Here is a 114,992-nt window from a genome sequence, read left to right as displayed (position 1 = left end):
GGCGGTGGGCGTAGCGGACGGCCTCGGCGAGCTGGCGCACCATGTCGCGGCGTACGGCTTCGGACAGCTTCGGGCCGTGGACAGCAAGGTAGTTGTCCAACCGTAGATCGCTCTCCCGGTGGCGGAAGAGGATCGCGGGGCCGCCCTGGTGCTGGCGGAAGGCGACGGCCTGGGAGATGCCGCGGTGGGCGATGCCCTGGAGCACCTGGTACTCGCGCTCGGCGGCGCGGGTGGCGGAGCGCCGTTTCTCCTCGCTCGCCTGCTGCTCCACGAGATAGACCCGGACCCGGCCCTCCTCGTGGATCATCTCCTTGCGCTCGGCGAGCCGATCTTCCCAAGTGGGCCCCGCGTCCAGGGGGCGGGAGGAGAGCCTCCAGCCGTCGCCGAAGTCGAGGTGGGCGGTGGATGCCCGCACACCGATCTTCTTCATCAGCTCTGGCAGATGCCGTGCGAAGACGTCTTCCTTGATCCGCCAGCTCTCTCGCTCCGGCGGGAGGTTGAGGAAGTCGTCCCAGATGCCCGGGAGGCCGCTCTGGGCGCCGTCACGCCCGTACACATGAGTGCGCTGCACGGTGTCCAACTCGCTCTGGAGCAGCGGGTCGGACAGGAACACGAGCGGGTCGATCCGGGGAACGCGCATGCTCGGGTAGAGCTCGCGGGCCGCCTCCTGGAGGCGGGCCTTCAACTCTTTGGACTTGAGATCGGTGAGGTGCAGGGGGTTGCGGATCGTACGGACCCGGCGGTCGGGGGCGTGGAAGCTCCAGGTGTCCCCGCTGTTGATGATGCGGCCGGGATGCCCCTTCAACTCGACCAGGTAGAGGCCACGGGGTGTGGCGATGAACAGGTCGCACTCGTTGATGCGGCCGCTCATGGCGGTGAAGGAGAACGTTGCCCAGGCATAGTGCGGAGCCGTCACCGGCATCCGCTGCTTGATGTAGTCGAGAGCCGTCTGCTCCCAGGGAAAGGGGGACGGCCGTGTCTGGTACCAGCGCTTCGGCTGGTGCTGGCCGGGCTTGGGGGTCGCCTGACCTCCTGCTGCCGCCACCGCCGTTCACCACACCTTTCCGCCACCGGACTCGCCTGGTTGCCGGCGTGGTTGGCGGCAACGGTATGGGGCGAATCACGGCATTTTGAAATCGTCAGACCGCTGATCTGATCATCTTGCCAGGTGGGAGGTGGTGTTGCAGGAGGCTGGGAGAAATCCGGCGACGGGTGCGGGAAGTAGGGATTGCGGTTGTCGCTATCAAGCCATTCAGTGAATGCTGTACCGCATGCCACGGCGTGCCCACTTACGATCATGTAAGAACGCGGGAGCCTGAGAGCGGGGGGCGGGCATGGCCCGGACAGTACGCAAGCGAACGGTTTTCTTCTTCGAGGTCGTGGAGGCCAAGCGCGGTCAGCCGCGCATGGAGCACCAGGACTGGCGGAGCTTCCTCGACCGGGTCGCGGCCTCAGAGTCGTACGAGTGCGTGGTCCGCAGCGCGGACGATCAGCTGGTCGGGGTGATCGATCCAGCTCTCCCTGTGGATCATTTGCAACTTGCCAAGATCACCGGTGAGGTGCCGCACCAGCTTGACCGGAGCAACGGAACGATCGAGGCACTTCAGGTCGCGGCAGGGAAGGATGTCGTCCATGTGACGACGATCTGCTTCCTTCCGTACGCCAACATCATTGGGGTCCTGCCCGGCGGCTTCTCGGCGCCGCGGGTGAGTGCCATCACCAAGTGGCTGAACGGCGTTGGCCTGCCCTGGGGTGAGGTGGTGCTCAAGCCGGTCATCCACGCGCGCGCTCGAGAGAAGCTCAACCGCATCGAGGCGGTCACCGAGTTCACCGTGCAGTTGGAGGGGGCTCCGGCGGACACCGTCAGTGCCTTGAGCGCCCACGGCGGCCTCGCTGATTCACTGCGGAGCTTTGGGCAACGGCATCCTGACACCTCCATCACGCTCTCGCTGAAGGTTCCCCAGCGTGGCAGCAGGCTCTCCGCGATGCGCAGGAATCGGGCCGCGACCGAACTGCGCACTGACGTACTCCAGTTCATGCCGGATCTGGACGAGTGGGTGGACGAGTCCGGAGTGATCCGTTCCGTGACCGGCAGGGTTGCAGTCCGGGATCCGCACCGTCAGTCCCTTGAGTACGAGCCGCTCGACTTCCTCGCCCACCGCATCACGGCCCAGTGCGATGTCCCGCTTGCTTTCACCGACGGACGGTCGGTCGATCTGCGGTACGCCGTCGACGAGATCTTTGCGGCAGCCCATACGCATGAGCAGGCGCTACAGGAAGCATGTCAGTAGCGGCCGCTAGCCTGAGCAGCAGTTCAGGGCTGAGGTTGGGGGCGACGTGCTGAATTGGCTGTGGCGGGGCTGGGTGGGTCGACCAGTGGTGGACCTGGTGATCGCAGGTGCAGTGGTCGGTCTGCACATGGCGACGGTACGGATCACGGGCGCGGGCGATGTGCTGGGATGGCCCGACAGAGAGCAGAGGATCGCGGTCTATACGACGACGGCGACCGTCGTCGCGATCATCGGCAGCTTCATCACTGCGGCCGTGACCCTGTACGCCGCGGCCACAGGTCCCCGCATGCGGGCGTTGCGCACGCACCCTCAGAAGGGGCCGGAATTCCGGCGGAATTGGATGAGCATTCTCAGCGCGACACTGGTGGTCTCCGGGCTGTGCCTGCTCGCTGTAGTCCTCGACAACACGGAGCACGATGAGGTCGGAGTGCACTGGCTGGCCGAGGGCGCAGCAGCCCTGGGGGTGGCGCGCGCGGTGCGGTTGATGTGGCTGTTCGGCAAGGTCATCATCGGCAATGACCTCGACCTCGGTGACACCCGGGATCCGGCGTTGCAGCCCTCGGCGCCGGTGCGGCAGCCGGGGGCGTGATCACGGAGCCCAGGACAGCTCGAAGGCGTTCGCCGAGGCCTGCCGCACCGCTGGGGTCCGCCGGTCTATGGGGGCTGCCGGATCGAGCGCGGAAAATGCTGCCGCCGAGTCGTTCTTCGCCTCTCTCAAGCGGAAGATCCTGCCCGGTCGGCGCGGCTGGTACACCGAACGGGCCGCTCAGCTCGCGGTGTTCCGCTGGGTCGGCTTCTACAACCACAAGCGGAGGCGCTCGGCGTTCGGCTACCTCGCGCCCGCCGTCTTCGAGTAGAGATCAACTACGCTGCCCATCGCTGCATGACAACCGTGTCCACGATCGCGGTGGAAGCCCCCAGTAGTAAAGTCCCAGAGAAATCCCACAGATGCTGCCGCACCCCGTCCTGGCCCACATTCGTGCAGGTCAGACAGGGGGCGGCGGCATTTTTTCGGAGAGTTCTCAGATATCCCGGAAGATCTCGATCTGCGCCCCGATCGAGTTGAGGCGTTCCGCCAGGTCCTCGTAGCCGCGGTTGATGACGTAGACGTTGCGGAGGACGGAGGTGCCCTCGGCGGCCATCATGGCCAGGAGGACGACTACGGCGGGGCGGAGGGCCGGGGGGCACATCATTTCCGCTGAGCGCCAGCGGGTTGTGCCGTCGATCAGGACGCGGTGCGGGTCGAGGAGTTTGACCTGGGCGCCGAGGCGGTTGAGGTCGGTCAGGTAGATCGCGCGGTTGTCGTAGACCCAGTCGTGGATGAGGGTCTGGCCCTGGGCGCTGGCCGCGATGGCGGCGAAGAAGGGGACGTTGTCGATGTTGAGGCCCGGGAAGGGCATCGGGTGGATCTTGTCCAGTGGGGCCTGGAGCTTGGAGGGGCGGACCGTCAGGTCGATGAGGCGGGTGCGGCCGTTGTCGGCGGCGTACTCGGTGCTGCGCTCGTGGTCCAGGCCCATCTCCTCCAGGACGGCGAGTTCGATCTCCAGGAACTCGACCGGGACCCGGCGGATCGTCAGCTCCGACTCGGTGACAACGGCCGCCGCCAGCAGGCTCATTGCCTCGACCGGGTCCTCGGACGGTGCGAAGTCCACATCGCGTTCGATGTGTGCGGCGCCGTGGACGGTGAGCGTGGTGGTGCCGATGCCGTCGACCCGGACGCCCAGCTCCTCCAGGAAGAAGCAGAGGTCCTGGACCATGTAGTTGGAGGAGGCGTTGCGGATGACCGTGACGCCGTCGTGCCGGGCGGCGGCGAGCAGGGCGTTCTCGGTGACGGTGTCGCCGCGTTCGGTCAGCACGATGGCGCGCTTGGGGGCGACGCTGCGGTCCACCTCGGCGATGTAGGTGCCGTCGGTCGCGGTGATCTCCAGGCCGAAGTGGCGCAGCGCCGTCATGTGCGGGGTGACGGTGCGGGTGCCGAGGTCGCAACCGCCCGCGTACGGCAGCTTGAAGTGGTCCATCCGGTGCAGCAGCGGGCCGAGGAACATGATGACGCTGCGGGTGCGGCGTGCCGCCTCGGTGTCCATCGAGTCGAGGTCGAGTTCCGCGGGCGGGACGATCTCCAGATCGTTGCCGTCGTTGATCCACCGGGTCCGTACGCCGATGCTGCCCAGTACTTCGAGGATGCGGTAGACCTCCTCAATACGGGCCACCCGGCGCAGAGTTGTGCGGCCGGCGTTCAGCAGCGTGGCGCACAGCAGCGCGACGCAGGCGTTCTTGCTCGTCTTCACGTCGATGCTGCCGGAGAGCCGGCGTCCGCCGACCACCCGCAGATGCATCGGCCCGGCGTAGCCGAGCGAGACGATTTCGCTGTCGAGTGCCTCGCCGATGCGGGCGATCATCTCAAGACTGATGTTCTGATTCCCGCGTTCGATGCGGTTGACGGCACTCTGGCTGGTGCCCAGAGCCTCCGCAAGCTGCGTCTGTGTCCAGCCACGGTGCTGCCGGGCGTCACGGATGAGCCTGCCGATGCGTACGAGGTAGTCGTCTGCCATGGGGTGACCGTATCTCAGATATGAGATGGATTCCCCATAGCGGCACGCCGAGTTGTTCTACTACTATGCGAACAATTGGGGGGTGGTTATGAAGAGTGTCATACGTTCCGCCGCGGCCTGGGGCGGCTCGGTGCGGGTCTGGATGGGGGCTGCTCCCTTCCTTGTCGTGGTCGTGGTGTTCGCGGGTGTCTATGGGGGAGTGGCCGACCGGCTGCCCGATCCGCTGGCCACCCACTTCCGCGACGGAGCGGCCGACGGCTTCTCCTCGGCCCAGGGCTTTCTGGCCGTCGGCCTCGCCGTGCCCCTCGTCCTCGGCTGCGTCCTCGGCGCGCTCGTGCACCTGCGGGTGTCCGCTCCCGACGTGCCGTGGCTGATCGCCGGTTGCTATGCCTCCGCCGCCGCGCTCGGCTACGCCCTCTGCGGGATGCTGCTCGCCAACGCCGGTGTCGGCGACGCCTCGGCCGCCCGGGTGACGGAGCAACCGGCGGTGTTGGGCACCGGTGTGGCGCTGCTCGCCGGCGGCGCGCTCGGGAGGCTGCTGGCCGGGGCGGTGCCTCCGCAGCCACGGCGGGCGTCCGGCGCGACGCCCCGGCTCGACCTCCCCGCCGGTACGGCCGCCGGCTGGTCACGCACCATCAGCTCAACCCCGCTGATCGCGCTGGGTGTCCTGCTGCTCGGCGCCGGGCTCGTCGTGGGCGCCCTCGCCGACTGGCTCTCCGCCGCCGGACTACTGGTCGGCGGCGCCCTGGTACTGCCGCCGGCCTCCGTGCGGGTGACCGTGGACCGCCGCGGGCTGGTCCTCTCACCGACGCTGCTGCCCGGTCGCCTCCGGCTGCGCCGCATCCCCCTGGACCGCGTCGTCGAGGCCGGGAGCCGCCGCATCGCCTGCTTCGCCGACTTCGGCGGCTGGGGCTACCGCGTCCGGGCCGGTGCCAGCGGCCTCGTCCTGCGCTCGGGTGAGGGCCTCGTGGTGCGGCTCACCAGCGGCCGGGAGTTCGCGGTGACGGTCGATGACGCCGCGACGGCCGCCGCACTGCTCAACACGTATGCGGACCGCGCGCGGGCGCGGCAAGGAGGCTGAGGTGCTCTTCCGGGTCGACCCCGGGTCGTCCGTCCCGCTCGGCGACCAGATCGCGGCCTCGGTCCGCGGCGCCATCGCCGACAGCACGGTGGACACCGGGGAGCGGCTGCCCGCCGCCCGCGAACTCGCCGCGTCCCTCGGCGTGAACGTCCACACCGTGCTGCGCGGCTATCAGCGCCTCAAGGAGGAGGGGCTGATCGAACTCCGCCGCGGCCGCGGCGCGGTGGTCATCGGGGCCGCCGCCCCCGCCCGCGCCCGCGTCGGAGAGACAGCCGAGCGGCTGATCGCCGAGGCCCGCCATCTGGGGCTCTCCGACGAGGAGATCGTGACGGTGGTGCGGTTGGGGCTCGCGGGGCGGTAGGGGAGGCAGGGAAGGGGCCGGCTTGCCAGGGCTGAGGTTCGGGCGTGCGGTGTCGTCCTCGGGCCCTGTGCAGCTGTGCCCTCGCACCGTTCCGTGGGGCGTACCGGACATGCCCGGCAAGGCTGTTGGCGGAGCGGGGTGACTGGGTGAGGAGGAGTGGGGAGAGGGCGGCATACTGTGCGGCCGTTTGCAGGGGCTACGGCCGGCTTCCGTGGAAAGCGGCTCCCTCACCGGTCGGTGCCCTCACCCGTCCGCGCTCTCACCGGTCGACGGACTCCGCCGGACGGGCGGCCAGTGCCTCGATCTCGACCCGGAAGCCGGGCTGCACCAGGCCGGCGACCTGGACCAGCGAGCAGGCCGGCGGGTGCCCGGCGTCCTGGTGCTCGTCCCGTACCCGGCGGAAGGCCGGCAGGTCGGCCAGGTCGGTGAGGTACACCGTCAGCTTGACCACGTCGTTCAGGGTGCAGGAGGCCGCCTCCAGTGCGGTGGCCAGGTTCGCGTAGACCTGGCGGATCTGAGCCTCGGCGTCCCCTGCGCCCACCAGGCGCCCCTCGCCGTCCACCGGGACCTGGCCCGCGACCGCCACCATGGTGCCGGTGAAGGTCACCGCATGGCTGTATCCGTTCACCGGCGGCGCCCCGGTGGGGCGTATGTGGTGCTGCACCATGTCTGCTCTCCTCCGATGGTCCTGTGAAGGCCGTGGACGGGCGTGATCATCACATACCTGGGGCGGCGGACGGCGGTATTCCGGGCACTGAGGGAGACGGTCCGGCTGTTGCCCGGCGCGCGCACACCCACGCCGGCCCCCGGCGGGGTCCCGGCGTGGGTGATGCTGCGGCCCGGTGGCGGGCCGGGTGTGCCGGGTCAGCCGAACTGGCCAGGCCGGTAGTCGCCGGCGGGCTGCTGGATCATGACGTTTGCCCGGTTGAAGGCGTTGATCAGGGCGATCTCGCACACCAGGGCGGCCAGCTGCTCCTCGTCGTAGTGCTTGGCGGCGTTCGCCCAGGCCTCGTCCGTGACCCCGCCGGCCGCGTCCGCGATACGGGTGGCCTGCTCCGTCAGCTCCAGGGCGGCCCGCTCGGCCTCGGTGAAGACGGTGGCCTCGCGCCACGCCGCGACCAGATGGAGGCGTACCGGGGTCTCACCGGCCGCCGCGGCATCCTTGCTGTGCATGTCGGTGCAGAAGCCGCACCCGTTGATCTGGCTGGCGCGGAGCCGCACCAGCTCCTGCGTCGTGGCCGGCAGCGCCGAGTCCTCCAGCACCTTGCCTGCCGCGATGACGTGCTGGAAGACCTTGCCCATGGTCGGGCTGCCGAAGAGGTCCAATCGGGCACTCATGATTTTCTCCTTTGCCGGTCGGTGCTTGCACACGTACGACGGTGCAGCCCGACAGGATGTGACATGAGTGCCTGACCTGCGGTTTTCCTCCTGTGCGGGAGTGAGGGGTGCGACGGGGCCGTGCTGCTGCCGGGAGGCCGCTCCTGGGGCCCGAACCCGGACATCCGCGTCACTCCACGTCCGGCGGGACGAACCCGGTGGTCGCGGCCTTCCGTGACCACGATCGCAGGCTGCGGGCACAGCACACCCCGGTCGGGGCATGACCAGGGCGCGGCGATGTATTAGAGTTATCTCGACATCGAGATATTTGCCGAGAGGCGTACCGCTGCCGCGCCAGTAAGGGATACCTAACTTAGGCTCACCTTAGCGGATGGGGCAAGGACGGTGACGGCAGCATTGCGGTGGTACGCGCGAATTCATGCATGAAGGAGACTGTCGTGTCGGCGAACAGCTTCGACGCCCGCAGCACGCTGCAGGTGGGCGACGAGTCGTACGAGATCTTCCGGCTGGACAAGGTCGAAGGCGCCGCGCGTCTTCCCTACAGCCTGAAGGTGCTGCTGGAGAACCTGCTCCGCACCGAGGACGGCGCGAACATCACCGCCGACCACATCCGGGCGCTCGGAGGCTGGGACTCGCAGGCCCAGCCCAGCCAGGAGATCCAGTTCACGCCGGCCCGCGTGATCATGCAGGACTTCACCGGTGTGCCCTGTGTCGTGGACCTCGCCACCATGCGTGAGGCCGTGAAGGAGCTCGGCGGCGACGCCGACAAGATCAACCCGCTGGCGCCGGCCGAGCTGGTCATCGACCACTCCGTCATCGCCGACAAGTTCGGCACGAAGGACGCCTTCGGCCAGAACGTGGAGCTGGAGTACGGCCGCAACAAGGAGCGCTACCAGTTCCTGCGCTGGGGCCAGACCGCCTTCGACGAGTTCAAGGTCGTCCCGCCCGGCACCGGCATCGTCCACCAGGTGAACATCGAGCACCTGGCCCGTACGGTCATGGTCCGTAACGGCCAGGCCTACCCCGACACCCTCGTCGGCACCGACTCGCACACCACCATGGTCAACGGCCTCGGTGTGCTGGGCTGGGGCGTCGGCGGCATCGAGGCCGAGGCCGCGATGCTCGGCCAGCCGGTCTCCATGCTCATCCCGCGCGTCGTCGGCTTCAAGCTGACCGGTGAGCTCAAGCCCGGCACCACCGCCACCGACCTGGTGCTGACCATCACCGAGATGCTGCGCAAGCACGGTGTCGTCGGCAAGTTCGTCGAGTTCTACGGCGAGGGCGTCGCCGCCACCTCGCTGGCCAACCGCGCCACCATCGGCAACATGTCGCCGGAGTTCGGCTCCACCGCCGCGATCTTCCCGATCGACGACGAGACCCTGAACTACCTGCGCCTGACCGGCCGCAGCGACCAGCAGGTCGCGCTGGTCGAGGCGTACGCCAAGGAGCAGGGCCTCTGGCTCGACCCGGCCGCCGAGCCCGACTTCTCCGAGAAGCTGGAGCTGGACCTGTCGACGGTCGTCCCGTCGATCGCCGGTCCCAAGCGCCCGCAGGACCGCATCGTGCTGGCCGAGGCCGCCACGCAGTTCGAGCGCGACGTCCTCAACTACGTCTCGACCGCCGACGAGGCGGGCGAGGAGTCCTTCCCGGCCTCCGACGCCCCGGCCGCCACCAACGGCGTGCCGAGCCGCCCGACCACGGTCACCGCCCCCGACGGCTCGACCTACGAGATCGACCACGGTGCGGTGACGGTCGCGGCCATCACCTCCTGCACCAACACCTCGAACCCGTACGTCATGGTCGCCGCCGCGCTGGTCGCGAAGAAGGCCGTGGAGAAGGGCCTGACCCGCAAGCCGTGGGTCAAGACCACGCTCGCCCCGGGCTCGAAGGTCGTCACCGACTACTTCGACAAGGCCGGTCTGACCCCGTACCTCGACAAGGTCGGCTTCAACCTCGTCGGCTACGGCTGCACCACCTGCATCGGTAACTCCGGCCCGCTGCCGGAGGAGGTCTCCAAGGCCGTCAACGAGCACGATCTGGCCGTGACCTCGGTGCTCTCCGGCAACCGTAACTTCGAGGGCCGGATCAACCCCGACGTCAAGATGAACTACCTGGCGTCCCCGCCGCTGGTCGTCGCGTACGCCCTCGCCGGTTCGATGAAGGTGGACATCACCAAGGACGCGCTCGGCACGGACACCGAGGGCAACGCGGTCTACCTGAAGGACATCTGGCCCACCGAGGCCGAGGTCAACGACGTCGTGGCCAACGCCATCGGCGAGGACATGTTCAACAAGTCCTACCAGGACGTCTTCGCGGGCGACGCCCAGTGGCAGGCGCTGCCGATCCCCACCGGCAACACCTTCGAGTGGGACCCGCAGTCCACCTACGTGCGCAAGCCCCCGTACTTCGAGGGCATGACGATGGAGACCACCCCGGTCTCCGACATCGCCGGCGCGCGGGTGCTCGCCAAGCTGGGCGACTCGGTCACCACCGACCACATCTCCCCGGCCGGTGCGATCAAGGCCGACACCCCGGCCGGTCAGTACCTCACCGAGCACGGCGTCGAGCGTCGTGACTTCAACTCCTACGGCTCGCGCCGTGGTAACCACGAGGTCATGATCCGCGGCACCTTCGCCAACATCCGCCTGCGCAACCAGATCGCGCCGGGCACCGAGGGCGGCTACACCCGCGACTTCACCCAGGCCGACGGCCCGGTGTCGTTCATCTACGACGCCTCGCAGAACTACCAGGCCGCCGGCACCCCGCTGGTCATCCTGGCCGGCAAGGAGTACGGCTCCGGTTCGTCCCGCGACTGGGCGGCCAAGGGCACCGCGCTGCTCGGCGTCAAGGCCGTCGTCGCCGAGTCGTACGAGCGCATCCACCGCTCGAACCTGATCGGTATGGGCGTTCTGCCGCTCCAGTTCCCCGAGGGCCAGACCGCCGAGTCCCTCGGCCTGACCGGCGAGGAGACCTTCTCCGTCACCGGCGTGACCGAGCTGAACGACGGCACCACCCCGCGCACCGTCAAGGTGGCCACGGACAGCGGCGTCGAGTTCGACGCGGTCGTCCGTATCGACACCCCCGGTGAGGCGGACTACTACCGCAACGGCGGCATCATGCAGTACGTGCTGCGCTCGCTGATCCGGAAGTAAACGCAGCCGCAGGTAAGTCACCCGCGGCAGCAGGACGGGCCGCACTCCCTCGGCCGAGGGGGTGCGGCCCGTCCGCTTGCCGTATCACGGCTACCCGAGCAGCTCGATCTCGGCGAGGGTGCCGGCGCCGTCGGGCACCAGCCGGTAGTGCCGGTAGCTGTCCGGCCGGCCGATGCCGAACACGCGGGTCTGGCGGTCCCAGGTGAAGGACTCACCGCCGCGGTGGTCCAGCCGGGTCCACCGCTTCCCGTCGGCGGAACCCTCCAGCGTCCAGCCCTTCGGTGCCGCGGCCCGGTCCGCCGAGGTGAGGGTGTACGAGGAGACGCGGGTGGGGCGGGTGAGGTCCACCGGGGCGCCGGTCAGGCCGGCCGTGGTGGCGGAGGTGTTGTCGAAGAGCGGACCTGCGGCCGGGTCGGTCACATCGGCCGGTGGCGTGGGGACCTTGCCGTCCCGGGTGATCGACGTCGGGGCGGCCTGCGCTCCGGTGCCCCAGTCGGACGGGCGGTCGCCCATGGTGAAGTCCAGGGTGCCGCCGCGGGCGAGGAGCCGGTGCGGCAGTGCGGTGGAGTTCCAGGGCTTGCCGTTCACCCGGAGGCCCTGGACATAGACATTGCGCGCGTTGTTCCGCGGGGCGTTGACGGTGAGATCGCGCCCGTTCTCCAGGTGGACCGTGGCCTTGGTGAACAGAGGGGAACCCACCGCGTATTCGCCCTGACCCATCACCAGCGGATAGAAGCCGAGGGCACTGAAGACGTACCACGCGGACATCTCGCCGTTGTCCTCGTCGCCCGGGTATCCCTGGCCGATCTCGCTGCCGAGATAGAGCCGGGACATCGCCTCGCGGACCTTTTCCTGGGTCTTCCAGGGCTGCCCCGCCGCGTCGTAGACATAGGCGATGTGGTGGGAGGGCTGATTGCTGTGCCCGTACATGCCCATGCGGGTGTCGCGGGCCTCGGTCATCTCATGGATCACCTGGCCGTAGGAGCCGGCGAATTCCTTGGACGCGGTCTCCGGGGTGGCGAAGTAGGCGTCCAGCTTCCTGGCCAGGGCGGTGCGGCCGCCGTAGAGGTTGGCCAGGCCCCGGGTGTCCTGCGGTGCGGTGAAGGCGAAGGTCCAGGCGTTGGTCTCGGTGTAGTCGTGGCCCCAGACACGGGGGTCGAAGGTGCCCGGCGGCAGCCGCCAGCCGCCCCGGGCGTCCTTGCCCTGGAAGAAGCCGACCTTGTGGTCGAAGAGCTTGACGTAATTCTGGGCGCGGCCCAGGAAATAGGCCGATTCTTCCTTGTAGCGGGGCTTCTTGGTCTTCTCGTACAGCGCCTTGCCCATACGGGAGATACCGAAGTCGTTGAGGTAGCCCTCCAGCGCCCAGGACATGCCCTCGCGGGTGTCGGTGCTCGTATAGCCGAGGAAGGGAGAGGTGGTCATGCCCTTGCGGCCGACCCCGGGGTTCGGCGGGGCGACGGTGGCGTTCTTCACGGCCGCGGCATAGGCCGCCTCGGCGTCGAATTCCACCCCCTTGGCGTAGGCGTCGGCGAACGCCACATCGGAACTCGTCCCGGTCATCAGGTCCGCATAGCCGGGTGAGGACCAGCGGGAGATCCAGCCGCCGTCCTTGTACTGCTGGACGAAGCCGTCGACCATTTTCCCCGCGCGTTCCGGGGTGAGCAGCGAATAGGCGGGCCAGGTGGTCCGGTAGGTGTCCCAGAAGCCGTTGTTGACGTGGACCTCACCGTCGACGATCTTCGAGCCGGTGTGCGTCGGGGTGTCCTGGCCGGTCTGCGGCGAGAACGGGCTGGCGTAGCGGCTGCGCGAACCGACCTGCTCGAAGCCGGAGTTGGGGTAGAGGTAGAGGCGGTACAGGTTGGAGTAGAGGGTGGTGAGCTGATCGCGGCTCGCGCCCTCGACCTCGACCCGGCCCAGCAGGTCGTCCCACTGCGCCCGAGCCCGGTCCCTGACCTCATCGAAGGCCGCGCCGTCGGGGATCTCCCGGGTCAGGTTCGCCTTCGCCTGGTCCACGCTGATGAGCGAGGTCGCGATCCGCATGGTCACCGTGCGGTCCGCGCCCGGCCGGAAACGGAGATAACCGGTGACGTCCTTGCCCCCTCCGCCCTCCAGCCTGCCGCCGCCGGTGACCGGGGCGTCGAAGACCCCGTAGACGAACAGCCGGGTGGCGCCCACGGACAGCCCGCTCCTGACGTCCGAGAAGCCGGTGACGATGCCGCGCCCGGTGTCCAGGCTCAGCCCGCCCTTGTTATTGACGTTGTCGAAGATCAGGCTCGCCCGGTCGCCGGGGAAGGTGAAGCGCATCAGTGCGGCGTGGTCGGTCGGGGTGATCTCCGTCTTGAGGCCGTTGTCGAAGGTCACGCCGTAGTAGTGCGGCTTCGCGGTCTCGCGGGAGTGGTGGAAGGGCAGTGCCCGGCCGGTGCGTGAGGCGTCCGGGGTGCCGGCCGCGACGGACGGCATGACCTGGAAGGTCTGCCGGTCGCCCATCCACGGGCTCGGCTCATGGCTGGCGCTGAACGCCTGGAGGGTGGGGAGGTTGTCGGCGTTGTTCTTCCGCGCGTACTCGTAGAGCCAGTCGGCGGAGCCCGCGTTGGTGACCGGGGTCCAGAAGTTGAAGCCGTTGGGGACCGCGGTGGCGGGGAAGGTGTTGCCGCGCGAGAAGCTGCCGCTGGACAGCGTGCCGCGGGTGGTGACGGCGTAGTCGGAGAGGTGCGCCGCCGGCTGGTCGGGGGCCTTGGGGGCGAGGGTGAGGTCATCGATCCAGCCGCGGAAGGCCGGGGCGGTCCGCGGTGCCGACGGCGCGTCATAGCCGACCAGGATGCGGTCGACGGTCTTGCCCGCGGCGACCGCGCCGATCCGCGCCTCCCGGTTGTTCCACTGGTTGACGTAGAGCGTCTTGGCGGCGGCCTGGCCGCGGGGCGTCAGCGGGGCGCCGTGCTGGTCGACGGCGGACAGCTCGCTGAGGTAGGTCCCGTCGGTGAAGGCCAGATCGACGGCGGCATGGGTCGCCGGATAGTCCGGATCGCTCTTCGCCATCTCGGGGAAGATCTTGTACGAGAGCGAGGTGGTCGCGGTGACCGGGACGTCGACATCGAAGACCTTGTTGTACGCGTAGCCGTGGCCCCGGGCGGTGTGGGTGCCGGCGTAACGCAGTGCATGCCCGCCGGTGAAGCCGGCGTGCGCCTTGGCGGTGGGGGAGTCGGCGGGGCCGGTGTCGGTCCCGGTGGTCATGCCGGGTGCCCCCGGGGTGGTCTCCGGGTCGACACCGGAGGTGCGGGGTTTTCCGCCGGGGCCGGTCTCCACGGTGTCGGTCCAGTCCGGCCGCGGTTCGCCCGGCTCGAACGAGGAGCTGAACTCCGTGGCGTCCCGGGGCGGTTGGGGTGGTGCTGCCTGGGCCGGGCCGGGTACGGCGGCGAGGAGTAGAGCGGCCACCACGAGGGCGACGGGGCGGGCGGTTCCCCGCAATGGACTGTGCCGGTGTCTGAGCCGCACGCGAGCCCTCTCAACGGGATTGACATCGTTGTCAGTTACATGGCGCCGAGGCAATCAGAGATAAGTAAGGTGCGTGGGGCCTTTGGTGTCAAGGGTGGCGCGGGGATCGGTGCGCCGGTCGTGTCGTCCGGCGGTCCCGTCTGCGGCCCCCTGGACGAATCCCCGCATACAGGGGAGGTCTCAACTAGGGAAAGACTGCCGCCCGACGGCGCATCCGATCTTCCCCTGCGGCCGGAAGTGGACTATACCTGTCGGCGTCCGACGGCCCCACGGCCGAGGCCGCGAATCCGGGGGGAAGGCGGGAACGCATGACTGCCCCGCACTTCTCTGGCGTGCCCGGTGCACATCCCGTACAACTCAGCTTCATCTGACCCGCGGTGCCGGGGTGGCTCCGGTACACCGCCTGAGTCCTGAAGAAGGCGAGGACTTGAGCATGGGATTCACCTCTCCATTCAACCGTCGTGATCTGGTCAAGCGGGCCGCGGCCCTGGGAATCGTCGCCGTACCGGCCATGGGAATGCTGTCGGCGTGTGCCGGCGGCGGCAGCGACGACAGCGACAACAAGGTCGACAAGGGAAAGAAGTCGGACCGGAATCCACTCGCGGTCAATGAGTCGGCCGGGCTCGATGTCGTCATCTTCGACGGCGGATTCGGTGACAAGTACGCCAAGGACGCGCAGGGCGAGTATGTGAAGGCCTTTCCGAAGGCCGACGGCAAGGTGAAACTCTCCTCCACCCAGAAAATCCAGTCCACGCTGCAACCGCGCTTCAACGGCGGCAATCCCCCGGACCTCGTCGACAACTCCGGTGCGGAACAGATGGACTTCGGCACCCTGGTCGCCAAGGACCAGCTGACCGACCTCTCCCCGCTCCTCGACGCCCCCTCGATCGACGACCCGGGCAAGAAGGTACGGGACACCCTGCGCCCCGGCGTCGTCGAAATGGGTCAGTTCGGCGGCAAGGAGACCTGGCTTCTCTACTACGCGTACACGGTCTACGGCGTCTGGTACTCCAGGAGCAATCTCCGGAAGCTGGACGCGGAGTATCCGGAGACCTGGGACGACATGCTGGCCCTGTGCGCGAAGGCCAAGAAGAAGGGCGTCGCGGGCTGGACGTACCCGGGCAAGTACCCCTACTACCTTCCGTTCAGCCTCTACCCGTTCATCGCCAAGATCGGTGGTGCGGAGGTCCTGCGGAAGATCGACAATCTGGAGCCCGACGCCTGGAAGGACCCGGCGGTCAAGGCGGCCTTCGACGCCTATTACGAGCTGTACAAGAAGGGCTATGTCCTCAAGGGCTCGCCCGGACTGGACCACCTCCAGTCGCAGAAGGCGTGGGCCGAGGGCAAGGCGCTGTTCATTCCGAACGGTTCCTGGGTGGAGAACGAGTCGGCCCAGCAGATCGAGAAGAACCCGCACTTCGATCTCGCGGTCGGCGCCCCTTCCAGCCTGTCGGACTCCGACAAGATGCCCTTCGGTACCCTCTGGGCCTCGGGCGGCGAGCCCTACATCGTGCCGCGGAAGGCCCGTAACGCCGAGGGCGCCATGGAGCTGCTGCGCATCATGCTCAGCAAGAAGTCCTCGCAGAACTTCATCCGGCAGGTCTCCTCGCTCACCTCGCTCAACGGCGGCACCGAGGGGCTGAAGCTCCCGCCGGGCCTGGCCTCGGCGCAGGCGGCGCTGCAGAAAGCCGGCGAGAACATCGTCAATCCGCGGTTGCAGGACTGGTATGTGGCGCTCCAGAAGGAGCGGATCGGGGTCGGCGCGGTGGGCGAGATGATGGCCGGCCGGCTGACTCCCGACGAGGCCATCAAGAAGATCCAGAAGTACGCGGACGACACCCGCGACGACTCCAGCGTGAAGAAGTACCGGCGCTGACCGAGACGTTCGATGCGGCACCGGTGGCGGCAGACGCAGGCAGAGAACGGGATCGGGAGTCATGAAACACGGTAAGTACCGTTTCATCGCGGGGTTCTTGGCCCTCCCGCTGGCGATTTACGCGATCTTCGTGATCTCGCCCTTCGTGCAGGCCATCTACTACTCCTTCACGGACTGGACCGGGCTGAGTCCGGACATGAAGATGGTCGGCTTCGACAACTATGCGCGCCTGTTCCAGGACGGTGTCTTCTGGTCCGCCGTGGCCAACAGCGTCACGTTGTTGCTGCTGCTGCCGGTGGTGACGCTCTCCCTCGGGCTCTTCTTCGCCTTTATGCTCAACGTCGGTGGCCGCCGCCGGAGGAAGGCGGTCATCGGCGGGGTGCGCGGTTCGGGCACCTACAAAATCCTCTACTTCTTCCCGCAGGTGCTCTCGGTCCCGATCGTCGCGCTGCTCTTCCAGTTCGCCTACAACCCGGAGAGCGGCGCACTCAACGCCTTCTTCGACGCGGTCGGGCTGGACGGGGTGCAGCCGGACTGGCTGGGCGATCCGCAGCTCGCGCTGTGGTGTGTGATGGCCGCGATGGTGTGGGCCAATGTCGGCTTCTATGTCGTGCTGTTCTCCGCCGGGATGAGTTCCATTCCGAAGGATTTCTACGAGGCCGCGCTGCTGGACGGCGCGAACCGTTTCCACACGTTCTTCCGGATCACCCTGCCGCTGCTGTGGGACACCGTCCAGACCGGCTGGATCTATATGGGCATCCTCGCCCTGGACGTCTCGGCGTTCGCCTTCGTGCAGATCATGAGCGTCGGTCCGGGCGGTCCCGACTATGCGACCGAGGTCCTTCCGCTGTACGTGTACCAGAAGACCTTCCGGGACGGTCAGGCCGGATATGCGACCGCCATCGGCGTTTCCCTGCTGATCGTGACCCTCGTCTTCTCGGCCGTCGTCATGCGGCTGGGGCGGCGCGAGCGACTGGAGTTCTGATGAGTGCGCAGACAGACCCCGCGGACCTCCCGGGGGTGACGAAGGAGCACACCCCGTCTCCGGGCACCTCGCGGCTGCCGGGCCAGCGGGGCGGGCAGGGGCGGGCGGACGGCGCCGGCTCCGGCGGGGACCGCGGTGAGGGCAGGGTCCTCAACGTCTTCTCGCACGGCGTCCTGGTGATCTGGGGGCTGCTGGTCACCATGCCGCTGCTGTGGGCGGTGGTGAGTTCCTTCAAGGACGACTCGGAGATCTTCGGCTCGCCGTGGGGGCTGCCGTCGGCCCTGCACTTCGACAACTGGTCACGCGCCTGGGACAAGGCGAACATGGGCCAGTACTTCCTCAACTCGCTGATCGTGGTGGGTGGTTCGCTGATCGGCACGATGCTGCTGGGCGCGATGGCGGCCTATGTCCTGGCCCGCTTCGACTTCCCCGGCAACCGCTTCCTGTACTTCCTGTTCGTGGGCGGGATGGGCTTCCCGGTCATCCTGGCGCTGGTCCCGCTGTTCTTCGTCATGAAGAACATGGCGCTGCTGGACACCTACCACGGGCTGATCCTGGTCTACATCGCCTACTCGCTGCCGTTCACCGTCTTCTTCCTCAGCGGGTTCTTCCGGACGCTGCCGACGTCGGTGGCCGAGGCGGCGCTCATCGACGGCGCCTCCCACACCCGTACCTTCTTCCAGGTGATGCTGCCGATGGCCAAGCCCGGCCTGATCAGCGTCGGCATCTTCAACTTCCTCGGGCAGTGGAACCAGTACCTGCTGCCGACGGTGCTCAACGTCGGTGACCCGGACAAGAAGATGCTGACGCAGGGGCTGGTGGCCCTGGCGGTGAGTCAGGGCTACAAGGGGGACTGGTCCGGTCTGTTCGCGGGGCTGACGATCGCGATGCTGCCGGTGCTCGCCGCGTACATCGTCTTCCAGCGGCAGGTGGTCGCCGGTCTGACGGCCGGTGCCCTGAAGTAGGGCGGTGGGCCGGGCGCCGGTCGGCGGGTGCTCCTGGGGTCCGGCGGTTCGGCGACCGCCGGTCCGGCGAAAGATTCGCGCCACCTTCGTGTGCCGCTCCGTGGCGCGTCCCGGGGCGGCACACGGCGTCGATGCGCGCCTCCGGCCGGGACCGGAGCAGCCGCTTCCTGATCATGCCGGGCTCAACGCCTTGACGAGACTTCCCGACGGGCGTTCTGCTTAGAGTTCACATGTTGAATCGATGCCGCCCCCCGAGGACGTGGGTGCGGTCGGCGGGCGGTGGTCGTGCCTCCCCGGCTCCGGCTGGTGGGCATCCCCGGCCCCAGACGGGAGTGGATGAGTCGATGGAGACTCCGGGCTCGCAGTCCTCGCTGCACCGGGCCAATCTGGAGCGGGTCGTACGCGCGGTGCGTATGGCGGGCTCACTCACGCAGGCGGAGATCGCCCGGAGCACGGGGCTGTCCGCGGCCACCGTCTCCAACATCGTTCGCGAGTTGAAGGACGGCGGAACCGTTGAGGTGACCCCGACCTCGGCGGGCGGGCGGCGGGCGCGCAGCGTCTCGCTCTCCGGTGACGCGGGCATTGTCGTGGGGGTCGATTTCGGGCATTCCCATCTGCGGGTGGCGGTCGGCAACCTCGCCCACCAGGTGCTTGCCGAGGAGGCCGAGCCGATCGATGTGGACGCCTCCGCCGCCGAGGGCTTCGACCGGGCGGAACAGCTGGTCAACCGGCTGATCGCGGCCACCGGGATCGACCCCGGCAAGGTCGTCGGCGTCGGTCTGGGCGTGCCGGGTCCCATCGACGTGGAATCCGGGACGCTCGGCTCCACGGCGATCCTGCCGGGCTGGACGGGGACGAACCCCGGCCGGGAGCTGTCGGGGCGCCTCGGGGTGCCGGTGCACGTCGACAACGACGCCAACCTCGGCGCGCTGGGCGAGCTGGTCTGGGGCGGTGGCCGAGGGGCGACCGACCTGGCGTACATCAAGGTCGCCAGCGGTGTCGGCGCCGGGCTGGTGATCAGCGGGCAGATCTACCGCGGGCCGGGGGGCACGGCGGGCGAGATCGGGCACATCACGCTGGACGAGTCCGGTCCGGTGTGCCGCTGCGGCAACCGTGGCTGCCTGGAGACCTTCACCGCGGCCCGGTACGTCCTCCCGCTGCTGCAGCCGAGCCACGGGCCCGACCTGACCATGGCGCGGGTGGTCCAGCTGGCCCGCGAGGGCGACCCGGGCTGCCGCCGGGTCATCGCGGACGTCGGGCGTCATATCGGCAGTGGTGTGGCGAACCTGTGCAATCTGCTCAATCCCAGCCGGGTGGTGCTCGGCGGGGATCTCGCCGAGGCCGGTGAGTTGGTGCTCGCGCCGATCCGTGAGTCGGTCTCCCGGTACGCGATCCCCAGCGCGGCCCGGCAGTTGGGCATCGTCCCGGGCACCCTCGGGGGCCGGGCGGAGGTGCTCGGCGCGCTGGCGCTGGTGCTGAGCGAGATGGGTGACGCGACCCTGCTCGACGGCGGTCTGCCGGCGGACGCTCCCGCCCTGGCCTGAGCGCGCTGAGTTCACGCAGCTAACGCATGGCACCGTTGTCATCTCGTTAAGGATTTACTCCTTGACGGTCGGCTGGCGGCCGAGTTGACTTCCAGCCACCTCGGCCGCGACGACGCGGCCACGTCAGGGAGGCAACCTCAATGAACGTTTGGACGCGTCGCGTCGTCATAGGCACTGCCGCCGTCTCGATGGCCCTCTCCGTGGCCGCCTGCGGCAAGGCCGGCGACGGCGACAAGGCGGGCGGCGGCGACAACAAGACGATCGGCCTGCTGCTGCCGGAGAACAAGACCACCCGCTACGAGACCTTCGACCGCCCGCTCATCGAGTCGAAGATCGGGGCGCTCTGCAGCGACTGCAAGGTGCGGTACAACAACGCCTCGCAGGACACCGAGAACCAGAAGAAGCAGTTCGACGCGCTGATCACCCAGGGCGTGAAGGTGATCATTCTGGACGCGGTCGACTACAAGGCGACCAAGTCCTGGGTGAACCAGGCCGCCAAGAAGGGCGTGAAGGTCGTGGCCTACGACCGGCTCGCCGAGGGCGACATTTCCGCCTATGTGTCGTACGACAACGAGAAGATCGGCCGCCTCCAGGGCGAGGCGCTCGTCAAGGCGCTCGGCGACAAGGCCAAGGACAGCGAAGTCGTCATGATCAACGGCTCGCCGACCGACCCGAACATGCCGTTCTTCAAGAAGGGCGCCCACAGCGTCCTCGACAAGCAGGTCAAGAAGATCGCGTACGAGCAGGACATCCCCGACTGGTCGCCGGACGAGGCCAACCGGAAGATGGGCGCCGCCCTCGACTCGCTCGGCAAGGACGGCTTCCAGGGCGTCTACTCCGGCAACGACGGCATGGCCGGCGGCATCGTCACCGCGCTCAAGCAGAAGGGCGTCAAGGTCCCGGTCGGCGGCCAGGACGCCGAGCTGGCGGGGCTGCAGCGGATACTCAAGGGCGACCAGGCGTTCACGATCTACAAGCAGATCAAGCCGCAGGCCGACTCCACCGCCGAGATCGCCGTCAAGCTGCTCAAGGGCGAGAAGATCGACTCCCTGACGGATACCAAGGTCGACAGCCTGAGCGGCGAGACCAAGGACATCCCGGCCAAGCTGTACGACGCGCAGATCGTGACCAAGGACAACATCGCCTCCACGATCCTCAAGGACAAGGTCTACAAGGCGAGCCAGATCTGCGCCGGCGACGCCAAGAAGGCCTGCGAGGCGGCCGGCATCAAGTAAGGCCCCGGGCCCTCCGGCGCCGCCCCGGCCCCGGCGTCACGGCCCCCGGCCCGTTCCCCGTCCGGCGGGGCCGCGCGGCACCGTCCCGCGGCCCCCGCCCCGGCCGTATCCCCCGGTCCCCACCGCTCCGCGCCGCCCCTCCCGGGCGCGGACGCCGGACCGCCCCTCGCAAGCCCCCCGCTCCACGCACCACATCCCCGCCGTTGTGACGGCGGCGAAGGAGATGATTCACGTGTCCGCTTTGCCTGTGCTGGCGTTGCGCGGAATCTCCAAGCGGTTCGGCGCCGTCCAGGCACTCACGGACGTCACCCTGGAGATCCACCCCGGTGAGGTGGTCGCCCTCGTCGGCGACAACGGCGCCGGCAAGTCCACCCTCGTCAAGACCATCTCGGGCGTCCACCCGGTCGACGACGGCGCCCTCGAATGGCAGGGCGAGACGGTCCGCATCAGCAAGCCGCACGACGCCCAGGAACTCGGCGTCGCCACCGTCTACCAGGACCTCGCGCTCTGCGACAACCTCGACGTCGTCGCCAACCTCTTCCTCGGCAACGAGATCCGCACCGCCGGTGTCCTCGACGAGATCGCGATGGAGAAGCGCGCCAAGGAGCTGCTGGACACCCTGTCCATCCGCATCCCCAGCGTCCGCATCCCGGTCGCCGCGCTCTCCGGCGGCCAGCGGCAGGTCGTCGCCATCGCCCGCGCGCTGATCGGCGACCCCAAGGTCGTCATCCTGGACGAGCCCACCGCCGCGCTCGGTGTCGAGCAGACCGCGCAGGTCCTCGACCTCGTCGAGCGGCTGCGGGAGCGCGGCCTGGGCGTCATCCTCATCAGCCACAACATGGCCGATGTGCAGGCCGTCGCGGACCGGGTCGCGGTGCTGCGGCTGGGCCGCAACAACGGTGTCTTCGACGTCGAGGGCACCTCCCACGAAGAGGTCATCGCCGCCATCACCGGCGCCTCGGACAACGCCGTCACCCGCCGCAAGGCGCGCACGGACCAGGTGAAGAAGGAGGCCGGGGCATGACTGACCTCACCAAGGAGCCCGTGGCGGGCGAGGACGCGGCGGCCCCGGCCGCCCCCGCGGCGGACGCCGCCCCGGCCGCGGCCGTCGACCCCCGGCTGCTCGTCCGCGAGCAGGGCTTCACCGGCTACCTCAGCGACTTCAAGCGCCGGGTGCGCGGGGGCGAGCTGGGCTCGCTGCCGGTCGTCATCGGCCTGTTCGTCATCGCGGTTGTCTTCCAGCTCAAGAACAGCAGCTTCCTGTCCGCCGACAGCCTCGCCAACATCGGCGTCTACACCTCCGGCCTCGGCATCATGGCGGTCGGCATCGTCTTCGTGCTGCTGCTCGGCGAGATCGACCTGTCCGTCGGCTCGGTGGCGGGCGTCGGCGCGGCCGTGTGGGCCGTGCTCAGCGTCACGAACGGCGTCAACGACTGGCTCGCGGTGCTGATCGCCATTGCGGCCGGTGTCGTCATCGGCGCCCTGCACGGGTTCTTTTTCGCCAAGATCGGCGTGCCGGCCTTCGTCGTCACGCTGGCCGGCTTCCTCGGTTGGAGCGGCCTGCAGATCTGGATGATGGGCAAGGAAGGCTCCATCAACACGCCGAGCGGCAGTGTCGTGGAGAACCTCACCGGCTACTACTTCGAGGACAAGGCCGCGGCCTACGGTCTCGCGCTGGTCGCGGTCCTCGCCTACGCCGGCTCGCTGCTGCTCGACAGCAGGCGCCGCAAGGCCGCCGCGCTGCCGTCCCGGCCGCTCAGCGAGATCCTGCTGCGCACCGGCGTGGTCGCGGTGCTCGCCTTCGTCGTCGCCTACGTCCTGAACGAGCCGGCCGGCGCCCGCGGCCTGCCGCTGGCCCTGGTCCTGTTCCTCGCGGTCCTGGTCATCGCCGACTTCGTGGTGCGCCGCACCACCTACGGCCGGCAGATCTTCGCGGTCGGTGGCAACGCCGAGGCGGCCCGCCGCGCGGGTATCAATGTGAACAAGATCCGGATCAGTGTCTTCGCGGTCTCCGGCATGCTCGCGGCCTTCGGCGGACTGTTCATCGCCAGCCTCTCCGGCGGCGCCACCAAGAACCTCGGCGCGGGCAACACGCTGATGAACGTCATCGCGGCGGCCGTCATCGGTGGTACCAGCCTGTTCGGCGGCCGTGGCAAGATCTGGTCCGCGCTGCTGGGCATGCTGGTCATCCAGTCGATCCAGCAGGGCCTGAATCTGCTCGGTATGGCGAGTGAGATCCAGTACATGATCACCGGTGCGGTGCTGCTCGCCGCGGTGGTCATCGACTCGGTCTCCCGCCGGACACAGAAAACGGCCGGACGCACCTGATCGCGGCAGCCGTCCGACGGCGCCGGCCCCCACCGGGCATCATCCGGTGGGGGCCGGTCCGTGTGCGGCGCCGTACGCCGGGCGGCGTGCCGGACCCCGTGTTCACCCGAGTGACATACATCGCAAGGCCCGGGCGTCGCCACAGCGGACGCAACATTAGACTCGTCTGATCGGCAAGCTCGATCCACGGCAGCAAGCAGCAAGGAGGCAGGGGTGCAGGAGGTGCCGCGCGAAGCGCGTCCGGCCGGGGCGGTGGCGGGCGACGGGAGGTCGCTGCTTTCCCGGATCAGGGGACCGCGCGATCTGGACCGACTGGGCACGGAGCAGCTCGGGCAGCTGGCGGGGGAGATCCGTACCTTCCTTGTCGATGCGGTGTCCAAGACCGGCGGGCACCTCGGCCCGAACCTCGGCGTGGTCGAGCTGACCATCGCCCTGCACCGGGTCTTCGACTCGCCGAAGGACAAGGTGCTCTTCGACACCGGGCACCAGTCCTACGTCCACAAGCTGCTCACCGGCCGTCAGGACTTCTCCAGGCTCAAGGCGAAGGGCGGCCTGTCCGGTTACCCCTCCCGCGCCGAGTCCGAGCACGACGTCATCGAGAACAGCCACGCCTCCACGGTGCTGGGCTGGGCCGAGGGCATCGCCAAGGCCAACGAGGTGCGCGGTTCGGACAACCGGGTCGCCGCGGTCATCGGTGACGGCGCACTGACCGGCGGCATGGCCTGGGAGGCGCTGAACAACATCGCCGACGCCAAGGACCGCCCGCTCGTCATCGTCGTCAACGACAACGAGCGCTCCTACGCACCGACCATCGGCGGCCTCGCCAACCACCTGGCGACCCTGCGCACCACGGACGGCTACGAGCGCTTCCTGGCCCGCGGTAAGGACCTGCTGGAGCGCACGCCCGTCGTCGGCAAGCCGCTCTACGAGACCCTGCACGGCGCCAAGAAGGGCCTCAAGGACTTCATCGCCCCCCAGGGCATGTTCGAGGACCTGGGCCTCAAGTACGTCGGCCCGATCGACGGCCATGACATCGAGGCGCTGGAGTCCGCCCTGACGCGCGCCAAGCGCTTCGGCGGCCCGGTCATCGTCCACTGCCTCACCGAGAAGGGCCGCGGCTACCAGCCCGCCCTCCAGGACGAGGCGGACCGCTTCCACGCCGTCGGCAAGATCCACCCCGACACCGGCCTGCCCATCTCCTCGGGCGGCAAGGACTGGACCTCCGTCTTCGGCGACGAGATGGTCGAGCTGGGCAAGGAGCGCGAGGACATCGTCGCCATCACGGCGGCCATGCTCCAGCCCGTCGGACTGGACAAGTTCGCCAAGGCCTTCCCCGACCGCGTCTTCGACGTCGGCATCGCCGAGCAGCACGCCGCGGTCTCCGCCGCGGGCATGGCCACCGGCGGTCTGCACCCGGTCTTCGCCGTCTACGCCACCTTCCTCAACCGCGCCTTCGACCAGGTGCTGATGGATGTGGCGCTGCACAAGTGCGGTGTCACCTTCGTGCTGGACCGGGCCGGCGTCACCGGCACCGACGGCGCCTCCCACAACGGCATGTGGGACATGTCGATCCTTCAGGTCGTACCGGGGCTGCGGATCGCCGCGCCGCGCGACGCCGACCAGGTCCGCGCCCAGCTGCGCGAGGCCGTCGAGGTCGACGACGCGCCCACCGTGGTGCGCTACTCCAAGGGTGCCGTCGGCCCCGCCGTCGAGGCCGTCGGACGGATCGGCGGCATGGACGTGCTGCGCGAGCCCGCCGAGGGCGTCACCCGGCCCGACGTCCTCCTGGTGTCCGTCGGCGCGCTCGCCCCGATGTGCCTGGAGATCGCCGACCTGCTGGACAAGCAGGGCATCTCCACCACCGTCGTCGACCCCCGCTGGGTCAAGCCGGTCGACGCGGCGCTGCCGGGGCTGGCCGCCAAGCACCGGGTCGTGGTCACCGTCGAGGACAACGTCCGCTCCGGCGGCGTCGGTTCGGCCGTCGCCCAGGCGCTGCGCGACGCCGGGGTGGACCTGCCGCTGCGTGACTTCGGCATCCCCGAGCAGTTCCTCGACCACGCCTCCCGCAAGGAGGTCATGGCGGAGATCGGGCTCACCGCACCGGACATCGCCCGCCAGGTGACCGGCCTGGTCTCCAAGATCGACGGCCTGTCCCAGTCGCTCCGCCCGGTCGGCGGGGACGACACGGACACCGCGGAGACCTCCGGGGCCGCCCGCGTCAAGGGCGCGGCCGAGCCTGCCGAGGCCACCCGCGACTGATCCCGCAGACGGCACGAGGGGCCGGGCCGGTCATCCGTACGGATGTTCCGCCCGGCCCCTCGGCATACGTACGGCCGCACCCCATCGGGTGAATCCCCGGCGCCCGGAGGCCCGCCGAAGCTGACTGTTTCCCGACATTGCGGAGACTCGGTCAGTTCAGGAGAGTTGCGAGGGTCGTCCAGGCGGAGGTTCGCCCATGAGCACACAGCACGGCACACCACATGATTCACGCCGCAGTCGCGGTATGTTCCGGACGAAGACTGTGGAGCAGTCGATCCTGGATACCGAGGAACCGGAGCACGCGCTCAAGAAATCGCTGTCCGCGCTCGATCTGACCGTCTTCGGTGTCGGTGTCGTCATCGGCACCGGCATTTTCGTTCTCACCGGAAAAATCGCCAAGGAGCAGGCCGGCCCCGCCGTCGCCCTGTCCTTCGTCGTCGCGGGCGTGGTCTGTGCGCTGGCGGCGCTGTGTTACGCCGAGTTCGCCTCCACCGTCCCGGTCGCCGGGTCGGCCTACACCTTCGCGTACGCCTCCCTGGGAGAGTTGCCGGCCTGGATCATCGGCTGGGACCTGATCCTGGAACTCGCCCTGGGCTGTGCGGTGGTGGCGGTCGGCTGGTCCGGCTATGTGCGCTCCCTGCTGGACTCCGCCGGGCTGCATCTGCCCGCCGGGCTGTCCGGCACCCACGAGGGGCAGTTCGGCTTCGACCTGCTCGCCTTTGTGCTCGTCCTGGTGCTGACCGGTGTCCTGGTGCTCGGGATGAAGCTGTCCTCGCGGGTGACGGCGGTGGTCGTCGGGATCAAGGTCACCGTCGTCCTGCTGGTCATCGTCGCCGGTGCCTTCTTCATCAACGGCGCCAACTACACGCCGTTCATCCCGCCCAGCGAGCCCAGTGAGACCGGCGGCGGGCTGAACGCGCCGCTGGCCCAGCTGATGTTCGGCTTCGCCCCCGGCAACTTCGGGACCATGGGCATCTTCGCCGCGGCGGCCGTGGTCTTCTTCGCCTTCATCGGCTTCGACATCGTGGCCACCGCCGCCGAGGAGACCCGCCACCCGCAGCGCGACGTACCGCGCGGCATCCTCGGCTCCCTCGCCATCTGCACGCTGCTCTACGTGGCCGTGTCGGTCGTCGTGACCGGGATGCAGAAGTACAGCAAGCTCTCCACCGACGCCCCGCTCGCCGACGCCTTCAAGGACCTCGGACACCCCTTCTACGCGGGCGTGATCAGCTTTGGCGCCGCCGTCGGCCTGACCTCCGTCTGCCTGATCCTGCTGCTCGGCCAGAGCCGGGTGTTCTTCGCGATGAGCCGGGACGGGCTGCTGCCGCGGATCTTCTCGCGGTCCCACCCGCGGTTCGGCACCCCCTACCGGTCGACCCTCGTGCTGGGCGCCGTCGTCGCCGTCGTCTCCGGCTTCACCTCGATCGACGAACTCGCCGAACTGGTCAACATCGGCACCCTGTTCGCGTTCGTCGTGGTCGCCGTCGGCGTCGTCCTGCTCCGCCGCTCCCGGCCCGACCTGCCCCGTTCCTTCCGCACCCCGCTGGTGCCGCTGGTGCCGGTGCTCTCGGTGGCGGCCTCGGTGTGGCTGATGCTCAATCTGCCCGCCGAGACCTGGGTCCGGTTCGGGATCTGGATGGTGGCCGGCTTCGCCATCTACTTCCTCTACGGGCGCGGGCACAGCCGCCTAGGCCTCCGCAGCCGCCCGTCCCGGAACTGACCCGCCCGGCCCTTCCGGACCCTCCGGCCGGCCCCGTACGCCGCTCCCGCCGCGGTGTGCGGGGCCGTGCCGCGCTATCCGCGGTCCGCGCCGCGCCCCCGGCCCCACACCGCCCGCGGCCCCGTCACCCGGGCGCCCAGCGCCTGGACCCGCTCCCGCAGCCCGCGGTCCGCGGTGACCACCAGACAGTCCCGCCCGTCGCCCTCGTCCGCCACCAGCCGCACGATCCGGTCGTCGCCGCTGCCGTCCGCCGGCACCACCCGGACGCCCTCGACGGACGCGACGCCGCGCGCCGCGCCCTCCACCACCAGAACCATCTCCAGGGGCGGTGCCATCAGCCCCGGCAGGCCCCCGGCGACGTAGCCGGGCAGCGCGTCGCGCAGCCGCTCCGCCGCGCCGTGCCGGTCCCGCCACCAGCCGTCGGGCACCGAGCCGACGACGTTCGCGGCATCGACGATCACCAAGGAATCCATGGCGCCAGCCTCCCATGCCGGGCCGCCGCCGGTCCGGACACACGGAAGCGCGGGCCGGCTCCGCCGAGCCGGCCCGCGCATCCCGCTGTCAGCCGTGCACCCTTAGGCGGGCACGCTCGCGACACCCGGGGCCAGGAACTTCTTGCCGGTCGCCCGCTCGGAGACACCCGCGCGGTCCAGGTACGGCGTGATGCCGCCCAGGTGGAAGGGCCAGCCGGCGCCGGTGATCAGGCACAGGTCGATGTCCTGCGCCTCGGCGACCACGCCCTCGTCCAGCATCAGGCGGATCTCCTGCGCCACCGCGTCCAGGACGCGCTCGCGGACCTGCTCCTCCGTCAGGACGGCATCGCCCTGCTTGAGGAGCGCGGCGACCTCGGGGTCCAGCACCGGCGCGCCGGAGTCGTAGACGTAGAAGCCGCGCTTGCCGGCCTCGACGACCGCCTTGAGGTTCGGGGACACCTTGAAGCGGTCCGGGAAGGAGCGGTTGAGCGTCTCGGAGACGTGCAGACCGATCGCCGGGCCGACCAGCTCCAGCAGCACCAGCGGCGACATCGGCAGACCGAGCGGCTCGATCGCCTTCTCCGCCGTCTCGACCGGGGTGCCCTCGTCGATGACGTTCTGGATCTCGCCCATGAAGCGGGTCAGGATGCGGTTGACGACGAACGCCGGGGCGTCCTTGGTGAGCACCGCGGTCTTCTTCAGCTTCTTGGCGACACCGAACGCGGTGGCCAGCGAGGCGTCATCGGTCTTCTCGCCGCGCACGATCTCCAGCAGCGGCAGGATCGCGACCGGGTTGAAGAAGTGGAAGCCGACGACCCGCTCGGGGTGCTTCAGCTTCGACGCCATCTCGGTGACCGACAGCGAGGAGGTGTTGGTGGCGAGGATCGCGTGCGCCGGGGCGACGGCCTCGACCTCGGCGAACACCGTCTGCTTGACGCCGATCTCCTCGAAGACCGCCTCGATGATGAAGTCGGCGTCGGAGAAGCCCTCGGCCTTGTCGAGCACACCGGAGACCAGGGCCTTGAGGCGGTTGGCCTTGTCCTGGTTGATCCGGCCCTTGCCGAGCAGCTTGTCGATCTCGGCGTGGACATAGCCCACACCCTTGTCGACGCGCTCCTGGTCGATGTCGGTCAGCACGACCGGCACCTCCAGGCGGCGCAGGAACAGCAGGGCCAGCTGGGAGGCCATCAGACCGGCGCCGACGACACCGACCTTGCTGACCGGACGCGCCAGGTTCTTGTCCGGCGCACCCGCGGGCCGCTTGGCGCGCTTCTGCACCAGGTTGAACGAGTAGATGCCGGCGCGGAGTTCGCCGCCCATGATCAGGTCCGCCAGGGCCTGGTCCTCGGCGTCGAAACCGGCCTGCAGGTCGCCGTCCTTGGCGGCGGCGATGATGTCCAGCGCCCGGTAGGCGGCCGGAGCGGCGCCGTGCACCTTGCCGTCGGCGATGAACCGGCCCTTGGCGACGGCCTGGTCCCAGCCCTCACCGCGGTCGATCTCGGGGCGCTCGACGGTGACGTCGCCCTTGAGGACGTTCGCCGTCCAGATCAGCGACTGCTCCAGGAAGTCCGCGCCCTCGAAGATCGCGTCCGCGATGCCGAGGTCGAAGACCTGCTTGCCCTTGAGCTGCTTGTTCTGGTTGAGGGAGTTCTCGATGATGACCGAGACGGCCTTGTCCGCGCCGATGAGGTTCGGCAGCAGCGCGCAGCCGCCCCAGCCCGGGACGAGACCGAGGAAGACCTCGGGCAGCGAGAAGGCGGGTACGGCCTGGGAGACCGTGCGGTACGAGCAGTGCAGACCGGCCTCGACGCCGCCGCCCATCGCCGCACCGTTGTAGTACGCGAAGGTCGGCACGGCCAGATCGGACAGCCGCTTGAAGACCTCGTGGCCGCCCTTGCCGATGGCCAGCGCGTCCTCGTGCTTCTTCAGCAGCTCGACGCCCTTGAGGTCGGCGCCGACGGCGAAGATGAACGGCTTGCCGGTGAGGCCGACGCCGACGATCTCGCCGTCCGCGGCCTCCTTCTCGACCTGGTCGAGCGCGGCGTTGAGGTTCGCCAGCGAGCCGGGCCCGAAGGTGGTCGGCTTGGTGTGGTCGAAGCCGTTGTCGAGCGTGATCAGCGCGAACCGGCCCGCGCCGTACGGCAGATCGAGGTGGCGGACGTGCGCCGACGTGACGACCTCGTCGGGGAACAGCTCGGCTGCGCCCTTCAGGAGTTCGGCGGTGGTGGTGGTGCTCACTTGTCGCCTCCGGCGTCCTTGTGGTTGGGGTTCTCCCAGATGACCGTCGCGCCCATGCCGAAGCCGACGCACATGGTGGTCAGGCCGTAGCGGACCTCCGGCTGCTCCTCGAACTGCCGGGCCAGCTGCGTCATCAGCCGCACGCCGGAGGAGGCCAGCGGGTGGCCGAAGGCGATGGCGCCGCCGTACTGGTTGACGCGCGCGTCGTCGTCGGCGATGCCGTAGTGGTCGAGGAAGGCGAGCACCTGCACGGCGAACGCCTCGTTGATCTCGAAGAGGTTGATGTCCTCGATGCCCAGGCCCGCCTTGGCGAGCGCCTTCTCGGTGGCCGGGATCGGGCCGTAGCCCATGACCTCGGGCTCGACGCCGGTGAAGGCGTAGGAGACCAGGCGCATCTTCACCGGGAGGCCGTTCTCCCGGGCGAAGTCCTCGGAGGCGATGATCGAGGCGGTGGCACCGTCGTTGAGACCGGCGGCGTTACCGGCGGTGACGCGGCCGTGCGTACGGAACGGCGTCTTCAGGCCCGCGAGGCTCTCCAGGGTCGTCCCGGGACGCATCGGCTCGTCGGCGGTGACCAGGCCCCAGCCCGTCTCGCCGACCTCCGCGTTGGTGTTGCGCACCGAGACCGGCACCAGATCCCGCTGGATCTTCCCGTTCGCGTACGCCTTCGCCGCCTTCTCCTGCGAGCGCACCGCGTATTCGTCGGCCCGCTGCTTGGTGATGTGCGGGTAGCGGTCGTGGAGGTTCTCCGCCGTCATGCCCATGAACAGGGCCGACTGGTCGACGAGCTTCTCGCTCACGAACCGCGGGTTGGGGTCCACGCCCTCACCCATGGGGTGGCGGCCCATGTGCTCGACACCACCGGCGATGACGGCGTCGTACGCACCGAAGGCGATGGAGCCGGCGGTCGCCGTGACGGCGGTCAGCGCACCGGCGCACATGCGGTCGATGGAGTAGCCGGGGACGGACTGCGGGAGGCCCGCGAGGATGCCGGCCGTGCGGCCGATGGTCAGGCCCTGGTCACCGATCTGGGTGGTGGCGGCGATGGCGACCTCGTCGATCTTCGCGGGGTCCAGGTCCGGGTTGCGGCGCAGCAGCTCCCGGATGGCCTTCACGACGAGATCGTCGGCGCGGGTCTCGTGGTAGATGCCCTTCGGGCCCGCCTTGCCGAACGGGGTGCGGACGCCGTCGACGAAGACGACGTCCCTAGCGGTACGAGGCACGTTGGCTCTCCTCCAGGTGCGGGGTGGCACTGCTGCTGCGGGGCGCCCCGCGGGGCGCTTCCCACCGACATGCTACTTACGGGTAACCAAGCTGCACACCCCCACCGCCCGGAGCGTTGAAGGTCACACCCGGCGGATGCCCCGGCTACGGGGTGAGTGCGCCGCAACCGGTGGAAACCGGTGATCGAAAACGACGGAACACCGTCGGGTCTTGGGGCAATTCATCCCATCACACACCTAAAGTGCCCGTATGGATACGAACAGGAGTGGTGTCGTGGTCCGGCGCGGACGTCCGGCGGGGCCGCGCACGATCGGACTGGTCTGTGCCGTCGCCGCCGCGGGCGCGCTGCTGTCGGGCTGCGGGACCAGCGACGACACGGGAAGTCCCCAGAAGAGCGCGGGCTCGCCGGCGGTGCCCGCCACCGCCGCCGCCTCCCCGAGCGGTTCGCTCAGCTCGGACCAGGCCCAGCGCAAGGCCCTGGTCCCCAAGGCCAAGGTGGACTACGGCCAGGCGCTGAAGGCGGCGATCGCGGCCGTCCCGTCCTCGGAGGCGATCGCCGCCGAGCTCAAGGGGACGCCCGCCAGCCCGTATTGGGACACCGCGGTCGCGACGAGCGACGGGACGGCGTACGCCGTGCGCGTCGACGCGGTCTCCGGCAAGGCCCAGAAGCCGCAGCCCCAGTCGGACGACCCCGACGACAAGCAGGAGCTGGCCGGCCGGCTGTCCAAGGCCACCGTCACCGCCCAGCAGGCCGCTGAGACGGCGACCGAGAAGACGAAGGGCACCGTCACCACCATCGAGCTGGGCGACGCCGACCACGGCAACGACACCGTGGCGTGGACCGTCGGCGTGGTGACCCCCGACGACTGGAACGAGACGACCTACGAGATCGATGCGACCAACCGCAAGGTCCTGTGGATGAACGTCGACCAGGACTGAGCGACCAGGACCGAACGACCGGTACCGGGTGACCGGTACCGAGCGACCGTACGCACTGCCCCGGGCCGGCACCTTCCGCCGCCCGGGGCAGTCGCGTCAGCCGGCGTCCGTCAGCAGCGCCTCGGTGAGGAGCGGCGCGACCTGCTCGATCTGCCAGGGGCGGGCGCCGTGGCCGGACAGCACCTCGGCGACCGCCTCCCGGGTCGGCTCGGCCGGCGGCTCCCAGCACAGCCGGCGCACCGTGTCCGGAGTGATCAGGTTCTCCTGCGGGAGGTTCAGCTCCTCGGCGAGCGCGGTGACCCCCGCGCGGGCGGCCGACAGCCGGGCCGCGGCGGCCGGGTCCTTGTCGGCCCAGGAGCGGGGCGGCGGCGGGCCGTTGAGCGGCTGGCCGGGCTGCGGCAGCTCGCTCTCGGGCAGCGCACGGGCGCGGTCCACGGCGGCCTGCCACTGCTCCAGCTGCCGGCGGCCCATCCGGTGGCCGAAGCCGGGCAGCCCCGCCAGCGCGTGACTGTTGGGCGGCAGGCTCAGCGCCGCCTCTACGATCGCGGCGTCCCCGAGCACCTTGCCCGGCGAGACGTCGCGCCGCTGGGCGACCTGGTCACGGGCCGTCCACAGCTCCCGTACGACCGCCATCTGGCGGCGCCGGCGGACCTTGTGCATGCCGGAGGTCCGGCGCCAGGGGTCCTTGCGGGGCGGCGGCGGGGGAGCGGCGGCGATCGCCGCGAACTCCTGCCGGGCCCACTCCAGCTTCCCCTGCTGCGTCAGCTCCTCCTCCAGCGCGTCCCGCAGGTCCACCAGCAGCTCGACGTCGAGCGCGGCATAGCGCAGCCAGGGCTCGGGCAGCGGGCGGGTGGACCAGTCGACGGCGGAGTGGCCCTTCTCCAGGGCGAAGCCGAGCACGTTCTCGACCATGGCGCCCAGGCCGACCCGGGCGAAGCCGGCCAGCCGCCCGGCCAGCTCGGTGTCGAACAGCCGGGTGGGGACCATCCCTATGTCACGCAGACACGGCAGGTCCTGGGTGGCGGCGTGCAGCACCCACTCGGCGTCGCCGATCGCCTCCCCCAGCGCCGACAGGTCCGGGCAGCCGACCGGGTCGACCAGCACGCTGCCGGCGCCCTCGCGGCGCAGCTGTACGAGGTAGGCGCGCTGGCCGTAGCGGTAGCCGGAGGCCCGCTCGGCGTCGACGGCCACCGGGCCCGTGCCGGCCGCGAAGGCCGCCACGACCTCGGCGAGGACCTCGTCGGTGGCGGTCACCGGGGGGATGCCCTCGCGGGGCTCCAGGAGAGGGACCGGCGCCGGTCGGGTATCCGGAGGAGAGTCTCCGGTCGCTCGCAGTGTCGTGTCTGCTGCGGTCTTTTGGGCGTCGGTCACCAGTCAAGGGTATCTGTGTATGCACGTCGCCCGTCGAGGGAACGTTCCCTCGACGGGCGAGCCGGTCGTCCGGTGGGTCAGTGGATGATGCCGGTACGCAGTGCGACCGCCACCATTCCGGCCCGGTCGCCGGTGCCGAGCTTGCGGGCGATACGGGCGAGATGGCTCTTGACGGTCAGTGCCGACAGCCCCATCGAGACACCGATGGCCTTGTTGGACTGGCCCTCCGCCACCAGCCGCAACACCTCGACCTCACGCCCCGACAGCTCCCGGTAGCCGCCCGGGTGACCGGGGGCGCCCGGGGGGCGGCGCTGCATGCGGGCGGCGTTGGCGCCGATGGGCGAGGTGCCGGGACGGCCGGGAAGGCCCAGGTTGGTACGGGTACCGGTGACGACATAGCCCTTGACGCCGCCGGCCAGGGCGTTGCGTACGGCGCCGATGTCGTCGGCCGCGGACAGCGCGAGGCCGTTGGGCCACCCCGCCGCCCGGGTCTCGGACAGCAGCGTGAGGCCGGAGCCGTCGGGAAGGTGGACGTCGGCAACGCAGATGTCGCGCGGATTGCCGACGCGGGGACGGGCCTCCGCGATCGACGACGCCTCGATCACGTCGCGCACTCCGAGGGCCCACAGGTGGCGGGTGACGGTGGAGCGCACACGAGGGTCGGCCACGACGACCATGGCCGTCGGCTTGTTCGGGCGGTAGGCGACCAGGCTCGAAGGTTGCTCGAGGAGAACAGACACCGGGCCTCCTGGGGGAGTGGCGGGGGACGGAAGCCGGCTGGGGGGAGCCGGAATGATCCGTGTTTGAAGGGTCACTGACCTCTTCGGCAGCAATCCGGCGGGACTTTAGACTTTGATCACGATTTAGTTAGGGGCAATTCGGGCAAATCGGATGGGTGAGCGATCAGGGTGTGTGCCCAGAACGCTCCGAGGTGATCAGAGCCGTACGCGATCCCACCCGTATCGCGTCACCGGACCTCACCGGGGTGAGACGGCAGCGTCGGGCGTGGCGCGGCCGGACAGGGGAACGGGCGCCGGGAACGGCGAGGCGTGGGCAGCGGCAGCGCGGCAGGGCCGCGGGGAAACGCCGAGGTCAGCGCGGGTGCGCGCTGCGGCGCTGGGGCAGCGGGACGATCCCGCCGCGGGTCGTCGTGTCCAGCGGGGCCGGCGGCAGTCCCGCTACCTGGCACAGCAGATCGCACCACGACGCCAGATGCGCCGCCAGATCCGGCACCCCGCCGGGGCCCTCGGCCGGCGTCCAGGACGCCCGGATCTCGATCTGGGTCGTGGGTTCACGCGCCGCGAGCCCGCCGAAGTAGTGCGAGCCGGCACGGGTGACCGTGCCGCTCGGCGCGCCGTAGTGCACCCCGCGCGCGTCCAGCGCCCCCGTGAGCCACGACCAGGACACCTCCGGCAGCAGCGGATCGGCGCCCATCTCCGGCTCCAGCTCCGCCCGTGCCAGCGTCACCACCCGGAACGTGCCGTGCCAGGCCTCGTCGCCGGCCGGGTTGTGCAGCACCACCAGCCGCCCGTCCGCCAGATCCCGGTCCTCGCCGTCCGGACCCGCGCCGCGCTCGACGACCGCGGCCTCCAGCGCGTACGCGAACGGGGCGAGCCGTTTCGGGGCGGGCGTCGGATCGATCTCGATCTCCGGCCGCAGTCGTGCCGCGCGGAGCGCCTCGACCGCCTGACGGAAGGGGATCGGGGCCTCGTCCGCGCTGTCCGCGAGGTGTTCGTGAGCCGCAGCCATGCCCGGAAGATTAGGCGGAACCGGGCCCGCATACGGGGAGGACACCCGGTGCGCGCGTCGCCCATTCGGAGGTGCCCCCGGGCGCATGCGGAGATAACGGCCACCTGCCCCGATCGGCGGGTGGCCCGGCGTGCGAAGATTTGGGGCGTGAGCGCCAATCCCAGCCCCGCGGGCCAGCAGCAGACCGGTACCCAAGACTCGGCCTTCCTCAAGGCGTGCCGCCGTGAGCCGGTGCCGCACACCCCGGTGTGGTTCATGCGGCAGGCCGGACGCTCGCTCCCCGAATACCGCAAGGTCCGCGAGGGCATCGCGATGCTCGACTCGTGCATGCGGCCCGATCTGGTCACCGAGATCACGCTCCAGCCGGTGCGCCGCCACAACGTCGACGCCGCCATCTACTTCAGCGACATCGTCGTCCCCCTCAAGGCCATCGGCATCGACCTCGACATCAAGCCCGGCGTCGGCCCGGTCGTCGAGAACCCGATCCGCACCCGCGCCGACCTGGAGCAGCTGCGCCGCCTGGAGCCCGGCGACGTCCCGTACGTCACCGAGGCCATCGGCATGCTCGTCCGCGAGCTGGGCGGCACCCCGCTGATCGGCTTCGCCGGCGCCCCCTTCACGCTCGCCAGCTACCTCGTCGAGGGCGGCCCGTCGCGCAACCACGAGCGCACCAAGGCCCTCATGTACGGCGACCCGCAGCTGTGGGCCGACCTCCTGGACCGGCTCGCCGACATCACCGCGACCTTCCTGGAGGTCCAGATCGCGGCCGGGGCGAGCGCGGTGCAGCTCTTCGACTCCTGGGTCGGCGCGCTCTCGCCCGCCGACTACCGCCGCTCCGTGATGCCGGCCTCCGCCAAGGTCTTCCGCGCCGTCGAGGGCCGGGGCGTCCCGCGCATCCACTTCGGCGTCGGCACCGGTGAACTCCTCGGCCTGATGGGCGAGGCGGGCGCGGACGTCGTCGGCGTCGACTGGCGGGTGCCGCTGGACGAGGCGGCCCGCCGCGTCGGCCCCGGCAAGGCGCTCCAGGGCAACATCGACCCGGCCGTGCTCTTCGCCCCCCGCGAGGCCGTCGAGACCAAGGCCCGTGAGGTCCTCGACGCGGCCGCCGGCCTGGAGGGCCACATCTTCAACCTCGGCCACGGCGTCCTGCCCACCACCGACCCGGACGCGCTGACCCGCCTGGTCGAGTACGTGCACACGCAGACGGCGCGCTGAGCGACGGCGCCCCCGGGACGGCCGTGCCGGGGGCCGGCGCCGGGCCGCGGCGTCAGGTGCCCGCGGCCCGTACGGCGCTCACCGTCTTGCGGGCCGCCACCAGGACGGGGTCCCAGACCGGGGAGAACGGCGGGGCGTAGCCGAGGTCGAGGGCGGTCATCTGCTCCACCGTCATCCCGGCCGTGAGTGCGACCGCCGCGATGTCCACCCGCTTCCCGGCGCCCTCGCGGCCGACGATCTGCACCCCCAGCAGGCGGCCCGTACGGCGCTCGGCGAGCATCTTGACGTGCATCGGGCGGGCGCCGGGGTAGTAGCCGGCGCGGTTGGTGGCCTCCACGGTCGCCGTGACGAAGCGCAGTCCGGCGGCGTGCGCCTGGCGCTCCAGCAGGCCCGTCCGGGCGATCTCCAGATCGCAGACCTTGCTGACGGCGGTGCCGACGACACCGGGGAAGGTGGCGTAGCCGCCGCCCACATTGGCGCCGATGACCTGCCCGTGCTTGTTGGCGTGGGTGCCCAGCGCGATGTGCCGGGTGTGCCCGGAGACCAGGTCCAGGACCTCCACACAGTCGCCGCCGGCCCAGAGGTGGTCCTGGCCGCGGACCCGCATCGCGAGATCGGTGAGCAGCCCGCCGGAATCGCCCAGCGGCAGCCCGGCCGCGGCGGCGAGCGAGGTCTCGGGCCGGACCCCCATGCCCAGCACGACCACGTCCGCCGGGTACTCCGCGTCCTCGGTGGTGACCGCACGGGCCCGCCCCGCCGCATCCGTCAGCACACCGGTGACGCTCGTCCCGCGCACCGTCTCGATGCCCATCTGGCACATCGCCTCATGGACCAGCGCCCCCATGTCCGGGTCCAGGGTGGACATCGGCTGGGCGCTCTGCTCCAGGACGGTGACCTGGTAGCCGCGACGGATCAGCGCCTCGGCCATCTCCACCCCGATGTAGCCCGCGCCCACGACGACCGCCCGCCGGCCGGACGACGTGTCGAGGGTGTCCAGCAGGGCCTGGCCGTCGTCGAGGGTCTGCACCCCGTGCACCCCCGGCGCGTCGATCCCCGGCAGGCCGGGGCGGCGCGGCCGGGCACCGGTGGCGATCACCAGCTTGTCGAAGCCGGTCCACGACTCCCGGCCGCCGTTCTCCAGCTCCCGGGTGCGCACCCGGCCGCGGTCCAGGTCGAGTTCGGTGACCTCGGTACGCATCCGCAGATCGATCTCGCGGGCCCGGTGCTCCTCGGCCGTACGGGCGATCAGCGCGTCCGGGCCGTCGACGTCGCCGCCCACCCAGTACGGGATGCCGCAGGCCGAGTACGAGGTGAAGTGGCCGCGCTCGAAGGCGGTGATCGCCAGCTCGCCGGGCTTCCGCAGCCGGCGTGCCTGCGAGGCCGCGGCCATCCCCGCCGCATCGCCCCCGATGACCACCAGCCGCTCCGCCGCCATACCGTGTGCCCCTTCGCCGTGCTGCCGCCTCGTGCGGGTGTCCCGGTGCCACCGTCCCTGGACGGGCCGCCGGTCCGGGTACGTCACGTTACGGCCCGCACGGCGTCCGCGCGGGACGGCCGGGGCCGGCGCCGCGCGGAGCCGGGCCTCAGCGCTCCAGGACCAGCGCGAGGCCCTGGCCGACGCCGATGCACAGCGCGGCGAGCCCGGTACCCGAGCCCAGCGCGGCGAGTTGGTGCGCCACCGAGCCCGCGAGACGGGCGCCGGACGCACCCAGCGGATGGCCGATGGCGATGGCGCCGCCGCGCTGATTGACCACCGCGGGGTCCAGTTCCGGCCACTGCCCGATACAGCCCAACGCCTGCGCCGCGAACGCCTCGTTGAGCTCGAAGGCCGCCACCTCGCCGAAGCCCCGCCCGGACCGCTCCAGCGCGCGCCGTACCGCCTCCACCGGGCCCAGGCCGAACAGCTGCGGCTCGATGCCGGTCACCGCGCTCGCACGGATACGGGCCAGCGGCTCCCGCCCGGTCGCCCGCAGCCCCTCCTCGTCGACCAGCAGCAGCGCCGCCGCACCGTCGTTGAGCGGGGAGGAGTTCCCGGCCGTGACCGTGCCGCCGGCCGGGCGGAACACCGGTTTCAGCTTCGACAGCGACTCCAGGGAGGACGCCTCCCGGATCGTCTCGTCACGCAGCAGGTCCACGTCCGGCAGCGGCACGACCTCGGCGTCGTAGGCGCCCTCCTGCCAGGCACGCACCGCCTTCTGGTGGCTGGCCAGCGCGAACACGTCCTGCTGTTCGCGGGTGATGCCGTGCTGGTCGGCGATCAGCTCGGCGCCCTCGCCCAGCGCGACCGTCCACTCCGGCTGCATCCGCGGATTGACCATCCGCCAGCCCAGCGTCGAGGAGAACATCTCCTGATGGCCCGCGGGGAAGGCCCGTTCGGGCTTGCGCAGCACATAGGGCGCGCGGCTCATCGACTCCACGCCGCCCGCCACCGCGATGTGCGCGTCGCCGTGCGCGATGGCGCGGGACGCCTGGATGACCGCCTCCAGACCGGACCCGCACAGACGGTTCACGGTCACGCCGGGGACGGTCACCGGCAGCCCGGCGAGCAGCACCGCCATCCGCGCCACGTTGCGGTTGTCCTCGCCCGCGCCGTTGGCGTCGCCGAAGCAGACATCGTCGATCCGCGCCGGGTCGAGGTCGGGAGTGCGGTCCACCAGGGCCCTGACCACATGGGCGGCGAGGTCGTCGGGCCGCACCCCGGCCAGCGCGCCGCCGTACTTGCCGACGGGGGTCCGTACGGCATCGACGATGTACACATCCCGTACGCGTGGGTCGGTCATCAGGCGCTGTCCTCGCTGTCCCGGCTCGACGTCGGTGCGGCGGTACGAAGATCGCCGCCCGCCGACCACGAGTCTTTGCCCGCCGCTGCCCGCTGTCAACGGGGCTCTCGGTCACCTTGCCCGGCCGTGGTGGACGCTCCGGCCGGACCGGCGGCCCCGGGTGCCTCAGCGCGACCGGCCGCCCGCGCGAAGTGGCCCGCCACCGCCCGTCCTTCGGGGGGCAGCGGCCGGGCGGGGCGCCGTCCGTGAGCCGTGATCCGGTCACGGCCGTGTCAGTGGGCTCTGAGAGAGTGGAGGCATGAGCGCAGCGCACACCCGTACGGGCCCGGGGCCTGGTCATGCCGTCGTCATCGGGGGAGGCATCTCCGGGCTGGCCGCCGCGCACCGCCTGCTCGAAGGCGGCGCCCGGGTGACCGTCCTGGAGGCCTCCGGCCGGCTGGGCGGCAAGCTGCGCGCCGGCGCCCTCGCGGGCGTCCCCGTCGATCTCGGCGCCGAATCGATGCTGGCCAGGCGCCCGGAGGCGGTGGACCTCGCGCGCGCCGTCGGGATCGGCGACCGGCTCCAGCCGCCCGCCACGGCCGGCGCGTCGCTGTGGACCCGCGGCGCGCTGCGCCCGATGCCCAAGGGGCATGTGATGGGCGTCCCCGGGGATCTCGGACTGCTCGCCGCCTCCGGGGTGATCTCGCCGGACGGGATGGCGCGGATCGCCGAGGACGAGACGCTGGCGCGTACCGAGGCCGGCGAGGACGTCGCGGTCGGCGCGTACGTCGCCGCCCGGCTCGGCCGGGAGGTCGTCGACCGGCTCGTCGAGCCGCTGCTCGGCGGCGTCTACGCGGGCGACGCCTACCGCATCTCGATGCGCGCCGCCGTCCCGCAGCTCTACGAGGCCGCCCGGTCGCAGCGCTCCCTGATCGAGGGCGTACGGGCCCTCCAGGCGCGCACCGCCGCCGGTGCCCCACCGGGCGGGCCGGACCGGACCCCTCCGGTCTTCATGGGCATCGACGGCGGGATCGGGACGCTGCCGGCCGCCGTCGCCGAGGCCGTACGCCGGGCCGGCGGCGAGATCCACCTCCGCACCCCCGCCCAGGCCCTCCACTGGTCCCCGCAGGAGGGCTGGCAGGTCCGCCTCGGGGACCGGACGCTCACGGCCGACGCGGTCGTCATGGCCGCGCCAGCGGGCGCCGCGGCCGGCCTGCTGCGCGACGGGTGCCCGGACGCGGCCGCCGCGCTGGACACCGTCGACTACGCCTCGATGGCGCTGGTCACCATGGCCTTCCGCCGCGCCGACCTGGACCGGGTGCCGGACGGCAGCGGCTTCCTCGTCCCGCCCGTCGACGGCCGCCGCATCAAGGCCTCGACCTTCGCCAGCAGCAAATGGGGCTGGATCGGCGCCGCCGACCCCGACCTCTTCGTGCTGCGCACCTCCGTCGGCAGATACCAGGAGACCGCCGACCTCCAGCGCGAGGACTCCGAGCTGGTCGACCTCTCGCTCGCCGACCTCGGCGCGGCGGTCGGCCTGACCGCCCGGCCGGTCGCGAGCACGGTCACCCGCTGGGACGACGGCCTGCCGCAGTACTCCGTCGGCCATCTGGCACGGGTCGCCGGCATCCGGGAGGCGGTCGCCCGGATGCCCGGTGCGCTGCGGGTGTGCGGCGCGGTCTACGACGGCGTCGGCATCCCGGCCTGCATCGGCTCGGCGCGCCGCGCCGCGGACGAGCTCCTCGGCACCCTGACGCCGGACACCGTCGCCGCCGAGTGAGAATGGACGACATGACAGACGCTTCCACTCCCGCTTCCGCGCCGCAGACCCCCGCGGCGCCCGAGAAGGTGCCGCACGCCGGCAAGAAGGCCAAGGACCTCAACGAGGTCATCCGCTACACCCTGTGGTCCGTGTTCAAGCTGCGCGACGTCCTCCCGGAGGACCGCAGCGGCTACGCCGACGAGGTCGAGGAGCTGTTCGCGCAGCTCGCCGCCAAGGACGTGGTGGTCCGCGGCACCTACGACGTGTCCGGCCTGCGGGCGGACGCGGACCTGATGATCTGGTGGCACTCGGAGAGTTCGGACGCCCTCCAGGAGGCGTACAACCTCTTCCGCCGCACCCGTCTCGGCCGTGCGCTGGAGCCGGTGTGGTCGAACATGGCGCTGCACCGCCCCGCCGAGTTCAACAAGTCGCACATCCCGGCCTTCCTGGCCGACGAGCAGCCGCGCGCCTATGTGAGCGTCTACCCCTTCGTGCGCTCCTACGAGTGGTACCTCCTCCCCGACGAGGACCGCCGCCGGATGCTGGCCGACCACGGCAAGATGGCCCGCGGCTTCCCGGACGTGCGCGCCAACACCGTGCCGTCGTTCTCGCTGGGCGACTACGAGTGGGTGCTGGCGTTCGAGGCCGATGAGCTCTACCGCATCGTCGACCTGATGCGTCATCTGCGCGGCTCCGAGGCGCGGATGCACGTCCGCGAGGAGATCCCGTTCTACACGGGGCGGCGCAAGCCGGTCTCCGAGCTGGTCGCGGGCCTGGCGTAACCGGCCGCGAGGCCCGGCCGGGGTCCCCGGACACGGCGCCGCGGGCCGCCCCCCCTCGGGGACGGCCCGCGGCGCGACGGGTCCTCGGCTACTTCCCCGGCAGGGCGTGCTGGGCCCGGGTCGCCTGCTGGCCCGGCACCGGCTCGGCGCGCGGCGCGCAGTACACCCGGTGCCCCGGCACCTTCCCGTGCAGCAGATACGCCTCGGCGTACTTGTTCACACAGGCGTTGTCGTTGAACGCGACGCCGTGGGTGCCCGCGCCGTTCTCGGTGACCAGGGAGGAGCCGGGCAGCCGCCGCTGGAGTTCCAGCGCCCCCCGGTACGGCGTCGCCGCGTCCCGCTCGGCCGCCAGTAGCAGCACCGGCGGCAGCGCGCCGGGCTCGGTGTGGACATCGAGCGGACCGCGCCGCCCGTGGAGCACGTCGTCGACCTGGGTCCTGGCCACGTGGCCGGCGACATCGGCCAGGTCCTGCCCGGAGGCCGGCCGGTCCGCGCGGTGCACCGCGGCGTCGAGCTCGGCCGCCGCCGACGCCGGCCGGTCGGGCCAGTAGGCGCACGGCAGGTTCATCCAGGCGTTGTCCCAGGTCTCGAACGGGGCGACCTTGGCGATCGCGGTGTTGTCCCGGTTCCAGGTCCGCCAGTCGTGCGGCCAGGGCGCGTCATTGCACTCCACGGCCGTGTAGACGGCATTGCTGTTCTCGTCCGCCGCGACCCCTTCCGTCCGGGGCATCGCCTGGGCGATCAGCGGCTTGGGGTTGCCGTGCAGGTACCCCGCGAGCGCCTCGGCGCGCATCGGCCAGAAGGCGTCGTTGTAGCCGGTCTTGAGGAACGCCGACTGCAGCTGGCCGGGGCCGATCTTCCCGTTGAGCGGCGTACGGCGCAGCTTGCCCGCGGCCTTGTCGTAGGCCTGCTGCACCGCCTTCTTGGTCGTGCCGAGGTGGTACTGGCCGTTGTGCCGGGCCACCCAGCGCAGCCAGTCGCCCCAGCGGCGCTCGAAGGCGATGTCCTGGTCGAGGTTGTTGCGGTACCAGATCTGCCGGGGCGCGGGATTGACCACACTGTCGAAGATCATCCGCCGGACGTGGCCGGGGAAGAGCGTCGCATAGACTGCACCGAAGTACGTCCCGTACGAGGCGCCCATGAACGTCAGCTTCTTCTCGCCCAGCGCGGCCCGCAGCATGTCCAGGTCGCGGGCGTTGTTGACGGAGTTGTAGAACGGCAGGGCCCCGCCGGCCCGGCGGACACAGCCACGGGCGTACTCCCTGGCCTCCGTCCGCTTCCGGCGCTTGAAGGCCTCGTCCGGGTGCATGCGGCTGTCGGTGGGCGCCTTGGCGAACTGCTTGGGGTCCTGGCACGACAGCGGCGCCGAGCGGCCCACCCCGCGCGGCGCATAGCCCACGAAGTCATAGGCGCGGGCCAGCTTGCGCCACTTGGGGAGTCCCCCGTAGAGCGGGAACTCCATGCTGGAGGCACCGGGGCCGCCGGGGTTGAAGACCAGCGCGCCCTGCCGTTCGCCGCGCGCCGTGGCGCGGATGCGGCTGACGGTGAGCTGGATCTTCTTGCCGTCGGGACGCGCGTAGTCGAGAGGGACGGTGAGTCTGCCGCACTCGACGGTGGTCGGCAGATGTTCCACCGCCGCGCAGCGCCCGAACTGCAGGCGGTGCGCGACGGGTGCGGGTGGCGCGGCGGCGGCCCCCGTGGCGCCGCCTGCCGGGGCAGTGGCGAGGGCGGTCACCATCAGCGACCCGATGGTGCCGTACAACGCAAGTGCTCTCACTGGCCGTCCCTTCGTGTGTGCATACAAAAGGGATAGTTGGGTCGGCGATTGTCGTTGTAAAGCACCTGGCTCCGGTGTCGGAGGCTATGCCCCGGAAGAGTGGAGCGCGGCGCGCAAGGAGGGATCGGTGAGGGCCGCGGGGCCGCGGAGGGCGAGAGTGACCAGGGAGGCGGGCAGGGCGGGGGAGGCAGGGGCGCGGACGGTTCCGGGCAGCTGCCGTGCGCCGGCGGTGGTGGCCCAGTCGCTGTACGGGTGGAGCTCGAAGCGGGCCACGGCGCAGGTGCCGAGGGTGACGATCAGCGGTAGCGAGCACCACGCCAGCAGCAGTCCGGTGTCCGCGCCGGGCGGCGCCGTCCAGTAGGACGCGGCGGTACACAGCAGCACCAGAAGAGCGGCGCCCCACACCAGGCGGACGGCACCGCCGACGCCCGGACGGACCGCCACGGGCACCGCCAGCCCGTCGGTCACCAGCCGGTCGCCCAGCTCCCGCACCGCGTCGTCCCCGACCAGGGCGTCCCGTATCGCCGGTATGCGGCGCTGCCCCGCGGGGCCCATGGCGGTGAGGGCGGCCCGCTCGACGGCGTCCTTCCCGACCGGGTCGACGACGGTGGCCCATCCCGTGTCGGCGAGCAGCACCCGCCGCTGCTGGGCCATCAGCACCAGCACCACGTCGGCGAGGCGGTGCGGGCCGCCGGAGAGGTACGCCATCTCGTACAGGGTCAGCCCGGGACCGCGGCGGCCCGCCGTGCCCCCGTTCGGGTGGGGGCCGGGCGCCGGACGGGGCGCCGGCCCGGGGGAGGTGCGGGCGGCGGCGACCGCCGCACGACAGAGCAGCGCACAGGACAGCACCGCCGCCGAACAGGCGACGAGGAGGAAGAGCAGCCACATGTCGGAGTTTTTATGCGAGAAGCGGCCGTAACCGCCACGTGGAATCTCAGTATGCGGGCAGGTTTCGGGGCCGCCGTCGCCGGGGGAACCGCTCTCGCTGCCGGAGGCGGAGGCGCCGGGGCGAGCGCCGTGTGCCGGATGCACCGCACACGGGCGGGTGCATCGCGGTCACCCCCGGCGCCACCGGTGTCGTACGGCCCGGACCAGGCGCGCCACGGGGTGGGCGGACGGCGGCTTCGGGCCCGAGCGCTCCCGCCACCAGCGGGCCAACTCCCGCCGTGCGGCCGGGTCTTCGGGCCGTCCCTGGACCAGCAGATGCGCCGCGAAGTCCAGCGCGTCCTGGCGGTAGCCGCCGCTCATGGGCCGGTTCCGGGCATGGTCGGCGAAGGCGGGCCGGTAGTCCGCGCCGAGGATCTCGGGCAGCTCGGGCGCGACCTTGGCGACCACCGAGGCCCGCTTGGCGGCCAGCGCCCGGCTCTGCACCCGCAGCCGGGTGCGGTCGAAGCCCTCGGGGGCGGGCGTCCCGGCGACCAGCGCGGACAGCAGCGCGGCCTGCGCGAGTGCCAGCCGCTCGCGGGCGGCGTCGGTGGTGGTGTCGGTGCGGGTGTGGGTGTCCGGGGCGGTGTCTGCGGCCTCCGGGGTGCCCGCCACAGGCGGGGTATCCGCGGTCGTCGGGGTGTCCGCCGTCGACGGGGTGCCCTCTGTCGTCGGGATGTCCGGCGCCGGGGGCACCGCCTCAAGCCGCCCGGTCATGGCGGGCCTCCTTCAGTACGGTGCGGATCGCGTCGAGTTCACCGGCCAGCTTTCCGCCTTCGGGAAAGTCGTCGTCCCGCTCCAGCAGCACACCCGGTGGGGTGACCCGGGCGCACAGCTCGGCGAGAACGTCCAGCACCGGCCGGGTCACCGGGTGGGCATGGCTGTCGTGCCACACCCCTTCCCGCTCCACCCCGCCCGCGACATGGACGTAGGCCAGGGCCTCCAGCGGCAGCGCGTCCAGGGCGGCCGCCGGGTCCTCGCCCCGGTTGATGTGGTTCGTGTGGAGGTTGGCGACATCGATCAGCAGCCGCACCCCGGTCCGCTCGACGAGGTCGGCCAGGAACTGCCCCTCGGTCATCTCCTCCCCCGGCCAGTTGATGAGGGCGGCGATGTTCTCCAGCGCCAGCGGCACCGGCAGGGCGTCCTGGGCGATCCGTACGTTCTCGCACAGCACGTCCAGGGCGTCATGGGTGCGTGGTACGGGCAGCAGATGACCGGCCTCCATACGGGGCGAGGCGGTGAGCGGGCCGCCCGCCCTGACGAAGGCGATGTGCTCGGTGACCAGCGGTGCGCCGAGTGCCTCGACGCGCTCGGCGAGCGCGCCGAGCCGGCCGGGGTCCGGACGGTCGGCACCGCCCAGGCCGAGCGAGACGCCGTGCGGGATCACGGTCGTGCCGCGCTCGCGCAACTCCTGCAGGGCGTGCGGAAGATGGCCCGGGCAGATGTTCTCCGCCACCACCTCGACCCAGTCCACCCCGGGCAGCTCCGCGATCTCCGCGGCGATTTCCGGCCGCCAGCCGATTCCCGTACCAAGGCGCTCCATGGCTCCCCCTATCGCTCCGTGGTGTCGGTACTCATGCCGCACCAGCCCGCTCCGAACCCTGCCCTGGCCGAGTTCAGAGGTTGATTTGAGCTTCACGGGGGGCTTGCGCGGAGCCGCACGATGCGCCGTGGCCGCTCCCGCCCCCACCCCGCGGAGACCGGCACAGGCACGTCCCGACGGTGGCTTGATCACACCGGCCACGATCGCACCTGGCCAGGTGCGCCTCTACCTCGTCCATGCCGTCGACGTCGTCTTCGTCTTCGTCATCCACGTGGTCTTCGTCGTCTACGCGGGCCTCGTCGTCCACGCCGTCTGTGGGCGACGGCCGGACAGTGCGGTGAGGCCCTCCCCGGCGGACGGTCTGCACCGCAAGTACCGGGTTGAGGGGTTCGACCAGCCGCTCGACCGCAACGGCCACGAGCTGGGGCGAGGGTTCGCCGCCGACCTGCAACGCCTTGACGTAGCCGAGCGCTTGAGCAGGAGAGAGCGCCGGCAGCCTCTGCCGCAGGGCGCGCACGGAGTGCATGCGCCCTCGTGCGGCAGCGAGTTCACGAATCTCGTCGTGCAGATCGTCCACGGCGGTACGGACACGCATCCCACGGATTCGGGTGCGGTAGTCCGCCTCCCACTCCCCGCCCTTCTCGGAGACGATCCCGATCTGGTGCAGCCCTCCATCGACGCGGTCCACCAGGTACGGCCCGTGGTCGACGAGCATGGCAGCGGGGTTCCGCGTACGCACATACTCCTCGGACTGCCAGTAGACCTTCCAGACCAGCTCATGCTCCTCCACACACATCACCTTCGTGCGTATCGGGTCCACGCCCAGAGCCGCCCACCGCTGACTCTCGCGATCCAGCTCATCCTCAACGACACGCACCGCGTCCTCTCGCCCCATCACCTGCGCAGCATCTCCTACGGGGTACTAGCCGACCAGCGCACGCGGGAACGCGCTCCGCCTCAGCCGGTGTGCGGCAGCGTGTTTCGCAGGGTGGGGTGGTCGGCGATGACCGTGCAGGAGCCGGGGGCGATTTCGGTGAAGCCGGCGTCGTGTACGGCGGGCAGGCCGCTGCGGGTGAGTGCGGTCCACCGGGTGGGTTCGGCGGTGCGTACGGAGAGGGGGAAGCCGGCGGTGCGCCAGGCCGTCCGCTCGTCCGTGGAGAGGTCCCACCATGCCAGCTGGGCGGCGTGGCCGGCCTGGGCCATCTCCTTGCCGGCGGACATCTCCAGGTCGGGGTTGAACCACAGCACCGGGCCCGCGGCGGGCGGTGCGGGCGGCTGCGGGTCGTCCAGCTCCGTGCCGGAGACCTGGAGGCGTGCCAGGTCCTTCGGCCAGCCGTCCAGCGGTACCGGCGGGAAGACGCGCACCTCGGCCTCGCGGCCGGTGACCGTGATGCCGGGCAGTGCCCCGGCCCGCCGCCACTCCGCGCGGCGCGCCCGGCGCACCACCTTCCGGATGCGGGCGTCCTGCCAGTCCCGCACCGCCGCGGCCCACTCGCCGTCCCCGGCCGACCGCTCGTCCGAGAGCAGCACCAGCACCGCCCGTGCAGCCGTCTCCAGCGCGTCCGTGCGTGCCGGGGGAGCTTCCCGCTCGATCCGTACCACGAGCGGCAGCACGAACTGCGGTGCCGCGTCCCGGTCGGTCTGTGGGTGTTCCAGGGGGCTGTCGGTGCTGTTGCCGGGCTGTCCGGCGGTCTCGGTGCTGGTCACCCGACCAGTCTGCCAGCCGCCACTGACAGCGCCCCCGGCCCGCTCCCGCCGCCCCGGCCGCCGTGCACAGGCTCCCGGGTCAACGCCACCTGTGTGGCGGGAGGTTGGGGCGCGTACGGCCGTGGCGGAACGTGTCCCCGGACGGGCACCCGGCGGCCGATAAGGCTACCGTCGGGAGCGGCGAGCGACGGGGGCCCGCCACGACGGAGCGGAGGTGCCGGAGCGTATGAGGCTGGACGGAGTGGGGCGGCGGTACGGGGCGCGCGGCCCCTGGGTGCTGCGGGACGTGGACCTCGACGTGCCCCCGCGCGCGTTGCTGCGCGTCGAAGGCACCAACGGCAGCGGGAAGTCCACCCTGCTGCGGCTGCTGGCCGGCATCGACCGGCCCAGCACCGGACGGATCACCGGCCGCCCCCGCACCGCCTATGTGCCCGAGCGTTTCCCCGTCGCCCTGCCTTTCACGGCCGTCGGCTACCTCACCCACCTCGGCCGCATCCACGGTCTGCGCGGCCCCGAAGCGGCCCGCCGAGCCACCGAGTGGCTCGAACGCTTCGGGGCGGCGGGGCATGCGCGGACCCGGCTGGCCGAGCTGTCCAAGGGGACGAGCCAGAAGGTCGCGGTCGCCCAGGCGCTGCTGGCCGAGCCCGCACTCCTGGTCCTGGACGAGGCCTGGACCGGGCTGGACCGGGCCGCGCGCGAGGTGCTCGACCGCGCGGTCGCCGAACGGGTCGCGGACGGCGGCACGGTCGTGTTCGTCGACCATGACCCGCAGCGGCTGGCGGGCGCCGCCGACGCCCGCCACCGGGTGACGGACGGGCGGCTGTCGGCCCCTGAGGAGGACGGCCCGGCGGCCGGTACCACGGACGTCACCGGCCCCCGGGTACTCATCGAGGCCGAGGGCGTGCCGGGGAGCCTGCCGCCCGCCGGCGCGTCGCAGTCGCAGCTGCCCGGGGGGCCGGAGATCGCGCCGGGCCCTGACGGGACGACCCGGCTGACCGTTCCCGCCGCGCACTCGGACGCCCTGCTGCGGGCGCTGCTCACCGCGCGTCCGCCCTGGCACATCCGCACCGTCACCGCCGCCGCACAGCCGCATGCTGCCCCTGGCGCCGGCCCCACCCGTGCCACCGACGAGGCCGCCGACTCTCCTGAAACCTCCGCATCCGACGGCGTCCGCGCAGCGCACGACGCCCCCGCACCCCATGAGGCTCCCCTCCCGTGATCGCTCTCCTTCGCTACCAGACGGCGCTGCTCATCGGCTCGTACCGCTGGCTGCCGCCGGTCATCCTCTTCGCCGCCTGGGTGGCCATCGGTGTCGAGAGCGGCGGCCCGATCCTCGACGCGTTCGGCTACGCCGCCGGGGGACTGCTGCCGACAGCCGTGTGGCTGACCCGGGTCTGTGTCACCAACGAGCCGTCGGCCGCCCGTAATTGCGCCGCGGCCGCCGCCGGGCCCGGCCGGGTGCACCTCGCCGGTGTGCTGACCGCGGCCGGCGCAGCGGTGCTGTTGGCGGTCCTCGGTACGGCGGTGGCCGTGCTGCTGTCGGACCCGCGCTCCACCGACCAACAGGTGGCAGTTCCGGTCCTGCCGGCGGCCGGCGCCGGGCTGCTCGCCGCGCTGGTGTGCCTGCTCATGGGCACCGCCATCGGCGCGCTGAGCAACCGGCCGGTGCTGCGCAGCACCGGCTGGAGCATCCCGACGGGGCTGCTCGCCGCCCTGCTGCTGTTGGTGTGGGGCGCCTCGCCCGCCAACGCCGCCGTCTCGGGCCTGGTCACCGGCTCGGTCCACGGGACGATCAGCACGCCCTGGCTGCCGCTCGCCGCCACCGCCCTGATCGCGGCCGCCGCCACCGGCGCCGCGTGCGCCCTCAGCTCCCGGCGCGGCTGAAGGGGGAGGCGCGGGGCTGCTTTTGTGGGCAGGGGCAGGGGCAGGGGCAGGGGCAGGGGCAGGGGCAGGGGCAGGGGCAGGGGCAGGGGAGGGAGAGGGCTGGGTCGGGCGAGGGCGGGTGCCCGCGCTTGGACCTCGGCGCCCGAACCTCGGCCCTCGCAGGCGGCACGAGCTCTCCCCCGCCCCCTCCCCCTCTCCCCCTTCGGGGGAGGGGGCGGGGGGTGGGTTCGGGGGTGGGGGGGGAAGCGGCCCGCTTGTTTGCGGCCGCCGCCCCAGGCCGCAGCAACGCCCCCGCCCCCTCAGCAGGTACCCCCCGCCCCTTGAGCGGGTCCCCCCGCCCCCTCAACAGCCGCCCCCCGCCCTCACCTCAGTCGTGCCAGGGCCCCGTTACCGCGAACGTCGTCCCCGGCGTGTAGCAGTTGACGTACATCGTCCGGTGGTCGGGCGAGAAGGTCACTCCGGCGAACTCGCCCCACTCCGGCTTCTCCGGGGTGCCGATGTTCTGCCGGCCGCGGGCCATCGCGTAGACCTGACCGCGCCGGGTGAGGCCGAAGACATGCTGTGCGCCGTCGCCGTCCTCGCACACCATCAGGCCGCCGCTGGGGGCGAGGCAGATGTTGTCGGGGGACTCACCGGGCAGCTGGAGGTCGGTGTCCGGGCCGAAGACGACGACCTGGGTGAGGCGCCGCCTCTTCGGGTCGTACTTCCAGACCTGGCCGTAGTGGTCGGCCGCCGAGCCGTCCTTGCGGTGCGCGAAACTGGAGATGAAGTACACGCAGGAGCCGCCCCAGTAGCAGCCCTCCAGTTTCTGGGCGTGGGTGATGCCCTGGGAGCCGAAGTCCTGGAAGCGGATCGGGGTCTCGCGGGCGAGCGGGTCGGGGACGTCCACCCAGGTGACGTGGTCGAAGGTGGTGCCCGGTTGCTGGATGGTGGAGAGGTCGGCCACCCCGGGGACGCGCAGCGCCTGGAGGCGGCCGCCGGCGCGGAGTGAACCGCGGCCCCCCATCGGCTTGTCGGGCAGAAAGCGGTAGAAGAGGCCGAACGGCTTCTCGAAGGCGTCCTCGGTCTCGTAGACGACGCCGGTGCCGGGGTCCACGGCGATCGCCTCGTGCTGGAAGCGGCCCATCGCGGTCAGCGGGACCGCTCCGGTGCGCCGCGGGTTGTACGGGTCGACCTCGAAGATGAAGCCGTGGTCCTTGGTGTAGTTCTCCTCGCCGGCCCGGAACTCGGTCTCCTCGCAGGTCAGCCAGGTGTTCCAAGGGGTGGGGCCGCCCGCGCAGTTGGTGGAGGTACCGGCGATGGCTACCCGCTCCGAGAGCACCTTGTTGTCCCGGTCCAGTGCGAGGGCGGTACAGCCGCCCTCGCCACCGGGGTCGTAGGTCAGCTCGCGGACCCGGGGGACGGCCTGGCGGGAGTTCGTACGGTTCTCATGGTTGCGGACCAGGTGGGTGGTGCCGCGGCGGCCGGGCGAACCGGGGAAGGCCGACATGCCGTCACAGTTGCTGGGCACCGTGCCCTCGCCGGAGCGCAGCGGGTCGCCTTCCCGGGACAGGACCCGGTAGCGGAAGCCCCGGGGGAGGTCGAGCAGGCCGTCCGGGTCGGGGACCAGCGGGCCATAGCCGCGCTGTCCCATGCTCTGGGCGGTCGCGGTGCCCGTGAACAGTTCCGTGAGGCTTCCGGAGAAGGCGATTCCGGCCCCCAGCGCACCGGTTCTTGCCAGGATCTGACGTCGTGTCGCGGACATGGGCAACTCCCTGTTGGCGGACAGGTGATGTGACCCGCTCGTGTGTACCACGCAGTCGGCCCGCCGGGAACCAGCCGGCGGGCATCAACCGGGTGGTGCCCCGTTTCCGCCTACCGGCCGTCGGTCACCAGGGAGCCCGCGTCACGCGCCAGCGCCGTCAGCCGGGAGATCGCCCGGAAGTACTTCTTGCGGTAGCCGCCGCGCAGCATCTCGTCGCTGAACAGCTCGTCGAAGGCCTTGCCGGAGGTCACCACCGGCACCTCACGGTCGTAGAGCCGGTCGGCCAGGACCACCAGACGCAGCGCCGTGGACTGGTCGGGCACCGCCTGGACATCGGTGAGGCAGACCGCCTCGATGCCGTCGCACATGGCGCCGTAGCGGCTGGGGTGCACCTTGGACAGGTGGTCCAGCAGGGAGGGGAAGTCGTCGAGCGAGGCGCCGGGGGTGCGGTAGGCGGTGCGCGTGACGGTCTCGTCGTCGTACGGGGCGGGCGCCTCGGGCAGGCCGCGGTGGCGGTAGTCCTCGCCGTCGATCCGCAGCGGGCGGAAGTGGGCGCTCAGCCCCTGGATCTCGCGCAGGAAGTCGGCGGCGGCGAACCGGCCCTCGCCGAGCTTGCCGGGGAGGGTGTTGGAGCTGGCGGCCAGCGCCACCCCGGCGTCCACCAGCTTGCCGAGCAGCGTGGAGACCAGGACCGTGTCACCGGGGTCGTCGAGCTCGAACTCGTCGATGCACAGCAGCTTGTGCTCGCCCAGCGTCTTGACGGTCTGCTGGAAGCCGAGCGCGCCGACGAGGTTGGTCAGCTCGACGAAGGTGCCGAAGGCCTTGCGCTCGGCGGGGGCGGGGGTGGCGTGCCACAGGGAGGCGAGCAGATGGGTCTTGCCGACGCCGTAGCCGCCGTCCAGGTAGACGCCGCGCGGGCCGGTGGGGGCCGCCGGCTTCCTGGCGAACCAGCGCCGCTTCCCGCCGCCCGCCGGGGCGCCGCCGATGCCGTCCGCGAAGTCGCTCAGGACCTGTACGGCCTCGGCCTGGCTGGGCTGCTGCGCGTCCGGGATGTAGGTGTCGAAGCGGGCGCCCTGGAAGCGCGGCGGCGGCACCATCTCGGCGACCAGGCGGTCGGCCGGGACCTGCGGGGCGCGGGCGGTGAGCGCGGCGGGCACCGCGTCCCCGTCGGCCGGCGGGCCGGCGGTCGGGTCGGGCTGCGGGGCGGAGGGCTGGGAAGGCGACACAGCCGTCCAGCCTATCTCGTGTGCGGTACCCGCCGGTCCGGTGAGCGAGGCATGTCACACTGCCGCCATGCGACGCCTGTTCCCGCTCCCCGCCCCGCCCGTACCCGCCCCTGACCTCGACGCCGGGGGGACGGGACCGGACGGCTCCACGGACCGCGAGTGGACGCTGGACGAGCTGGCCGACGCCTACGCGTACCCGGCCGAGGACGATCCGGCGCGCGCGGGGCGCACCGGCTGGCTGCGGGCGAACATGGTGTCCTCGCTGGACGGCGCGGCCCATCACGAGGGCCGTTCGCAGCCGCTGTCCGGCACCGCCGACATGCGGATCTTCGGGGTGCTGCGGGGGCTCGCGGACGCCGTGGTGGTGGGTGCGGAAACGGTGCGGCAGGAGGGCTACCGGCCGGGCCGTGCCCGGGAGGCGTTCGCCGCCCGCCGGGCCGCGGCCGGCCAGGGCCCGGCCCCCGCCATCGCCGTGGTGACCGCCGGTCTCGGGCTGGATTTCACCCTGCCGCTGTTCACCGAGCCGCTGGTTCCCACCGTGCTGCTGACCGGTGCGGGCGCCCCCGCCGACCGGGTGGCCGAGGCCCGTGCGGCGGGCGCCGAGGTGCTGTTCGCCGGCGAGGGGCTGGGGGTCGACCCGGCCCGGGTGGCCGGGGTGCTGGCCGGGCGGGGCCACCACCGGCTGCTGTCGGAGGGCGGGCCCAGGCTGCTGGGGCAGCTGGCGGCGGCCGACGCGCTGGACGAGATGTGTCTGTCGCTGGCGCCGGTGGTCGCCGTGGGGGACGCGCCGCGGATCATGAACGGTCCGGCCGTCGCGGTGCCGGAGCGGTTCGCCCTGGCCTCGGTGCTGGAAGAGGCCGGGTTCCTGTTCACTCGCTACCGTCGGTCCTGACAATCGGCGGAACTATCTGTTCCGCTTAGCTTCCGTTGGGCACACTAAAAGCCAACAGGTCCCGTGTGGCGACGGGGCAGGATGGTGTCTGTCGGGCGCCGCGGCATGCGGCGCCCCCAAGAGAAGAAGGGCGTCCGTCGTGTTCACGAGCGTATTGATGATCGAGAAGCCTCTGACGCCCGCCGACGTGGAGTTTGTGACCACCCTGCACGGCGATGACCGGATCTCGTTCGTCGTGCTCATGCAGCCGCGGGGCAAGCAGGACGTGCTGCTGCGGGCCATCGACGACGTCGCCCTCGGCGAGTTCGACGACGCCGTACGGGAGGCCGGGGAGCCGGGCGGCGACCGGGCGGAGGCGCCCGCGGAGCTGGCCCTGGCGCACACCCTGCAGGCGCTGCGCGACGCCGGTTCGGAGGCCGTCGGGCAGGTGGTCGAGGACCATCCGCTGGATCTGCTGCGGTCCATGGTCGACGAGACCGGCGCGGACGAGGTGATCGTGCTGACCACCCCGCACTTCGTCGAGGAGTTCTTCCACCGCGACTGGGCCTCCCGGGCCCGGCACAAGGTCGGCGTCCCGGTCCTCAAACTCTTCTCGCACGCGGCGGACGACCAGCCCCAGGGCTCCGCCGGCGGCTGAGGCCCCGGCCGCGGAGCCGGGCCCCGTAAGGCCGCGCCGCGACCGGGCGGGTACCCGGCCGCGGCGCGGGTCAGCGGCGGGCGCCCAGGCGCGGGCGGAGCCGGCCGTCCCGCACCTCGGCGACCGCGTCCGCCGCGTCCAGATGCGCCGGATCGTGGGTGACCAGCACCGTCGCGGTGGCGCGCTCCCGGGTGAGGGTGCGCAGCAGCGCCAGCACCGCGGCGCCCCGTTCCTGGTCCAGCGCGCTGGTCGGCTCGTCCACCAGCAGCACCGCGGGCTCGTTCATCAGCGCCCGCGCGATGTTGATCCGCTGCCGCTGGCCGCCCGACAGCTGATGCGGCCGCCGGTCCGCCAGCCCCTCCAGGCCGACCGCCGCCAGCAGTTCCAGCGCCCGGGCGCGCGCCTTACGGGGCGGACGGCCGTCCAGATGGGTCATCACCTGCAGCTGTTCGGCCGCGGTCAGCGACGGCAGCAGGTTCGGCTGCTGGAAGACCGTGCCGAGGGTGGTGCGGCGTAGTGTCGTCAGCGCGGCGCGACCGAGGCCGGTGGTGTCCGTGCCGTCGATCACCACCCGTCCGTGGTCCGGGCGGATCAGGGTGGCGGCGACCGCGAGCAGGCTGGACTTGCCGGACCCGGACGGCCCGATCACCGCCGTCAGAGAGCCCGCGGGCACGGTCAGCGAGACCCGGTCCAGCGCGGTCAGCCGGGCGTCGCCGTCGGGGTAGGTGAGGGTGACATCGGTCAGTTCGAGGCTCATCGGGCACTTCCCAGGGCGGTCAGCGGGTCCACGGAGGTGAGGCGGCGGACGGCGAGCGCGGCGCCGGCGGCGCCCAGCGCGATCATGATCAGGGCCGGCAGCAGCACGGTCGGCGGATCGAGGACGAACGGCACGGCGCCACCGATCGACGCGCCCACCAGCGCCACCACGGCGGTGCCCAGCCCGGTCCCGGCCACCAGCAGCACGACGGCCTGGCCGAGCGCGTCCCGCAGCAGCGCTCCGGTGGAGGCGCCCAGTGCCTTGAGGACCGCGACATCGCCGCTGCGCTGGATCGTCCACACCGTGAAGAACGCGCCGATGACCAGCGCGGAGATGGCGAACAGGAAGCCGCGCATCAGTTGCAGCGAACCGTTCTCGGCGGTGAACGAGCCGATGGCCCGCACGGCGTCGTCGGTGGTGACGGTCTTCGTGCCGAGGTCCTCGTCGGCTGCCGTCAGCGCGGCCGTGTCCGTCGTGGACAGCGCGAGCACCGTCGCTCCCATGGAGCCGTGAGTGGTGTCGCTCCCGCCGGAACCCGGGCCCGCCGCGCCGGCCCGCCCGGAGCCGCCCATGAGCCGCTGCCAGTCGCGCAGCGACGTCCAGACCACCGGCGTGTGGCTGTACATCGCCGGGCCCGACACCGCCGCGACCCGGAACGTCCGGCCGCCCAGCGTCAGCCGCCCGCCGGCCCGTACGTCCCCGAGGGACGCGGCGGCCTTCTCGGACAGCACCACCGCGCCGTCGGCGACCCCCTCCGGCGCCGGCCCGGAACCGGGCCGCACCCCGAACGCCGACACCGCGGCGGTCCGGTCCGCCTCGGCCCGGGTCGTCGCGATGCCCAGCGGCTCGGCGTGCCGTACGCCCGGCACCCGCGACCAGGCCCGCACGGTCCGTTCCGGCAGCCGGGAATCGGTGAAGGCGAGCTTGCCGCCCTCGGCGGGCGCCGAGAACACCAGATGGTCGGCGGGCAGCCCGGTGACCGCCGAGGTGTTCTCCCGGCCCAGGCCCGCCGTCAGGCCCGACAGCAGGCCCACCAGCACCGTGATCAGCACGATGACGGTGCCCATCAGGGCGAACCGCCCCTTGGCGAATCTCAGGTCTCTCCAGGCGACGAACAACGGCTCCGCCCTCTCGCATCGGGGTGCCGGGCCCGCTGCCCGGCGGCTGGTCCCCACCGTCGCCTCCCGTACGGGCCCGCGGCATCGCGCCGGGGAGTGGTCCGCCGGCGCCGAAAGAGGCGCCCCGTGATCAATCCTTCGGTTGATGGCGCGGGGAACGGCGGCCCGTAGCCTGGAGGGGCCGTGACCCAAGAAGACGTGACCGCTCCCTCCCTCACCCCCGTCCTGCGGGCGCTGCGCAGCTGCCTGCACCTGATGGTGGCCGTGCTCCTCGGGCTCGCCGTCGTCCGGGCGGTGGCCGACCGCGATCCGACCGCGCCCGCCGTGCTCGCCACCGCGGTGGCGCTGTGCGCGCTCTACCTCACCGGCCCCCGGCTGCCCCGGCTGCGCACCTCGACCGGCGCCGCCGGCCTCTGGCTCGCCGCCCTGGCCCTGGTCTGGCTGGTCCTGCTGGCCCTCACCCCGGACGGCGTCTGGGTGGTCTTTCCGCTCTTCTTCGTCCAGCTGCATCTGCTGCCGCCGCGCTGGGGCCTGCCCGCGGTCGCGGCCTCCACCCTCGCCGCCATCGCCGGGTTCTCCTGGCACACCCACTCCTTCAGCCTCGGCATGGCGCTCGGCCCCGTCCTGGGCGCCGCCGTCGCGGTCGCCGTCGTCCTCGGCTACGAGGCCCTCTACCGGGAGAGCGAACAGCGCCGCCGCCTCATCGAGGAGCTCACCGCGGCCCGCGGCGAACTGGCCGACGCCGAGCACGCCGCCGGAGTGCTCGCCGAACGGGAACGGCTGGCCCGCGAGATCCACGACACCCTCGCCCAGGGCCTGTCCAGCATCCAGCTGCTGCTGCGGGCCGCCGAGCGCGCCCTGCCCCAGCAGCCCGGCACCGCCCTCGGCCACGTCCGGCAGGCCCGCACCACCGCCGTCGACAACCTCGCCGAGGCGCGCCGTTTTGTACGGGCGCTCAGCCCGCCCGACCTGGAGGCCGGTTCACTGCCCGCCGCCCTGGAACGGCTCTGCGCCACCACGGCCCGTGCCTCCGGTCTCGCCGTGCACTGCCAGGTCTCCGGCACGCCCACCGCGCTGCCCACCCCGCACGAGGTCGCCCTGCTGCGCATCGCCCAGTCCGCGCTCGCCAACACGGTCCGGCACGCCGCGGCGGGCCGTGCCGAGCTGACCCTCAGCTACATGGACACCGAGGTCGCGCTGGACATCGTCGACGACGGCGTGGGCTTCGTGCCCGCCGAGGTGCCCGCCCCCGGCGCCGCCGCGGTCCCCGGCACCGGCTTCGGTCTCGCCGCGATGCGCGCCCGGGCCCGTGCCCTCCAGGGCACCCTCGCCGTCGAGTCCGCCCCGGGGGAGGGCACCGCGGTCGCCGTCACCCTGCCGTGCCCCGCCACCGCGCCCGTCGCGGCGCCGGAGGCCGCCTCATGACCGGTCCCGTGAAGCGCTCGGCCCCGCCCGTCTCCTCCCGGCCGGGCGCACACCGTGAGCACCGCCACGAGCAGGGCGGCTCCCCGGTCGTCCGGCTGCTGCTGGCCGATGACCACCCCGTCGTCCGTGCCGGACTGCGCGCCGTCCTGGAGACCGAGGAGGACTTCGAGATCGTCGCCGACGTCCCCACCGCCGAAGAGGCCGTCGGCCTCGCCGCGCGCCTCGACGTGGACGTGGTCCTCATGGACCTCCAGTTCGGCGGCCGGATGCTCGGCTCGCAGGCCACCGCCGCGATCACCGCCGCCCCCGGCGCCCCGCGCGTCCTCGTGCTGACCACGTACGACACCGACGCCGACATCCTCGCCGCCATCGAGGCGGGCGCCACCGGCTACCTCCTCAAGGACGCCCCGCCGGAGGAGCTGGCAGCCGCGGTGCGCACCGCCGCCGCCGGGAAATCGGCGCTCGCCCCCACCGTCGCGCTGCGGCTCATGGACCGGATGCGCGCCCCCGCCACCGCGCTCTCCCGCCGCGAGACCGAGGTCCTCCAGCTCGTCGCCGACGGCCTGTCGAACGCGGCGATCAGCAAACAGCTCTTCCTCAGCCAGGCGACCGTCAAGTCCCACCTCGTCCACATCTACGCCAAGCTGGGGGTGGACTCCCGTACGTCCGCGGTCGCCGCCGCCACCGCACAGGGCCTGATCCGCCGCTGAGCCCCGCGCCGCGCCCCGTGCGGCACCCGGCCGGGGTCCGCGGACCGGCGCTGTCGGTGCCGGGTGCGAGAATCATCCCCAGCACGACGCACGACCAGCACGACCGCACGACCCGCACCACCGCTCGCGACGATCGACATCAGGGAGACCCGCCCATGGCACCCGCCATCCCAGCCTCGATGGACCGGCCGCACTTCATCGGCATCGGCGGAGCCGGTATGTCGGGCATCGCCAAGATCCTCGCGCAGCGCGGCGCCCAGGTGGCGGGCAGCGACGCGAAGGACTCCGCCACCGCCCAGGCCCTGCGCGCCCTCGGTGCCACGGTCCACATCGGCCACGCCGCCGGGCACCTCGCCGAGGACGCCACCGCCGTCGTCGTCTCCTCCGCGATCCGCCCCGACAACCCCGAGCTGGCCGCCGCCCATGAGCGCGGCATCCCCGTCGTGCACCGCTCCGACGCCCTCGCCTCCCTCATGGACGGCCTGCGCCCCATCGCCGTGGCGGGCACCCACGGCAAGACGACGACGACCTCCATGCTCGCCGTCTCCCTCGGCGCCCTCGGCATCGAGCCGTCCTACGCCATCGGCGGCGACCTCGACGCCCCCGGCTCCAACGCCGAGCACGGCACCGGCGAGATCTTCGTCGCCGAGGCCGACGAGAGCGACCGCAGCTTCCACAAGTACGCCCCCGAGGTCGCCATCGTCCTCAACGTGGAGCTGGACCACCACGCCAACTACGCCTCGATGGACGAGATCTACGAGTCCTTCGAGACCTTCGTCGGCCGCATCCGCCCCGGCGGCACCCTGGTCATCGCCGCCGACCAGTCCGGCGCCCGCGAGCTGACCGAGCGGATCTCCGGCCGCTACGACATCGAGGTCGTCACCTACGGCGAGTCCGAGGACGCCGACGTCCGCATCCTCAAGGTCAACCCCCGCGGCCTGACCAGCGAGGTCACCGTCACCCTGACCAGCGGCAAGATCCTCACCTTCACGGTCTCCGTCCCGGGCCGGCACTACGCCCACAACGCCGTCGCCGCGCTGGCCGCCGGCGTCGCCCTGGGCCTCCCGCCGCACAACCTCGCCTCCGCGCTCGGCAAGTACACCGGCGTCAAGCGCCGCCTCCAGCTCAAGGGCGAGGCGGCCGGTGTGCAGGTCATCGACTCCTACGCCCACCACCCCACGGAGATGACCGCCGACCTGGAGGCCATCCGCGGCGCCGCCGAGGGCGCCCGCGTCCTGGTCGTCTTCCAGCCGCACCTCTTCTCCCGCACCCAGGAGCTGGGCACGGAGATGGGCCAGGCGCTCGCCCTCGCCGACGCCTCCGTCGTCCTGGACATCTACCCGGCCCGCGAGGACCCGATCCCGGGCGTCACCAGCGCCCTGATCCTCGACGCCGCGCGCGCCGCGGGCGCCGACGTCACCCCCGAGCACGACCAGGCCGCGGTCCCGGACGTCATCGCCGGAATGGCGAAGCCCGGTGACCTTGTTCTCACCATGGGCGCGGGCGATGTGACCGACCTCGGCCCCGCCATCCTGTCCCGCCTGGGCAGCTGAGCTGAGGAGATCCGGATGCCGTACGAGATCGACAAGCCCGACGAGGAGTGGCGGGCCGAGCTGAGCCCCGCGGAGTACCAGGTGCTCCGCCAGGCCGGCACCGAGCCCGCCTTCGTCGGCGAGTACACCGACACCAAGACGGCGGGCGTCTACTCCTGCCGTGCCTGCGGCGCCGAGCTCTTCCGCTCCGGCACCAAGTTCGAGAGCCACTGCGGCTGGCCGTCCTTCTACGACCCGAAGGACTCCGACGCCGTCGAGCTCATCGAGGACCGCTCCCACGGCATGGTGCGGACCGAAGTGCGGTGCGCCCGCTGCGGCTCGCACCTCGGGCACGTCTTCGAGGGCGAGGGCTACCCCACCCCCACCGACCAGCGCTACTGCATCAACTCGATCTCGCTGCGGCTGGCCCCGGACGAGAAGTGAGCGGCGGGCCGGACGGTCCGCCGCCGGCCCCCGCCCGCGGGCGCCGGGCCGGCGGGCCCTGATCCGGCCGTCGCGAGCGGCCGGATCAGCGGCAGGTGAGGACGGGGTTGCCCCAGTCGGCGTGGTCGGAGTCGTTCCCGTTGCCGCCGTCGGTGACCACGAGCCGCATCCGGCTGCCGCCGGTGAGGTCGGCGGTGAGGCGCTGGGCGGCCTGGTCGACCGTCATCAGCCCGCTGTCGGCGACCTTGGTGCCGTCCCGGTAGACCTGGAAGACCACGGAGCCGTTGGCGCCCACCTCGTCGTCGAGACCCACGTCCACGTTCAGGGCGGTGCAGGTGCCGCCGAGTTCGTAGGTGATCTCGCTGTAGGCGTGCGCGCCCAGCCCCTGGGAGTAGGGGGTTCCCTGGATGGTGAGGGGGTGTCCGTCGATGCTGCTGTCCGGCCTGATCGGCGCGAAGCTGTACTTCTGGGAGGTCCACGGCCGGGCGGCCAGCGGCACGGCGTGGCCGGCCGGCGGCTTGTCGTCGGGAGCGGAACGCGTCGGGTGCGGCGGCTTCGACGGTGAAGGGGGCCGGGCGCTCGGGTGCTTGGAGGCCTTGCTGTGGCTGGGGGACGGGGATTCCGAGGGCGAGGCGGAAGCGGTCGCGGTCTCCCCGGGGGACGCCGTCGGCAGCTTGCCCGGGGCGGGGGCCGAGGCGTGGCCGGAGCGTCCGGGAGCGCCGTCCGCGGCATCGTCGCGCGCCGGGCCGAGCAGCGGGCCGACGGTCAGGGCGGTGCCGGCCAGGACGGCCACGGCCGCCGCGAGGAGGCCGACACGGGCGGGGGAGAACCAGGACCGCCGGGCCCCGTCCCCGCCGGCGGCCGGGACCGTCCCCAACGGGGGTGTGGCGGCGGTGGGTTCGCCACCGGTGGACCGCTGTGCGCCGTCGGCGGGAAGGGGGACCTCGCCGGGCTGGCGGGCCAGCCAGGACGCGAAGTCGTCGCGCAGCTCGGTGTTACGGGACGTGCGGTGCCAGGCGACGGCGGTGTCGCGGACGGCCGCCAGCAGGCTGTGCCGCCAGGCCGGATCGGCACCCCTTCCCGACGCCGGGGAGCCTTCCCCCGGCTCCGAGCCCTCCCGCAGCACCCGGTCGATGGCCTCCTTCGCCAGATCTGCCGAAGCCTGGGAGGAGCGGCAGCAGTTCCGGGCGTAGGCCAGAACCGCCGCGTAGTGCCGCTGGTGGAACTCGTTGAGGGCCTCCTCGGCCACCCGGGCCGGGCCGTCCGGAGCCGGTGTGCCGAACGGGCCGCCCGCCGCCCGGCCACCGCCCTGGGCTGCCGCACGAATGCGCCGCACCAGCTCGGAATCGGACGGTGCGGTCCCACCGACGGTCTCGAATTGCTCTTGCATGGTGGGCTTCAGACCCTTCAACGTCCTGACGGGCCATGAAAATATCGCACGACCCGGACGGTTCCGGCGGCCGGTCCACCGCCGGCCGGCGGTGACGGGCGGCCCCCGCGGGCCCGCCCGTCACCCCGGCACCACGATCGCCGTCACCACCAGCCCCGCCCCGATGAGCCACCGGCCGCTGAAGGAAGTGAGCTCCCTGCCGTCCACCACCGGCCCGGGGACCAGGAGTTGGGCGGTGAACGAGGCGTCCGTCGGGTCGAGGGTGAGCAGCGCCTCCTCGAAGTCCAGCCAGCGGTGGGTGAGCGGGTACCACGCCTTGTAGACGCTCTCCTTCGCGCTGAACACCAGACGGTCCCAGCAGACATCGGGCTGCAGGGCGGCCAGCCGGCGGAGCTGGACGCGCTCCTCGGGGAGGGTGACGAGGTCGACCACCCCGGGGTCGTTCACGGGGAGATGGGGCTCGGCGTCCAGGCCCACCGTCCGTACCTCCGACGCGCGGGCCACCGCCGCCGCGCGGTAGCCGGCGCAGTGCGTCATGGCGCCGACCACGCCGGCCGGCCACTGCGGCTCCCGGTGGGGGCCGGGGAGCAGCGGCGCGGGGGCGAAGCCCAGCTCGGCCAGGGCCCGGCGGGCGCAGCCGCGTACGGTGCCGAACTCCCGTTGCCGCTTGGGCACGGCGTCGGCCACCTGCGCCCACTCCTCGGGGAACATCTCGGACAGCGGTGCGTCGTCGAAGGCCTCGGCGGTCCGGACCGGGGCCGGCAGCAGCTTGTCGATCATGCGGGGCTCCCGGTGGTGCCGGAGGCGGCGGCCGGCAGGGGGAGGATCTGGACCGGGCGGCCCGGCGCGGCGGAGCGGCGCTGCCATTCCCGCGGGTAGCCGAGCGAGACCTCCTGGTGCGGGACACCGTCCAGCGTCAGCAGCCGCGGGATGTGGAGGTGCCCGTAGACCACGGTCGCGGCACGGAAGCGGCGGGGCCAGTCGGCGGTCGTCTCGGTACCGCACCAGAGCGCGAAATCCGGGTACCAGAGGGGGTCGGTGGGCTCGCGCACCACCGGCCAGTGGTTGATCAGCACGGTCGGCAACTCCTCCGGCAGGGCCGCGAGCCGGGCCTCGGTGGCGGCCACCCGGGCCCGGCACCACGCCTCCCGGGTCGGATACGGGTCCGGATGCAGGAAGTGCTCGTCGGTGCACACCACCCCGGCCTTCTCGGCCCGCCGCAGCGCCTCCTCCTTGGACGCCGTTCCCGGCTGCCGGAAGGTGTAGTCGTAGAGGAGGAACAGCGGGGCGATGACGGCCGGACCGCCGGCGCCCTCCCACACCGGATACGGGTCCTCGGGCGTCAGGACCCCCAACTCCCGGCAGATGTCCACCAGATGCTCATAGCGCTCCACCCCGCGCAGCTGCACCGGGTCCTGGGCCGGGGTCCACAGTTCGTGATTGCCGGGCACCCACACCACCCGGGCGAACCGGCTGCTGAGCAGCGACAGCGCCCAGCGGATGTCGGAGACGAACTCGCCGACATCGCCGGCGACCAGCAGCCAGTCGTCGTCGGACTCGGGCCGCAGGCCCTCGACGATGTCGCGGTTCTCCTTGTAGCGGACGTGCAGATCACTGACGGCCACCAGGCGGCCGCGTCCGCCGCCGGACGGGGTGCCGGTGGCGGCGGGTCCGGCGGTGCCGGGCGCGAGGGCGCGGATCTCGTAGCTCATCGTCGAAGTAAAGACGGTGCGGGCCCGAGAGTGAAGCGCGGACCGCGGGCGGAGGTGCGGCGCGTCACCGGCCCGGCGGCGGGGGCACCGGCCGGCCGTCGGCCCCGGAGGCGGCGCCGCCGCGGCGGATACGGGTGGCCAGCCACAGGTCGAAGCGGTCGTCGGGGTCGTCGAGGCGGCGGCCGGTGAGGTCCATGGCCTTGTCCAGGCGGTTGCGCACGGTGTGCCGGTGGACGCCGAGCCGACGGCTGGTGGCGTCCCAGGCGCCGCCGGTCTCCAGCCACGCCGCGAGGGTGGCGAGCAACTCCTCGCCGTGGTCGGCGAGATCGAGCGGGCCGAGCACGGTGTCGGCGTAGCCGTGCAGCGTACGGCGGTCGCCCAGGCCGAGCAGCAGCCGGCTGGCCTGGCTCTGCCGGGCCTCGGCGGGCTCGCCGCTCGACCGGCTGACGGCGAGCAGCCCGGCCGCCTGGCGCAGGGACACCCGTACCGCCTCGGGAGCGGTGGCCGGGCCGATGCCGGCCGGGCGGTGCGGCGCGAAGCGGGCGAGCACATCACGGATGTCCAGATCCTCACCGACCACCGCCTCGATCACCGCCTCCGGTGCCCCGTCCACGACCCTCACCAGGCCTCCGGGCATCGCCAGCGCCAGATCGGCGGCCATCTCCTGCGCGGCGCCGTCCGCAGCCCCGGCCCCGGTGCCCGGCGCGGCGGAGCCCGTACGGCCGCCCGCTTCGTCCCCCGCCGCCACCACGACACCCCGCACCCGCTCGGCCGTCAGCCCCACCGCACGCAGCATGTCCCGGGCCCGCTCGGGGGCCGGGTCCTCGTCCGCCAGCAGCTCCGAGAGCAGTACCGACCTGCGGCGGCGCTCCGGTTCGTCGCGGAGGTGACGGCGCTCCAGTTCCAGGGAGAGCAGCGAGACCAGCCCGGGGACGACCGAACGGGCGGCGCCGTCCGGGCGGCCGGTGAGCAGCAGCAGCCCCCGCAGCCGGCGCGCCCCCAGCGGCTGCACCTCCAGCTGCCGCCCGGCGGCGGTGCTGGAGGCGCTGCCGCGCAGTCCGCGCGCGGCGACCCGTTCCAGCAGGTCCCGGGCGTGGTCCGGTGGCGGTTGGGGCGCCCGCTCACTCGCCGCGAGCAGCCGCCCCAGCGGGTCGAACACCGCCGCGCCGACCCCGGTCGCGGCCGTCCACTCCGCCAGCATCGGCCGCAGCCCGTCGCCGGTCGCCGCGGCCGTCAGCCGCCGCTGGGTCGCGAAGGCCCGCTGGAGCAGCTCGCGCTGTTCCTCGGCCCGTGCGTCGAAGACCGCCTTGGTGACGGCGATGAACGGCACCCCGTCCGGCACCGTCAGCAGCGGCAGACCCGCCTCCTCGGCCGCGGTCACCAGCGCTTCCGGCGCCTCCTGGTAGGGCAGCCCCCGCCCCAGCCCGAGCGCCAGACAGACCGCCCCGCCCTCGGCCACGTCCCGGACGTACGCCCGGCAGGCGGCCGGTTCCTCCGGCAGCAACAGGCCGATGGTCATGAGCAGTTCACCGCCCTGCAGCCACTTTCCCGGCGACGGCAGATCCGAGACCGTCGCCGCCTCGACCGTGCGGGCCAGCAGCGGCGGCGGCACGTCGTAGGTGGCCGACAGCGCGAGATCGGGCCGGGCGAGCAGGTCGGAGAGGTGCAGGGGCATAGACACAGTGTCCAGCAGATGGTCCCGCGGTGGACAGTCGGGCGAGCGTCGCCGTGCCCCGTTATGGTCGAGGAGTGTGGGAGCGGGGGACCGCCCCGCTCCTCGACCCGGCGAAGGGACGTGAGCGCGGTATGCAGGCGGCGTTTCTGGTGGCGTCCGAGGGCACCGAAGAGGTCGAGCTGACCCGGCCGTGGCGGGCGGTGACCGAAGCGGGCGGCGGCCCGACCCTGGTCTCCCCGAGCGCGGGCAAGATCCAGGCGTTCCACCACCTGGACAGGGCGGACACCTTCCCCGTCGATCTGACCGTGGACGAGGCCACCGCCGCGGACTTCGACGGTCTGGTGCTGCCCGGCGGGGTGGCCAACCCGGACGCGCTGCGGCTGGACCGGCGGGCCGTGGCGTTCATCAGGTCCTTCTTCGACGCCGGGAAGCCGGTGGCCGCGATCTGCCATGCGCCGTGGACGCTGATCGAGGCCGACGTGGTGCGGGGCCGCACGCTGACGTCCTGGCCGAGCCTGCGGACCGACATCCGCAACGCGGGCGGCACCTGGGTCGACGAGCAGGTCCACATCTGCACCGCCGGACCGAACACCCTGATCACCAGTCGGAGGCCGGGCGACCTGGAGGCGTTCTGCGCGGCCTTCGTCGCGGAGTTCTCGCACTGAGGGCGCACGCCTACGGCCCCAGCACCACCGCCGACTCCGGAGGCAGACGCAGCACCCCGTCGGCATCGGGCAGCGTCGCCGCGGGCCAGCCCGCCAGTGCCGTCAGGCCCGCCCCGCCGTCGACCGGGACCGTGGCCGTGGTGTCGTGCGCGAGGTTGACCGCCACCCGCAGCGGGCCGCGCCGCAGCAGGAGCCAGCGGGCCTCCTCGTCGTAGTGGACGGCGGTGTGGCTCGGGTCCGGATCGGTCAGCGGGGGCAGTTCGCGGCGCAGTGCCAGCAGGGTGCGGTGCCAGGCCAGCAGGGCGGTGTGCGGCTCCCGGGCCGGTTCGGTCCAGTCCAGGACGCAGCGGTCGCGGGTCGCCGGGTCCTGCGGGTCGGGCCAGTCACCGGCGTCGCCGGTCCACTCGTGCGCGGCGAACTCCCGCCACCGCCCCTCCCGGACCGCCGCCGCCAGCTCCGGGTCCGGGTGATCGGTGAAGTACTGCCACGGCGTGGTCGCGCCCCACTCCTCGCCCATGAACAGCATCGGGGTGAACGGCGTGCACAGCACCAGCGTGGCGGCGCAGGCGAGCAGGCCGGGGGAGAGCCCCGCGGCGAGCCGGTCGCCGAGCGCGCGGTTGCCGATCTGGTCGTGCGTCTGCGCGTAGGCCAGCAGCCGGTACGCGGGGGTCACCCGCAGGTCGAGCGGTGCGCCGTGCCGGCGGCCGCGGAACGCGGAGTGCGTACCGTCATGGAAGAAGCCGCCGGTCAGCGTCTTGGCGAGGGCGGCGAGCGGGGCCCGTGCGAAGTCGCCGTAGTAGCCCTGGGATTCGCCGGTGAGCGCGGTGTGCAGGGCGTGGTGGAAGTCGTCGTTCCACTGGGCGTGCACGCCGTCGCCGCCCTCCGCCCTGGGCGCGGTGGTGCGTGGATCGTTGAGATCGGACTCGGCGACCAGGAACAGCGGGCGCCCCAGCCGCCCGGCCAGCGCGTCGACGACGGCGGAGAGTTCGGCCAGGAAGTGCGGGGAGCGGTCGTCGTGCAGGGCGTGGACGGCGTCCAGCCGCAGTCCGTCGAGCCGGTAGTCGCGCAGCCAGGACAGCGCACTCCCGAGGAAGTAGGCGCGCACCTCGTCGGAACCGGGGGCGTCGAGATTGACCGCGGCGCCCCACGGGGTGTGATGGGTGTCGGTGAAGTACGGCCCGAACGCCGGGAGAGGGTTGCCGGACGGGCCGAGGTGGTTGTGCACCACGTCGAGGACGACCCCCAGCCCGTGCCCGTGCGCCGCGTCCACGAAGCGCTTCAGCCCGTCCGGCCCGCCGTACGGTTCGTGCACCGCCCAGGGTGCGACCCCGTCGTACCCCCACCCGTGGGTGCCGGGGAACGGGCAGACCGGCATCAGGGAGACATGGGTGACGCCCAGGTCGGCGAGGTGGCGCAGCCGCGCGGCGGCGGCGTCGAAGGTGCCCTCGGGGGTGTAGGTCCCGATGTGCAGTTCGTAGAGGACCGCACCGGGCAGGGGGCGGCCGGGCCACGGATGCCGCCAGGCGAACCGGTCGTGCGCGACGACCGCGCCTGGCCCGCCGGGGCCCTCCGGCAGCCGTGCCGCCCGCGGATCGGGCAGCGGCGGCCCGCCGTCCAGCCGGAAGGCGTACCGGTCCCCGTCGCGGGCCGGTGCCTCGGCCCGCCACCAGCCCGCGCGCACGGGGTCACGCTCCATCGGGACGGCCGGCTCGGCCACCCGGCCGCCCGCCCACTGGAGCGCGACCTGCCCGGCCTCCGGCGCCCACACCTCGAACAGCACGGCCGTCCTCCTTCGTTCGGTCCGGTGCCCCGACGAAAGCACGCCGGCGCACCGCCCGACACCCCGACGTGGCGAGTCGCGCCGACATCGCGCCATGCGCTGGGCCGTTCCGGCGAGCGGGCAACCCGGCCAGGGCGTCCCCGTGCAGCCACCTCGCCTGGACAGCGGCTCGCGGTGGCCCGAGAATCACGGCATGACTTCGCTCGAGTTCCCTGCGCGTCCGGCGCGGCCGTCGGACGCCGACCGGGAACGTGCCCTTGATCTGCTGCGCGACGGCGCGGCGCAGGGACGCCTGTCCCAGGACACCTTCCTGCGGCGCCTGGAACTCGTCCTGACCGCCCAGCAGCAGTCCGAACTCGACCTCGTCACCGCCGACTTGGACGACCGCGGCAAGGTCCAGGGCACACTGCTGCGGGTGGTGGGCCGGGTGTCGGCCTTCCACCTCCGGGTGCGCCGCGCCTGGCGTACCGAGCGCCTGCCGAAGCTGCTGCTGCCCGAACCGGGCCCGCTCCCGCTGCTGATAGGGCGGGCCCCCGGCTCCGGCCTGCGCCTCAACCACGAGACGGTCTCCCGCGCCCACGCCGAACTCCGCAGTGCCGGCAATGGCTGGCTGCTGCGCGACCTCGGCTCCACCAACGGAACCTGCGTCAACGGCCGCCGCGTGGTCGGCGAGGTGCCGGTCGGCCCCGGGGACCACATCACCTTCGGACAGGTGGACTACGTCCTGACGCAGCGCTGAGGCGAGTGGTGGGCCGGGGTCCTCGGCCCCGCCCGGGACCGTGGCCGGATACCGGCGCCCGGACCCGCCCCGCTCAGTGCTGATGCAGCCCCCGCCCCGCCAGCGTCAGGAACGTCTCGCCGACCGCCTCCGACAGTGTCGGGTGGGCGTGGATGTGGTGGGCGACATCGGCGGGTTCGGCGTCCCAGCCGACGATCAGCTGGCTCTCCGCGATCATCTCCGAGACGTGCGGGCCGACGAGATGGACCCCGAGCACCCTGCCCGTGGCCGCGCCGCCCGCACCGCCCGCGCCGTCCGCCGCCGCGATCACCTTCACCATGCCGCCCTGACCGTGCACCATGCCCTTGGCGGTGGCGGCCAGCGGCAGGGTGTTCACCTTGATGTCCAGGCCGCTCACGCGCGCCTCGGCCTCGGTCCGGCCGACCGAGGCGGTCTGCGGCGAGGAGTACGTCACCCGCGGCACGGTCGCGTAGTCCACCGGCCGCGACGGCAGTCCGGCCAGCGTCTCGGCGACCAACAGGCCCTCCGCGAACGAGGCATGGGCCAGGCCCGGGGACGGCGGCGGCAGCAGATCGCCGACCACGTGGACGCCCGGCACGGCGGTCTCCAGCCGTGACCAGTCCGCCGGGGCGACGAACCCCCGCTCATCCGGCGTCAGCCCGGCCGCCGCCAGGTCCAGCCCGTCCGTCACCGGGGCCCGCCCCACCGCGACCAGCAGCCGCTCGGCCTCGACCACCTGCTCCCCGCCCCGCGGGGTGCGCACGGTGGCCCGTACGCCGTCCGGCAGCAGTTCGGTGCCGGTCAGTGTCGAGCCCGTACGGACCGTGATGCCGCGCTTCTTCAGCCCGCGCGCCAGATGGCGGCCGACGTCCTCGTCCTCCATCGGGAGCAGCCGGCCGGCCGCCTCGACCAGGGTGACCTCCGCCCCCATGGAGCGGTGGAAGGACGCGTACTCGACGCCGATCGCCCCGCCGCCCAGGACCAGGACGGATGCCGGAAGCGCGGCGGCGAACAGCGCGTCGTCGCTGGTCACCACCCGTCGGCCGTCCGCGGCCAGACCCGGCAGCAGCCGCGGGCGGGAGCCGGTGGCCAGCACGATGCCGCGCCGGGCGGTGAACTCCCCGGCGCCCTCGACCCGGGCCGTACGGGGCCCGGTCAGCCGCGCCGTGCCCTTGACGACCCGTACGCCCGCCGTCCGCAAGTGCCCGGCCACGCCCTGGTGGTTGCGCTCGACGAGGGTGTCGCGGGTGGCCACCAGGGCCGGCCAGTCCAGGGAGTCGACGGTGGCCTGGACGCCCCACCGTTCACGGGCCTCCGCGATGCCGTCCACCAACTCGGCGGCGTGCAGCATGGCCTTGCTGGGCACGCAGCCGCGGTGGAGACAGGTGCCGCCGATCAGGTCGCGTTCGGCCAGTACCACCCGCAGCCCCAGGGACGCGGCGCGCAGCGCGGTGCTGTAGCCCCCGGTGCCGCCGCCGATGACAAGGACGTCCGTCGTGTTCACGTCTGTCTCACTCATGCGGTCAGACTCCGCCCACCTGCGGTGATGAGTCCAAGGCAATGTTTCCATGGAGGTGATGAAGAACCTTCATACGGTGAGGTCTCCGGCGATGCCCGGTGACGTCGCGGCAGGAGGGGCCGAGTGCGCCGGGAGGGGCGGGCATGAGTCTGCGGCAGATGGAGTACCTCGTCGCGGTCGTCGAGGAGGAGTCCTTCACCCGCGCCGCCGAGGCGCTGCACGTCACCCAGTCCGCGCTCTCGCACCAGATCAAGGCGCTGGAGCGGACGGTCGGCGGCCCGCTGCTGGAGCGGATGACGCGCGGGGTACGGCTGACCGCGATGGGCCGCGCCTACTTCCCGCACGCCCAACTCGCGGTCCGCAGCGCCCGGCAGGCCCGCCGTGCCGCCCTCGCGGCGGGCGGCGCGGAGAGCGGCGAACTGCACCTCGCGACGGTGCACGCGCAGGCGGTCGGGGTGCTCCCGGAGGTCTGCGCCCGCTGGGCCCGCGCCCGTCCGGGCGTCCGCCTGGTGCTTCACGAGTACGCCACCACCGAGGAGTTGGAGGACCAGATGGGCCGCGGGGTCGCCGACCTGGCGCTCGGGCCGCGCCCCCGGGACTGGCCGGGGCCGGTCACCGTCGTGGGGGAGGAGCGGATGGTGCTGGTCGTACCGCACGGCGACCCGCTCGCCGCCCGGGAGTCGGTCCGCCTCGCGGAGCTGGCGGACCGCCCGTGGGTGCGGTGCAGCCTGGAACCGGTGGTCGAGGGGCGCCGCTGGCTGGACCGGGAGTGCGAACGGGCCGGTTTCACCCCGCGCACCGCGGTCCGCACCCAGCACAGCTCCACGGCCGTCCGGATGGCGGCGGCGGGCGTCGGGGTGCTGCTCACGGCGGCCCATGAACTCCGCGGCGCCGACTGTGCGGCGGTGCCCACCGATCCGCCCTGGCGCCGCGAGATTACGGTCTTCTCCCGGGTCGAACCGACGGGCGCCGCCGCGGAGTTCACCGAGCTGCTGCGCACGGCGGGGAGCACCGAGCCGAGCCGCGACACCTGAATCCGGCAGCCCGTCACTCCCGGACGAGCAGTGCCACCGGCGACTCCGCCAGCAGCTCGCTCAGCCGCACCACCGCGCCGCCCGGCAGCTCGCGCCCGGTCAGCCGCTCGTGCCAGGGGCCCTCCGGCGGCAGCCGCAGCCGGGTGTCCCACCAGCCGCCGGTCTCCACCAGCCGCAGCGACAGCCGGGTCACCACCGTCAGCACCCGCCCGCCGCGGCAGAACGCCACACAGTGCTCGGCCGCCGGGCCCTCGCCGTACACCGGCTCGTACGACGCCGTGGCGCCGAACCACCCCGGACGGTCGCGCCGCAGCCGCAGCGCCGCCGCGGTCAGCCGGAGCTTCTCACCGGACAGGTCGCGCGGCGGGCTCCCGTCGTCCAGCGCGGTGAGCAGTTCGGGGCGGAAGCGGGCCGGCCGCCGGTTGTCCGGGTCCACCAGCGCGGCATAGCCGGCTTCGGTGCCCTGATAGAGGTCGGGCACGCCCGGCATGGTGAGCTGCAGCAGCGCCGCGCCCAGCACGTTGGCCCGGACGAACGGGGCGAGTTCACCGTCCAGCGCGGCCAGCGGCGCGGCCAGGGGGCCACAGGGCCCGGTGCGGACGAACTCCTCGACCGACTCCTCGTAGCCCGCGTTCCGCTCCGTCCACGAGGTGCGCAGTCCGGCCTCCCGCGCGGCCTTGAGGACCGCGGGCACCACCCGCTCCGCCGTGTCGCCGCCGTCCGCCGCACCCAGGCCGAACGCGGTCTGCCAGGCCAGCCACGACACCATCGGGTCCGCCGGGCCGATGCCGTCCGCCCCGCCCGCCGTGGGGCCGCAGACCGCCTCCTCGGCCAGCGCGCCGAGCACGTCCCGCCAGCGGTCCGGGCACTCCGACAGCACCGCGATCCGCGCCCGTACATCGGCGCTGCGCTTGGTGTCGTGGGTGGACAGCACCGTGCCGGCCAGCGGCCGGTCCCGCTGCAGCCGGGCGCAGTACGCGTGGAACGCCTCCGGGGGGAGCGCCGGTTCCCCCGGGTCACCGCCGACCTCGCAGGCCGACAGCAGCACCGGATAGCGGTAGAAGGCGGTGTCCTCCACGGATTTGGCGTGCAGCGCGGACGCGGTCTGGGCGAACCGTGCGGTGAAGTCCGCGCAGTCCGTGCCGTCGTCGTCCGGGCCGTCGGTCAGCCGGCCGAGCGCCAGGTCGCGCAGCAGATCCACCGCCCGCGCCTCCTCGGGCACCCGGAAGGCGGTCCGCGCCTGGGCCGCCGCCGCGTCCAGCATCTCCGCGTCCCGCCCGGCCCGCGCCGGATCGGCGGCGTAGGGACGGTAGACCGGCAGCCGCACCAGCAGCTCACGGAGCGCGTGCCGCAGCGCCCAGATGGCGTGGTCGCCCGGCTCGGGGGCGCGTGCGCTGATCCGTGCCGCGGTCCGCACCAGCCGCTCGACCTCCGCGGCCAGGTCGTGGGTGACGACCTCGTAGGCGGCGCGGCGCACCGTCTCCTCCCAGTCGCCGCCCTCGTCGGCCAGCGGCGTGACGAAGTCCCGGTAGTGGGAGAACAGCCGTGCGGCGCCCTGCGGACAGACGAAGAGTCCGTCGATGTGCCGCAGGGCGTCATAGCCGGTGGTGCCCGCGCAGGCCCAGCTGTCCGGGAGCCGCTCGCCGTCGGAGAGGATCTTCTCCACGACCGTCCAGCGGCCGCCGGTCCGCTCGTGCAGCCGGGCCAGGTAGCCGCCGGGGTCCACCAGACCGTCCGGGTGGTCGATGCGCAGCCCGTCGATGACGCCCTCACGGATCAGCCGCAGCACCGTGCCATGGGTCGCCTCGAACACCTCGGGGTCCTCGACGCGCACCCCGATCAGCTCGGAAATGGTGAAGAAGCGGCGGTAGTTCAGCTCGCTGCGGGCCAGCCGCCACCAGGCGAGCCGGTACCACTGGGCGTCCAGGAGGCGGGCCGGCGGCAGCTTCTCCGTACCGGGGCGCAGTGGGAAGGCGTGCCCGTGATAGCGCAGCACCTCGCCCTCGACGCGGAAGTGCCGCATCTCCTCGCCGATCCGGCCGCCGAGCAGCGGCAGCAGCAGCCGTCCGCCGTGCCCGGCACCCCAGTCGATGTCGAACCACCGTGCGTACGGGGACGCCGGGCCGTCGCGCAGCACCTGCCACAGCGGTCCGTTCAGCGACAGCGGCTCCGGCACCGCCATGTGGTTCGGCACCAGGTCGACGACGAGCCCGAGGCCGTGCGAACGGGCGGTGGCCGCCAGGGCCCGCAGCCCCGTCTCACCGCCCAGTTCGGCCCGTACCGCCGTGTGATCGACCACGTCGTAGCCGTGGGTGGAGCCCGGCACCGCCTCCAGTACGGGCGAGAGGTGGAGATGGGAGACGCCGAGCGCGGCCAGGTGCGGGACGGCCCGCTCGGCGGCGGCGAACGGGAAGTCCGGCTGGAGTTGCAGCCGGTAGGTGGCGGTCGGTGACGGACTGGAGGGCTGCCTCATGGGAACACCCGTACCCCGCTGACGGCCCGCTCCCGCATGGGCGTGGTGGTTTCCTCCGACGGAGTGGGTTCCGGGCGTGCTGACGTTCGTATGTCCGGCCCGTGGGGCGCGCGGCGGACCGGCGGATAGCGTCGGCCGATGACCGCTGCCACCGCCACCCTGGGCCGGGTGCTCGCGCTGGGCGGGCCGCTGCTGCCCGTCGTCTCCTTCCTCGGCCGGCTGCCCACCGCCATGTGCCAGTTCGGCAGTCTGCTGCTGGTGGCGGAGACCAGCGGCTCGCTGACCACGGCGGGCCTGGTGGGCGGTGCGCTGGCGGCGGGTCAGACGGCGGGCGGCCCGCTGCTGGGCCGGCTCGCCGACCGGCACGGACAGCGGGCGGTGGTGCTGGCCGCCTGCTGGTTCGACGCCCTCGCCGTGACCGCACTGGTGCTCGCCGCCCTCGCCCGGACCGGGACGTTGCCGCTCGCCCTGATCGCGCTGCTCGCCGGTGCCGGGGTACCGCAGATCGGGCCGCTGGCCCGCACCCGGCTGGTGGCGCTCGCCCGCCGCGCACGGGCCGACGACCGGCTGGTCCACACCGCGCTGTCCTTCGAAGGCACCCTGGACGAGGTGTCGTTCGTGCTCGGCCCGGCGCTGGTCGGACTCTCCGCCACGGTGGCCCACCCGGCCGTGGCGCTCGCCCTGGCCGCACTGCTGCTCGCGGTCTGCGGTTCCGCCTTCGCGCTGCACCCCACGGCGGTGGCGGCGGGGCCCACGGGCGGGTCCGGGGCCGGGCCGTCCCCCAACCCGCCCGTTCCGGCCGCCGCCCCCGAGGACCCCTGTGACCGCCGCCGCGTCACCGGCCGCGCCCGGCTGCCCCGCGCGGTGCACGCCATGCGCGCCTCGATGGCGTTGCAGGGCGCCCTCTTCGGCGCCTGCCAGTCCGGCATCACCGCGCTGACCGCGGACCTCCACCGGCCCGCCCAGGCCGGGCTGGTCTATGCCGCGATGGGGGTGATGAGCGCGGCCGCCGGGCTGGCGCTGGCGCTGGTGCCCGCCCGGATCGGGCTGCCCGCGCGCTGGCGGGCGGCCGCCGTGGCACTGATCGTGCTCTCCGTGCCGCTGCTGTTCGTCCGGTCCCTGGGGGCGCTCTACCTGGCCGTCGTGGTCCTGGGCGCGGCCTTCGCCCCGCATCTGATCACCCTGTTCGGCCTCACCGAACGGCTGGTGCCGGCCGGCCGGCTCGCCGAGTCGATGGCCTTCCTGACCAGCGCGGTGGTCGGCGGCCAGGCACTGTCCCTGGCCGCCTCCGGCCGGCTCGCCGAGGCGTACGGCCCGTCCGCCGCCTTCGCAGCGGCGGTCGGCGCCGCCGTCCTGATCCTCGGCCTCGCCCTGACCACCCGGCGCACGGACCCCTCGCCAGCGCCGCTCAGGCCGGCCGCTGCAACACCATGAGGCTCCGCCCGATGAGCGTCAGCCGGTCGCCGGCCTTCACCTTGGCGCCGCCGCCGTCCGCCACCGCCCGCGGCCGGTCGGTGTCCACCACGACCTGCCACTGCCGGCCGAGGTGATCGGGAACCCTGAACTCCTTCTCCTGGTCGTGGGCGTTGAACATCAGCAGGAACGAGTCGTCGGTGACCGGCTCGCCCCGGGGGCCCGGCTCGGAGATCGAACTGCCGTTGAGGAACACCGTCAGCGAGTTGGCGTGCACCGACTGCCAGTCGCGCGGCCCCATCTCCTCGCCGCCCGCGGTGAACCAGGCGATGTCGGACAGCTCGTCCCGGGCGCCCTCCACCGGGTGCCCCTGGAAGAACCGCCGGCGCCGGAACACCGGATGGTCGCGCCGCAGCCACACCATCTGCCGGACGAACGCCAGCAGCGCCCGCTGCTCCGCGTCCTCGTCCGCCGCCGCGTCCGCACCGTCCGGCCCGTCCGCGTCCGCCCCGTCGTCCTCCCCTGAGCCCCCGCCCCGCCCCGGCTCCGGCCAGCGCACCCACGACAGCTCGTTGTCCTGGCAGTAGGCGTTGTTGTTGCCACCCTGGCTGCGCCCGAACTCGTCCCCGTGGCTGAGCATCGGCACGCCCTGCGACAGCATCAGCGTGGCCACGAAGTTGCGCATCTGCCGGGCCCGCAGCCGCCGCACCCCGGGATCGCCGGTCGGACCCTCGGCACCGCAGTTCCAGGACCGGTTGTGGCGCTCACCGTCCCGGTTGTCCTCGCCGTTGGCCTCGTTGTGCTTGTCGTTGTACGCGACGAGATCGCCCAGGGTGAAGCCGTCATGGCAGGTCACGAAGTTCACCGACGCCAGCGGCCGTCGCCCGTCCTCCTGGTAGAGGTCCGAGGAACCCGTCAGCCGCGACCCGAACTCCGCCAGGGTGCGCGGCTCGCCCCGCCACAGGTCCCGCACGGTGTCCCGGTACTTCCCGTTCCACTCGGTCCACAGCGGCGGGAAGTTCCCCACCTGATAGCCGCCCTCACCGACATCCCACGGCTCGGCGATCAGCTTCACCCGGCTGACCACCGGGTCCTGGTGCACCAGGTCGAAGAACGACGACAGCCGGTCCACCTCGTGGAACTGCCGGGCCAGCGTCGCCGCCAGATCGAAGCGGAAGCCGTCCACCCGCATCTCCTGCACCCAGTAGCGCAGCGAGTCCATCACCAGCTGCAGCACATGCGGGCTGCGCATCAGCAGCGAGTTCCCGGTGCCGGTGGTGTCCATGTAGTACTGCCGGTCCTCCGACAGCCGGTAGTAGGAGGCGTTGTCCAGCCCCCGGAACGACAGCGTCGGGCCCAGATGGCTGCCCTCGGCCGTGTGGTTGTAGACCACGTCGAGGATCACCTCGATCCCGGCCTGGTGCAGCGCCCGCACCGCCGTCTTGAACTCCAGCACCTGCTGCCCGCGGTCACCCCACGACGCGTAGGCGTTGTGCGGGGCGAAGAAGCCGATGGTGTTGTAGCCCCAGTAGTTCGTCAGCCCCGCGTCCACCAGCCGGTGGTCCTGGACGAACTGATGCACCGGCATCAGCTCCAGCGCGGTCACCCCGAGCTTCGTCAGATGGTCGATGACCGCCGGATGCGCCAGCGCGGCATAGGTGCCGCGCAGCTCCTCGGGAAGCTCCGGATGGCGCATCGTCAGGCCCTTCACATGGGCCTCGTAGAGCACCGTCTCGTGGTACGCGGTGCGCGGCGGGCGGTCGTCGCCCCAGTCGAAGTACGGGTTGACCACCACCGACGCCATGGTGTGCGGCGCCGAGTCCAGGTCGTTGCGGACCTCGGGGCGCCCGAAGTGGTAGCCGTAGACGGCCTCGTTCCAGTCGATCCGGCCGCTCATGGCGCGGGCGTACGGGTCGAGCAGCAGCTTCGCCGAATTGCAGCGCTGCCCCTGCTCCGGCTCGTACGGACCGTGCGCCCGGAAGCCGTAGCGCTGCCCCGGCATCACCCCCGGAAGATACGCGTGCCGCACAAAGGCGTCGCTCTCGCGCAGCTCGACGGCGGTCTCCGAACCGTCGTCGTGCAGCAGACACAGTTCGATGCGGTGCGCGGCTTCGGAGAACACCGCGAAGTTGGTGCCCGCCCCGTCATAGGTGGCACCCAGCGGATACATCTGTCCCGGCCAGACCTGCATGGGTAGACTCTTCCACTTTCTCGTCGGGCGCTGCGGCGACTCCACGGCACACATCCGCGGAACGGCTTCGACATCCTTCCCCCCGTTCGCCGTAACGTGTCGCTCACCCAGGGTTTTACGCGAGATTGCCGCTGAATGGTGGCAACTGTCGCGATGTCGGATCGTCCTACCGGTCGTGCCGCCGGGCGCCGTCGCGGCCACGTGCACGGTCGCACCGGGGTCCCCGGCGCCGGTGCGCCACCGGCACGGGCACGGGCACGGGACGCAAATACACCACACATGACGCCTATGTGCCCGAGTACAACAAATGCGCCCGGTTCGCCAGCGACAACCCGGCCAACCGCGGAGCCCGAGGCCGGCGGCGCCTTCGGTACCCGGGTCAACGGCCGGCCGCCGGAACACCCCATCGCGTGGGCCGCCCCCGGGGTCCCGGCATCCGCCCCGGACGAGGACCGGGAGGCGGTGCCCCCGCGCGGCGGGGTCTCCCGCTGGTCCGAGGCGGTGCCGGGGCTATGAATCCGCTCACTCCGCCCGCGCGCTCCGGCGACAACCGGCAGTATGGACAAGGGGAGTTGGCAACCGACTCGATCCATCCTGCTGCACCGCCTCCCGCACCGCAGTAGTCTGCCTTGATCGTTGGCACGGGGGTTCGGAAGGCGGTGGCAGGTGAGTGGCGGGCTGGAGTTGCCCCCTGGTGACGAGAGTCATGAGGGCCATGAGGGCGGCTCCGTCGACGCACCGCCCGGCGCGGTGTCCCTGGCACGGCCGCTGGAGATCGGTGCTGAGCTGGACTGGGGCGCCGACGCCTGGAGTGAGGTGCGCACCCGCGCCCGCCGGGCCGGCCGCGCCTACATCTGGCTGAATCTCGTCGAGCAGCGGCTGCGGGCCGTCGTCGCCGCCGTCCTGCGGCCCATCTACGAGCCGGTGCACGGCGACGAATGGGTGGTCGCGGCGGCCGGCCCGGCCGGTCAGGAGTGGGTGCAGCGCGCGGTCGCCGTCCGCGAGGTCAGCCGCCGCAAGGGCTACCTCCTCGACCCCGCCGACGACAACATCGTCAGCTTTCTGACCCTTCCGCAGCTGCGCGAACTGATGGTCCAGCACTGGCCCTGCTTCGAGCCGTACTTCGACGACCGCCGCGACGTCGAGCTGGCCCTCGACGAGCTTGAGGTCGCCCGCAACATCGTCTCCCGCAACCGCGCCCTGTCCGAGACGGTGCTGGCCCAGGCCGAGCGTGCCTCCGCCCGTCTCCTGGACATACTCGGCTCCGGCGTCGGCACCCGGATCTCCGGGCGGCTGCCCATCGACGCGGTGGAGGACCTGGTCGGCGACCGCTACGCCGACGTCATCGGGGTGCACTCCGACCGGGTGCGTCTGCAGCGCCAGCTCCCCGCCGAGGACCTCTTCGGCGACGCCCGCCGGCTCGACGCCGTGGGGATAGGGCTCAATCTCCTGGTGCAGAACTACTCGGGCCGCCGCCTGGTCCGGCTCGCCGAGTCCGGCTGCCGCGTCCGGCTGCTCTTCCTCAACCCGGCCAGCAGCGCGGTCCGCCGCAGGGAGCGCGAGATCGGCCTGAAGAAGGGCGAGATGAGCCGCTCCATCGAGATGAACATCCTCCATATGCGGCGGGTGCGGGCCCGGCTGCGTGACCCCGGCGCCTTCGAGATCCAGGTCTTCGACGAGACGCCGCGCTTCACCGCCTACCTCGTCGACGGCGACGGCCCCGACGGCGTCGCCGTCATCCAGCCCTACCTGCGCAAGAGCCGCGGGATGGAGTCGCCCGTCCTCGTCCTCCGCGGCGGCGGCCGGGAGGTCGTCCGCCAGGACGCCCCGCACACCCGCGACGGTGACCACGGTCTCTTCGAGACCTACCGGGAGGAGTTCGAGAGCATGTGGGCGGATTCGCGGCCGGTGTCCTGAACGGGCCGCCGTCTCCACTCCGCCCACGGGGCACCGCCCCCGCCCGGGACCGTGCGGATCGTGCGGCCGGTCGATTGTCAGTGGTGCGTGCGACAGTGGGCGGGCAACGGGGGAAGTACCACCGAAGGAGGCCGCATGAGCGGGCGGAGCGAGGTGTCGGCATGAGCGAGCGGAGCGAGTTCATCATCAAGAGGTGCGCGCCGAGCGAGGTGTCGGCATGAGTTGGCATCAGGAGCTGCTGGTCAGCTTTGACCTGGAGACGACGGGCACCGACGTCGAGCGGGACCGCATCGTCACCGCGGCCCTGCTCCGCCTGGAGGGGGACGGCCGCGCCGCGGAGAAGCTGACCTGGCTGCTCGATCCGGGGGTGCCGATCCCTGACGAGGCGGCGGCGATTCACGGTATTTCCACCGCATATGTCCGGGAGCACGGCCGTCCGCCGGCGACCGCGATAGAGGAGATCACCGAGGCGCTGGCCGATGCCCTGCGCGCGGAGATCCCGCTGGTGGTGATGAACGCGCGCTATGACCTCTCGCTCCTGGACCGCGAGTGCCGGCGCCACGGCCTGCGGACCCTGACCGAACGCCTCGGACACGCCCCCGCGCCGGTCATCGACCCCCTCGTCCTGGACAAGCACGTGGACCGCTACCGCAAGGGGAAGCGTGCCCTCCAGGCGCTCTGCGCGCATTACGGCGTCCGGCTGGACGGCGCCCACGAAGCGGGCGCCGACGCGGCCGCCGCGGCCGGGGTCGTCCGGCGCATCGGGGAGAAGTATCCGTCCGTCGCCCTCCCGTCGCCCCGCGCGCTGCACGCCCTCCAGGAGCAGGCGGCCGCCGAGCAAGCCGCGTCGTTCCAGGAGTATTTGCGGCGCTCCGGCGACCCGCGGGCGATAGTCGAGCCGGCCTGGCCGCTGATCCCGCACCAGGCCGGGGCCTGAGCGGGAGCGAGCCCGTCCGGCCCGCTGGGGCCCCGGCCCGTCAGGCCGCCCCGTTCAGAAGGGGTACCACCGCACCGTCGCGTCCTTGTCGCGCAGTGAGGCGATCCTCCGCCGGAACTCCCTGAGTGCCGCCGGGTTTCCGGGCGCGTGCTGGGACACCCAGGCACAGCTCGCGGTCTCCCGGGACCCCCGCAGCACGGCGCAGCCCTCCCAGTCCCGTACGTCCCAGCCGTAGACCGACACGAAGCTGTCGTAGGCGGCGGCGGGCAGCCCGTAGCGGTCGCGGCTCAGCGCCATCACGACCAGGTCGTGTTCGCGCAGATCGGAGGAGAAGGTCTCCAGGTCGACCAGCACCGGCCCGTCCGGCCCGACATGCACGTTACGGGCCAGCGCGTCGCCGTGGACGGGACCGCGCGGCAGATGCGGCTCCAGGGCCGTGGCGGCCGCCGCGAAGGCGTCCCGCCGCCCGCGCAGATACTCCGCGTCGGGCGCCGACACGGCGTCGCCCGCCAGCCGCAGCCAGCGCTCGACGCCGCCGAGCAGCTCGCGCCGGGGAAGCGTGAACGGCGGCTCGGGCAGTGCGTGCACGAGCTTCAGCAGCGCGGCGAGATCCTCCGGCCCCGCGGGGCGGACGGCCTCCGGCAGCCGGTGCCAGTAGGTCACGGGATGGCCGTCCGCCAGCGTCGCCACGGGCTCCGCGGCCCGTACGGCCGGCACGCCCTCGGCGGCCAGCCACTGCGCCACGCGCAGTTCCCGCTCGGCCCGTTCAAGGAGTTCGGCGCTGCGGCCCACCCGTACGACCGGCCCGTGGTCGCCGAGGGCGAAGACGGCGTTCTCGCCGAGCGAGAGCAGCGCGGCCTCGGCCGCCGCCTCCGGGTGCCCGGCCGCGGCCAGCACGTCCCGGGCGCGCGCCTCCGTGAAGGCGGCGGGGCTCGGTTCGGTCATCGGGGTGCCTCCTGCGGTGCCGGTGAGCGACCAGTGTCGCAGGTCGGCCCTGGGGGCCCGGCGGCTTTCCCGGGGCGGGAACGCCGCCGCGGAATCGGCCGGGGACCTTGACGGGGATGCCGGTCGTCACCACGATGACGGCGGCCGGGCACGGCCGGCCGGGGGAGAGGGGGAGCGATGGCAGCAGTGCCGACGGCGGGGACCCACGGCGCCGGACCGTCCGGAACGCGTCGTGGGGAACGTCTCCGATGACCCTGGCGACCGCACCCCGGCGGTCCACCGCACCGGCCGCCGGCCAACCGGCCCGGCCGCGGCGTGACCTGGGCGTCTGGTTCCTGGTGCTGCCCGCGCTGCTGCCGATCCTGCTGCTGAGCGTGGGCCCGCTGCTGTACGGGATCGGGCTGGCGTTCACCGACGCCCAGTCGGGCCGGACCCAGGCCACCCGGTTCGTGGGGCTGCTGAACTTCTCCGACCTCTTCCAGGACGCGCTGTTCTGGGACTCGTTCCGGATCGGCCTCCTCTGGGCCTTCGGTGTCACCGTCCCGCAGTTCCTGCTCGCGCTCGGCCTGGCCCTGCTGCTCCATCTCGATCTGCGGCTGCGCTGGCTGGCCCGGGCGCTGGCGATCATCCCGTGGGCGATGCCCGAGGTCGTCGTCGGCATCATGTGGCGGCTGGTCTACCACCCCGACGCCGGCGTTCTGAACGAGACCCTGCGCGGTCTGGGCCTGTCCGGGGCCGGTGAAGGCCGGGACTGGCTGAGCGGACTGGCGACCGCCCTGCCCGCGGTCATCGTCGTCGGCGTCTGGGCCGGGATGCCGCAGACCACGGTCACCCTGCTGGCCGGTCTCCAGAACGTGCCCCGCGAACTGCACGAGGCCGCCGCCCTGGACGGCGCGGGCGCCTGGCGCCGCTTCCGCACCGTCACCTGGCCCGCCCTCCGCCCGGTCGCCCTCGCCGTCACCGCCCTCAACTTTATTTGGAACTTCAACTCCTTCGCCCTGGTCTTCGTGCTGACCGACGGCGGCCCCGGTGGCAGGACCAGACTGCCGATGCTGTTCGCCTACGAAGAGGCCTTCCGCTACGGGCAGTTCGGATACGCCGCCACGATGGGCCTGGCGATGGTGGCGGTGATCTCGGTCCTGCTGGCCGTCTATCTGGCCGGACGGCTGAAGGGGGACGACGACCGGTGAACACCTTCCATGGGGCCGGCGGCGGCCGGTACGGCACCGCCCCGCACGGTGCGAAGGGCACCGGCCGCTCCCGCAGCACCCCACGGCGCACGGCCGCCCCACGGCGCACCGCCACCCGCGCCGCCCAGTACGCCGCGCTCCTCGGCTATCTCGCCTTCCTCGCGTTCCCCTTCCTGTGGCTGCTCTCCACCGCCTTCAAGCCACCACGGGAACTGGGCAGCGTCCACCCCACCTGGATTCCCGAGGCGCCGACCCTGGAGAACTTCCGGCAGGCCTTCGCCCAGCAGCCACTGCCGGCGGCCGCGGGCAACAGCCTGCTGGCTGCGGCGGTCTCCGCGCTGTTCGCGGTCCTGCTGGCGACCCCTCTGGCGTATGTCCTGGCCCGCTTCCGCGGCCGCCTCGCACGGGCGGCCACCGGCTGGGTCGTGGTCAGCCAGGCCTTCCCGCTGGTGCTGGTGATCATCCCGTTGTTCCTGATCCTGAAGGGGCTGCACCTGGTGGACTCCCGGACCGGTTTGATCACGGTCTATGTGGTGTGGTCGCTGCCCTTCGCCCTGTGGATGCTGACCGGCTACATCCGCGCCGTGCCACGGGAGTTGGAAGAGGCGGCGGCGGTGGACGGCGCGGGCAGGCTCCGCACGCTCATCTCGGTCACCGCTCCGCTGCTCGCGCCCGGCATCGTCGCCACCGCGCTGTTCGCCTTCATCACCGCCTGGAACGAGTTCTTCTTCGCCCTGGTCCTGCTCAAGTCCCCCGAGAAACAGACGCTGCCGGTCGTGCTGACCCACTTCCTCGGCGCCGAGGGCGCCGCCGACCTCGGTCCGCTCGCCGCCGCCGCGCTCCTCGCCACCCTCCCGAGCCTGCTGCTCTTCGCCGTCATCCAGCGGCGCATCACGGGCGGGATGCTCGCCGGGGCGGTGAAGGGCTGATGCGCCACGACCACGGGACCGGGCGCCGCGTGACCCGGCGGGGGCTGCTCACGGCGGCGGCCGCGCTGCCGGCCGGTGTCCTGCTGCCGGGCTGTTCCGGCACCCGCCGCCGGACGGCCGGCGGCCCGGTCACCCTGCGCTTCCAGTCGCCGGCCTGGCAGCAGGACTCCGTCAGGGCCAACAAGCAGTTGGTCGCCGCCTGGAACGGACAACACCCCGACGTCCGGGTGCAGTACGTCCAGAGCGCCTGGCCCACCGTCCACGACCAGCTGCTGACCTCCTTCGAGGGCGGCGAGGCCCCGGACATCATCCACGACGCCTCCGACGACCTCGCGGACTTCGCCTACGGCGGCGACCTCGCCGACCTCACCGCCCTCCTGCCGCCGCGGCTCCGGCGCGACATCCCGCAGCGGAGCTGGGAGACCGGCACCTTCGACGGCCGGATCTACGGCATCCCGTTCCTCCAGGAGCCCCGGGTGCTGATCGCCGACCGCGCGAAGCTGCACCGGTCCGGCGTCCGCGTTCCCACCCCCGAACACCCCTGGACCTGGGACGAGTTCGCGGAGGCCGCCCAGCGGCTGACCCGCGGCGGCACCTACGGGGTCGCCTGGCCGCTCAAGGAACCCGTCTCCGCCACCCTCAACCTCGCCCTGTCCACGGGCGGCCAGATCTTCCACCGCCGCCGCGACGGCAGGGTGGAGGTGCGCTTCGACGCCGCCGACCAGGTGGTCCCGCGCACCCTCCACGACCAGGTCAACGTCGCCCGCAGCGCCTCCCGTACGACCCTGGGCATGGGCGGCTCCGACATCCTCCCGGGCTTCTTCGCCGGGCGCTGTGCGATGGTGCCGCTCGGCTTCTCCTACCGTCAGCAGATCGCCCAGCAGGCGCCGAGGGGCTTCGACTGGACGGTGCTGCCCGCTCCCCGGGGCACCGTCCAGGAGCAGGGGGTGAGCCCGCAGACCCTGTCGATCGCCGCAGACTGCCCGTACAAGGACGAGGCTATGGCCTTCATCGACTTCTTCCTCAGCCCGCCGAACATGGTCCGGCTCGCCCTCGGCGACTGGATGCTGCCGACGGGCCGGGAGGCGCTGCGGGACCCGGCGCTGCGGACCGCCGGACACGGCTGGGCGACGGGCACCGCACTGGCCGGCACGCTGCGTTCCGCCCCGGCCCAGTCCGTCCGCGGATACCCGGAGTGGAAGGACAAGATCGCCACCCCGGGGCTCCAGGAGTACTACAGCGGCGCCATTGGCCTGGGCGCCTTGCGGAAGCGGCTCGTCGAGGACGGCAATCTGGTCCTGGCCCGCTATCAGCGCTGAAGCGCACGGCATGCGGGGGGCCGAGAACGGACGGGGCCGCTTTGCGGGACGTTATTGGAAGCCTCTTCGGGTAACCCAACTAGCCCTGTTTCCTTGCTTATTGAAGGCAGGCGAACACGTTGCGCGACCGGAAGTGGGAAGCCGGACGCTTCCCTCGTCCGGTGCCTCGTTCACCGCCGCATCACCGTCCATTGCGGGTGTGTAAACGGAGTTGAGTCGCCGGGGTTCAACTCCGGGGTCACTTTGACCACTTCTGAAACATTTCCCATTTCAGGGACCTTGTTGCTTATCTCACACGACCGGGCTGGCCTTGAATTGAACTCATCAATCAGACAGGGTTTCGAGCCAGCCCGACGCAGATCTTCCGGTCTGTGCGGGCTATTGCGCAACGCTTTCCCCCCACACCACGAACGAGGAGAATCCTCGCAATGGCTCACAAGCGTTCCAGCAAGAAGCGGCTCATCACGGCGATATCCGCCGCCGTCGCCGCCACTGGTATCGCCGCCGTCACCGCGGTCACCGCGGGCGCGTCCCCGGCCGCCGAAGGCAAGATCTACGGAGCCGAGGCCAAGGGCGCCGTCAACGGCAGCTACATCGTCATGATGAAGAAGTCGATCCGTACGACGCAGAGCGGCGACCTGGCCGACAAGTACGGCGGCGAGGTCAAGCGGAACTACTCCTCCGCCATCGACGGCTTCTCGGCGACCGGTCTGAGCGCCGAGGAGGCCAGGCAGCTCGCGGCCGACCCGGCCGTCGACAAGGTCGTCCAGAACAAGAAGTTCCACATCAGCGAGGCCCAGGCCAACCCGCCGTCGTGGGGCCTGGACCGCATCGACCAGGAAGACACCAAGGGCGACAAGAAGTACAACTACCCCGCCAGCGCGGGTGAGGGTGTCACCACCTACGTCATCGACACCGGTGTCCACATCAAGCACAAGGACTTCGGCGGCCGCGCGTCGTACGGCTTCAACGCCATCGACGGCAGCGACAAGGCCGAGGACGACAACGGCCACGGCACGCACGTCGCGGGCACCATCGGCGGTACCGAGCACGGCGTCGCCAAGAAGGCCAAGATCGTCGGCGTGAAGGTCCTCGACGGTGAGGGCTCCGGCACCACCGAGCAGGTCGTCGCGGGCATCGACTGGGTCACCAAGAACCACAAGGGCCCCTCGGTCGCCAACATGTCGCTCGGCGGCGGCGCGGACGAGGCCCTCGACGCGGCCGTGAAGAAGGCCATCGACGCCGGCGTCACCTTCGCCGTCGCGGCGGGCAACGAGTCCTCCGACGCGGGCCAGGGCTCCCCGTCGCGGGTCAAGGAAGCCATCACCGTGGCCTCCAGCACCGAGGACGACAAGCAGTCCGACTTCTCCAACTTCGGCAAGGTCGTGGACCTCTACGCCCCCGGCTCCGACATCACCTCGGACTGGAACGACGGCGCCACCAAGACCATCTCCGGTACGTCCATGGCCACCCCGCATGTCGTCGGTGCCGCCGCGGTCTACCTGGCCGGTCACAAGGACGCCAAGCCGGCCGAGGTCGCCAAGGCCCTGACCGACGGTGCCACGCCCGACAAGATCTCGAACCCGAGCGAGGGCACGCCCAACAAGCTGCTGAAGGTCGTCGAGTAAGCACCTCACGTCCTCAGCTTTACCCGCCGGCCGCCGCGCTCGCCCCCACGGGGCGCGGCGGCCGGCGTCGTTGTGCGCTCCGCGCCCCCGCCCGCCTCCTCGCCCGCCCGGGGCCGACGGGACGGCCGCGCGTAGACACTGTCTACCCCCATGCGGTAGACAGTGTCCATGAGCGATCAAGAGGCGGGCCTGCGCGCCCGTTTGGTCCAGGCCGGCATCGACCTGCTGACCGAAGAGGGCGTACCGGCACTGTCGTTGCGGGAGATCGCCCGCCGGGCCGGGGTCTCCCACGGCGCTCCGCGGCGCCACTTCCCCACCCATCTGTCCCTGCTGTCCGCCATCGCCCGCCAGGGGTTCGCCGACCTGGCCGACACGGTCGCTGCGCACCTCGACGACCACCGGGACGACCCCCGCGCCCAGCTGATGGCGCTGGGCCGCGGCTACCTCGACTTCGCGCTGAACCACCCCGGCATGTTCGAGCTGATGTTCCGTCACGACCTGCTGGAGAGCAACCAGCTCGGACTGCGGGAGACCAGCCTGCCGCTCTTCCGGGTACTCGTCGGTCTCGTCTCCCGGGTGCAGCCGGGGTCCGACGTGCCGCCACAGGTCGTCGCGGGCGCCCTGTGGAGCAACCTGCACGGCATCGCCCAGCTGTGGCGATGGGGCAGCCTGCAACTCGCCACCGGGACCGACGAGGCCGAGCCGCTGCTCCGGGCCGCGCTGGACGCCCATCTCGGACCGGAGGGCCGATGACCACCCGACGCCGCCAACGCCTCGTCCTCACCGGCAGCGTCACCGGGGCCGTGATCGTCGCCCTGGACGGCACCGTGCTGACCGTGGCGCAGCCCGCCCTCCAGCGGGACCTGCACGCCTCGTTCGGGCAGATCCAGTGGACCAGTACCGGCTACCTCATCGCCGTGGCCAGCCTGTTGGTCTTCGCCGGCCGGCTCGGTGACCGCTACGGACACCAACGGCTCTTCGCCCTCGGCATCCTGGGCTTCGGCGCCACGTCGGCGGGCATCGGCCTGGCCTCCGGCGCCGGCTGGGTGATCGGACTGCGGGTGGCTCAGGGCGTCTTCGGCGCGCTGCTGCAGCCGGCCACCCTGGGGATGCTGCGCGCCGCCTATCCTCCTGACCGGCTCGGTATGCCGCTCGCGCTGCGGACCAGCGCCATCGGGCTGGCGGCCGCGGCCGGCCCGGTACTCGGCGGCGCTCTGGTCGCCCAGTGGGGCTGGCGGTCCGTCTTCTTCCTCAACGTGGTGCCCGCATGCCTGACCGGCCTGCTGGCACTCGCCGTTCGCCTCCCCGCCACGGAATCACCGACCACCTCCGCGACCACGACCGGCGCCACCGGCACCGACGCGACCACGGGAGCCACCGGCGGCACCCGCACCACCGCCACCCGACTCGACCTGCCGGGCGCCTGCCTGCTGGCGCTGACCCTGGTGGGCCTCGTCCATACCCTCGTCGCCCTCCCGGAGGCGGGCTGGACTCCGGCCACCGCACTGGGCGCGGCCGCGGCCGTGGTCGCCTGCGGGGTCTTCGTCCGGCACGAACGCCGCACCACGAGCCCGCTGCTCCCGCCCTCCGTGATCGGCTCGACGGCGCTCGCCCCGGCCCTCGCCGTGCTTCTCTGTGCATCGGCAGCCCTGTTCGGCGCGCTGTTCATCAGCACCTACTTCCTTCAGGACGTCCTCGCGATGGACCCGTTGCAGTGCGGTCTGCGGGTGCTGCCCCTGGCCGTGCTGATGGTGCTGAGCGCCCCGGCCTCGGCCGTACTGCAGCGCCGGTTCGGCCCCCGCCGGACGACCGTCGTGGCGATGGTCCTCCTGGCCCTCGGTGTCCTCGTGCTGTCCCAGCTCGACCGGACCTCGACGGCGCCGGCCATCAGCAGCGGATTCCTCCTGCTGGGCGCCGGCTTCGGCACGGTGATGGTCACGGCGACCGCGGTCGTCGTGCGTCACGCCGCCGCGGAGCACGCCGGAGTGGCGGGCGGCCTCCAGCAGACCGCCATGAACGTCGGCCCGACGCTGGGCGTCGCGATGGCCACCATGCTCATGACCCTCATGGCCCCCACCTCCGGCGGCCACGCACCCGGCGGCGGGCCGCACTGGAACGGCGTGGCCTTCCTCTCCGCGATGAGCCCCACCCTCCTGATCCTCGCGGCCGTCGCCGCGACGGGCGCCCTGGCCGCGGCCGCGCTCCCCGGCCGCACGGCCGACACCGGCTCATCACGGCGACCGGTGACGGGCGGTCACGACGGCGAATCCACCGAATCCACCGAATCCACCGAAGCGAGGGCCGGGAAGGCTTCCTGACGGCCACTCCGGCCGGGCGTCACCGCACGCGCGAGTCACCGCACGCGCGTCGTCCCGTGCACAAGTCATCCCCTGCGCACAGCACCCCGCATGCGAGTTATCCACAGGAGGAATCCTCCGGAACCACGCCCGGCGCCACCTCCCCTACCGTCGGTGACATGCACGGAGGACTGCCGTTCATCGGCATCAGCACCATCGCCTACGGCCTGATCGGACTGCTCACCGTCGTGGTCAGCGCCATCCGCAAGACAGGGGGAGACCGACATGCACACCATCACCGTCATCGTGCCCGCACACAACGAGGAGGAGGGACTTCCGGCGACACTGGAGTCCCTCGCCTCTCAAACGGTCCGGCCTGACCGGATTCTGGTCGTGGACGACGCCTCCACCGACCGTACGGGGGAGGTGGCGGCGGCACACGGAGTGACCGTGCTCCGCCCGCCCCGCAACCTCGGCAGCAAGGCCAAGGCACAGAACTACGCCCTGCCCCGGTGCACCACCGACCTCGTCCTGGCCGTCGACGCGGACACCGTCCTCGCACCGGACTACATCGAGACCGTCCTGCCCGTCTTCGACGACCCCGGCGTCGCGGTCGCCGCGGGCACGGTCCGCACCCGCCACACCCGCACACTGTGGGAACGCGGACGCTCCACCGAGTACCTTTTCGGCTTTCATTGGCACCGTCCCATCCAGGCCCGCGCCAACAGCCCCATGGTGTGCTCGGGTTGCTGCTCGGTCTTCCGCCGAGACGACCTGATGGCCTTCGGCGGCTTTCCCGAACGGACCATCGTCGAGGACATGGACTACACCTGGTCCCAGCAGATCGCGGGCAGACGCGCGGTCTACGTCTCCGATGCTGTCGCCCTGGCCGCCGACCCGGAAGACCTCACCTACCTCCGCAAACAGGTCTGGCGCTGGATGGCCGGCTTCTGCCAGAACGTCCGCCTCCACCTCGGACAACTCATCCGCCACAAACCCCTGCTGGCGCTCTGGGTCCTCCTCGCCCTCCTGGAGATCCTCACCGCACCCCTCTGGTGGGCGACGCCCTTCCTGGTCGCCACCACCACCGGCGCCTCACCCGCCCTCGCCGTCGCCTGGTGGGCCGGCGCCGAACTCCTGTTGACCCTGCCACCCCTCCTCTACGCCGCCCACCGCCGCAAACTCCCGCTCTCCACCGTCCTGTTGAACATCCCCTGCGTCTACGCCACCAAGGCCGTCAACCTCGTCTACGCCTGGAAGGCCCTCATCGTCGAATTGCTGCTGGTTCCTCTCCACCTGGCACGGGGACTCACGGTGTACGAGAAGGGCCGGGCCGACACCGCGCCGGCCCGGACGGCGCTCGCAGGCGGCTGACCACCACACACCAGGACGGACGTTCCAGAGCGGCCCCACCCGGCATCCCGCCGCGACGGGAGGGGCCGCCTCGCCCGGCAGCGGCGCTGTCACCGCGACCCTGATCAGCCTCCGTCGTCCACGCAGGAGTCGATCCATGTGCGCAGCTCGTCGAGGGTGGCCCCGGGAAGCGGCAGTCGGCCCGCGGCGGCGGTGGACCCGCTTGCTCCCAACATGGTAGACATCACTGGGGAGTTATACGTACTACGGTCGCGGTCCGGTTGTCGGCCGCCGGCCGAGGGGTGGGGAACATGGCGCACGGCTACAGGAGCCTGCTGGGCACCCGGCATGCCGCTCGATTACTCGGCGGCGCCCTCATCGGGCGGTTGCCGCACGGGATGTCCGCGCTGGGCATCATGATGTTTCTCCGTTCGGAGGGTGCCGGATACGGGCTCTCCGGGGCGCTGACCGCGCTCTTCGGTGCCTCGGTCGCGGTCGGGCAGCCGCTGCTCGGCAGGGCCGTCGACCGGCGTGGCCAGACCTGGGTGATGATCCTCGGGGCGCTGCTCTCCGGCGCGGGCTTCGCACTGCTCGCGGTCGTCGGACGCGAACCGGTGCCCCTCGCCGCCGCCGCGGTCGTCCTGGCCGGTCTGGCGGCCCCGCCGCTCGAAGGCGGGATGCGCGCCCTGTGGCCCGAACTGCTCCGGAGCGAGGAGCGGCTGCAGGCGGCCTACGCACTCGACGCCGCGGCCCAGCAGATCCTCTTCGCCTCCGGCCCCTTGCTGGTGACGTTCCTGATCGCGGTGGGTTCCGAGGAGGTCGCCCTGATCGCCACCGGACTCATCGGGGTGGCCGGGACGCTCGTCATGGTGACCGCCGCGCCGTCCCGCCGCTGGCGCGCGGCTCCCCGTACCGCCCACTGGCTCGGGGCACTGCGCTCGTCCCCGCTGCTGGTTCTGCTCGGGGTCATCCTCTTCGTCGGTGTGTCCCTGGGCAGTGTGTCCGTCTCCGCGGTCGCCTACGGGGACGAGCACGGCGCCGGCCCGGTGTCCGCCTGGGTCCTGGCGGCGAACTCCCTCGGCGCACTCATGGGTGGTCTCCTCTACGGGTCGCGGGTCTGGCCCGGCACTCCGGAACAGCGGCTGCGTCCGCTGACCACCGGACTGGCCCTCTGCTACCTGCCGTTGATGCTGACGCCCGGCCTCCCCTGGATGATCCTTCTCGCCGCGCTCTCCGGGATGTTCTTCGCCCCGGTGCTGGCCTGCGGCTTCGTCGTGGTCGACCGGGTCGCACCGTCCGGGACCGTGACGGAGGCCTTCTCGTGGCTGGTGACCGCCCTGGGGGTGGGCGTCGCGGCCGGTACGGCCATGGCTGGTTCCGCCGCGCAGTACGGCGCCAGCGGAACCGGCTTCGCCGTCGCGGGCGGTGGGGGATTCCTCGCTGTCGCCGTGCTTCTGCTGTGTGGCCGATTCTTCGTGGTCACAAACCGACTGCTAGGCCCACAAAGTGAAACCGTGGGCCCTTCCGTGCCTGAGGTCACCGCCGTTTCGGAGGTGTGAGTTGCGTGCCCGGAACGCCGTGGGGATGAGGGGGCCGTACCGGTGCTGCCGGCGTCTCGGCGCGGTCGGCCTCCGGGGTACGCGCCGACCCGGAGGAGGCGCGGGTCCGGCCGGTCGATACGGGGGCTGAGCTTCCGGGGCGTGGGTGCGGCGTGGCCGGGTGGTCTCTCCTCAGCAGGTGAGTGAACCCGAACCGGGGGCACGGAAAGGGAGTTGGGCACGGCGGCTCCCGAGGGCCGGTGCGGGGGTCCGGTGGGTGGGTGGAGCGGAACGTCCGCCGCCGACAGGGGTGTCGTTCTGCCGATCGCGGCGAACCGCTGGTTCCGGACAAACCCCGATTGCACCATGTCCACCTGCGCACAGGTGTGATCAAATACGAATATGACGCCGCCATAGATGGCGTAAACGTGACCCAGCATTCGCCGAACCCGGTGCCCGGCGCAGGTCTGCCGCCGTGGCTCGCCCAGAGGAGAAGGGAAGCCGGCTTCTTTCCATCTTCATGTGCTTTTTGATGTCTAAAATCGTCCGGCGTGACTGCTAGCCGGATATTTTTCCTGTGCAAGACGGGATGGTGCCCCAGACGGTTATGTTCTGAGCGCAGTGCACAGAGTCCCGGCGCGACTCCTCCATGGGATTTCTGGCTGCCGTGAAGATTTGTCGGCATGGAGAAGGCGGATGACGAAGCGAATAACTTCTGTGGGTGCCTCGTTCGGATCGTCTCTGCGAGCCTTGCGTAAAGAACGCGGAATGTCGCTGGGGGACTTGGCTCGACTCGTGAATTATAGCAGAAGTCACTTGAGTCGGGTGGAAACCGGGAAGAAGCAGCCGGCTGAGGGGCTGGTCAGGCTGTGTGACGAGGCGTTGGGCGCACAAGGGAGTCTTCTCGCCCTGGCCGTGCGTTCTCCGCGGCGCCGGAGTGGACGTACCAGCCCCGTTCAACTTCCCCGCAGTATTGCCGACTTCACCGGCCGCGAAGAAACCCTGGAACAGCTGGATGCCATGCTCGCCGAGGTTCATCGGCAACGCGACGGGCAGGCCGTCGCCACAGTGGTCGAAGGGGCGGCCGGGGTGGGAAAGACCGCCACTGTCGTGCACTGGAGCCATGGCGTCCGGAGTCATTTTCCCGACGGTGTGCTGTTTGCCGATCTCCAGGGGTTCCGTACGGACGGGCAGCCCGCCGGCAGTCGCCAGGTGCTGCGGAGTTTCCTGACCGCGTTGGGCGCCGACCCCGGATATCTGTCGGGTGAGTTACATGATCTGGCCGCGAGTTACCGCAGTTTGCTGACGGGAAAACGGGTCCTGATCGTCCTCGACAACGCCGCCGGTGCGGAACAGGTCAGGCCGCTCCTGCCGGCCTCGCCCCAGTGCATGGCCGTGATCACCAGTCGCAGTCGTCTGACCGGGCTGGTCACCCGGGACGGTGCCTACCGCATCACGGTGCCGTACCTGTCCGAGGGTGAGTGCACCCGGCTGCTGTCCCGTCTCGCGGGGACTCCTTTGCCGCTGGAAAGGAATTCCTGCTGTGCGTGCCGCTATCTTCCCCTGACCGTGCGTATCGCCGTGGAACAGAGGGAGATGATGGACGGTCTGGCGTTGTGCGAACGGTGTGGTTCGGAAGCGCTGCTCAAGTACCTGTGCACCACGCATGACGAGACCAGCGACATGTATACGGCGCTTTCCGGCTCCTACCGTCACCTCCAGCCGGAGGCCGCTCGCGGGCTACGGCTCCTCGGGGGGTGCGCGGGGTATGTCGTCACCGTTACCGAGGCGGCACACATACTGGGATCGGACATCGTGCGGGCGCAGCGGGTCCTCGACGCGCTGGCCGATATCCATCTGCTGCACCGCAGTTCACGCGAGGAATACCGCTTCGAGAAGACCGTGAAGGGCTTCGCACGTGAACTTGCCGGGCATGACACCCACCTCGTGACCTACGCGGGGCAGGGTGCCGGGGCCTGCTGATTCCCGGGTGCCGGGAAGGGCCGGAAGAAGCCGCAGGATCAGAATTCCGGTGAATCCTCCGTCATACGGAGTGGCACCCCGGGGCGGCACCGGCTCCTGATCCGCGCGGCGGCCCGTGGATACCGCGCACACAATTCCCCGGCGTCTCCGCCCTCGTAGTCGGAGGGGACGAAACCGGGCGCCATCGTGCAGCCGAACAAGGACCACCGACCCCCGTCACACACCCGGCCGCCCATCCAGGTGCCTTTGGGGACGCGGAGCTGCACCTGCTGTCCGGCCAGGACGTCGTGCCCGAGAACGACCGTGCGGTCCGTTCCGTCCGGGGCGAGCAGCAGAAGTTCGATCGGATCACCGAGATGGAAATGCCATATCTCGTCGACCGGTAAGCGGTGCATCGCCGAGAACTGCTCACCTTCGGCGGTGAGCAGGGCAAGGATCGCGGTGCCCTCGGGGCGTCCGCCCTGTTCTTTCGCCGCGGTCCAGGTGGGCCGGAAGAAACCCCCTTCGAGTGGCAGGGGCGCCAGGCCGTAATGGTCGATCAGCTCCGTGGCCGTGATATCGGGGCGCGACATCTCGTCCCTCCTCCGTGAGGCGGTGGTGGCGGTGGGGAATCGGGGGCGGGCCACCGGCCCGGCGGCCGGAAGGCGGCCGCCGGGGACCGGCGATGTGTGCTCAGTAGCGGTAGTTCTCCGGCTTGTAGGGTCCGCCGACGGGCACCCCGAGCTGGACGGCCTGTGCGGCGGTGAGCGTGGTCAGTTCGGCGCCCAGCGTGGGGAGGTGCAGCCTCGCCACCTTCTCGTCGAGGATCTTCGGCAGGTGGTGGACCCCGGGCGGGTAGCCGCCGGCGTTCGTATGCAGCTCAAGCTGTGCCAGCGCCTGGTTCGAGAGCGAACTCGACATCACGAAGCTGGGGTGGTCGGGCGCGTTGCCGAGGTTCATCAGCCTGCCCTCGGACAGCACGATCACCGTATGGCCGTCGGGGAAGGCCCACTCGTGGACCTGTGGCCTGGCCGGCACCTTGCGGATGCCGGGAATGCGGGCCAGGGAGCCGACGTCGATCTCGGTGTCCAGGTGCCCCATGTTCCCCACGATCGCCCGGTGCTTCATCCGGGCCAGGTGCTCGGCGGTGATGACACCCGCACAGCCCGTCGTCGTGATGACGATGTCCGCCTCGCCGATCACCTGCTCCAGGGGCGCGACCAGGAAGCCGTCCATGGCCGCCTGAAAGGCGCAGATGGGATCGATCTCGGTGACGACGACCCGGGCGAGCTGCGCCCGCAGCGCGTCGGCGCAGCCCTTTCCGACGTCGCCGTAACCGCACACCACGGCCAGTTTGCCGCCGATCTGGGTGGCCGTGGCCGCCTTGAGCGCCTCGACCACCGACTGCCGGCACTGGTAGCGGTTGTCGAACTTGGACTTGGTGACCGAGTCGTTGACGCTGATCGCGGGGAACAGCAGGGAGTTCGCCTCGTCGAGCCGCCGCAGCACGGCGGTGCCCGTGGTGGTCTGCTCGCTGGCTCCCCGGACGTTCGCGGCGAGTGTGCTCCAGTACGAGGCGTCGTGTTCAGCGGCGCGCTTCACCACGTCCAGCATCGCGAGCGCGTTCGGGTCCGCCGGCTCCTCGCCGGCCGGGACGCTTCCCGTCTTCTCGTACTCCACTCCCTGGTGCAGCAGCAGGGTGAGACTCCCGCCGTCGTCCATCAGCATGGTCGGGCCACCCCCGTCCGGCCAGGCCAGTACCCGCTGCGCGCACCGCCAGAAGTCCTCCAGGCTCTGGCCCTTCCACGCGAACACCGGGACCGGCCGGCCTCCGGCGGGGCCGACGGCCACGGCCGCTGCGGCACGGTCCTGGGTCGAGAGACGGTTGGAGCCGGCCCAGCGGACCTCCGCGCCCAGGGCCACCAGGGTCTCGATGAGCACGGCGGTCTGAATCGTCAGATGGAGGAATCCACTGATCCGGGCACCGGCGAGCGGCCGCCGGCCCGCGTACTCGGCTCTCAGCGCCATCAGGCCGGTCATCTCGTGCTCGGCCAGGGCGATGTCCTGCCGCCCCGCCACTGCCAGGGCGATATCGGCGATGTCGAGGTCGGTGACTTCTGTGCTCGTCAAGGAACTTCCTTCGGTGTGTGGGGACCCGGAGGACGCGCATGCGGTCTTCGCCGGGAAGGCGATCCGCAGAGCCGTCGGAGGACGGGACGGGCGTCGGACCGGGGTGCCGGAATGTGGGGGCCGGCGCATTCAAGGGCGCGGCACGGGTGTGAGCGCGGTGCCGGCACGCGGACGGGCCCTGCGGCGGGTCCGCGTGTTGCGCGGCACCGAGTCTCCGGCAACTCCCGCTAGATGAACAGTGGTTGACCGGTGTCTCCTTCCGGAGGCAACGGGCGACACGCCGTGCCTGGGACTTCTCCTCCGTCGTGGCCCCTTGGGCAAGGCGCGGGTGGGCCTTTCCCGCGCCTCCGTCCCGATGCCCCCGTACCGCCGCCTCCGCCCCACCGTGTGCGGGCCCCACCGTGCGCGGGGCGCGCCGCACGGTGCTGATTCGGTATCCCGTCCGCTCTTTCTCGGTATGCCCCGGCCCGGGTCACGGTCCTGGCCGTGATGTGCGGGTGCGGGGCCGAACACACCATGGGACCGGCGCTCCCGATGGGCGTCCCCCACGGCGTGACGTGCGGCGCGGTCCTACCTGAGCAGGAGGGTGTACATGGCTTTTCGGATCACCAAGGAGTTCCACTTCTCGGCCAGTCATCAGTTGGCCGAATTGCCGGAGGGCCATCCCTGTGGCCGGATGCACGGCCACAACTATGTGGTGGAGCTGGAGCTCTCGGCGCCGGCGGACGGTCTGGACAAGGCGGGGTTCGTACGGGACTACGGCGACCTCAAGCAGTTCAGCCGGTGGCTGGACACCGAGGTCGATCACCGGCACCTGAACGACGTGCTGACCGACCGCAACCCCTCGGCCGAGAACCTGTCGCAGTGGCTGTACGAGCGCTGGCTGCCGCACTATCCGCAGCTGAGTGCGATACGGGTCTCCGAGACCGCCAAGACCTGGGCGGAGTACCGGCCGTGACGGGCGAGCAGGCCCTGGCGGCACCGGGCCGGGGAGGTGATGCCAAGGTGGAACCGAAGCTCGTGGTCAACGAGATCTTCGGCCCCACTTGAGGACCGTGCAGGGTGAGGGCCCCTCGGCGGGCCGGCGTTGCGCCTTCGTGCGGCTGGGCGGCTGCAATCTGTCCTGCCGTTGGTGCGACACGCCGTACACCTGGGACTGGACCGGTACGGGCGACACCGGGGTCGCCTACGACCCCCGTCGGGAACTGACCCCCATGCCCTGGTCCGAGGTGCTGCGCAGACTCCTCGACTACGACGTACCCCTGATCGTGATCTCCGGCGGGGAACCCCTCAGCCAGCAGCGCCGGATGCTTCCCCTGGTCCGTGAACTGACCGCCGCGGGCCGGAAGATCGAAATCGAGACGAACGGCACCGTCGTCCCGCGGGACGACCTGGTGCGCCTGGGCGTCCGGTTCAACGTCTCGCCCAAGCTGGCGCACTCGGGCGACCCGGAATCACGACGGCTGGTCCCGGAGGCACTGCGCGCCCTCGCCGCGGTGCCCGGAACGGCCTTCAAGTTCGTCTGCCGTCACACGAGCGATCTCGACGAGGTGGCCTCCGTCGTCGAGCGGTACGGCACGGACCCCGTCTGGATCATGCCCGAGGGGCAGCTGCCGGCAGAGGTCGGCCGGCATCTGGCCGCTCTGGGCGACGAGGTCGTGGCGCGAGGCTGGAACTTGACCACTCGACTGCATGTTGCCGTCTGGGGCGACAGGAGAGGTGTGTGAGCACAGTGAGCGGAGCCATGGAACTGGACGTCCTGAACGAGCCGCGCGGGGAGGCACCGTCCCCGGACCCGCTGGAGGACATCGCGCGTCGGCTGCTGGTCGAGATCGGTGAGGACCCCGAACGCGACGGGCTCAAGGAGACGCCGGCGCGATTCGCCCGCTGGTGGCGGGAGTTCTCGCAGTACGACGCCGGAGTCGTCGACACCCTGTTCCCGTTACGGACGGAGGGACAGATGGTGATGGTCTCGGACATCAACGTCTGGTCCCTGTGCGAGCACCATCTGCTGCCGTTCTCCTGCGCGGTCACCATCGCCTACCGGCCGCACGGCGATGTGCTCGGGCTGTCGAAGTTCGCCCGGATCGCGCAGCGGCACGCACACCGGCTGCAGGTGCAGGAACGGCTGGTGCGCGACATCGCGGACGAGGTCACGAAGGTGACGGGTTCGGTGGACGTGGCGGTCATCGCCACGGGTGAGCACCTGTGCATGAGCATGCGGGGCATCCGCACCCCGGCGGCCATGACGTCCTCGGCCTACTCGGGGATCTTCGAGGAGTACGGGCCGGCCCGCCAGGAGCTCGTGGCGACGGTTTTCCAGGGACGCAAGTGAGCGGTTGCCGCCGTCCACGATCGGAGGAGCAGACACGTGGCGATTCGTGAGATCCGTACCGGGCTGAGCCTGGACGACGTCCTGCTGGTGCCGCAGCGGACCTCGGTGGTGAGCCGCTCGGTCACCGACACCGGCACGGAACTGGTGGCCGGAATCCCCTTGCGGGTACCTGTCCTGTCCGCCAACACGCCGTGGTGCACGGGCCGGCGCATGGCCGTGGCCATGGCGGTGTGCGGAGGCCTCGGTGTCGTGCACCGTATGCAGACCGCGGAGGACCAGGCCGCCGAGGTCGCCGCGGTCAAGGCGTCGCCGGTGCCCGAGGGGGCTGAGCACGCCACCGTCGACGGGCAGGGGCGCCTGCGCGCCGGGGCCGCCGTCGGCGTGACCGACGACTATCTGGAGCGGGCGGCACTGCTCGTCGAGGCGGGCGTGGACGTGCTGGTCACCGACGTGGCACACGGCCACGCGGACTATGTGCTCGACACCGTGGAGAAGCTGCGGGCCCAGTTCCCGGGGACACCCCTGATCGCGGGGAACGTCGCCACCGCCGCCGCCACCCGCGACCTGATCGGCGCCGGTGCCGACGCGGTGAAGGTGGGTATCGGCCCCGGTGGCATCTGCACCACCCGGATCGTCGCGGGCAGCGGGGTGCCGCAGCTGACCGCCGTCCTCGACTGCGCGGAGGAGGCGGCCCGCACGGGGACGCCGGTGATCGCGGACGGCGGCATCAAGGCTCCCGGCGACGTGGTCAAGGCGCTGGCGGCGGGCGGCCATTCGGTGATGCTCGGCAGCGCCCTGGCCGGGGCCGACGAGAGCGAGGCGCGGCTGGTGGAACGGGACGGCCGGCCCGTCAAGGTCAGCACCGGCTTCGTCACCTTCGGCATGCGGCTCACCCTCAAGCGGGCCCGCGGCGAGGCGGTCAGCCGGGCGGAACTGGAGGAGTACACCCCCGAGGGGGTCGAGGCCACCTTCGCGCACACCGGCCCGCTGGCCTCGACGCTGCGGCCGTTCCTCGGCGGTCTGCGGTCGGGCATGAGCTACTCCGGCGCGCACACCCTGGCCGAGCTCCGGGAGAAGGCCGAGTTCATCCGGGTGACGCCCGCCGGGCTGTCGGAGAGCCGGCCGCACGCCCTGGGGCGGACCGAGCAGGTGGCCCTGGACTACGCCAAGGAGGCCACCGGATGACGAGCCCCTTGGAGACCGGCCGCTACGGCAGCGAGGAGATGCGTCTGCTGCTCGGCGACCACCGGCGCTACCAGCTGTTCGTGCGGGTGGAAGGCGCGCTGGCCACCGTCCAGGGACGGCTGGGCGTGATCCCGGCCGAGGCCGCCGAGGTGATCGGGGAGCGCGCCCGGACCCACCGGTGCGACCTGGACCGCATCGCCGCGATCGAGGCGATGAGCCGGCACGAACTCTATGCGGTCGTCCAGGAGTTCGCGGAGGGCTGCGCCCCGTACGGACGCTATGTCCACCACGGCGTGACCAGCAGCGATGTGATCGACACCGCCCTCGCCCTGCAGCTCGACGAGGCGATCGGCATCCTCGGCGAACGGCTCCGCACCGTGCTGGGGGTCCTGAAGGGGCAGATCGGCAAGGAGGGGCAGCGGGTGATGATCGGCCGTACGCACGGCCAGCACGCCCAGCCCATCACCCTCGGCTTCAAACTCGCCGTCATCCTCGACCAGTTGACCCGCTGCCTGGAACGGCTGGAGCAGCTGCGCGGACGCGTGGTGATGGGCAAGGTCGCCGGCGCCGTCGGCTCACTGGGCGGCCTGGGGCCCCAGGGCCTCCAGGTGCAGCGTGAGGTGCTGGCCCACCTGAACCTCCCCGAGCCCGAGATCTGCGCCCAGGCGGTGGCCCGGGACCGCATGGCGGAGTTCGTCTGCTGGGCGGCGCTCACCGCGTCGTGCCTGGAGAACCTCGCGACGGAGATCCGCAACCTGCAGCGGACCGAGATAGGCGAGCTGGCCGAGTCCTTCGCCGAGGGCGACCAGATCGGCAGTTCCGCGATGCCGCACAAGCGCAATCCGGTGCGCAGCGAGCGCCTGTGCAGCCTGGCCCGGCTGATGCGGTCGCTGGTCGGCCCGGCGCTGGAGAACGTGGTGACCTGGCACGAGCGGGATCTCGCCAACTCCGCCAACGAGCGCTTCACCCTTCCGCAGGCGTGTGTGCTGCTCGACGAGATGCTCCTCACCACGACCGCCGTGCTGGAGGACCTCCGGGTCTTTCCGCACCGGATGCAGGAGAACCTCGCCCGTTCCCGCAACAGCCATCTCAGCGAGGCGGTGCTGCTGGCCATGATCGACCGTGGCACGGACCGGCTCGACGCCTACCGGCTGCTGCAGCGGGCCAGCGCGACCGCCGCCCGGGAGGAGCGCGACCTGGTGGCGGTGCTGTCGGACGACGCGTCGGTGACCGCGGTACTGCCCGCGGACGAGATCGTGTCGCTGGCCGGAGCGTCCGCGGACGTCGGCTTCTGCGAGAGCCTGACGGACGACACCGTACGCCGGGCCGAAGAGGCACTCGGAAAGTCTTCGGAAGGAGCGGTGACATGCCCGGCACGGTGATCGTGGGCGGCCAGTGGGGTGACGAGGCCAAGGGGAAGATCTCCAGCTATCTGGCCGTCCGGGACGAACCCGCGGTCGCGGTCCGCGCCGGACTGGGGCCGGGAGCGGGGCACACGGTGGTGCACGGCGGGCGCACCCTCAAGCTGCGCCAGCTGCCCAGCGCGGTGATCCACCCGGGCACCCGCCTGCTGCTGGGTGCGGGGGTGCTCGTCCGGCCCGACGTACTGCTGCGGGAGATCGAGGAGTTCGGCGCACCGGGCCGCGTGGGAGTGGACTTCCGCGCCACCGTCATCGACCCCGGCCATCTGCGTGCAGAGGAGGCCGACGAGGTCCTCCGCGAGCGGGTGCGCAGCACGGGCAGCGGGCACGGACCGGCACTGGCGGCCCGTGCCATGCGCTCGGCGCGCCGGGCCGAGGACATCCCGGCGCTGGCCCCCTATCTGGCGGACACCGTGCGGGAGGTGAACGACGCGGTCGACGCGGGGGACCGGGTGCATGTCGAAGGCACCAACGGCTTTGGACTCTCGGTGCTGTACGGCACGTATCCGTACACCGTCGGGAAGGACAGCACGGCGAGCACCGCGGCCGCGGACGCCGGGCTGGGCCCCACCGCGATCGACGAGGTGGTGCTGGTCTTCCGCGCCTACCCGACCCGTGTCGGCGCGGGGCCGTTCCCCACGGAGATGAGCGAGGAGGAGGCCGAACAGCTGGGGATCGTGGAGTACGGCACGGTCACCGGGCGGCGGCGCCGGGCCGGCACCTTCGACCTGGACCAGGCGCGGGAAGCCGTGCGCGTCAACCGCCCGACGCGGATCGCGCTCACCTTCCTCGACCAGGTGGACGCGTCGTGCCGCGCGCTGCGCACCGGGGAGCTGCCCGAGGCCGCGGCGGCGTTCGTGGCACGGGTCGAGGAGGGCCTGGGGCTTCCCGTGGACCTGATCGGCACCGGAGCGGGCACCGCCGATGTCCTCGACCGGTGGCACGAACGGCCCGCCGCGGGCCGGACGATGGCGGCCGGTGCGGGAGGCGACCGATGAGCGGTACTCCGATGTGGCGCCGGGACCGGCTGCTGACCATCAGCTGGGAGACCATGGGCCGGATGCTGGACAGGATGGCCGACGACATCAGGGCCGACGGCTTCGTGCCCTCGGTGGTGGCGGGCATCGCCCGCGGTGGGCTGCCGCCGGCCATCGCCCTGTCGAACCTGCTGGGCGTCGAGGACTTCCGCATCCTGGGCATCCCCCGCAACTCCTCCAACTCCCGCTACAGCGGGCGTGGTGAGGCGGTGTTGCAGTACGTGGTGCCGGAGCGTCCGCTGCACGGCTCCCGGGTGCTGCTGGTCGACGACATCATGGGCGACGGGGGCACCATGGCCCTGGCGAAGCAGACCATGCTGGACCTCGGTGCCGCGGAGGTCCGCACCGCCGTCGTCGTCCGCAACCTGGGAGCGGCCACCACCGCCGACTTCCAGGCGGCCGAGGTGGACGACTGGACGGTCTTCCCCTGGGAGACACCGCCCGGAACCCATGAACTCGCCGTACCGCTGAGGGTGTGAGGCAGATGCCCGATAGCGCGGATCGCGCGGCGCCGGCCACGGTCGTGCTGGACCGGGACGGCACGCTGCTGGATTTCTATGACATGTTCCACCGCTTCGTGCTGGATCTGCACCGGCAGGAGGGGGTGACACCGCCACCCCGTGAGGAGATCCTCGGGTTCGCCTACTGGTCCGCGATCACGAGCGGAGCCCTGCGCATCGGCTCGGTCCGGGTCAAGGACCGGGTGGACGAGGTGGTGCGCCGGTACATGCCGTACGGGCGGCTGTACCCGGGGGTGGTGCCGATGCTGTCGGCGCTGTCCGGCGCGGGCGTGCGGCTCGCGCTGGTCAGTTCCTGGGTCGGCACCGGCCCCACGGTGACCCTGCTCCGGCGCAACGAGGTGCGGGACTGCTTCGGTCCGGTGCTGACCCGGGACGATCTGGGGCCCCGGGACGGCACGGCCACCGACGCCGACTGCAAGACCGAGCTGGCGGGGCGTGCGCTGGACGAGCTGGGCCATGAGCCCGGCCACCGGCTCTACGTCGTGGGGGACACGCCCTCCGATGTCGCCCTGGGCCGCCGCCTGGACGCCGTGGTCGTCGGGGTGCGTACCGGCAACGGGGGAACGCTGCCTCCCCAGGGACATCCCGAAGGGCCGGACGTGCTGCTGGAGTCGGCCGCGGACCTGGGCACGCTGGTGCTCGGGCGGGAGCGGGTGACCTGAGCCGCACTGCGGGCCGGGAACGACGACGGGCCGGACTCCCCGGGGGAGTCCGGCCCGTCCCGTGTGCCGCCGTTCGGGGACGAGGCGGTGTCAGGGCGCCGGGTATGCAGTCACGTCGTCGAGGTAGTCGGTCGGATCGGGCAGTGCGGCGTTGCGGAACGCCTCCCGGCGTTCGTAGCAGGTCCCGCAGGTCCCGCAGTGCCGGTCACCCCCCTTGTAGCAGGACCAGCTCAGCTCCAGGGGAGCACCGAGCCGGGTGCCGTGCGTGGCGATGTCGGTCTTGGACCAGTCGATGAACGGCGCCTCCACCCGGGGAATGGCGAAGCCCTCGTTGGCGACCGCGACCAGGTCACGCAGCCCGTCGACGAACGCCGGCCGGCAGTCCGGGTAGATGAAGTGGTCCCCGGCGTGCATGCCCAGGGCCACGATCGCCGCGCGGTGCGCGACACCTATCGAGACCGCGACGTTCGCCAGCACCGCATTGCGGTTGGGCACGACGGTGGCGCGCATGGACTGCTCCGCGTAGTGCCCGTCGGGCACCGTGACCTGCTCGTCGGTCAGCGCCGATCCGGTCAGCAGCGAGCCGAAGCTCCGCAGGTCGACGACGTGGTGCCGGGCTCCGTAGTGGGCCGCCACCGACCGGGCCGACTCGATCTCCCGGTGGTGCCGCTGCCCGTAGTCGACGGTCACGGCGATGAGGGAGTGGTGCAGGGCGGCGTAGTGAGCCATGAGTGTCGTGGAGTCCATGCCTCCCGACAGCACCACCACGGCCGTGAACGGGTCCGAGCGGGTGTCGTCTTGGTCCATCGGAAAACCTCCGGAAGGGGAAGGAAGGCGGCACGGCCGGGACACGGCCGTGCGGCCGGTTACCTCGGAACATCGTGGTGGCGGCCGGGGCGCGGGGCATCACGGCGCGGGCCGTAGCGCGTCCGGGCGGATACCGAGGGGTGCCGGAAGTTCTCCGAGAGAGCCCGGGCCGGGACGGCGGCGTGCCGGGTCCCCGCAGCCCGGGGGAGCGGCCCGGCGCCGCCGGTCAGCCGAAGGCGGCGGAGTCGACCAGCAGGGGCCACAGGCCGGTGGTGCGGAACAGGTGGGGGAAGTCCTTGCGGCCGGTGATGTCGAGCTTGCGGTAGGCACTGGAGAGGTGGAGTTCCACCGTGCGGCGGGTGATGTGAAGCGTGGTCGCGATCCGTTCGTTGGTCGAACCGCGTACGGCATCGATGAGGATCTGCTTCTCCCGTTTGGTCAGCTTCAGGACGCCGCCCAGCGGGGAACGGCCGGCGGAGCGCCCCTCCGCCGCGGCCAGCCGCTGCCGCAGCCGCACCGCGAGCGGCCGTGCTCCGCACCGGTCGGCCAGTTCGAGCGCCGTGCTCAGCTGCGTCAGCGCCTCGTCGTGGCGTCCTTCGTCGAACAGCAGGCAGGCCAGGTCGGCGGAGGCGTGCGCGAGGTCGAAGTCGGCGCCCGCGTCCGTCAGCAGCCGTATCGCCTCCCGCAGCAGCTTCCCGGCCTCGGGCGTGTCCGGCAGGGCACCGAGGGCCCGCAGGGCGATGCCCCGTTCCCGCGGGGTGCCCGCCGCCTCGGCCGACCGCAGCAGCCGGTCCGCGGTGTCGCGGGCTTCCGCGTCCCGTCCCAGCTGCGTCAGCAGGTCGACCGCGTGGAGAGACGAGTGGACGCCTCCGGTGGCCCCGTCCGGGGTGTCCGCGCCCAGGGCCTCGGCCAAGTCCCGTGCGGCGCCCGGCAGATCACCGCTGTCGGCCCGCAGACGGGCGCGGGTGATCCACACGTCCCGGTGGAGCCAGCCGGGCGGCAGGCTGCCCAGACAGCCGTGCTCGCGCAGCAGCGCGCGGGCTTCGTCGCCGCGCCCCATGGCGAGCTGGACCTCCGCCAGCATCCCCACGATCCAGACCAGCAGCGGGTGCTGATAGCGCGTCTTGTGCCGGACGATGGCCTCCAGGCATTCGTGGAGCTCGTCGTGGGCGTCGCGCAGCCGGCCGCGCAGCAGGGCCATCCGCGCGGTGACGGGCAACAGCAACGTCCGGTGCAGCGGGTGCTCATGGCACCGCGCACAGTCCTCGTGCCGCCGCAGATGGGCTGCCACGTCCTCGTCGCGGCCGTTCCAGGTCAAGACCATCAGCGCCATCAGCTTCAGCACCGGGTGCAGGCACAGCCCCGTGTCCGTCCGCAGGGCCTCCCGCGCCTGCGCCACCGCCTGCGCCGGCCGGCCGCCGCCGAGGTGGCTGCGCAGGGCACCCATGACCAGGGCCGCGGCGGCGGCCTGCTCCGCACCGCAGAACTCGGCGGCCGGTGCGGTGCGCCTGCCCAGCCCGTGTCCCTTCGGCGCGAGGCGTTCCTCGCTGAGCTGGGCGGCGGTGGGCAGCGGGTAGGCGTTGAGGCTGTCGAGCATCCGGTGCACCTGGTGCCAGCCGGACAGCCGGGCCCACGTGGGCCCGGCGGTGATGGTGGTCCTGGCCGCCTCGCCGGGCTGGAAGCCGAGGTAGAGCGCGGTGCTGATACGGGCCAGAAGGGGCAGGCGCAGCGCGTCGTCCGTGGTCTCCGCCAGCGTCCTGATCGCCTCGTCGATGCCCTGGACCCGGTTGATCGCCATCGTGGCGTCGGTGAGCTGGAGCAGCGCCGCCCGGCGGGCCTCGCCCGAAGCCGCCTGTACGGCGTGCGCCAGGTAGCGCCGGGCCCGGTGTGGTTCCCGCGCGGCGAGTGCCGCCTGCCCGGCCCGCATCAGTACCGGGACCGGCCAGGAGTCCTCCAGCGTCACGGTCGACGCGGTGAGGTGACCGGCGATCTGCTCGGCCGGGGCCTGTCTGCCGTGGAGGTAGGCGGCGGCGGCGAGATGCGCGGCGTTGCGGGCCATCAGGGTCATCCGGCCCAGGAGCGCGTCGCGTACGACGGGGTGCCGCAGCGACAGCTTGTCGCTGTCCCCGACCAGGCGCATACAGACCAGCAGGTCGACGGCGGCGAGGGTCTCGGACAGCGACAGACCGCTGAGGTGGCTGACGAGGAGTGGACTGGCGGCCGCGTTGGTCTCCGCGAGGGCGATGGCGGTGGCGACCTTCCCGGCGTTGGGGTCGGTCCGCATCAGCCGGGTCCCGATGAACTCGGCCACGGAGGCGGGCCGAAGGGCCGCGGCCGGTGCCCGGTCGGGGGAGTCCGCCGGCCGGTCGCGCAGCACCCGGGCGACCTCGGTGAGCAGGAACGGGTTGCCCGCACAGGCCCGGTGACACTCCGCCACGAGGCCATCGGCCGGAGTGCGGTGCAGCATCCGGCGCAGCAGCGCGGCGGCCTGCGCCCGGGTGAGCCCTTCCAGCCGCCGGTGCCGCGTGCCGACCAGCAGTTCGTGCCGTTCTCCGGGGCCGCCGCCGCTCTCTCCGTCCCGCACGGACGCCACCAGGAGCACCCGGGTGAGGTGCGGGGTCAGGAGCGCGCGCCGGAGGAAGTCCAGCGAGGCGGTGTCGGCCTGGTGGGCGTCGTCGAGGGAGAGGACCACGGACGCGCCGGACGTCAGCTCCACGAGGGCGGTCAGGACGGGAGGGAGCAGGTCGTCCGGGGCCGCCCCCGGGTCCGGCGGGCCGGTCGGGGACGCCAGGGCCGCGTCGAGCGCCGCGCGGCAGCCGTGCGCCGCCGGCAGAAGGGCGGTGAGTTGCGCGGCCAGTTGGCGCACGAGACCGAGCGGGTGATTGCGGTCGTGAAGCGAGCACACCAGGTCGATGGTGTGACACCCCTGAGCACGGGCGGAGGCCGAGAACGCGCGCAGCAGGCTGGTCCGCCCGATGCCCGGTTCCCCGGTCACGAGAAACCGGACCGCTCCGCCCCGGGCGCAGTCCTCCAGGGCCTGACCGAGCAGGCGCAGCTCGTTCTGACGACCCGTCATGGACACCCGCTGCCCATCCTCTGTGCGATGCATGAAGCTCCTCTGTCACAGATCACTGCTCTTTCCCCTGCAGCATCAACTGTGTGCTCGCAACGACGGCATTCTGAACGAGTTGGCCATTGCCCTTCATAAGAGGCAAACAGGCAACGCGGCGCCCTCCGCGGCCTCGCGGACCATCGCGTTCCACCACCGAGCCGCTGTCCGTACGGCCGGACAGTCCCCGAAACATCGTTTTCAGGTCACTGTGCCGACAGCCGGGCGGAAGGGCCGGTGGTGGCGTGCCCTGCGCACCAGGCCCGGAACTGAGCATTCCGGCCGGGCCGAATACGACCGGTCACGGTCACCGGCCGGGCGTAGCCTGACCCGGCCAGAACGTTGCTCCTCACCCGTGCAAAGAGAGGTACCGGACGTGCCCGCTGTCGCACCCGACGGACGCAGGATGTTGCGCCTGGAGGTCCGGAACAGCCAGACCCCCATCGAGCGCAAGCCTGAGTGGATCAAGACCCGCGCGACGATGGGTCCCGAGTACAACCACCTTCTGGGCCTGGTCAAGAGCGAGGGTCTGCACACGGTCTGCCAGGAGGCGGGCTGTCCCAACATCTTCGAATGCTGGGAGGACCGCGAGGCCACCTTCCTCATCGGCGGCGAGCAGTGCACCCGCCGCTGCGACTTCTGTCTCATCGACACCGGCAAGCCGCAGCCCCTGGACCGCGACGAGCCCCGCCGGGTGGGCGAGTCCGTCGTCTCGATGGACCTCAACTACGCGACGATCACCGGCGTCGCGCGCGACGACCTGGCGGACGGCGGCGCCTGGCTGTACGCGGAGACCGTACGGCGCATCCACGCGATGACGGCGGAGCGCGAGGACGGCCGCACCAAAGTGGAACTGCTCGCCCCCGACTTCAACGGTGCACCGGAGGCACTGGCCGAGGTCTTCTCGTGCCGTCCCGAGGTCTTCGCCCACAACGTCGAGACGGTCCCGCGGATCTTCAAGCGGATTCGCCCCGGCTTCCGCTACGAGCGCTCGCTGGAGGTCATCACCAAGTCCCGCGAGGCCGGTCTGGTCACCAAGTCCAACCTGATCCTGGGCATGGGCGAGACCCGCGAGGAGATCAGCCAGGCGCTGCAGGACCTCTACGACGCGGGCTGCGAACTGATCACCATCACCCAGTACCTCCGCCCGTCGCCGCGCCACCACCCCGTCGACCGCTGGGTCAAGCCCGCCGAGTTCGTGGAGCTGAAGGAAGAAGCCGACGAGATCGGCTACGCCGGCGTCATGTCCGGCCCGCTGGTCCGCTCCTCCTACCGCGCCGGCCGCCTCTACCAGCAGGCCATGGAGCGGCGTGGCGCCCCGGGGGCCGAGGTGCCCTTCCGTGCTTCTCGGGCGAGCCGGTAGGCGTCGGCCTCGCGGATGAGCTGCCGGTGACGGAACAGGAGCGTCTGGGAGTTCATGCCGCTGATGCTGGGATCTTCCCCGAGGTGAAGGTCAACCGGCGCACGGGGAAAGGCTGATCCCACCCACCCCCGGGCGCGGAAATACTCCCGTGCACGCCGCCCTCACCCGCTGCTAGCTTTCGCGCATGGCAATCCGCAGCAACTTTCTCTGAGTGGTTCGTCCGCAGACCCGGCGCCCCGTGGCCCAGTAGCCGCCCCGGCGCCGGTGAGGTCTGCGCGTCGTCGCGCCGCCCTCCCGCCGTATGCGCGGGACGGGCGGCCGTTTCCTGAACCTCCGCGTCGAGAAATGAGCTCTGACCATGCCTGTTCAGCCTTCTTCGCATGCCGCGCTTGCCGACTGGTTCCGTGCGCACGCCCACACCCTGACCACTCTCGATCCACAGCAGTCCCCCGACGACCTCGAAGCGCTCCGGGAGATCGTCGGTGACGCACGGGTCGTCGCGATCGGCGAGGGTGCCCACTTCGTCGAGGAGTTCTCCCTGGCGCGCCGGCGGGTGCTGCGCTTTCTCGCCGAGCGGTGCGGATTCACCGTCCTCGCGATGGAGTTCGGCTTCAGCGAGGCCTTTCCGCTCGACCGGTGGCTGCAGGGGGCGGGGGACGACGGTGACCTGGCACGGGTGAGCCGGGCCGCCGCCGAGTGGGGTGCCGCGGATCTCATGAACTGGCTGCGGCACCACAACCGCACCAGCGGGCACCCCCTGCGGTTCGCCGGCATCGACCTCCCCGAGGCCGGCGGGGCGCTGCGGCCCGCCCTGGAGCCGGTGGCCGACTATCTGCGTGAGGTCGATCCCGACGCCCTGCCCCTCGTCGACGCCGCGCTGGCGGTCAGCGACCGATTCCTTGAAGGCGTCGGCTCCGGCGCCGCGGCCGCGCCCGCGTGGGCCGGACTGGAGGCCGCCGAGCAGAACGAGCTGACCGCCGTACTGGCGCGGCTGCTGCTGCGGCTGCGTGCCGCCGAACCGCTCTACGTACCCCGCAGCGGACAGCGCCGCTTCGACATCGCCCGGCGCCGGGTGGAAGCGGCCTGCCACACCGACTACATCTTCCAGGCGATGACCGCCCTGATGTCCGGCCGGGGCCGGGCGGCGGATCTGGCGGTGCGTGAGATCTACATGGCCGAGTCGGTGCGCTGGCATCTGGAGCGGGCCGCCCCCGGGACCCGGATCGCCCTCGTGGCGCACAACAGCCATATTCACAAGACGGAACTGGAGCTCGGCGGCGGCCTGACCGCGCTGCCCATGGGCCTGCATCTGCAGCGGATGCTCGGCCGGGACTACCGCACGGTGGCCCTGGTCCACACCGCCGACCAGGTGCCGGAGATGCACCTCGACGCGAACGCCGCAGTCGGCTTCACCGTTGCCGAAGCGCACCTTCCGCCGCCCGAACCCGGCAGCGTCGAGGCCGCCCTCACCGACGCCGGACTCGCCGACCGGATCACCCTGACCGACCTGCGCCAGGCTCCGCGCGACGCCCAGGGGGCGCCGCTGCCCCTCGCGATCCGGTCCCAGAGCTCCACCGTGCACACCCCGGTGTCCGTGGCGTTCGATGCCGTGCTCTCGGTGCCGACGGTCACCCGGGACCGCACCGTGCGCTTCTGATCGCGCCGTACACGGCGGGCGGGGCTTCCGGGCGGGAGGTACGGAACGGGCGCAGGCACCGGGGCCGGCCGTGTCGGCCGAACGGGCGGAAGATGACGTGACGCCCATCGGCAGGTCACCGCCGCGGGAAGGGCGAGGGCATGAGCCATCGAACGGCAGGTGATCCGGCGTGAGGGCGTTCGTGCTCCGGAGGGTCGGCGAGGTCGGCGTCATGGAGAAGCCGGTCCCCGAACCGGGCCCCAACGACGCGGTGGTGCGCACCACCGCGGCCCTGGTGTGCACCACCGATGTGCATGTCATGAGGGGCGTGATTCCGGTCGCGCCGGAGGTGACACTGGGGCATGAGGCGGTCGGTGTCGTCCATGCGCTCGGCTCGGCCGTCGAGGGACTGGCCGTGGGCCGACGCGTCGCGGCTGCCGGGATCACGCCCTGCTTCCAGTGCGACTCCTGCCAGCGCGGATTCTCCTCGCAGTGCCAGGGGCGCATGCTGGGCGGGGCGAAGTTCACCAACCAGCGTGACGGGACCCTGGCCGAGTACTTTCTCGTCAACAACGCCGAGGCCAATCTCGCGCCGATTCCCGACCGGCTCTCCGACCACCAGGCGCTGTACGCCACCGACATGCTCTCCACGGGGTTCGTCGCCGCCGAACACGCGGAACTCGCCCTGGGCGAGACCGTGGCGGTCTTCGCGCAGGGCGCGGTGGGGCTGTCGGCGACGATCGGCTGCCGACTGCTCGGCGCCGGCCTCATCATCGCCGTCGAGTCGCTTCCCGCCCGTCAGGATCTCGCCCGCCGCTTCGGCGCCGATGTGGTCGTCGACCACACCCGGTGCGATCCGGTCGAGCGGATCATGGAGCTGACGGACGGCCAGGGCGTCGACGCGGCGATCGAGGCCCTGGGCGCTCCGCAGACCTGGGAGGCGGCCTTCCGGGTCACGAAGCCGGGAGGCCGGGTCTCCAACGTCGGGTACCACGGGGAGGTGCACGAGCCGCTGCGTATCCCCCTGGAACCGTTCGGATATGGCATGTCCGACAAGCAGCTGTACGGCGGGTTCAACCGCGGCGGCCGCGGGTGGCTGCGGCGGATCTTCCGGCTGCTGGAAACGGGGAAGGTCGATCCCACGCCGATGACCACCCATGAGTTCGGCTTCGACGAGATCGAGCGGGCCTTCCGGATGATGGCGGCGAAGGAGGACGGCATCATCAAACCGCTCATTCACTTCCCCGCGGGCGGTGCGTAGCCGGCGCCGGTGCGGATACCCGGCCGGCCGTTCAGCGGTACTGCTTCAGCTCTCCGGGCCGCGCGAAATAGAAGCCCCGCGGCCCGTCCGTCCCGCCGGTGTTCCCGCAGAGGCACGGGGCGGGCCGCCCTTCGACGAGCGCGCTGCCGTTGAGGACGCGTCTGCCGTCGAAGTGGCGGCCGGTCCAGCCGAAGATGTGCGTTCCCCGGGCCAGTCGCATGATGCCGGCGGTGATCCCCGCCGCCGGCACCGGCAGGCCACCGGACACGAACGGCAGGGACAGGAAGAGGTTCCACTTCTCCCGTGCCGCCGGGCCGGTCCACAGCGCGACGGTCACCGCCGCCCCGTCCAGGTCGGGAACGCAGCCACGCACCCGGTAGGGCTTGGCCACCGGCGTGGTCGTGTAGTGCCACAGCGCCGTGGCAACGGCCCGCTGCGCCCGGGAAAGACACTCCGGCGAGCAGGTCACCGGCTGGTTCGGTACGGCCATGTCCGCCTCCCTTGTTCACGGCACCATCGGCGGCCAGCCGAAGACGAGGCCGGCGAACAGACTGAAAATCCACAGCACGGCGAGCGCGGCGACCACACCCAGGGCACCGATTCCGAGGACAACAGCCTTTGCTCCTAAGGAATTTGCCATGCCCCATCCTCTCCCTCGCCTCCTCCGGGGTGTCCGGCGGGGGTACGGGTTCCTGCGGCGTCGGGTGCGGCCACGCACGCGAGGGCGGCCTCACGGCGCAGCGGGACGAACCGTGGCGCGTCCCACGCTCATGTAGGTGAATCCGGCGGAGACCAGGGCGTCGGGGTCGAGGGTGTTGCGGCCGTCGAAGAGGAGCCGGCGGCGCATGGTCCGTCCGGCGGAGGCCCAGTCGACCTCCCTGAGTTCGGGCCATTCCGTCACCACGAGGGCGGCGTCCGCGTCGCAAAGGGCGTCCGCCGGTGACGGGTGGCGCGTCGTGGCGTTCCAGGGGGTGACGTCGGCCGGGCGGGCCATGGGGTCCCAGCAGTGCACGGTGGCGTTCTCCGCGAGGAGCCGGGCGGCGACGACCGCGCTGGGGGCCTCACGCAGATCGTCGGTGCCCGCCTTGAACGTCATGCCCAGCAGCGCGACGCGGCGTCCCTTGAGACCGCCGAGTTCGGTCTTGAGGCGCTGGATGGCGCGGCGGGGCTGGAGGTCGTTGACCTCGATGACGGAGTTGAGCAGCTGGAAGGGGTAGCCGGAGTTGCTGGCCATGGCCCGCAGGGCGCGGGAGTCCTTGGGGAAGCAGCTGCCGCCGTAGCCGAGGCCCGCCTGGAGGAAGTGCGGGCCGAGGCGGTGGTCCATGCCGATGGCCGTGGCGACCTGTTCGACGTCGGCGCCGGTGGCCTCGCAGACGGTGGCGATCTCGTTGATGAAGGTGATCTTGGTGGCGAGCAGGGCGTTGGCGGCGAGCTTGACCATCTCGGCTGAGGCCACCGACAGCGTCTGCACGGGACCGTCGACCCCGTCGTGAAGTTCCCTGATCAGCCGGTCCGTTCGGGCGTCGGAGGTCCCGATGACGATGCGGTCGGGGTGCAGGAAGTCGTCGACCGCCTTGCCCTCCGCGGTGAACTCGGGGTTCGCCGCGTACCCGACATGGGCCAGCCCGGCCTCGTCGAGGGCGGCGCGGACCCGCTCCCCGGTGCCCACCGGCACGGTGCTCTTGACGACCACCGCCGCCAGGTGGGGCGCGCCCTTGAGGGTTTCGATGACCGACCAGACGCGGGACAGGTCGGCGTCGCCGGACGCGGTGGGCGGGGTGTCCACACAGACGTACGCGATCTCGGCGCCCTTGAGCGCCGTGTGGGCTTCGAGGGTGAAGGTGAGACGTTCCTTGTTCGCCGCGATCAGGTCGCCCAGACCGGGTTCGTGGATCGGCACCTCGCCCCCGTTCAGCAGCCTGATCCGCTCCGGCTGCACATCGCGCACGGTGACGCGATGGCCCAGTTCGGCCAGGCACGCGCCCGTGACCAGGCCGATGTATCCCGCGCCGAAGACGGCGACGGTGCGTGGTGTGGTGACCATGGGGAGGAACTCTTTCCTGAGAGAGGTGCCGGCCGCCGGGTCGCCCGGCGGCCGGCGGGGCGGTGTCCAAGAGCCGCCCAGGCTACGGAGCCGTGACGGGCCGGGCGTCGAGGGCGACTTCGGCGCCGTTCTGCCGGGTGTTCCAGCCGGTGCGGGCGCAGGTGACGATGCCGTACCAGCGCAGCCAGCGCAGGACGGTCCAGGCCAGGACGATGGCCAGCGGCATCATCACCCAGGTGAGGGCGCGGGACCGGATGCGTTCGTCGCTGCGGATGATGCCGAGGTAGCGCAGGCCGAGGGCCCAGCCGAGGAGGAAGGGGACCCAGAGCATCGACAGGGGCGGCAGGTTGTCGTAGGCGACCGGTTCGACGACCAGCAGCCACACCGTCACCACCTGCGTCATGATCATCTGGAACCACCGCATCAGATGGAGCCAGAACGCCGGCCGGGCGGGGGAGAGGTAGCGCATCCGCCATACGGAGCGGATGGTCGAGCCCCGCATCCACCGCAGATACATCCGGGTGAAGTGGCTCCACTTCTCCGGCATGGCCGTGAAGACGATGGCCGACGGCTGCTGCACGGTCAGACCGCGCTCCTGTGCGTAGAGCGTGAGCAGGGAGTCGTCGGAGAACATCACGGTGTTGCCCAGGAAGGTCTCGCCCAGATACGACCCGAGATTGTCGCGGACGACCTCGGCGCGATAGGCGGCCAGCGGACCCGAGTTGACCATCACGGCGCCGACGGCGGACTGGCCCGAGCGGTCGACGAGCTGACTGGTGACGAACCAGAGGTCGGTCACCCGCGCCAGGAGGTTGGCCCGGTTGTTGGTGGCGATGACGATGCCCGCCGCCGACTGGACCCTGGACCGGGCGAACGGCGCGAGGATCTCCTGCACGGCGTTCGGGGCCAGACAGGAGTCGCTGTCCACGGTGATGTAGATCTGCGCCTGCGGACTCACCCGGACCCCATGCGCCTGGGCGTGACGTTTTCCCTCGTTGGGAACGCGTTGCCAGGTGGTGCCGATGCCGTACTCGGCGGCCGCCTGCCGCCACCAGTCACGGACCTCGGCGTAGTCCGAGGTGGTGGAACCGTCGTCGACGACATGGACGCTGTCCGGGCGCCGGGTCTGGCGCAGGAACGACTCCAGCCCGAGGCGCAGATAGCCGGGATCTTCGTTGTAGACCGGCATGAGGATCGCCACATGCAGCGCGTCGAGCTGCCGCGCGGCGCGCTCCTTGACGCGTCGCGGGCGTTCGAGGTGGTAGAGCAGGGTCTGGATCAGGAAGATCACGAAGAGGGTGAGCCACACGTAGGACAGGCGCCCGGTGACGTCCGCGTCCCAGCGGGCCGCGGACAGCGCGTGCTGAGCGGTCCAGCCACTGGCCAGGATCAGCACGATGATGCCCATGAAGACCGTGGCGGACCGGTGCTGACGGGCAGTCAGCACCGGCGTCCGCTTGGCGGTCACTGCTCGCCCACTCCACGGCGGGTCCGGAACCCGAACCGGATCAGCAGGAATCCGCTGAGGACCGCGAAGGCGCTCACGCCCAGCAGCCACCACCCGGTGGTGAACGTCATCGTCCCGATGGTGACTGTCCCGAATAAGCCCGACTTGGCGAGCTGTCCGTAGTCAGAAGGCATACCGATTCCCCCCACGAATGATGATTTTCATACTTGCGGCGGTCATCCTAGAGTTACTTGACGCTTCACGAACCCTCGAACGTTTCTTCGAGTGAGGGGTGACAACGGTGTCCTGGGGAAGGGGAGCGGCGGCAGTCCGCATTTCAACAGTTTTCGACATCGCCACACTCGGAAGGGTGCCCTCCGCTGTGCGGCAGGTCAGCGGCTGTGGCGGCAGTGAAGTCGACGGTTCAGAGGGTCAACAGGGCTCCCGTGGGGCCGTGTTGAAGTCTGCCGGTTTCGGTGGCGGCTTGATGCGTCTCAAGTCGATAACAGGGGGGCGTGCAGGGGGCGCACTCACCCCGCAGGTGTCACACGGGCTACATGGTGAGCGGCCGTCGGCCGGGGAGCGCATGCGCGAAAGCCCCCGGTGCTGTTCCTCCACCGGGGGCGTGGTGCAACGTCGCGTGAACGAAGGCGGGTCGGCCGTCTGCCGTCGGCAGCCGGAGCCCCGCCGGTGCTCACCTCTCCTTGATCGAGGCGCTGATGATCTCGCCGCCGGAGACCGTGTAGGTCCCCTGGTAGACCCGTACCGAGCCGTCGGTCTGGACGGCGCGGAGGACGGCGCTGACCTGCCCGGCGCTGCCGCTGTCCACCGCGCTGAGGCTGATGGTCACCGTGCTGTTGTAGCCGGACACCCACTGCGTGTACGAGTTGCCGCCGATGTTCTTGCCGCCGAGGTCCCAGGCCGACGAGAAGTCCCGGGCGTTGATGTCCCGGTAGTACTCCTCCACGACCGCGCTCGCGTTGTCGGGTGACGGTGAGCTGTACGTCGGGGTGGGGGAGGGGAAGTCGGTCGGCGGCAGGGTCCCGCCGTAGGCCGGCGGGGAGGAGGTGAGGTCGGTGGGCGGCACGGAACCGATCGTCGGGCCGGGAGTCGGGGTGTCCGAGGAACTGACGTCGACCGTGGTGCCGCCGTAACTGGAGTCGGTGGACGAGGAGAGGACGACGGCGGTCACGACGCCCGCCACGAGCAGCGCCGCCATCAGCCACAGCAGCCACTGCGGAAGGACGGTGGTGCCCACCCGTACGTAGCCGTGCCGGGTGTCAGCGGCCGGCTGAGCGGTGCCGGCCGCTGTGCCGCTCTCGCGCGGCATGCCGCAGTTCGGGCAGAGCGTCGCGGCAGCGTCCTCCTGGAGCGCGCCGCAGTGTGTGCAGGACGGCATGGTCATCTCCCCCCGTCG

General features: G+C 71.8%; 93 protein-coding genes and 1 pseudogene (1 of these 94 cut by a window edge). 53 read left to right on the top strand and 41 right to left on the bottom strand.

The annotated features are described in order from the left end of the window. On the bottom strand, positions 1-1,045 hold the 5' end (the start) of the coding sequence (pglW, locus tag ACGFN2_RS15400) for a BREX system serine/threonine kinase PglW (RefSeq protein WP_393360492.1). It extends 3,401 nt beyond the left edge of the window; only the first 1,045 of its 4,446 coding nucleotides appear in the window; the start codon lies at positions 1,043-1,045; its stop codon lies beyond the left edge, outside the window. A 289-nt stretch (positions 1,046-1,334) separates the two neighbouring features. On the opposite strand from pglW, the gene ACGFN2_RS15395 reads away from it, so the two are divergent. The 3 genes from ACGFN2_RS15395 to ACGFN2_RS15385 are packed head-to-tail and all read left to right on the top strand — an operon-like array spanning position 1,335 to position 3,148. Beyond that, the gene (locus ACGFN2_RS15395) at positions 1,335-2,291 is read left to right on the top strand and encodes a hypothetical protein (RefSeq protein WP_393360490.1); all 957 of its coding nucleotides are present in this window, start codon (positions 1,335-1,337) and stop codon (positions 2,289-2,291) included. Positions 2,292-2,337: 46 nt separating this feature from the next. After that, positions 2,338-2,880, top strand: a complete 543-nt coding sequence (locus tag ACGFN2_RS15390) for a hypothetical protein (protein WP_393360488.1) — start codon at positions 2,338-2,340, stop codon at positions 2,878-2,880. Further along, positions 2,807-3,148: an integrase core domain-containing protein gene (locus ACGFN2_RS15385; protein WP_393360486.1), complete on the top strand. Its 342-nt coding sequence runs from the start codon at positions 2,807-2,809 to the stop codon at positions 3,146-3,148. Before ACGFN2_RS15390 ends, ACGFN2_RS15385 begins: the two co-directional genes overlap by 74 nt. 165 nt (positions 3,149-3,313) lie before the next feature. Here ACGFN2_RS15385 and ACGFN2_RS15380 read toward each other — a convergent pair whose 3' ends face one another. Continuing rightward, positions 3,314-4,843 carry a UDP-N-acetylglucosamine 1-carboxyvinyltransferase gene (locus tag ACGFN2_RS15380; RefSeq protein WP_208680555.1) on the bottom strand — a complete coding sequence of 510 codons (1,530 nt, stop codon included), beginning with the start codon at positions 4,841-4,843 and terminating at the stop codon, positions 3,314-3,316. A gap of 88 nt (positions 4,844-4,931) precedes the next feature. Between ACGFN2_RS15380 and ACGFN2_RS15375 the strand changes: the two genes are divergently transcribed. Then, positions 4,932-5,924, top strand: a complete 993-nt coding sequence (locus ACGFN2_RS15375; protein ID WP_393360484.1) for a DUF1648 domain-containing protein — start codon at positions 4,932-4,934, stop codon at positions 5,922-5,924. A 1-nt stretch (position 5,925) separates the two neighbouring features. Further along, positions 5,926-6,285: a GntR family transcriptional regulator gene (locus ACGFN2_RS15370; RefSeq protein WP_393360482.1), complete on the top strand. Its 360-nt coding sequence runs from the start codon at positions 5,926-5,928 to the stop codon at positions 6,283-6,285. 259 nt (positions 6,286-6,544) lie between these two features. On the opposite strand, the gene ACGFN2_RS15365 is transcribed toward ACGFN2_RS15370, so the two are convergent. Continuing rightward, positions 6,545-6,952 (bottom strand): RidA family protein, encoded by a 408-nt coding sequence (locus tag ACGFN2_RS15365; RefSeq protein ID WP_362607241.1) that lies wholly within the window; start codon positions 6,950-6,952, stop codon positions 6,545-6,547. 197 nt (positions 6,953-7,149) lie between these two features. Continuing rightward, positions 7,150-7,623 carry a carboxymuconolactone decarboxylase family protein gene (locus tag ACGFN2_RS15360; RefSeq protein WP_362607239.1) on the bottom strand — a complete coding sequence of 158 codons (474 nt, stop codon included), beginning with the start codon at positions 7,621-7,623 and terminating at the stop codon, positions 7,150-7,152. A 437-nt stretch (positions 7,624-8,060) separates the two neighbouring features. Here ACGFN2_RS15360 and acnA point away from each other — a divergent pair, with 437 nt between their 5' ends. Continuing rightward, positions 8,061-10,775, top strand: coding sequence for an aconitate hydratase AcnA (gene acnA, locus ACGFN2_RS15355; protein ID WP_362607237.1), 2,715 nt, complete (start codon positions 8,061-8,063; stop codon positions 10,773-10,775). A gap of 90 nt (positions 10,776-10,865) precedes the next feature. Here the strand turns inward: acnA and ACGFN2_RS15350 are convergent, their stop codons facing one another. Then, positions 10,866-14,267, bottom strand: coding sequence for a GH92 family glycosyl hydrolase (locus tag ACGFN2_RS15350; RefSeq protein ID WP_393360479.1), 3,402 nt, complete (start codon positions 14,265-14,267; stop codon positions 10,866-10,868). A gap of 433 nt (positions 14,268-14,700) precedes the next feature. Here ACGFN2_RS15350 and ngcE point away from each other — a divergent pair, with 433 nt between their 5' ends. The 9 genes from ngcE to ACGFN2_RS15305 all read left to right on the top strand — a co-directional run bounded on the left by ngcE (position 14,701) and on the right by ACGFN2_RS15305 (position 27,179). Beyond that, the gene (ngcE, locus tag ACGFN2_RS15345) at positions 14,701-16,143 is read left to right on the top strand and encodes an N-acetylglucosamine/diacetylchitobiose ABC transporter substrate-binding protein (RefSeq protein ID WP_393360477.1); all 1,443 of its coding nucleotides are present in this window, start codon (positions 14,701-14,703) and stop codon (positions 16,141-16,143) included. Between the two features lie 61 nt (positions 16,144-16,204). Beyond that, the gene (locus tag ACGFN2_RS15340) at positions 16,205-17,128 is read left to right on the top strand and encodes a sugar ABC transporter permease (RefSeq protein ID WP_362607232.1); all 924 of its coding nucleotides are present in this window, start codon (positions 16,205-16,207) and stop codon (positions 17,126-17,128) included. Continuing rightward, a complete protein-coding gene (locus ACGFN2_RS15335; protein WP_362607230.1) occupies positions 17,128-18,093 on the top strand; it encodes a carbohydrate ABC transporter permease in 966 nt (321 codons plus the stop codon). Before ACGFN2_RS15340 ends, ACGFN2_RS15335 begins: the two co-directional genes overlap by 1 nt. A gap of 344 nt (positions 18,094-18,437) precedes the next feature. Beyond that, a complete protein-coding gene (locus ACGFN2_RS15330; protein WP_393360474.1) occupies positions 18,438-19,637 on the top strand; it encodes an ROK family protein in 1,200 nt (399 codons plus the stop codon). 140 nt (positions 19,638-19,777) lie between these two features. Continuing rightward, positions 19,778-20,872: a substrate-binding domain-containing protein gene (locus ACGFN2_RS15325; protein WP_362607227.1), complete on the top strand. Its 1,095-nt coding sequence runs from the start codon at positions 19,778-19,780 to the stop codon at positions 20,870-20,872. Positions 20,873-21,095: 223 nt separating this feature from the next. Next, positions 21,096-21,896: an ATP-binding cassette domain-containing protein gene (locus ACGFN2_RS15320; RefSeq protein ID WP_393360472.1), complete on the top strand. Its 801-nt coding sequence runs from the start codon at positions 21,096-21,098 to the stop codon at positions 21,894-21,896. Next, positions 21,893-23,200: a sugar ABC transporter permease gene (locus ACGFN2_RS15315; RefSeq protein WP_393360470.1), complete on the top strand. Its 1,308-nt coding sequence runs from the start codon at positions 21,893-21,895 to the stop codon at positions 23,198-23,200. Before ACGFN2_RS15320 ends, ACGFN2_RS15315 begins: the two co-directional genes overlap by 4 nt. Before the next feature lie 213 nt (positions 23,201-23,413). Beyond that, entirely contained in the window at positions 23,414-25,459 is a 2,046-nt protein-coding gene (dxs, locus tag ACGFN2_RS15310; RefSeq protein WP_393360468.1) for a 1-deoxy-D-xylulose-5-phosphate synthase, read from the top strand. 196 nt (positions 25,460-25,655) lie between these two features. Then, a complete protein-coding gene (locus tag ACGFN2_RS15305; RefSeq protein WP_362607220.1) occupies positions 25,656-27,179 on the top strand; it encodes an amino acid permease in 1,524 nt (507 codons plus the stop codon). A gap of 74 nt (positions 27,180-27,253) precedes the next feature. Here the strand turns inward: ACGFN2_RS15305 and ACGFN2_RS15300 are convergent, their stop codons facing one another. From ACGFN2_RS15300 to ACGFN2_RS15290, 3 genes are all read right to left on the bottom strand, one after another. Further along, entirely contained in the window at positions 27,254-27,652 is a 399-nt protein-coding gene (locus ACGFN2_RS15300; RefSeq protein ID WP_362607218.1) for an NTP pyrophosphohydrolase, read from the bottom strand. 102 nt (positions 27,653-27,754) lie between these two features. After that, positions 27,755-29,890 (bottom strand): 3-hydroxyacyl-CoA dehydrogenase NAD-binding domain-containing protein, encoded by a 2,136-nt coding sequence (locus ACGFN2_RS15295; protein WP_393360465.1) that lies wholly within the window; start codon positions 29,888-29,890, stop codon positions 27,755-27,757. After that, the gene (locus ACGFN2_RS15290) at positions 29,887-31,113 is read right to left on the bottom strand and encodes a thiolase family protein (RefSeq protein ID WP_393360463.1); all 1,227 of its coding nucleotides are present in this window, start codon (positions 31,111-31,113) and stop codon (positions 29,887-29,889) included. The genes ACGFN2_RS15295 and ACGFN2_RS15290 overlap by 4 nt, the downstream gene beginning before the upstream one ends. 250 nt (positions 31,114-31,363) lie before the next feature. Here ACGFN2_RS15290 and ACGFN2_RS15285 point away from each other — a divergent pair, with 250 nt between their 5' ends. Next, positions 31,364-32,053, top strand: coding sequence for a PepSY domain-containing protein (locus ACGFN2_RS15285; RefSeq protein ID WP_393360460.1), 690 nt, complete (start codon positions 31,364-31,366; stop codon positions 32,051-32,053). A 96-nt stretch (positions 32,054-32,149) separates the two neighbouring features. Here ACGFN2_RS15285 and ACGFN2_RS15280 read toward each other — a convergent pair whose 3' ends face one another. From ACGFN2_RS15280 to ACGFN2_RS15270, 3 genes are all read right to left on the bottom strand, one after another. Beyond that, positions 32,150-33,424 carry an HRDC domain-containing protein gene (locus ACGFN2_RS15280; RefSeq protein ID WP_393360458.1) on the bottom strand — a complete coding sequence of 425 codons (1,275 nt, stop codon included), beginning with the start codon at positions 33,422-33,424 and terminating at the stop codon, positions 32,150-32,152. A gap of 77 nt (positions 33,425-33,501) precedes the next feature. Next, positions 33,502-34,164 (bottom strand): response regulator transcription factor, encoded by a 663-nt coding sequence (locus ACGFN2_RS15275; RefSeq protein WP_018536954.1) that lies wholly within the window; start codon positions 34,162-34,164, stop codon positions 33,502-33,504. A 352-nt stretch (positions 34,165-34,516) separates the two neighbouring features. Then, a complete protein-coding gene (locus ACGFN2_RS15270) occupies positions 34,517-35,173 on the bottom strand; it encodes a DUF3000 domain-containing protein (protein WP_362613827.1) in 657 nt (218 codons plus the stop codon). 147 nt (positions 35,174-35,320) lie between these two features. Between ACGFN2_RS15270 and hemE the strand changes: the two genes are divergently transcribed. Further along, complete coding sequence (gene hemE / locus ACGFN2_RS15265) at positions 35,321-36,388, top strand: uroporphyrinogen decarboxylase (RefSeq protein ID WP_393360456.1); 1,068 nt, start codon at positions 35,321-35,323, stop codon at positions 36,386-36,388. A 52-nt stretch (positions 36,389-36,440) separates the two neighbouring features. On the opposite strand, the gene ACGFN2_RS15260 is transcribed toward hemE, so the two are convergent. Together ACGFN2_RS15260 and ACGFN2_RS15255 are read right to left on the bottom strand one after the other, a co-directional pair. After that, positions 36,441-37,823 carry an FAD-dependent oxidoreductase gene (locus ACGFN2_RS15260; RefSeq protein ID WP_393360454.1) on the bottom strand — a complete coding sequence of 461 codons (1,383 nt, stop codon included), beginning with the start codon at positions 37,821-37,823 and terminating at the stop codon, positions 36,441-36,443. Positions 37,824-37,971: 148 nt separating this feature from the next. Continuing rightward, complete coding sequence (locus ACGFN2_RS15255) at positions 37,972-39,168, bottom strand: thiolase family protein (RefSeq protein ID WP_393360452.1); 1,197 nt, start codon at positions 39,166-39,168, stop codon at positions 37,972-37,974. A 298-nt stretch (positions 39,169-39,466) separates the two neighbouring features. Between ACGFN2_RS15255 and hemG the strand changes: the two genes are divergently transcribed. Then, positions 39,467-40,927 (top strand): protoporphyrinogen oxidase, encoded by a 1,461-nt coding sequence (hemG, locus tag ACGFN2_RS15250; protein WP_362613818.1) that lies wholly within the window; start codon positions 39,467-39,469, stop codon positions 40,925-40,927. Positions 40,928-40,929: 2 nt separating this feature from the next. After that, complete coding sequence (hemQ, locus tag ACGFN2_RS15245) at positions 40,930-41,691, top strand: hydrogen peroxide-dependent heme synthase (RefSeq protein WP_393360450.1); 762 nt, start codon at positions 40,930-40,932, stop codon at positions 41,689-41,691. 88 nt (positions 41,692-41,779) lie between these two features. On the opposite strand, the gene ACGFN2_RS15240 is transcribed toward hemQ, so the two are convergent. The 5 genes and pseudogenes from ACGFN2_RS15240 to ACGFN2_RS15220 form a co-directional block, all read right to left on the bottom strand. Beyond that, positions 41,780-43,429: an alpha/beta hydrolase gene (locus ACGFN2_RS15240; RefSeq protein ID WP_362613833.1), complete on the bottom strand. Its 1,650-nt coding sequence runs from the start codon at positions 43,427-43,429 to the stop codon at positions 41,780-41,782. A 123-nt stretch (positions 43,430-43,552) separates the two neighbouring features. Then, entirely contained in the window at positions 43,553-44,356 is an 804-nt protein-coding gene (locus ACGFN2_RS15235) for a TIGR04222 domain-containing membrane protein (RefSeq protein WP_393360448.1), read from the bottom strand. A gap of 168 nt (positions 44,357-44,524) precedes the next feature. Beyond that, positions 44,525-45,935 (bottom strand): annotated as a pseudogene (locus ACGFN2_RS15230) (DUF692 domain-containing protein). Positions 45,936-46,008: 73 nt separating this feature from the next. Beyond that, the gene (locus ACGFN2_RS15225; RefSeq protein ID WP_393360446.1) at positions 46,009-46,830 is read right to left on the bottom strand and encodes a YrhB domain-containing protein; all 822 of its coding nucleotides are present in this window, start codon (positions 46,828-46,830) and stop codon (positions 46,009-46,011) included. 62 nt (positions 46,831-46,892) lie between these two features. After that, the gene (locus ACGFN2_RS15220; protein ID WP_393360444.1) at positions 46,893-47,642 is read right to left on the bottom strand and encodes an aminoacyl-tRNA hydrolase; all 750 of its coding nucleotides are present in this window, start codon (positions 47,640-47,642) and stop codon (positions 46,893-46,895) included. Positions 47,643-47,868: 226 nt separating this feature from the next. Here ACGFN2_RS15220 and ACGFN2_RS15215 point away from each other — a divergent pair, with 226 nt between their 5' ends. After that, the gene (locus tag ACGFN2_RS15215) at positions 47,869-48,861 is read left to right on the top strand and encodes an ATP-binding cassette domain-containing protein (RefSeq protein ID WP_393360442.1); all 993 of its coding nucleotides are present in this window, start codon (positions 47,869-47,871) and stop codon (positions 48,859-48,861) included. After that, positions 48,858-49,526 (top strand): ABC transporter, encoded by a 669-nt coding sequence (locus ACGFN2_RS15210; RefSeq protein WP_393360440.1) that lies wholly within the window; start codon positions 48,858-48,860, stop codon positions 49,524-49,526. Before ACGFN2_RS15215 ends, ACGFN2_RS15210 begins: the two co-directional genes overlap by 4 nt. A 367-nt stretch (positions 49,527-49,893) precedes the next feature. Here ACGFN2_RS15210 and ACGFN2_RS15205 read toward each other — a convergent pair whose 3' ends face one another. Then, positions 49,894-51,270: an alkaline phosphatase PhoX gene (locus ACGFN2_RS15205; RefSeq protein WP_393360438.1), complete on the bottom strand. Its 1,377-nt coding sequence runs from the start codon at positions 51,268-51,270 to the stop codon at positions 49,894-49,896. Positions 51,271-51,380: 110 nt separating this feature from the next. Further along, a complete protein-coding gene (zapE, locus tag ACGFN2_RS15200; RefSeq protein WP_393360436.1) occupies positions 51,381-52,496 on the bottom strand; it encodes a cell division protein ZapE in 1,116 nt (371 codons plus the stop codon). A gap of 67 nt (positions 52,497-52,563) precedes the next feature. Here zapE and ACGFN2_RS15195 point away from each other — a divergent pair, with 67 nt between their 5' ends. Beyond that, positions 52,564-53,388: a pyrimidine reductase family protein gene (locus tag ACGFN2_RS15195; protein WP_393360434.1), complete on the top strand. Its 825-nt coding sequence runs from the start codon at positions 52,564-52,566 to the stop codon at positions 53,386-53,388. Between the two features lie 139 nt (positions 53,389-53,527). Next, positions 53,528-54,025 (top strand): indole-3-glycerol phosphate synthase, encoded by a 498-nt coding sequence (locus tag ACGFN2_RS15190; RefSeq protein WP_362614580.1) that lies wholly within the window; start codon positions 53,528-53,530, stop codon positions 54,023-54,025. 70 nt (positions 54,026-54,095) lie between these two features. Here ACGFN2_RS15190 and ACGFN2_RS15185 read toward each other — a convergent pair whose 3' ends face one another. Continuing rightward, positions 54,096-54,782, bottom strand: a complete 687-nt coding sequence (locus ACGFN2_RS15185; RefSeq protein ID WP_393360432.1) for an ABC transporter ATP-binding protein — start codon at positions 54,780-54,782, stop codon at positions 54,096-54,098. Next, positions 54,779-55,900, bottom strand: coding sequence for an ABC transporter permease (locus tag ACGFN2_RS15180; RefSeq protein WP_393360605.1), 1,122 nt, complete (start codon positions 55,898-55,900; stop codon positions 54,779-54,781). The genes ACGFN2_RS15185 and ACGFN2_RS15180 overlap by 4 nt, the downstream gene beginning before the upstream one ends. 255 nt (positions 55,901-56,155) lie before the next feature. Here ACGFN2_RS15180 and ACGFN2_RS15175 point away from each other — a divergent pair, with 255 nt between their 5' ends. The 4 genes from ACGFN2_RS15175 to msrB all read left to right on the top strand — a co-directional run bounded on the left by ACGFN2_RS15175 (position 56,156) and on the right by msrB (position 60,011). After that, positions 56,156-57,325 carry a sensor histidine kinase gene (locus tag ACGFN2_RS15175; RefSeq protein WP_393360603.1) on the top strand — a complete coding sequence of 390 codons (1,170 nt, stop codon included), beginning with the start codon at positions 56,156-56,158 and terminating at the stop codon, positions 57,323-57,325. After that, positions 57,322-58,035 carry a response regulator gene (locus ACGFN2_RS15170; protein WP_393360430.1) on the top strand — a complete coding sequence of 238 codons (714 nt, stop codon included), beginning with the start codon at positions 57,322-57,324 and terminating at the stop codon, positions 58,033-58,035. The genes ACGFN2_RS15175 and ACGFN2_RS15170 overlap by 4 nt, the downstream gene beginning before the upstream one ends. 155 nt (positions 58,036-58,190) lie before the next feature. Then, positions 58,191-59,588, top strand: a complete 1,398-nt coding sequence (murC, locus tag ACGFN2_RS15165; protein WP_393360428.1) for a UDP-N-acetylmuramate--L-alanine ligase — start codon at positions 58,191-58,193, stop codon at positions 59,586-59,588. 15 nt (positions 59,589-59,603) lie between these two features. Further along, positions 59,604-60,011 (top strand): peptide-methionine (R)-S-oxide reductase MsrB, encoded by a 408-nt coding sequence (gene msrB / locus ACGFN2_RS15160; protein ID WP_362614588.1) that lies wholly within the window; start codon positions 59,604-59,606, stop codon positions 60,009-60,011. An 85-nt stretch (positions 60,012-60,096) separates the two neighbouring features. Here the strand turns inward: msrB and ACGFN2_RS15155 are convergent, their stop codons facing one another. From ACGFN2_RS15155 to ACGFN2_RS15140, 4 genes are all read right to left on the bottom strand, one after another. Then, positions 60,097-61,401 (bottom strand): NPCBM/NEW2 domain-containing protein, encoded by a 1,305-nt coding sequence (locus ACGFN2_RS15155; RefSeq protein WP_393360426.1) that lies wholly within the window; start codon positions 61,399-61,401, stop codon positions 60,097-60,099. Between the two features lie 120 nt (positions 61,402-61,521). Next, positions 61,522-62,181, bottom strand: a complete 660-nt coding sequence (locus ACGFN2_RS15150; protein ID WP_362604800.1) for a 4'-phosphopantetheinyl transferase superfamily protein — start codon at positions 62,179-62,181, stop codon at positions 61,522-61,524. Then, on the bottom strand, positions 62,178-63,113 hold the full coding sequence (locus ACGFN2_RS15145) for a metallophosphoesterase (protein WP_362604802.1): 936 nt from the start codon (positions 63,111-63,113) through the stop codon (positions 62,178-62,180). The genes ACGFN2_RS15150 and ACGFN2_RS15145 overlap by 4 nt, the downstream gene beginning before the upstream one ends. Positions 63,114-63,177: 64 nt before the next feature. Then, complete coding sequence (locus ACGFN2_RS15140) at positions 63,178-64,788, bottom strand: PucR family transcriptional regulator (protein ID WP_393360423.1); 1,611 nt, start codon at positions 64,786-64,788, stop codon at positions 63,178-63,180. A 131-nt stretch (positions 64,789-64,919) separates the two neighbouring features. Here ACGFN2_RS15140 and ACGFN2_RS15135 point away from each other — a divergent pair, with 131 nt between their 5' ends. Beyond that, positions 64,920-65,453 (top strand): type 1 glutamine amidotransferase domain-containing protein, encoded by a 534-nt coding sequence (locus ACGFN2_RS15135; RefSeq protein ID WP_393360601.1) that lies wholly within the window; start codon positions 64,920-64,922, stop codon positions 65,451-65,453. A gap of 10 nt (positions 65,454-65,463) precedes the next feature. Here the strand turns inward: ACGFN2_RS15135 and treZ are convergent, their stop codons facing one another. Beyond that, the gene (treZ, locus tag ACGFN2_RS15130) at positions 65,464-67,233 is read right to left on the bottom strand and encodes a malto-oligosyltrehalose trehalohydrolase (protein WP_393360421.1); all 1,770 of its coding nucleotides are present in this window, start codon (positions 67,231-67,233) and stop codon (positions 65,464-65,466) included. 193 nt (positions 67,234-67,426) lie between these two features. Between treZ and ACGFN2_RS15125 the strand changes: the two genes are divergently transcribed. Further along, complete coding sequence (locus tag ACGFN2_RS15125) at positions 67,427-67,972, top strand: DUF1707 and FHA domain-containing protein (protein ID WP_362604806.1); 546 nt, start codon at positions 67,427-67,429, stop codon at positions 67,970-67,972. A 73-nt stretch (positions 67,973-68,045) separates the two neighbouring features. On the opposite strand, the gene ACGFN2_RS15120 is transcribed toward ACGFN2_RS15125, so the two are convergent. Beyond that, entirely contained in the window at positions 68,046-69,491 is a 1,446-nt protein-coding gene (locus tag ACGFN2_RS15120; RefSeq protein ID WP_393360418.1) for a dihydrolipoyl dehydrogenase family protein, read from the bottom strand. A 143-nt stretch (positions 69,492-69,634) separates the two neighbouring features. Here ACGFN2_RS15120 and ACGFN2_RS15115 point away from each other — a divergent pair, with 143 nt between their 5' ends. Then, positions 69,635-70,525 carry a LysR family transcriptional regulator gene (locus ACGFN2_RS15115; protein ID WP_393360416.1) on the top strand — a complete coding sequence of 297 codons (891 nt, stop codon included), beginning with the start codon at positions 69,635-69,637 and terminating at the stop codon, positions 70,523-70,525. 13 nt (positions 70,526-70,538) lie between these two features. Here the strand turns inward: ACGFN2_RS15115 and treY are convergent, their stop codons facing one another. After that, positions 70,539-72,998 (bottom strand): malto-oligosyltrehalose synthase, encoded by a 2,460-nt coding sequence (gene treY, locus ACGFN2_RS15110; protein WP_393360414.1) that lies wholly within the window; start codon positions 72,996-72,998, stop codon positions 70,539-70,541. A gap of 138 nt (positions 72,999-73,136) precedes the next feature. On the opposite strand from treY, the gene ACGFN2_RS15105 reads away from it, so the two are divergent. Continuing rightward, positions 73,137-74,432 (top strand): MFS transporter, encoded by a 1,296-nt coding sequence (locus ACGFN2_RS15105; RefSeq protein WP_393360412.1) that lies wholly within the window; start codon positions 73,137-73,139, stop codon positions 74,430-74,432. Here the strand turns inward: ACGFN2_RS15105 and glgX are convergent. Continuing rightward, the gene (gene glgX / locus ACGFN2_RS15100) at positions 74,407-76,602 is read right to left on the bottom strand and encodes a glycogen debranching protein GlgX (RefSeq protein ID WP_362604816.1); all 2,196 of its coding nucleotides are present in this window, start codon (positions 76,600-76,602) and stop codon (positions 74,407-74,409) included. The two genes, ACGFN2_RS15105 and glgX, sit on opposite strands and share 26 nt — an antisense overlap. Positions 76,603-77,268: 666 nt before the next feature. On the opposite strand from glgX, the gene ACGFN2_RS15095 reads away from it, so the two are divergent. Together ACGFN2_RS15095 and ACGFN2_RS15090 are read left to right on the top strand one after the other, a co-directional pair. After that, on the top strand, positions 77,269-78,519 hold the full coding sequence (locus ACGFN2_RS15095) for an SAV2148 family HEPN domain-containing protein (protein WP_393360410.1): 1,251 nt from the start codon (positions 77,269-77,271) through the stop codon (positions 78,517-78,519). Positions 78,520-78,736: 217 nt separating this feature from the next. After that, entirely contained in the window at positions 78,737-79,456 is a 720-nt protein-coding gene (locus ACGFN2_RS15090) for an exonuclease domain-containing protein (protein WP_393360408.1), read from the top strand. Positions 79,457-79,510: 54 nt separating this feature from the next. Here the strand turns inward: ACGFN2_RS15090 and ACGFN2_RS15085 are convergent, their stop codons facing one another. Next, entirely contained in the window at positions 79,511-80,401 is an 891-nt protein-coding gene (locus tag ACGFN2_RS15085; protein WP_393360406.1) for an aminoglycoside phosphotransferase family protein, read from the bottom strand. Positions 80,402-80,649: 248 nt separating this feature from the next. Between ACGFN2_RS15085 and ACGFN2_RS15080 the strand changes: the two genes are divergently transcribed. The 9 genes from ACGFN2_RS15080 (at position 80,650) to ACGFN2_RS15040 (ending at position 92,638) form a co-directional block, all read left to right on the top strand. Beyond that, positions 80,650-81,591 carry a carbohydrate ABC transporter permease gene (locus ACGFN2_RS15080; protein ID WP_393360404.1) on the top strand — a complete coding sequence of 314 codons (942 nt, stop codon included), beginning with the start codon at positions 80,650-80,652 and terminating at the stop codon, positions 81,589-81,591. Beyond that, on the top strand, positions 81,588-82,520 hold the full coding sequence (locus tag ACGFN2_RS15075) for a carbohydrate ABC transporter permease (RefSeq protein WP_393360401.1): 933 nt from the start codon (positions 81,588-81,590) through the stop codon (positions 82,518-82,520). Before ACGFN2_RS15080 ends, ACGFN2_RS15075 begins: the two co-directional genes overlap by 4 nt. Further along, positions 82,520-83,839: an ABC transporter substrate-binding protein gene (locus tag ACGFN2_RS15070; RefSeq protein ID WP_393360399.1), complete on the top strand. Its 1,320-nt coding sequence runs from the start codon at positions 82,520-82,522 to the stop codon at positions 83,837-83,839. Before ACGFN2_RS15075 ends, ACGFN2_RS15070 begins: the two co-directional genes overlap by 1 nt. A gap of 428 nt (positions 83,840-84,267) precedes the next feature. Next, positions 84,268-85,467 carry a S8 family serine peptidase gene (locus ACGFN2_RS15065; protein ID WP_362604828.1) on the top strand — a complete coding sequence of 400 codons (1,200 nt, stop codon included), beginning with the start codon at positions 84,268-84,270 and terminating at the stop codon, positions 85,465-85,467. A 168-nt stretch (positions 85,468-85,635) separates the two neighbouring features. Beyond that, entirely contained in the window at positions 85,636-86,220 is a 585-nt protein-coding gene (locus ACGFN2_RS15060; RefSeq protein WP_362604830.1) for a TetR/AcrR family transcriptional regulator, read from the top strand. After that, a complete protein-coding gene (locus ACGFN2_RS15055) occupies positions 86,217-87,785 on the top strand; it encodes an MFS transporter (RefSeq protein WP_393360397.1) in 1,569 nt (522 codons plus the stop codon). Before ACGFN2_RS15060 ends, ACGFN2_RS15055 begins: the two co-directional genes overlap by 4 nt. Before the next feature lie 264 nt (positions 87,786-88,049). After that, complete coding sequence (locus tag ACGFN2_RS15050) at positions 88,050-89,138, top strand: glycosyltransferase family 2 protein (protein ID WP_393360395.1); 1,089 nt, start codon at positions 88,050-88,052, stop codon at positions 89,136-89,138. A 290-nt stretch (positions 89,139-89,428) separates the two neighbouring features. Further along, complete coding sequence (locus ACGFN2_RS15045) at positions 89,429-90,676, top strand: MFS transporter (protein ID WP_393360393.1); 1,248 nt, start codon at positions 89,429-89,431, stop codon at positions 90,674-90,676. A gap of 675 nt (positions 90,677-91,351) precedes the next feature. Next, positions 91,352-92,638 (top strand): helix-turn-helix domain-containing protein, encoded by a 1,287-nt coding sequence (locus ACGFN2_RS15040; RefSeq protein WP_362604837.1) that lies wholly within the window; start codon positions 91,352-91,354, stop codon positions 92,636-92,638. A 38-nt stretch (positions 92,639-92,676) separates the two neighbouring features. Here ACGFN2_RS15040 and ACGFN2_RS15035 read toward each other — a convergent pair whose 3' ends face one another. Beyond that, positions 92,677-93,210 (bottom strand): cupin domain-containing protein, encoded by a 534-nt coding sequence (locus ACGFN2_RS15035; protein ID WP_393360391.1) that lies wholly within the window; start codon positions 93,208-93,210, stop codon positions 92,677-92,679. Between the two features lie 100 nt (positions 93,211-93,310). Further along, complete coding sequence (ahcY, locus tag ACGFN2_RS15030; protein ID WP_393360389.1) at positions 93,311-94,747, bottom strand: adenosylhomocysteinase; 1,437 nt, start codon at positions 94,745-94,747, stop codon at positions 93,311-93,313. Positions 94,748-95,339: 592 nt separating this feature from the next. Here ahcY and ACGFN2_RS15025 point away from each other — a divergent pair. From ACGFN2_RS15025 to ACGFN2_RS14990, 8 genes are all read left to right on the top strand, one after another. Continuing rightward, the gene (locus tag ACGFN2_RS15025) at positions 95,340-95,705 is read left to right on the top strand and encodes a 6-carboxytetrahydropterin synthase (RefSeq protein WP_362604843.1); all 366 of its coding nucleotides are present in this window, start codon (positions 95,340-95,342) and stop codon (positions 95,703-95,705) included. 97 nt (positions 95,706-95,802) lie between these two features. Next, a complete protein-coding gene (locus ACGFN2_RS15020) occupies positions 95,803-96,474 on the top strand; it encodes a 7-carboxy-7-deazaguanine synthase QueE (protein ID WP_362604996.1) in 672 nt (223 codons plus the stop codon). A 5-nt stretch (positions 96,475-96,479) separates the two neighbouring features. Continuing rightward, the gene (folE, locus tag ACGFN2_RS15015) at positions 96,480-97,082 is read left to right on the top strand and encodes a GTP cyclohydrolase I (RefSeq protein WP_362604998.1); all 603 of its coding nucleotides are present in this window, start codon (positions 96,480-96,482) and stop codon (positions 97,080-97,082) included. Between the two features lie 36 nt (positions 97,083-97,118). Further along, positions 97,119-98,267, top strand: a complete 1,149-nt coding sequence (locus tag ACGFN2_RS15010) for an IMP dehydrogenase (RefSeq protein ID WP_393360387.1) — start codon at positions 97,119-97,121, stop codon at positions 98,265-98,267. Then, complete coding sequence (gene purB / locus ACGFN2_RS15005) at positions 98,264-99,649, top strand: adenylosuccinate lyase (protein WP_393360385.1); 1,386 nt, start codon at positions 98,264-98,266, stop codon at positions 99,647-99,649. Before ACGFN2_RS15010 ends, purB begins: the two co-directional genes overlap by 4 nt. Next, a complete protein-coding gene (locus tag ACGFN2_RS15000; protein ID WP_393360383.1) occupies positions 99,634-100,686 on the top strand; it encodes an adenylosuccinate synthetase in 1,053 nt (350 codons plus the stop codon). Before purB ends, ACGFN2_RS15000 begins: the two co-directional genes overlap by 16 nt. Beyond that, a complete protein-coding gene (locus ACGFN2_RS14995; protein WP_362604851.1) occupies positions 100,683-101,204 on the top strand; it encodes a phosphoribosyltransferase family protein in 522 nt (173 codons plus the stop codon). The genes ACGFN2_RS15000 and ACGFN2_RS14995 overlap by 4 nt, the downstream gene beginning before the upstream one ends. A 5-nt stretch (positions 101,205-101,209) precedes the next feature. After that, positions 101,210-101,908, top strand: a complete 699-nt coding sequence (locus tag ACGFN2_RS14990; RefSeq protein WP_362604853.1) for an HAD family hydrolase — start codon at positions 101,210-101,212, stop codon at positions 101,906-101,908. A 90-nt stretch (positions 101,909-101,998) separates the two neighbouring features. Here ACGFN2_RS14990 and queC read toward each other — a convergent pair whose 3' ends face one another. Continuing rightward, positions 101,999-102,715, bottom strand: a complete 717-nt coding sequence (queC, locus tag ACGFN2_RS14985) for a 7-cyano-7-deazaguanine synthase QueC (RefSeq protein ID WP_393360381.1) — start codon at positions 102,713-102,715, stop codon at positions 101,999-102,001. A 226-nt stretch (positions 102,716-102,941) separates the two neighbouring features. Continuing rightward, positions 102,942-105,824 (bottom strand): AAA family ATPase, encoded by a 2,883-nt coding sequence (locus tag ACGFN2_RS14980; protein ID WP_393360379.1) that lies wholly within the window; start codon positions 105,822-105,824, stop codon positions 102,942-102,944. A 376-nt stretch (positions 105,825-106,200) separates the two neighbouring features. Here ACGFN2_RS14980 and lipA point away from each other — a divergent pair, with 376 nt between their 5' ends. The 3 genes from lipA to ACGFN2_RS14965 all read left to right on the top strand — a co-directional run bounded on the left by lipA (position 106,201) and on the right by ACGFN2_RS14965 (position 110,084). Beyond that, positions 106,201-107,187, top strand: coding sequence for a lipoyl synthase (gene lipA / locus ACGFN2_RS14975; RefSeq protein WP_393360377.1), 987 nt, complete (start codon positions 106,201-106,203; stop codon positions 107,185-107,187). Between the two features lie 358 nt (positions 107,188-107,545). Further along, positions 107,546-108,844 carry an erythromycin esterase family protein gene (locus ACGFN2_RS14970; RefSeq protein WP_362604860.1) on the top strand — a complete coding sequence of 433 codons (1,299 nt, stop codon included), beginning with the start codon at positions 107,546-107,548 and terminating at the stop codon, positions 108,842-108,844. A gap of 169 nt (positions 108,845-109,013) precedes the next feature. Continuing rightward, the gene (locus ACGFN2_RS14965) at positions 109,014-110,084 is read left to right on the top strand and encodes a zinc-binding dehydrogenase (RefSeq protein ID WP_362604861.1); all 1,071 of its coding nucleotides are present in this window, start codon (positions 109,014-109,016) and stop codon (positions 110,082-110,084) included. Between the two features lie 31 nt (positions 110,085-110,115). Here the strand turns inward: ACGFN2_RS14965 and ACGFN2_RS14960 are convergent, their stop codons facing one another. From ACGFN2_RS14960 to ACGFN2_RS14935, 6 genes are all read right to left on the bottom strand, one after another. After that, complete coding sequence (locus ACGFN2_RS14960; RefSeq protein ID WP_362604863.1) at positions 110,116-110,574, bottom strand: hypothetical protein; 459 nt, start codon at positions 110,572-110,574, stop codon at positions 110,116-110,118. Between the two features lie 15 nt (positions 110,575-110,589). Beyond that, complete coding sequence (locus ACGFN2_RS14955) at positions 110,590-110,724, bottom strand: hypothetical protein (protein WP_362604865.1); 135 nt, start codon at positions 110,722-110,724, stop codon at positions 110,590-110,592. Between the two features lie 90 nt (positions 110,725-110,814). Next, a complete protein-coding gene (locus ACGFN2_RS14950) occupies positions 110,815-112,128 on the bottom strand; it encodes a UDP-glucose dehydrogenase family protein (protein WP_393360374.1) in 1,314 nt (437 codons plus the stop codon). 82 nt (positions 112,129-112,210) lie between these two features. Further along, entirely contained in the window at positions 112,211-113,596 is a 1,386-nt protein-coding gene (locus ACGFN2_RS14945) for a glycosyltransferase (protein ID WP_393360372.1), read from the bottom strand. Further along, a complete protein-coding gene (locus ACGFN2_RS14940) occupies positions 113,593-113,769 on the bottom strand; it encodes a hypothetical protein (RefSeq protein ID WP_362604871.1) in 177 nt (58 codons plus the stop codon). Before ACGFN2_RS14940 ends, ACGFN2_RS14945 begins: the two co-directional genes overlap by 4 nt. 500 nt (positions 113,770-114,269) lie before the next feature. Further along, positions 114,270-114,974 carry a hypothetical protein gene (locus ACGFN2_RS14935; RefSeq protein WP_393360369.1) on the bottom strand — a complete coding sequence of 235 codons (705 nt, stop codon included), beginning with the start codon at positions 114,972-114,974 and terminating at the stop codon, positions 114,270-114,272. Positions 114,975-114,992 lie beyond the last annotated feature (18 nt).

This window comes from Streptomyces sp. NPDC048612 (genome assembly GCF_043199295.1).
Lineage (GTDB): Bacteria > Actinomycetota > Actinomycetes > Streptomycetales > Streptomycetaceae > Streptomyces.
The sequence above is the reverse complement of the archived record's forward strand: the minus strand, read 5'-3'. Positions and strand labels throughout refer to the sequence as shown.

Coding starts and splice junctions, on each gene's coding strand:
- ACGFN2_RS15395 (WP_393360490.1), top strand. CDS start 1,335: ATGGCCCGGACAGTACGCAAGCGAACGGTTTTCTTCTTCGAGGTCGTG.
- ACGFN2_RS15385 (WP_393360486.1), top strand. CDS start 2,807: ATGACCTCGACCTCGGTGACACCCGGGATCCGGCGTTGCAGCCCTCGG.
- ACGFN2_RS15380 (WP_208680555.1), bottom strand. CDS start 4,843: ATGGCAGACGACTACCTCGTACGCATCGGCAGGCTCATCCGTGACGCC.
- ACGFN2_RS15375 (WP_393360484.1), top strand. CDS start 4,932: ATGAAGAGTGTCATACGTTCCGCCGCGGCCTGGGGCGGCTCGGTGCGG.
- ACGFN2_RS15365 (WP_362607241.1), bottom strand. CDS start 6,952: ATGGTGCAGCACCACATACGCCCCACCGGGGCGCCGCCGGTGAACGGA.
- ACGFN2_RS15360 (WP_362607239.1), bottom strand. CDS start 7,623: ATGAGTGCCCGATTGGACCTCTTCGGCAGCCCGACCATGGGCAAGGTC.
- ngcE (WP_393360477.1), top strand. CDS start 14,701: ATGGGATTCACCTCTCCATTCAACCGTCGTGATCTGGTCAAGCGGGCC.
- ACGFN2_RS15340 (WP_362607232.1), top strand. CDS start 16,205: ATGAAACACGGTAAGTACCGTTTCATCGCGGGGTTCTTGGCCCTCCCG.
- ACGFN2_RS15335 (WP_362607230.1), top strand. CDS start 17,128: ATGAGTGCGCAGACAGACCCCGCGGACCTCCCGGGGGTGACGAAGGAG.
- ACGFN2_RS15330 (WP_393360474.1), top strand. CDS start 18,438: ATGGAGACTCCGGGCTCGCAGTCCTCGCTGCACCGGGCCAATCTGGAG.
- ACGFN2_RS15325 (WP_362607227.1), top strand. CDS start 19,778: ATGAACGTTTGGACGCGTCGCGTCGTCATAGGCACTGCCGCCGTCTCG.
- ACGFN2_RS15320 (WP_393360472.1), top strand. CDS start 21,096: ATGATTCACGTGTCCGCTTTGCCTGTGCTGGCGTTGCGCGGAATCTCC.
- ACGFN2_RS15315 (WP_393360470.1), top strand. CDS start 21,893: ATGACTGACCTCACCAAGGAGCCCGTGGCGGGCGAGGACGCGGCGGCC.
- ACGFN2_RS15305 (WP_362607220.1), top strand. CDS start 25,656: ATGAGCACACAGCACGGCACACCACATGATTCACGCCGCAGTCGCGGT.
- ACGFN2_RS15300 (WP_362607218.1), bottom strand. CDS start 27,652: ATGGATTCCTTGGTGATCGTCGATGCCGCGAACGTCGTCGGCTCGGTG.
- ACGFN2_RS15285 (WP_393360460.1), top strand. CDS start 31,364: ATGGATACGAACAGGAGTGGTGTCGTGGTCCGGCGCGGACGTCCGGCG.
- ACGFN2_RS15270 (WP_362613827.1), bottom strand. CDS start 35,173: ATGGCTGCGGCTCACGAACACCTCGCGGACAGCGCGGACGAGGCCCCG.
- ACGFN2_RS15260 (WP_393360454.1), bottom strand. CDS start 37,823: ATGGCGGCGGAGCGGCTGGTGGTCATCGGGGGCGATGCGGCGGGGATG.
- ACGFN2_RS15255 (WP_393360452.1), bottom strand. CDS start 39,168: ATGACCGACCCACGCGTACGGGATGTGTACATCGTCGATGCCGTACGG.
- hemG (WP_362613818.1), top strand. CDS start 39,467: ATGAGCGCAGCGCACACCCGTACGGGCCCGGGGCCTGGTCATGCCGTC.
- hemQ (WP_393360450.1), top strand. CDS start 40,930: ATGGACGACATGACAGACGCTTCCACTCCCGCTTCCGCGCCGCAGACC.
- ACGFN2_RS15240 (WP_362613833.1), bottom strand. CDS start 43,429: ATGGTGACCGCCCTCGCCACTGCCCCGGCAGGCGGCGCCACGGGGGCC.
- ACGFN2_RS15235 (WP_393360448.1), bottom strand. CDS start 44,356: ATGTGGCTGCTCTTCCTCCTCGTCGCCTGTTCGGCGGCGGTGCTGTCC.
- ACGFN2_RS15225 (WP_393360446.1), bottom strand. CDS start 46,830: ATGGGGCGAGAGGACGCGGTGCGTGTCGTTGAGGATGAGCTGGATCGC.
- ACGFN2_RS15215 (WP_393360442.1), top strand. CDS start 47,869: ATGAGGCTGGACGGAGTGGGGCGGCGGTACGGGGCGCGCGGCCCCTGG.
- ACGFN2_RS15205 (WP_393360438.1), bottom strand. CDS start 51,270: ATGTCCGCGACACGACGTCAGATCCTGGCAAGAACCGGTGCGCTGGGG.
- ACGFN2_RS15195 (WP_393360434.1), top strand. CDS start 52,564: ATGCGACGCCTGTTCCCGCTCCCCGCCCCGCCCGTACCCGCCCCTGAC.
- ACGFN2_RS15185 (WP_393360432.1), bottom strand. CDS start 54,782: ATGAGCCTCGAACTGACCGATGTCACCCTCACCTACCCCGACGGCGAC.
- ACGFN2_RS15175 (WP_393360603.1), top strand. CDS start 56,156: ATGGTGGCCGTGCTCCTCGGGCTCGCCGTCGTCCGGGCGGTGGCCGAC.
- ACGFN2_RS15170 (WP_393360430.1), top strand. CDS start 57,322: ATGACCGGTCCCGTGAAGCGCTCGGCCCCGCCCGTCTCCTCCCGGCCG.
- murC (WP_393360428.1), top strand. CDS start 58,191: ATGGCACCCGCCATCCCAGCCTCGATGGACCGGCCGCACTTCATCGGC.
- msrB (WP_362614588.1), top strand. CDS start 59,604: ATGCCGTACGAGATCGACAAGCCCGACGAGGAGTGGCGGGCCGAGCTG.
- ACGFN2_RS15155 (WP_393360426.1), bottom strand. CDS start 61,401: ATGCAAGAGCAATTCGAGACCGTCGGTGGGACCGCACCGTCCGATTCC.
- ACGFN2_RS15150 (WP_362604800.1), bottom strand. CDS start 62,181: ATGATCGACAAGCTGCTGCCGGCCCCGGTCCGGACCGCCGAGGCCTTC.
- ACGFN2_RS15145 (WP_362604802.1), bottom strand. CDS start 63,113: ATGAGCTACGAGATCCGCGCCCTCGCGCCCGGCACCGCCGGACCCGCC.
- ACGFN2_RS15140 (WP_393360423.1), bottom strand. CDS start 64,788: ATGCCCCTGCACCTCTCCGACCTGCTCGCCCGGCCCGATCTCGCGCTG.
- ACGFN2_RS15135 (WP_393360601.1), top strand. CDS start 64,920: ATGCAGGCGGCGTTTCTGGTGGCGTCCGAGGGCACCGAAGAGGTCGAG.
- ACGFN2_RS15125 (WP_362604806.1), top strand. CDS start 67,427: ATGACTTCGCTCGAGTTCCCTGCGCGTCCGGCGCGGCCGTCGGACGCC.
- ACGFN2_RS15120 (WP_393360418.1), bottom strand. CDS start 69,491: ATGAGTGAGACAGACGTGAACACGACGGACGTCCTTGTCATCGGCGGC.
- ACGFN2_RS15115 (WP_393360416.1), top strand. CDS start 69,635: ATGAGTCTGCGGCAGATGGAGTACCTCGTCGCGGTCGTCGAGGAGGAG.
- treY (WP_393360414.1), bottom strand. CDS start 72,998: ATGAGGCAGCCCTCCAGTCCGTCACCGACCGCCACCTACCGGCTGCAA.
- ACGFN2_RS15105 (WP_393360412.1), top strand. CDS start 73,137: ATGACCGCTGCCACCGCCACCCTGGGCCGGGTGCTCGCGCTGGGCGGG.
- glgX (WP_362604816.1), bottom strand. CDS start 76,602: ATGCAGGTCTGGCCGGGACAGATGTATCCGCTGGGTGCCACCTATGAC.
- ACGFN2_RS15090 (WP_393360408.1), top strand. CDS start 78,737: ATGAGTTGGCATCAGGAGCTGCTGGTCAGCTTTGACCTGGAGACGACG.
- ACGFN2_RS15085 (WP_393360406.1), bottom strand. CDS start 80,401: ATGACCGAACCGAGCCCCGCCGCCTTCACGGAGGCGCGCGCCCGGGAC.
- ACGFN2_RS15080 (WP_393360404.1), top strand. CDS start 80,650: ATGACCCTGGCGACCGCACCCCGGCGGTCCACCGCACCGGCCGCCGGC.
- ACGFN2_RS15070 (WP_393360399.1), top strand. CDS start 82,520: ATGCGCCACGACCACGGGACCGGGCGCCGCGTGACCCGGCGGGGGCTG.
- ACGFN2_RS15065 (WP_362604828.1), top strand. CDS start 84,268: ATGGCTCACAAGCGTTCCAGCAAGAAGCGGCTCATCACGGCGATATCC.
- ACGFN2_RS15060 (WP_362604830.1), top strand. CDS start 85,636: ATGAGCGATCAAGAGGCGGGCCTGCGCGCCCGTTTGGTCCAGGCCGGC.
- ACGFN2_RS15055 (WP_393360397.1), top strand. CDS start 86,217: ATGACCACCCGACGCCGCCAACGCCTCGTCCTCACCGGCAGCGTCACC.
- ACGFN2_RS15050 (WP_393360395.1), top strand. CDS start 88,050: ATGCACACCATCACCGTCATCGTGCCCGCACACAACGAGGAGGAGGGA.
- ACGFN2_RS15045 (WP_393360393.1), top strand. CDS start 89,429: ATGGCGCACGGCTACAGGAGCCTGCTGGGCACCCGGCATGCCGCTCGA.
- ACGFN2_RS15040 (WP_362604837.1), top strand. CDS start 91,352: ATGACGAAGCGAATAACTTCTGTGGGTGCCTCGTTCGGATCGTCTCTG.
- ACGFN2_RS15035 (WP_393360391.1), bottom strand. CDS start 93,210: ATGTCGCGCCCCGATATCACGGCCACGGAGCTGATCGACCATTACGGC.
- ACGFN2_RS15025 (WP_362604843.1), top strand. CDS start 95,340: ATGGCTTTTCGGATCACCAAGGAGTTCCACTTCTCGGCCAGTCATCAG.
- purB (WP_393360385.1), top strand. CDS start 98,264: ATGACGAGCCCCTTGGAGACCGGCCGCTACGGCAGCGAGGAGATGCGT.
- ACGFN2_RS15000 (WP_393360383.1), top strand. CDS start 99,634: ATGCCCGGCACGGTGATCGTGGGCGGCCAGTGGGGTGACGAGGCCAAG.
- ACGFN2_RS14995 (WP_362604851.1), top strand. CDS start 100,683: ATGAGCGGTACTCCGATGTGGCGCCGGGACCGGCTGCTGACCATCAGC.
- ACGFN2_RS14990 (WP_362604853.1), top strand. CDS start 101,210: ATGCCCGATAGCGCGGATCGCGCGGCGCCGGCCACGGTCGTGCTGGAC.
- queC (WP_393360381.1), bottom strand. CDS start 102,715: ATGGACCAAGACGACACCCGCTCGGACCCGTTCACGGCCGTGGTGGTG.
- ACGFN2_RS14980 (WP_393360379.1), bottom strand. CDS start 105,824: ATGCATCGCACAGAGGATGGGCAGCGGGTGTCCATGACGGGTCGTCAG.
- ACGFN2_RS14970 (WP_362604860.1), top strand. CDS start 107,546: ATGCCTGTTCAGCCTTCTTCGCATGCCGCGCTTGCCGACTGGTTCCGT.
- ACGFN2_RS14960 (WP_362604863.1), bottom strand. CDS start 110,574: ATGGCCGTACCGAACCAGCCGGTGACCTGCTCGCCGGAGTGTCTTTCC.
- ACGFN2_RS14955 (WP_362604865.1), bottom strand. CDS start 110,724: ATGGCAAATTCCTTAGGAGCAAAGGCTGTTGTCCTCGGAATCGGTGCC.
- ACGFN2_RS14950 (WP_393360374.1), bottom strand. CDS start 112,128: ATGGTCACCACACCACGCACCGTCGCCGTCTTCGGCGCGGGATACATC.
- ACGFN2_RS14940 (WP_362604871.1), bottom strand. CDS start 113,769: ATGCCTTCTGACTACGGACAGCTCGCCAAGTCGGGCTTATTCGGGACA.
- ACGFN2_RS14935 (WP_393360369.1), bottom strand. CDS start 114,974: ATGCCGTCCTGCACACACTGCGGCGCGCTCCAGGAGGACGCTGCCGCG.